General features: G+C 60.5%; 115 protein-coding genes and 1 pseudogene (2 of these 116 running past the window's edge). 74 read left to right on the top strand and 42 right to left on the bottom strand.

All coding sequences use genetic code 11. The annotated features are described in order from the left end of the window. The 3 genes in view from CWC48_RS29745 to CWC48_RS29735 are tightly spaced (at most 34 nt apart) and all read right to left on the bottom strand, a layout consistent with a single transcriptional unit that may run on beyond the window. Positions 1–172 carry the beginning of an acetyl-CoA C-acetyltransferase gene (locus CWC48_RS29745; protein ID WP_100491088.1) on the bottom strand. It extends 1,010 nt beyond the left edge of the window, so only the first 172 of its 1,182 coding nucleotides appear in the window; its start codon is at positions 170–172; its stop codon lies beyond the left edge, outside the window. Between the two features lie 11 nt (positions 173–183). Next, positions 184–843: a CoA transferase subunit B gene (locus CWC48_RS29740; protein WP_078047819.1), complete on the bottom strand. Its 660-nt coding sequence runs from the start codon at positions 841–843 to the stop codon at positions 184–186. Between the two features lie 34 nt (positions 844–877). Continuing rightward, positions 878–1,576: a CoA transferase subunit A gene (locus CWC48_RS29735; RefSeq protein WP_010211319.1), complete on the bottom strand. Its 699-nt coding sequence runs from the start codon at positions 1,574–1,576 to the stop codon at positions 878–880. A gap of 133 nt (positions 1,577–1,709) precedes the next feature. Here CWC48_RS29735 and CWC48_RS29730 point away from each other — a divergent pair, with 133 nt between their 5' ends. Further along, complete coding sequence (locus tag CWC48_RS29730) at positions 1,710–2,615, top strand: LysR family transcriptional regulator (RefSeq protein ID WP_078047820.1); 906 nt, start codon at positions 1,710–1,712, stop codon at positions 2,613–2,615. Between the two features lie 61 nt (positions 2,616–2,676). On the opposite strand, the gene CWC48_RS29725 is transcribed toward CWC48_RS29730, so the two are convergent. The 6 genes from CWC48_RS29725 to CWC48_RS29700 form a co-directional block, all read right to left on the bottom strand. Continuing rightward, positions 2,677–3,006 (bottom strand): hypothetical protein, encoded by a 330-nt coding sequence (locus CWC48_RS29725; protein ID WP_016977362.1) that lies wholly within the window; start codon positions 3,004–3,006, stop codon positions 2,677–2,679. Positions 3,007–3,553: 547 nt separating this feature from the next. After that, positions 3,554–4,399, bottom strand: a complete 846-nt coding sequence (locus CWC48_RS29720) for an NAD-dependent protein deacetylase (protein ID WP_099492757.1) — start codon at positions 4,397–4,399, stop codon at positions 3,554–3,556. Between the two features lie 8 nt (positions 4,400–4,407). Beyond that, positions 4,408–4,848, bottom strand: coding sequence for a CBS domain-containing protein (locus CWC48_RS29715; RefSeq protein ID WP_078047822.1), 441 nt, complete (start codon positions 4,846–4,848; stop codon positions 4,408–4,410). Between the two features lie 131 nt (positions 4,849–4,979). Further along, positions 4,980–6,929 carry a DNA topoisomerase III gene (locus tag CWC48_RS29710; protein WP_099492770.1) on the bottom strand — a complete coding sequence of 650 codons (1,950 nt, stop codon included), beginning with the start codon at positions 6,927–6,929 and terminating at the stop codon, positions 4,980–4,982. Between the two features lie 227 nt (positions 6,930–7,156). Further along, positions 7,157–8,782 (bottom strand): MFS transporter, encoded by a 1,626-nt coding sequence (locus CWC48_RS29705; protein ID WP_078047823.1) that lies wholly within the window; start codon positions 8,780–8,782, stop codon positions 7,157–7,159. A 65-nt stretch (positions 8,783–8,847) separates the two neighbouring features. Beyond that, positions 8,848–10,494 carry a GMC family oxidoreductase gene (locus CWC48_RS29700; RefSeq protein WP_100491087.1) on the bottom strand — a complete coding sequence of 549 codons (1,647 nt, stop codon included), beginning with the start codon at positions 10,492–10,494 and terminating at the stop codon, positions 8,848–8,850. Between the two features lie 308 nt (positions 10,495–10,802). Here CWC48_RS29700 and CWC48_RS29695 point away from each other — a divergent pair, with 308 nt between their 5' ends. After that, positions 10,803–11,720: a LysR family transcriptional regulator gene (locus CWC48_RS29695; protein WP_100491086.1), complete on the top strand. Its 918-nt coding sequence runs from the start codon at positions 10,803–10,805 to the stop codon at positions 11,718–11,720. Here CWC48_RS29695 and CWC48_RS29690 read toward each other — a convergent pair. The 4 genes from CWC48_RS29690 to CWC48_RS29675 form a co-directional block, all read right to left on the bottom strand. Beyond that, entirely contained in the window at positions 11,717–13,576 is a 1,860-nt protein-coding gene (locus CWC48_RS29690) for a DUF3857 domain-containing transglutaminase family protein (protein ID WP_100491085.1), read from the bottom strand. The genes CWC48_RS29695 and CWC48_RS29690 overlap by 4 nt on opposite strands. Positions 13,577–13,723: 147 nt before the next feature. Further along, positions 13,724–14,824: a DNA alkylation repair protein gene (locus CWC48_RS29685; protein WP_100491084.1), complete on the bottom strand. Its 1,101-nt coding sequence runs from the start codon at positions 14,822–14,824 to the stop codon at positions 13,724–13,726. Positions 14,825–14,841: 17 nt separating this feature from the next. Beyond that, a complete protein-coding gene (locus CWC48_RS29680) occupies positions 14,842–16,188 on the bottom strand; it encodes a glutamine synthetase family protein (protein WP_100491083.1) in 1,347 nt (448 codons plus the stop codon). A gap of 11 nt (positions 16,189–16,199) precedes the next feature. Continuing rightward, complete coding sequence (locus CWC48_RS29675) at positions 16,200–16,757, bottom strand: helix-turn-helix domain-containing protein (RefSeq protein ID WP_010211306.1); 558 nt, start codon at positions 16,755–16,757, stop codon at positions 16,200–16,202. Between CWC48_RS29675 and CWC48_RS29670 the strand changes: the two genes are divergently transcribed. The 3 genes from CWC48_RS29670 (at position 16,756) to CWC48_RS29660 (ending at position 18,891) form a co-directional block, all read left to right on the top strand. Then, positions 16,756–17,172 (top strand): DUF4440 domain-containing protein, encoded by a 417-nt coding sequence (locus tag CWC48_RS29670; RefSeq protein ID WP_256581771.1) that lies wholly within the window; start codon positions 16,756–16,758, stop codon positions 17,170–17,172. The genes CWC48_RS29675 and CWC48_RS29670 overlap by 2 nt on opposite strands. A 140-nt stretch (positions 17,173–17,312) precedes the next feature. Then, positions 17,313–17,621 carry an RcnB family protein gene (locus CWC48_RS29665; protein WP_100491082.1) on the top strand — a complete coding sequence of 103 codons (309 nt, stop codon included), beginning with the start codon at positions 17,313–17,315 and terminating at the stop codon, positions 17,619–17,621. Positions 17,622–17,697: 76 nt separating this feature from the next. Continuing rightward, on the top strand, positions 17,698–18,891 hold the full coding sequence (locus CWC48_RS29660) for an MFS transporter (protein WP_078047829.1): 1,194 nt from the start codon (positions 17,698–17,700) through the stop codon (positions 18,889–18,891). On the opposite strand, the gene CWC48_RS29655 is transcribed toward CWC48_RS29660, so the two are convergent. Then, positions 18,854–19,126 (bottom strand): DUF1652 domain-containing protein, encoded by a 273-nt coding sequence (locus CWC48_RS29655; RefSeq protein WP_078047830.1) that lies wholly within the window; start codon positions 19,124–19,126, stop codon positions 18,854–18,856. The genes CWC48_RS29660 and CWC48_RS29655 overlap by 38 nt on opposite strands. 109 nt (positions 19,127–19,235) lie before the next feature. Next, positions 19,236–20,726, bottom strand: coding sequence for a PAS domain S-box protein (locus tag CWC48_RS29650; protein ID WP_078047831.1), 1,491 nt, complete (start codon positions 20,724–20,726; stop codon positions 19,236–19,238). Positions 20,727–20,899: 173 nt separating this feature from the next. Here CWC48_RS29650 and CWC48_RS29645 point away from each other — a divergent pair, with 173 nt between their 5' ends. Continuing rightward, positions 20,900–21,868 (top strand): hypothetical protein, encoded by a 969-nt coding sequence (locus tag CWC48_RS29645; protein WP_068931780.1) that lies wholly within the window; start codon positions 20,900–20,902, stop codon positions 21,866–21,868. 1,226 nt (positions 21,869–23,094) lie between these two features. On the opposite strand, the gene CWC48_RS29640 is transcribed toward CWC48_RS29645, so the two are convergent. From CWC48_RS29640 to CWC48_RS29625, 4 genes are read right to left on the bottom strand one after another with little or no spacing between them, the layout of a single operon-like run. Beyond that, a complete protein-coding gene (locus tag CWC48_RS29640; RefSeq protein WP_100491081.1) occupies positions 23,095–24,342 on the bottom strand; it encodes an efflux RND transporter periplasmic adaptor subunit in 1,248 nt (415 codons plus the stop codon). After that, positions 24,332–25,810 (bottom strand): TolC family protein, encoded by a 1,479-nt coding sequence (locus CWC48_RS29635; protein WP_100491080.1) that lies wholly within the window; start codon positions 25,808–25,810, stop codon positions 24,332–24,334. Before CWC48_RS29635 ends, CWC48_RS29640 begins: the two co-directional genes overlap by 11 nt. Then, on the bottom strand, positions 25,803–27,020 hold the full coding sequence (locus CWC48_RS29630; RefSeq protein WP_100491079.1) for an ABC transporter permease: 1,218 nt from the start codon (positions 27,018–27,020) through the stop codon (positions 25,803–25,805). The genes CWC48_RS29635 and CWC48_RS29630 overlap by 8 nt, the downstream gene beginning before the upstream one ends. After that, a complete protein-coding gene (locus tag CWC48_RS29625) occupies positions 27,017–27,724 on the bottom strand; it encodes an ABC transporter ATP-binding protein (RefSeq protein WP_100491078.1) in 708 nt (235 codons plus the stop codon). The genes CWC48_RS29630 and CWC48_RS29625 overlap by 4 nt, the downstream gene beginning before the upstream one ends. Positions 27,725–28,080: 356 nt before the next feature. Here CWC48_RS29625 and CWC48_RS29620 point away from each other — a divergent pair, with 356 nt between their 5' ends. Beyond that, complete coding sequence (locus CWC48_RS29620; protein WP_078047836.1) at positions 28,081–28,836, top strand: TetR/AcrR family transcriptional regulator; 756 nt, start codon at positions 28,081–28,083, stop codon at positions 28,834–28,836. Between the two features lie 219 nt (positions 28,837–29,055). Here CWC48_RS29620 and CWC48_RS29615 read toward each other — a convergent pair whose 3' ends face one another. Both CWC48_RS29615 and CWC48_RS29610 read right to left on the bottom strand, forming a co-directional pair. Next, entirely contained in the window at positions 29,056–30,117 is a 1,062-nt protein-coding gene (locus tag CWC48_RS29615) for an FUSC family protein (RefSeq protein ID WP_078050896.1), read from the bottom strand. Between the two features lie 156 nt (positions 30,118–30,273). Further along, entirely contained in the window at positions 30,274–31,890 is a 1,617-nt protein-coding gene (locus CWC48_RS29610; protein ID WP_100491077.1) for an NADP-dependent glyceraldehyde-3-phosphate dehydrogenase, read from the bottom strand. A gap of 138 nt (positions 31,891–32,028) precedes the next feature. Between CWC48_RS29610 and CWC48_RS29605 the strand changes: the two are divergent. After that, a pseudogene (locus CWC48_RS29605) lies at positions 32,029–32,897 on the top strand (Dyp-type peroxidase). A 161-nt stretch (positions 32,898–33,058) separates the two neighbouring features. Here the strand turns inward: CWC48_RS29605 and CWC48_RS29600 are convergent. Next, complete coding sequence (locus CWC48_RS29600) at positions 33,059–33,520, bottom strand: winged helix-turn-helix domain-containing protein (RefSeq protein ID WP_100492483.1); 462 nt, start codon at positions 33,518–33,520, stop codon at positions 33,059–33,061. Between the two features lie 605 nt (positions 33,521–34,125). Between CWC48_RS29600 and CWC48_RS30445 the strand changes: the two genes are divergently transcribed. The 7 genes from CWC48_RS30445 (at position 34,126) to CWC48_RS29570 (ending at position 39,779) form a co-directional block, all read left to right on the top strand. Then, positions 34,126–34,287 carry a hypothetical protein gene (locus tag CWC48_RS30445; protein ID WP_016969018.1) on the top strand — a complete coding sequence of 54 codons (162 nt, stop codon included), beginning with the start codon at positions 34,126–34,128 and terminating at the stop codon, positions 34,285–34,287. 103 nt (positions 34,288–34,390) lie between these two features. After that, a complete protein-coding gene (locus tag CWC48_RS29595) occupies positions 34,391–35,275 on the top strand; it encodes an FHA domain-containing protein (RefSeq protein WP_100491075.1) in 885 nt (294 codons plus the stop codon). A gap of 8 nt (positions 35,276–35,283) precedes the next feature. After that, positions 35,284–35,640: a hypothetical protein gene (locus tag CWC48_RS29590; RefSeq protein WP_099493871.1), complete on the top strand. Its 357-nt coding sequence runs from the start codon at positions 35,284–35,286 to the stop codon at positions 35,638–35,640. Continuing rightward, positions 35,640–35,975 carry a lipopolysaccharide assembly protein LapB gene (locus CWC48_RS29585; protein ID WP_100491074.1) on the top strand — a complete coding sequence of 112 codons (336 nt, stop codon included), beginning with the start codon at positions 35,640–35,642 and terminating at the stop codon, positions 35,973–35,975. Before CWC48_RS29590 ends, CWC48_RS29585 begins: the two co-directional genes overlap by 1 nt. After that, complete coding sequence (gene sctV, locus CWC48_RS29580; RefSeq protein ID WP_100491073.1) at positions 35,972–38,107, top strand: type III secretion system export apparatus subunit SctV; 2,136 nt, start codon at positions 35,972–35,974, stop codon at positions 38,105–38,107. The genes CWC48_RS29585 and sctV overlap by 4 nt, the downstream gene beginning before the upstream one ends. Beyond that, positions 38,104–39,384 (top strand): type II and III secretion system protein family protein, encoded by a 1,281-nt coding sequence (locus tag CWC48_RS29575; RefSeq protein ID WP_078047843.1) that lies wholly within the window; start codon positions 38,104–38,106, stop codon positions 39,382–39,384. Before sctV ends, CWC48_RS29575 begins: the two co-directional genes overlap by 4 nt. A gap of 14 nt (positions 39,385–39,398) precedes the next feature. After that, positions 39,399–39,779 (top strand): hypothetical protein, encoded by a 381-nt coding sequence (locus tag CWC48_RS29570; protein WP_078047844.1) that lies wholly within the window; start codon positions 39,399–39,401, stop codon positions 39,777–39,779. A gap of 656 nt (positions 39,780–40,435) precedes the next feature. On the opposite strand, the gene CWC48_RS29560 is transcribed toward CWC48_RS29570, so the two are convergent. Beyond that, positions 40,436–41,200, bottom strand: a complete 765-nt coding sequence (locus CWC48_RS29560) for a tetratricopeptide repeat protein (protein WP_100491071.1) — start codon at positions 41,198–41,200, stop codon at positions 40,436–40,438. Between the two features lie 48 nt (positions 41,201–41,248). Here CWC48_RS29560 and CWC48_RS29555 point away from each other — a divergent pair, with 48 nt between their 5' ends. The 13 genes from CWC48_RS29555 to CWC48_RS29495 all read left to right on the top strand — a co-directional run bounded on the left by CWC48_RS29555 (position 41,249) and on the right by CWC48_RS29495 (position 50,211). Then, a complete protein-coding gene (locus tag CWC48_RS29555) occupies positions 41,249–41,812 on the top strand; it encodes a type III secretion protein (protein ID WP_100492482.1) in 564 nt (187 codons plus the stop codon). Positions 41,813–41,824: 12 nt separating this feature from the next. Next, positions 41,825–42,058: a hypothetical protein gene (locus CWC48_RS29550; protein ID WP_100491070.1), complete on the top strand. Its 234-nt coding sequence runs from the start codon at positions 41,825–41,827 to the stop codon at positions 42,056–42,058. 9 nt (positions 42,059–42,067) lie between these two features. After that, positions 42,068–42,502: a hypothetical protein gene (locus CWC48_RS29545; RefSeq protein ID WP_078047847.1), complete on the top strand. Its 435-nt coding sequence runs from the start codon at positions 42,068–42,070 to the stop codon at positions 42,500–42,502. A gap of 4 nt (positions 42,503–42,506) precedes the next feature. After that, the gene (sctJ, locus tag CWC48_RS29540) at positions 42,507–43,289 is read left to right on the top strand and encodes a type III secretion system inner membrane ring lipoprotein SctJ (RefSeq protein WP_100491069.1); all 783 of its coding nucleotides are present in this window, start codon (positions 42,507–42,509) and stop codon (positions 43,287–43,289) included. Further along, positions 43,286–43,900, top strand: coding sequence for a type III secretion protein (locus CWC48_RS29535; RefSeq protein ID WP_100491068.1), 615 nt, complete (start codon positions 43,286–43,288; stop codon positions 43,898–43,900). Before sctJ ends, CWC48_RS29535 begins: the two co-directional genes overlap by 4 nt. Further along, on the top strand, positions 43,897–44,481 hold the full coding sequence (locus CWC48_RS29530) for a FliH/SctL family protein (RefSeq protein ID WP_078047850.1): 585 nt from the start codon (positions 43,897–43,899) through the stop codon (positions 44,479–44,481). The genes CWC48_RS29535 and CWC48_RS29530 overlap by 4 nt, the downstream gene beginning before the upstream one ends. Then, on the top strand, positions 44,478–45,800 hold the full coding sequence (locus CWC48_RS29525; RefSeq protein ID WP_100491067.1) for a FliI/YscN family ATPase: 1,323 nt from the start codon (positions 44,478–44,480) through the stop codon (positions 45,798–45,800). The genes CWC48_RS29530 and CWC48_RS29525 overlap by 4 nt, the downstream gene beginning before the upstream one ends. A 167-nt stretch (positions 45,801–45,967) precedes the next feature. Further along, positions 45,968–46,414, top strand: coding sequence for a hypothetical protein (locus CWC48_RS29520; RefSeq protein WP_100491066.1), 447 nt, complete (start codon positions 45,968–45,970; stop codon positions 46,412–46,414). Continuing rightward, complete coding sequence (gene sctQ / locus CWC48_RS29515; RefSeq protein WP_100491065.1) at positions 46,411–47,412, top strand: type III secretion system cytoplasmic ring protein SctQ; 1,002 nt, start codon at positions 46,411–46,413, stop codon at positions 47,410–47,412. The genes CWC48_RS29520 and sctQ overlap by 4 nt, the downstream gene beginning before the upstream one ends. Beyond that, positions 47,409–48,062, top strand: a complete 654-nt coding sequence (gene sctR / locus CWC48_RS29510) for a type III secretion system export apparatus subunit SctR (protein ID WP_078047854.1) — start codon at positions 47,409–47,411, stop codon at positions 48,060–48,062. Before sctQ ends, sctR begins: the two co-directional genes overlap by 4 nt. 10 nt (positions 48,063–48,072) lie before the next feature. Further along, positions 48,073–48,342 (top strand): EscS/YscS/HrcS family type III secretion system export apparatus protein, encoded by a 270-nt coding sequence (locus CWC48_RS29505; protein WP_016969171.1) that lies wholly within the window; start codon positions 48,073–48,075, stop codon positions 48,340–48,342. A 6-nt stretch (positions 48,343–48,348) separates the two neighbouring features. Next, complete coding sequence (gene sctT / locus CWC48_RS29500; RefSeq protein WP_100491064.1) at positions 48,349–49,161, top strand: type III secretion system export apparatus subunit SctT; 813 nt, start codon at positions 48,349–48,351, stop codon at positions 49,159–49,161. A 3-nt stretch (positions 49,162–49,164) separates the two neighbouring features. Continuing rightward, a complete protein-coding gene (locus CWC48_RS29495; RefSeq protein ID WP_100491063.1) occupies positions 49,165–50,211 on the top strand; it encodes an EscU/YscU/HrcU family type III secretion system export apparatus switch protein in 1,047 nt (348 codons plus the stop codon). A 31-nt stretch (positions 50,212–50,242) separates the two neighbouring features. Here CWC48_RS29495 and CWC48_RS29490 read toward each other — a convergent pair whose 3' ends face one another. Beyond that, positions 50,243–50,665, bottom strand: a complete 423-nt coding sequence (locus tag CWC48_RS29490) for a hypothetical protein (RefSeq protein ID WP_100491062.1) — start codon at positions 50,663–50,665, stop codon at positions 50,243–50,245. A gap of 135 nt (positions 50,666–50,800) precedes the next feature. On the opposite strand from CWC48_RS29490, the gene CWC48_RS29485 reads away from it, so the two are divergent. Beyond that, the gene (locus tag CWC48_RS29485) at positions 50,801–51,259 is read left to right on the top strand and encodes a transposase (protein ID WP_100491061.1); all 459 of its coding nucleotides are present in this window, start codon (positions 50,801–50,803) and stop codon (positions 51,257–51,259) included. Between the two features lie 288 nt (positions 51,260–51,547). Here the strand turns inward: CWC48_RS29485 and CWC48_RS29480 are convergent, their stop codons facing one another. Continuing rightward, positions 51,548–54,331: a winged helix-turn-helix domain-containing protein gene (locus CWC48_RS29480; RefSeq protein WP_371857083.1), complete on the bottom strand. Its 2,784-nt coding sequence runs from the start codon at positions 54,329–54,331 to the stop codon at positions 51,548–51,550. A gap of 608 nt (positions 54,332–54,939) precedes the next feature. Between CWC48_RS29480 and CWC48_RS29470 the strand changes: the two genes are divergently transcribed. The 7 genes from CWC48_RS29470 to CWC48_RS29440 are packed head-to-tail and all read left to right on the top strand — an operon-like array spanning position 54,940 to position 58,784. Then, the gene (locus tag CWC48_RS29470; protein ID WP_078047860.1) at positions 54,940–55,212 is read left to right on the top strand and encodes a DUF2282 domain-containing protein; all 273 of its coding nucleotides are present in this window, start codon (positions 54,940–54,942) and stop codon (positions 55,210–55,212) included. Further along, a complete protein-coding gene (locus CWC48_RS29465; protein WP_078047861.1) occupies positions 55,209–55,637 on the top strand; it encodes a DoxX family protein in 429 nt (142 codons plus the stop codon). Before CWC48_RS29470 ends, CWC48_RS29465 begins: the two co-directional genes overlap by 4 nt. Before the next feature lie 18 nt (positions 55,638–55,655). After that, complete coding sequence (locus CWC48_RS29460; RefSeq protein WP_099493884.1) at positions 55,656–56,417, top strand: alpha/beta fold hydrolase; 762 nt, start codon at positions 55,656–55,658, stop codon at positions 56,415–56,417. A gap of 26 nt (positions 56,418–56,443) precedes the next feature. Beyond that, a complete protein-coding gene (locus CWC48_RS29455; RefSeq protein WP_100491059.1) occupies positions 56,444–56,716 on the top strand; it encodes a hypothetical protein in 273 nt (90 codons plus the stop codon). A gap of 55 nt (positions 56,717–56,771) precedes the next feature. After that, positions 56,772–57,596, top strand: a complete 825-nt coding sequence (locus CWC48_RS29450) for a DUF692 domain-containing protein (RefSeq protein ID WP_100491058.1) — start codon at positions 56,772–56,774, stop codon at positions 57,594–57,596. Continuing rightward, positions 57,593–58,342 (top strand): DNA-binding domain-containing protein, encoded by a 750-nt coding sequence (locus CWC48_RS29445; RefSeq protein WP_100491057.1) that lies wholly within the window; start codon positions 57,593–57,595, stop codon positions 58,340–58,342. The genes CWC48_RS29450 and CWC48_RS29445 overlap by 4 nt, the downstream gene beginning before the upstream one ends. Next, on the top strand, positions 58,335–58,784 hold the full coding sequence (locus tag CWC48_RS29440) for an alpha/beta fold hydrolase (RefSeq protein ID WP_078047865.1): 450 nt from the start codon (positions 58,335–58,337) through the stop codon (positions 58,782–58,784). The genes CWC48_RS29445 and CWC48_RS29440 overlap by 8 nt, the downstream gene beginning before the upstream one ends. Before the next feature lie 3 nt (positions 58,785–58,787). Here CWC48_RS29440 and CWC48_RS29435 read toward each other — a convergent pair whose 3' ends face one another. After that, a complete protein-coding gene (locus CWC48_RS29435; RefSeq protein WP_100491056.1) occupies positions 58,788–59,513 on the bottom strand; it encodes a carbonic anhydrase in 726 nt (241 codons plus the stop codon). Between the two features lie 201 nt (positions 59,514–59,714). Between CWC48_RS29435 and CWC48_RS29430 the strand changes: the two genes are divergently transcribed. The 3 genes from CWC48_RS29430 (at position 59,715) to CWC48_RS29420 (ending at position 62,764) form a co-directional block, all read left to right on the top strand. After that, positions 59,715–61,079 (top strand): MFS transporter, encoded by a 1,365-nt coding sequence (locus tag CWC48_RS29430; protein WP_099493888.1) that lies wholly within the window; start codon positions 59,715–59,717, stop codon positions 61,077–61,079. A 70-nt stretch (positions 61,080–61,149) separates the two neighbouring features. Beyond that, a complete protein-coding gene (locus CWC48_RS29425; protein ID WP_078047868.1) occupies positions 61,150–62,280 on the top strand; it encodes an MFS transporter in 1,131 nt (376 codons plus the stop codon). A gap of 16 nt (positions 62,281–62,296) precedes the next feature. Beyond that, on the top strand, positions 62,297–62,764 hold the full coding sequence (locus CWC48_RS29420) for an MEKHLA domain-containing protein (protein WP_223204506.1): 468 nt from the start codon (positions 62,297–62,299) through the stop codon (positions 62,762–62,764). Here CWC48_RS29420 and CWC48_RS29415 read toward each other — a convergent pair. Continuing rightward, positions 62,761–63,282: a DUF3087 domain-containing protein gene (locus CWC48_RS29415; RefSeq protein ID WP_100491055.1), complete on the bottom strand. Its 522-nt coding sequence runs from the start codon at positions 63,280–63,282 to the stop codon at positions 62,761–62,763. The genes CWC48_RS29420 and CWC48_RS29415 overlap by 4 nt on opposite strands. 113 nt (positions 63,283–63,395) lie before the next feature. On the opposite strand from CWC48_RS29415, the gene CWC48_RS29410 reads away from it, so the two are divergent. Further along, the gene (locus tag CWC48_RS29410; RefSeq protein ID WP_099493890.1) at positions 63,396–63,575 is read left to right on the top strand and encodes a hypothetical protein; all 180 of its coding nucleotides are present in this window, start codon (positions 63,396–63,398) and stop codon (positions 63,573–63,575) included. Between the two features lie 14 nt (positions 63,576–63,589). Next, on the top strand, positions 63,590–63,790 hold the full coding sequence (locus CWC48_RS29405; protein ID WP_100491054.1) for a DUF6021 family protein: 201 nt from the start codon (positions 63,590–63,592) through the stop codon (positions 63,788–63,790). 973 nt (positions 63,791–64,763) lie between these two features. Here CWC48_RS29405 and CWC48_RS29395 read toward each other — a convergent pair. Next, positions 64,764–65,528, bottom strand: a complete 765-nt coding sequence (locus CWC48_RS29395) for a sulfite exporter TauE/SafE family protein (protein WP_078047872.1) — start codon at positions 65,526–65,528, stop codon at positions 64,764–64,766. After that, positions 65,513–66,175, bottom strand: a complete 663-nt coding sequence (locus tag CWC48_RS29390) for an FMN-binding negative transcriptional regulator (RefSeq protein WP_078047873.1) — start codon at positions 66,173–66,175, stop codon at positions 65,513–65,515. Before CWC48_RS29390 ends, CWC48_RS29395 begins: the two co-directional genes overlap by 16 nt. An 83-nt stretch (positions 66,176–66,258) precedes the next feature. On the opposite strand from CWC48_RS29390, the gene CWC48_RS29385 reads away from it, so the two are divergent. Together CWC48_RS29385 and CWC48_RS29380 are read left to right on the top strand one after the other, a co-directional pair. Continuing rightward, entirely contained in the window at positions 66,259–67,776 is a 1,518-nt protein-coding gene (locus CWC48_RS29385; RefSeq protein ID WP_100491053.1) for a PLP-dependent aminotransferase family protein, read from the top strand. A gap of 339 nt (positions 67,777–68,115) precedes the next feature. Then, on the top strand, positions 68,116–68,367 hold the full coding sequence (locus tag CWC48_RS29380; RefSeq protein ID WP_012724084.1) for a hypothetical protein: 252 nt from the start codon (positions 68,116–68,118) through the stop codon (positions 68,365–68,367). A 153-nt stretch (positions 68,368–68,520) separates the two neighbouring features. On the opposite strand, the gene CWC48_RS29375 is transcribed toward CWC48_RS29380, so the two are convergent. Then, on the bottom strand, positions 68,521–68,967 hold the full coding sequence (locus CWC48_RS29375; RefSeq protein ID WP_078047876.1) for a hypothetical protein: 447 nt from the start codon (positions 68,965–68,967) through the stop codon (positions 68,521–68,523). Positions 68,968–69,184: 217 nt separating this feature from the next. Here CWC48_RS29375 and CWC48_RS29370 point away from each other — a divergent pair, with 217 nt between their 5' ends. From CWC48_RS29370 to CWC48_RS29360, 3 genes are all read left to right on the top strand, one after another. Continuing rightward, the gene (locus CWC48_RS29370) at positions 69,185–69,595 is read left to right on the top strand and encodes a hypothetical protein (RefSeq protein WP_100491052.1); all 411 of its coding nucleotides are present in this window, start codon (positions 69,185–69,187) and stop codon (positions 69,593–69,595) included. A gap of 500 nt (positions 69,596–70,095) precedes the next feature. Beyond that, on the top strand, positions 70,096–70,737 hold the full coding sequence (locus tag CWC48_RS29365; protein WP_157806790.1) for an ankyrin repeat domain-containing protein: 642 nt from the start codon (positions 70,096–70,098) through the stop codon (positions 70,735–70,737). A gap of 220 nt (positions 70,738–70,957) precedes the next feature. Next, positions 70,958–71,689, top strand: a complete 732-nt coding sequence (locus CWC48_RS29360) for a hypothetical protein (RefSeq protein ID WP_078047879.1) — start codon at positions 70,958–70,960, stop codon at positions 71,687–71,689. Positions 71,690–71,878: 189 nt separating this feature from the next. Here the strand turns inward: CWC48_RS29360 and CWC48_RS29355 are convergent, their stop codons facing one another. Both CWC48_RS29355 and CWC48_RS29350 read right to left on the bottom strand, forming a co-directional pair. Then, positions 71,879–72,310, bottom strand: a complete 432-nt coding sequence (locus CWC48_RS29355; RefSeq protein ID WP_078047880.1) for a M48 family metallopeptidase — start codon at positions 72,308–72,310, stop codon at positions 71,879–71,881. A gap of 434 nt (positions 72,311–72,744) precedes the next feature. Beyond that, on the bottom strand, positions 72,745–74,502 hold the full coding sequence (locus CWC48_RS29350; protein WP_177409461.1) for a sensor domain-containing diguanylate cyclase: 1,758 nt from the start codon (positions 74,500–74,502) through the stop codon (positions 72,745–72,747). Positions 74,503–74,976: 474 nt separating this feature from the next. Between CWC48_RS29350 and CWC48_RS29345 the strand changes: the two genes are divergently transcribed. Further along, positions 74,977–75,342, top strand: a complete 366-nt coding sequence (locus CWC48_RS29345) for a hypothetical protein (RefSeq protein WP_078047881.1) — start codon at positions 74,977–74,979, stop codon at positions 75,340–75,342. 267 nt (positions 75,343–75,609) lie between these two features. Here the strand turns inward: CWC48_RS29345 and CWC48_RS30675 are convergent, their stop codons facing one another. After that, positions 75,610–75,786 (bottom strand): DUF1330 domain-containing protein, encoded by a 177-nt coding sequence (locus CWC48_RS30675; RefSeq protein ID WP_256581769.1) that lies wholly within the window; start codon positions 75,784–75,786, stop codon positions 75,610–75,612. A gap of 109 nt (positions 75,787–75,895) precedes the next feature. Continuing rightward, complete coding sequence (locus CWC48_RS29330; protein ID WP_100491050.1) at positions 75,896–76,753, bottom strand: NAD(P)H-dependent oxidoreductase; 858 nt, start codon at positions 76,751–76,753, stop codon at positions 75,896–75,898. A 104-nt stretch (positions 76,754–76,857) separates the two neighbouring features. Between CWC48_RS29330 and CWC48_RS29325 the strand changes: the two genes are divergently transcribed. The 6 genes from CWC48_RS29325 (at position 76,858) to CWC48_RS29300 (ending at position 83,782) form a co-directional block, all read left to right on the top strand. Continuing rightward, a complete protein-coding gene (locus CWC48_RS29325) occupies positions 76,858–77,748 on the top strand; it encodes a LysR substrate-binding domain-containing protein (protein ID WP_100491049.1) in 891 nt (296 codons plus the stop codon). 457 nt (positions 77,749–78,205) lie between these two features. Then, on the top strand, positions 78,206–80,446 hold the full coding sequence (locus tag CWC48_RS29320; RefSeq protein WP_100491048.1) for a bifunctional diguanylate cyclase/phosphodiesterase: 2,241 nt from the start codon (positions 78,206–78,208) through the stop codon (positions 80,444–80,446). A 512-nt stretch (positions 80,447–80,958) separates the two neighbouring features. Further along, complete coding sequence (locus CWC48_RS29315) at positions 80,959–81,501, top strand: redoxin domain-containing protein (RefSeq protein WP_078047885.1); 543 nt, start codon at positions 80,959–80,961, stop codon at positions 81,499–81,501. Between the two features lie 11 nt (positions 81,502–81,512). Beyond that, positions 81,513–82,052: a DsbA family protein gene (locus CWC48_RS29310; RefSeq protein WP_078047886.1), complete on the top strand. Its 540-nt coding sequence runs from the start codon at positions 81,513–81,515 to the stop codon at positions 82,050–82,052. A gap of 98 nt (positions 82,053–82,150) precedes the next feature. Further along, positions 82,151–83,251, top strand: coding sequence for a low temperature requirement protein A (locus CWC48_RS29305; protein WP_100491047.1), 1,101 nt, complete (start codon positions 82,151–82,153; stop codon positions 83,249–83,251). 228 nt (positions 83,252–83,479) lie between these two features. Next, positions 83,480–83,782 (top strand): putative quinol monooxygenase, encoded by a 303-nt coding sequence (locus CWC48_RS29300; protein ID WP_078047888.1) that lies wholly within the window; start codon positions 83,480–83,482, stop codon positions 83,780–83,782. A 415-nt stretch (positions 83,783–84,197) separates the two neighbouring features. Here CWC48_RS29300 and CWC48_RS29295 read toward each other — a convergent pair whose 3' ends face one another. Further along, positions 84,198–85,181, bottom strand: a complete 984-nt coding sequence (locus CWC48_RS29295) for an LLM class oxidoreductase (RefSeq protein ID WP_078047889.1) — start codon at positions 85,179–85,181, stop codon at positions 84,198–84,200. A gap of 517 nt (positions 85,182–85,698) precedes the next feature. Beyond that, positions 85,699–85,935, bottom strand: a complete 237-nt coding sequence (locus CWC48_RS29290; RefSeq protein WP_078047890.1) for a DUF6555 family protein — start codon at positions 85,933–85,935, stop codon at positions 85,699–85,701. Positions 85,936–86,055: 120 nt separating this feature from the next. On the opposite strand from CWC48_RS29290, the gene CWC48_RS29285 reads away from it, so the two are divergent. The 15 genes from CWC48_RS29285 (at position 86,056) to CWC48_RS29215 (ending at position 101,221) form a co-directional block, all read left to right on the top strand. Further along, complete coding sequence (locus CWC48_RS29285; protein ID WP_100491046.1) at positions 86,056–86,883, top strand: arylamine N-acetyltransferase; 828 nt, start codon at positions 86,056–86,058, stop codon at positions 86,881–86,883. Positions 86,884–87,016: 133 nt separating this feature from the next. After that, positions 87,017–87,769 carry an outer membrane beta-barrel protein gene (locus CWC48_RS29280; RefSeq protein ID WP_100491045.1) on the top strand — a complete coding sequence of 251 codons (753 nt, stop codon included), beginning with the start codon at positions 87,017–87,019 and terminating at the stop codon, positions 87,767–87,769. 145 nt (positions 87,770–87,914) lie between these two features. Next, a complete protein-coding gene (locus CWC48_RS29275) occupies positions 87,915–88,271 on the top strand; it encodes a cytochrome c5 family protein (protein WP_100491044.1) in 357 nt (118 codons plus the stop codon). A 73-nt stretch (positions 88,272–88,344) separates the two neighbouring features. Next, a complete protein-coding gene (locus CWC48_RS29270; RefSeq protein WP_177409516.1) occupies positions 88,345–89,676 on the top strand; it encodes a D-arabinono-1,4-lactone oxidase in 1,332 nt (443 codons plus the stop codon). A gap of 56 nt (positions 89,677–89,732) precedes the next feature. After that, a complete protein-coding gene (locus tag CWC48_RS29265) occupies positions 89,733–90,941 on the top strand; it encodes a DSD1 family PLP-dependent enzyme (RefSeq protein ID WP_177409515.1) in 1,209 nt (402 codons plus the stop codon). A gap of 246 nt (positions 90,942–91,187) precedes the next feature. Then, entirely contained in the window at positions 91,188–91,781 is a 594-nt protein-coding gene (locus CWC48_RS29260) for a transposase (RefSeq protein WP_100491041.1), read from the top strand. Between the two features lie 59 nt (positions 91,782–91,840). Further along, complete coding sequence (locus CWC48_RS29255; RefSeq protein WP_100491040.1) at positions 91,841–93,424, top strand: ShlB/FhaC/HecB family hemolysin secretion/activation protein; 1,584 nt, start codon at positions 91,841–91,843, stop codon at positions 93,422–93,424. Positions 93,425–93,448: 24 nt separating this feature from the next. Continuing rightward, positions 93,449–95,248, top strand: a complete 1,800-nt coding sequence (locus CWC48_RS29250) for a DUF2341 domain-containing protein (protein ID WP_100491039.1) — start codon at positions 93,449–93,451, stop codon at positions 95,246–95,248. 11 nt (positions 95,249–95,259) lie between these two features. Beyond that, positions 95,260–95,685 (top strand): biopolymer transporter ExbD, encoded by a 426-nt coding sequence (locus CWC48_RS29245; protein WP_010211136.1) that lies wholly within the window; start codon positions 95,260–95,262, stop codon positions 95,683–95,685. Between the two features lie 3 nt (positions 95,686–95,688). Next, on the top strand, positions 95,689–96,393 hold the full coding sequence (locus tag CWC48_RS29240) for an energy transducer TonB (RefSeq protein WP_100491038.1): 705 nt from the start codon (positions 95,689–95,691) through the stop codon (positions 96,391–96,393). Between the two features lie 43 nt (positions 96,394–96,436). Beyond that, positions 96,437–98,137: a putative porin gene (locus CWC48_RS29235; RefSeq protein ID WP_100491037.1), complete on the top strand. Its 1,701-nt coding sequence runs from the start codon at positions 96,437–96,439 to the stop codon at positions 98,135–98,137. 18 nt (positions 98,138–98,155) lie between these two features. After that, complete coding sequence (locus tag CWC48_RS29230; protein ID WP_100491036.1) at positions 98,156–98,782, top strand: DNA repair protein; 627 nt, start codon at positions 98,156–98,158, stop codon at positions 98,780–98,782. Positions 98,783–98,802: 20 nt separating this feature from the next. After that, entirely contained in the window at positions 98,803–99,255 is a 453-nt protein-coding gene (locus tag CWC48_RS29225) for a YbjN domain-containing protein (protein ID WP_177409460.1), read from the top strand. After that, a complete protein-coding gene (locus CWC48_RS29220) occupies positions 99,252–100,193 on the top strand; it encodes a peptidylprolyl isomerase (protein WP_100491035.1) in 942 nt (313 codons plus the stop codon). Before CWC48_RS29225 ends, CWC48_RS29220 begins: the two co-directional genes overlap by 4 nt. Positions 100,194–100,243: 50 nt before the next feature. After that, positions 100,244–101,221 carry a LysR family transcriptional regulator gene (locus CWC48_RS29215; RefSeq protein ID WP_100491034.1) on the top strand — a complete coding sequence of 326 codons (978 nt, stop codon included), beginning with the start codon at positions 100,244–100,246 and terminating at the stop codon, positions 101,219–101,221. Positions 101,222–101,507: 286 nt separating this feature from the next. Here the strand turns inward: CWC48_RS29215 and CWC48_RS29210 are convergent, their stop codons facing one another. Continuing rightward, positions 101,508–102,380 carry a LysR family transcriptional regulator gene (locus CWC48_RS29210; RefSeq protein ID WP_078047904.1) on the bottom strand — a complete coding sequence of 291 codons (873 nt, stop codon included), beginning with the start codon at positions 102,378–102,380 and terminating at the stop codon, positions 101,508–101,510. A gap of 93 nt (positions 102,381–102,473) precedes the next feature. Here CWC48_RS29210 and CWC48_RS29205 point away from each other — a divergent pair, with 93 nt between their 5' ends. The 4 genes from CWC48_RS29205 to CWC48_RS29190 are packed head-to-tail and all read left to right on the top strand — an operon-like array spanning position 102,474 to position 105,156. Then, entirely contained in the window at positions 102,474–103,022 is a 549-nt protein-coding gene (locus tag CWC48_RS29205; RefSeq protein ID WP_100491033.1) for a DUF4865 family protein, read from the top strand. A 47-nt stretch (positions 103,023–103,069) separates the two neighbouring features. Then, on the top strand, positions 103,070–103,624 hold the full coding sequence (locus CWC48_RS29200; protein ID WP_078047906.1) for a histidine phosphatase family protein: 555 nt from the start codon (positions 103,070–103,072) through the stop codon (positions 103,622–103,624). 45 nt (positions 103,625–103,669) lie between these two features. After that, the gene (gene cobF / locus CWC48_RS29195) at positions 103,670–104,425 is read left to right on the top strand and encodes a precorrin-6A synthase (deacetylating) (RefSeq protein ID WP_099492491.1); all 756 of its coding nucleotides are present in this window, start codon (positions 103,670–103,672) and stop codon (positions 104,423–104,425) included. A gap of 11 nt (positions 104,426–104,436) precedes the next feature. Then, positions 104,437–105,156, top strand: a complete 720-nt coding sequence (locus tag CWC48_RS29190) for an alpha/beta hydrolase (protein WP_100491032.1) — start codon at positions 104,437–104,439, stop codon at positions 105,154–105,156. A gap of 132 nt (positions 105,157–105,288) precedes the next feature. Here the strand turns inward: CWC48_RS29190 and CWC48_RS29185 are convergent, their stop codons facing one another. Beyond that, positions 105,289–105,843, bottom strand: coding sequence for a hypothetical protein (locus CWC48_RS29185; RefSeq protein WP_078047909.1), 555 nt, complete (start codon positions 105,841–105,843; stop codon positions 105,289–105,291). Positions 105,844–105,915: 72 nt separating this feature from the next. After that, positions 105,916–107,724 carry a monovalent cation:proton antiporter-2 (CPA2) family protein gene (locus CWC48_RS29180; protein WP_078047910.1) on the bottom strand — a complete coding sequence of 603 codons (1,809 nt, stop codon included), beginning with the start codon at positions 107,722–107,724 and terminating at the stop codon, positions 105,916–105,918. A 186-nt stretch (positions 107,725–107,910) separates the two neighbouring features. Between CWC48_RS29180 and CWC48_RS29175 the strand changes: the two genes are divergently transcribed. Continuing rightward, a complete protein-coding gene (locus CWC48_RS29175) occupies positions 107,911–108,216 on the top strand; it encodes an XRE family transcriptional regulator (RefSeq protein ID WP_100491031.1) in 306 nt (101 codons plus the stop codon). A 32-nt stretch (positions 108,217–108,248) separates the two neighbouring features. Continuing rightward, positions 108,249–109,145 (top strand): LysR family transcriptional regulator, encoded by an 897-nt coding sequence (locus CWC48_RS29170; RefSeq protein WP_240037330.1) that lies wholly within the window; start codon positions 108,249–108,251, stop codon positions 109,143–109,145. Here the strand turns inward: CWC48_RS29170 and CWC48_RS29165 are convergent. From CWC48_RS29165 to asnB, 3 genes are all read right to left on the bottom strand, one after another. Continuing rightward, positions 109,135–109,536 carry a RidA family protein gene (locus CWC48_RS29165; protein WP_100491029.1) on the bottom strand — a complete coding sequence of 134 codons (402 nt, stop codon included), beginning with the start codon at positions 109,534–109,536 and terminating at the stop codon, positions 109,135–109,137. The genes CWC48_RS29170 and CWC48_RS29165 overlap by 11 nt on opposite strands. An 82-nt stretch (positions 109,537–109,618) precedes the next feature. Then, positions 109,619–110,521, bottom strand: coding sequence for an EamA family transporter (locus CWC48_RS29160; protein ID WP_078047914.1), 903 nt, complete (start codon positions 110,519–110,521; stop codon positions 109,619–109,621). A 53-nt stretch (positions 110,522–110,574) separates the two neighbouring features. Continuing rightward, positions 110,575–111,725, bottom strand: the 3' portion of a protein-coding gene (gene asnB, locus CWC48_RS29155) for an asparagine synthase (glutamine-hydrolyzing) (RefSeq protein WP_100491028.1). Its footprint extends 754 nt past the window's final position; 1,151 of the gene's 1,905 nt are visible here — the last part of the coding sequence; its start codon lies off the right edge, out of view; its stop codon occupies positions 110,575–110,577.

The raw sequence follows: 111,725 nt of genomic DNA, 5'->3' as shown, positions 1-111,725 counted from the left end.
TGAGCACTTGGCCGAGGATCACTTCATCCACTTCGGCGGGGTCCAGGCCGGTCTGTTCCAACAGGCGACGGATCACGGCGGCGCCCAGTTCCGGTGCCGGAATGTTCGCCAGCGAACCCTGGAAGCTGCCCACGGCGGTGCGGGTGGCAGCAACAATCACGACGTCTTGCATGGAATCTGTCCTCACTGGAAGTGCATTTCTGGAACGTGGTCCGGGACGATCAGTTTACCGGCGGTCTTGCTCACAATCTCTTCAACGCTGACGCCAGGTGCGCGTTCCTTGAGGACAAAAGCGCCATTTTCGATTTCCAGGTACGCCAGGTCCGTCAGCACGCGCTTGATGCAGTTGGCGCCGGTCAGCGGCAGGCTGCACTGGCTGAGCAGTTTGGACTCACCGTCCTTGGAGGCGTGGGTCATGATCACGATGATGTTTTCTGCACCGGCCACCAGGTCCATGGCGCCGCCCATGCCTTTGACCAGCTTGCCGGGGATCATCCAAGAGGCAATGTTGCCTTGCACGTCGACTTCGAATGCGCCGAGTACGGTGAGGTCGACGTGGCCACCACGGATCATCGCGAAGGACTCGGCGGAAGAGAAGATCGACGCACCGATACGTGCGGTCACGGTCTGCTTGCCGGCGTTGATCATGTCGGCATCAATTGTCTCTTCGGTCGGGAATGGTCCCATGCCAAGCAGGCCGTTTTCCGATTGCAGCATCACTTCCATGCCTTCGGGGATGTAGTTGGCCACCAGGGTCGGAATGCCGATGCCCAGGTTGACGTAGTAACCGTCCTGCATTTCGCGGGCGACGCGTTGAGCCATTTGTTCGCGGGTAAGAGCCATTTTATGAGTCCTTATTGTTCGGGCTGGGGGCGGATTATTTGCGCACGGTGCGCTGTTCGATGCGCTTCTCGAACGTGCCGCAGATGATCCGGTCGACGTAGATGCCTGGGGTGTGGATCTGCGCCGGGTCCAGCTCGCCCGGTTCGACGATTTCCTCGACTTCGACCACGGTGATCTTGCCGGCGGTGGCGGCCAGCGGGTTGAAGTTCTGGGCGGTGTGGCGGTAGATGACGTTGCCGAAGTGGTCGGCTTTCCAGCCTTTGACAATGGCGAAGTCGCCGGTAATGGATTCTTCCATCAGGTACGGGCGACCGTTGAATTCGCGGGTCTCCTTGCCTTCGGCGACTGGGGTGCCGACGCCGGTGGCGGTAAAGAAAGCCGGGATGCCGGCGCCGCCTGCGCGCATTTTTTCGGCCAGGGTGCCTTGGGGGGTCAGCACCACTTCGATTTCGCCGCTGAGCAACTGCTTCTCGAACAGCGCGTTTTCGCCGACGTAGGACGCGATCACCTTGCTGATCTGCTTCTCTTCGAGCAGCACGCCCAGGCCAAAGCCGTCGACGCCGCAGTTGTTGGACACCACGGTCAGGTCGCGGGTGCCTTTGCGCTTGATCTCGGCGATGAGGTTTTCCGGAATACCGCACAGGCCAAAGCCACCGGAAAGCACGGTCATGCCATCTTCCAGGCCTGCCAGCGCTTCTTCATAGGACGCCACGCGTTTATCGAAACCTGCCATATGCACCTCTTTTATTGTTTGTGGGCCAGCCAATGAACCGAGTGTTGCTCCGACGGATTGATTTGTTAAGTTCTTTTTTAAGGTTGATTGATTTAAAAAACAGCATAGTTGCCCAGCCGTTTGGAGACGCGCCATGACAGTTAAACAGATGCGGGCGTTTCTCGCCGTGGCCCAAAGCCTGAGTTTTGCCGCCGCCTGTGAGCGCCTGCACCTTTCCCAGTCGGCGCTGAGCCTGACCATCAAGGGCCTGGAAGAAGGCCTGGGCGGGCGCCTGTTCAGCCGCAATACGCGCAATGTCGCGCTGACCCCTGAAGGTGAATCCCTGCTGCCCCTGGCGCGCCGGTTGATTGCCGATTGGGACAACGCCGAGGACGAACTGCGCCAGCGCTTCACCCTGCAGCGTGGGCGGGTCACGGTGGCGGCGATGCCCTCGTTTGCGGGCAACCTGTTGCCACCGATCCTGAAGATATTCCGCGCCCGGTACCCGCAGGTGAATGTCACGGTGCATGACTTGATCAACGAGCAAGTGCTGGAGATGGTGCGCGACCGGCAGGTGGAACTGGGCGTAGCGTTTGAGCCTGCTGAAGGTTCATCACTGGCGTTTACGCCGTTGTACCTCGATCGCTTCATCGCCGTGGTGCCGGGTGATTCGCCCTTGGCTGCCTGCGCCGAAATCGATTGGATAACCTTGCTGGAGCAGCCATTTATCACGTTGCAACGACCGTCGACAGTACGGGTGATGCTGGAAGAACACTTGGGCGCTTTACAGATGAAGTTACCGGTCGCCCTGGAAAGCCATCAGCTGGCGACAGTGGGCAAGATGGTCGCGAGTGGTTTGGGCGTCAGCGCGGTGCCGGCGTTGTGCGCACGCCAAATGGAGGAGGCGGGCGCCCATTGCATTACCTTGAGCGATCCGGTGATCGAACGGCCGATTGGTGTGCTGACCAAGCCAGGGCATGAACTCTCGGCAGCGGCGCAAGTATTGTTTGATATTTTCCGGGATGAAGCGGCAAAAGGGCGGTTTCCGGCATTGTTATAACTCAGGCATTAAAAAGCCCGCTTGAATGAACAAGCGGGCTTAAATATTTAATGCTGTGTTATCAGCAGTATCTATCAATCACCTTAACGTGCGATTGGCCCTTGAGGTTCTGCCATTCGGTATTAAGTGTGTGGAAGACTTGCTCGATAAAGTTGCGATCGGCCGCCGCTTTCTTGCCGACATAACCCTGGCCGCGGCGGTACATCTTCAGGCGCGCCGCCAGTTCGCGGTTATTGCGGTCGAACTCGGCTTCTTCGGTGTGGGGCGCCAGGCAGTCAATTTGGACTTCGCCCGATTTGCCAATCCACAGGATATGGTCGTCGAGTGTGTCTTTCTGCGCTGCGAACATCTCAGCCAATTCATCGATAGTTGGTTGGTTGTTCAGATTCATGTGTAAGCCCCTTGACCAGTTGGCGATCTATCAGTTGGTTCGTTAAAACATCTTTAGTTGTCTCCGGTTGCGAAAACCGGGCGTCAGCGACTGTCTGCCGAGTACGGGCAGGGTCTTGAACCTGATGCATGTAGTCTTGCTGATGAACTGCTACGCAATGCTTTCATAACGAAGACAAGCCGCATTTGAGCGCCTTGTACCGAGCCCTTCGGGCCGGTCAGCTTCATCAATCCGCCTTGTGGGCAGTGCACATCCGGAAAAAACAGCTCGGCGGTCAGACGAGCTTGTTCAAAACACGTGTTGCCAACGCTCCCGATCCGGGAGACGTCTCGATAATGCAAGGACAAAAACGTTACGTCAACGGTTATGTAGTGATTATTTTTGCTCACTACATAAATTGCCGTGGGGACGGGAGAATGCGGGAAAACGTGACTTGGGCGTCATTTTCTGGAGGGGTGAGTCGTAGAACCGAGAGGATGAATTCAACACAAAACACTGTAGGAGTAGGCTTGCCGGCGATAACGGTTTTTGATCCGTGGTGAATGGGTTATTGCAAACGATCGGTCAACAGCGGCAACAGTCGCTCGCACGACGCCTCGATCTTCACTTGCAACAGCTCATCCCCGCGGGTCTTGCCCAGGTTGATGGCAATCACGGGCTTGCCCCGTTCGACCATGGCTTTGCACAGGCGAAACGCCGAATAAGCCATCAGCGATGAGCCCACCACCAGCAACCCCTCTGCATGCTCAACCGCGTTCATTGCCCTGGCGGCTGTCGCCGGCGCTACGTTCTCGCCAAAAAACACTACGTCGGGCTTCAAGCGCTCGCCATTGCAATGGGGGCAGCGGGGAACCTGAAAATGTTCTTCAAACGCAGGATCGAGCAAGGTATCGCCATCCGGTGCCTGCACCGCATGCACCTGCGCCAGGTAGGGGTTGTCGATTTCCATCTGCCGCTGGATCACACCGCGCTCGCTGCGCAGTTGGCAGTCCAGGCACAGCACCCGATGCAGGCTGCCGTGCAGTTCGATCACATCATGGCTGCCGGCCTGGTCATGCAGGGTGTCGACGTTTTGCGTGATCAGCCCGCTGATACGCCCACGTTGTTGCAACGTCGCCAGCGCCAGGTGCGCCGGGTTCGGTTGCGCGATGCGTACCCTCGGCCACCCCAGCATTGCCCGGGCCCAGTAACGGCGCCGTGCCTGCGGGGTGGCGAGGAATTCCTGGTACATCATTGGCGCCTTGCCACGACGCACGCCTTCACTGTCGCGGTAATCGGGAATGCCCGAGGATGTGCTGATCCCCGCACCGGTCAGCACCACGAAGCGCCGTCCGGCCATGGCCCGTTGCAGGGTGTCGAGGTGGTCTTCTTGATGTTCCAGCGTATCGAGCATGGGTTCCCCTATTCGCCGCGGATGTACTGCTCCAGTTGTTTGATCAGGTCTGCCTGGTCGGCAATGGCTTCTTTCACCAGGTCGCCGATGGACAGCAGGCCCAGCAGTTTGCCGTCTTCGACCACGGGCAGGTGGCGCAGGTGACTGTCGGTCATGATGTTCATGCACTCATCGACTTTTTTATGGGTGTCGACGGTGATGACTGGAGAGCTCATTACCTCATGGACCTTGGTGGTGACCGATGACAGCCCCTTGAGCATGATTTTGCGTGCGTAATCTCGTTCGCTGATGATGCCCACCACCACGCCATCCTGGACGACCGGCAAGGCCCCGACGTTTTTCTCCGACATCCGGACCAGTGCTTCAAACACGGTATGGTCGTGCTTGATGGTATGGACGTCCTGGTTTTTCTGGTCCTTGGCTTTGAGCACTTGTGCAACGGTTTTCATGGCGGCCACTCCGGTATTGTTGTTGGTGAGTCAGGGTCCCCTTACAGAATCCTAGACGGCCCACGCTGGGGCAAGGTCCAAAGCGGCGTTAAACCCGTCGAAAAACGTCATTCGCCGGATTTTTTCGCCGCTTACCCAGCATTTGTCGGCTTTTTAGCGCGCTTGGGGCTGGCTGCCGTTTTGCGTGGCGCGCTTTTACGTTTGTTTTTCCACGGCGTGGCACCTCGACCTGCCGGGCTGGCCGGGCCGGTGATGGTCATGCGCATGCCATTGCAGCGCGCCACTTGCTTGCTCATCCAGGCCGCCTGTTTGGCGACGAATTCTTCCAGGCTCATTTCGCCACTTTGCACCATGTCCAGGGCCTGCTCCCAGATTGCGGTGGTACCGGGGTCGGCGATGGCACGGGGCACCGCGTCGATCAGGCTGAATGCCGCGGGTGTGGCCGACAGTGCCTTGCCGTTCTTTACCAGGTAACCACGGTCCAGCAGGCCCTGGATAATGCCGGCGCGAGTGGCTTCGGTGCCGATGCCGGTGGTGTCCTTGAGCTTTTGCTTGAGCAGCGGGTCTTCCACCAGCTTGGCGACGTTCTTCATGGCCTTGATCAGGTCGCCTTCGGTAAAGGGCTTGGGCGGTTGGGTCCACAGGTCCTTGAGGTTGACCTTGGCCACCGCGTAGTCCTGGCCCTGCGCTAATGTCGGCAGCGCCTGGGGGGCGGGGGCTTCACGCCCCTTGGCCGGTGCCAGGGCTTCGGGCAAGGCGCGTTTCCAGCCTGGCTCGATCACTACCTTGCCCACCGCGCGTAACGCTTGGCCTGCACACTCAAAATCTGCCTGGGTGCGATCGTATTCATGGTTGGGCAGGAATTGCGCCAGGTAGCGCGCACGAATCAGGGTGTAGACCGCACGATGCTTACCGGTGAGTTGCCCGACATCCTTGCCGGCGCCGGTAGGGATGATGCCGTGGTGGGCGCTGACCTTGGCATCGTTCCACGCCCGTGAGCGGCGTTGCGGGTCGATATGTGGCATCAGCTCGTTTACGGCTGCATCAGCGCGCCCCAGCGCAGCAAGAATCGTCGGCGCGTCACTGTGCTGGCTCAGTGGCAGGTAGCCGCAATCGCTGCGCGGGTAGGTGATGGCTTTGTGGGTTTCATACAGCGATTGGGCGATATCCAGGGTTTCCTGCGCGCCGAGCCCCAGTTTCTTCGAGCAGATTTCCTGCAGGGTGCCCAGGTCAAAGGGCAGGGGAGCGACTTCGCGCATGCGCTCGGTACGCAGTTTCACCAGCCGTGCGGTGGCGGCATTGGCCATGGCATCGGCTGCGTCTCGTGCCAGTTGCGGGTTGAGGCACCGGCCCTGGTCATCACAGGCATCCTCGGCCGCACGCCACTGGGCGGTGAACGTCATGCGTTCGTGGCGCAGATCGACATCGATCGCCCAGTACGCCACCGGCACAAAATCGGCAATGCTGCGGTCGCGGTCCACCACCAGGCGCAAGGTCGGCGTTTGCACCCGTCCCACGGGCAAGACGCCTTGGTAACCGGATTGGCGCCCCAACAAGGTAAACAAACGACTCATGTTCATGCCGATAAGCCAGTCGGCGCGGGAGCGACCCAGGGCCGAGTGATACAGGCTGAAGGTCTCGGCGCCGGGCTTGAGGGCCGCCAGGGCCTTGCGAATGGAGGCATCGTCGAGGGCCGACAGCCACAGACGCTGGATCGGCCCGCGATAGCGGCAATGCTCCACCAGCTCGCGGGCGATCATCTCGCCTTCGCGGTCGGCGTCGGTGGCGATCACCAGTTCCTGGGCTTCCCCCAGCAGTCGCTTGACCGCCTTGAACTGGCTGGCGGTTTTGGGCTTGACGCGCATCTTCCATTTTTCCGGGACGATGGGCAGGTCGGCCAGCACCCAGCGTTTGTACTTGGCGTCGTAGGCGTCGGGTGGGGCGGTTTCGAGCAGGTGGCCGATGCACCAGGTGACCGTGACCCCGTTGCCCAGCCAGCACCCGTCGCCACGGCGGCTGGCGCCGAGCACGGCCGCGATATCTTTGGCCTGGGAGGGTTTTTCACAGAGGTACAGCCGCATGGTCATCACATCAGATCGGGTTGATGCCTTGCAGGATGCTCAGTTGGAGGGCTTTGATCAACCATTATCTGTATGGATGTACAGCAATTTGTGTGGCGCCACAAAATGACTGTGGGAGCGGGCTCGCTCGCGAAGGTGGTGGGTCAGTCAACTCATCTGTGACTGATCCACCGACTTCGCGGGCAAGCCCGCTCCCACAGGGGATCTCCAGTGTTCAGGAGACCGGGTCAGTTGTTATCGATATCCACGTGCCGTGTTTCTTTCAGGCAGAACATCCCCACGATCAGGCTTACCCCGGTCACTACCACCGGGTACCACAGGCCGTAGAAGATATCGCCGGTGTACACCACCAGGGCAAACGACACGGTCGGCAGGAACCCGCCAAACCAGCCGTTACCGATGTGGTAGGGCAGGGACATCGAGGTGTAGCGGATGCGCGTCGGGAACAGTTCGACCATCAGCGCCGCCAGCGGGCCGTAGCACATGGCGGCAATCAGGATCAGCGCCACGATCAGCACCACCACCATGGTCTTGTTGACCTGCGCCACATCCGCCGAAGACGGGTAGCCGGCCAGGGTCACAGCGCCACGCAGGGCTTTTTCGTCGAACCCGTCGATACGCACGTCGCCCACACTCACTTGCACCGGGCTGCCGGCAGGTGCGGCGGCGCTGCTGTAAGGCAGGCCTTGCTTGACCAGGAAGGTCTTGACCTTGTCGCACGGGCTGTCAAATTTCGCCTTGCCCACCGGGTCGAACTGGAAGGTGCAGGTCGCCGGGTCGGCCAATACGGTGATCGGGGCCTGGTGACTGGCTTGGTCCATCGCCGGGTTGGTGTAGTGCGCCAGGCTCTTGAAGATCGGGAAGTACAGCGCGGTCGCCAGCAGCAGGCCGAGCATCAGCACCGGCTTGCGGCCCACCTTGTCCGACAGCCAGCCAAAGAAGATAAAGAACGGCGCGCCGATCACCACGCTGATGATCAACAGCATGTTCGCCAGGGCCGGGTCCATTTTCAGGAACTGTGTGAGGAAGAACAGCACATAGAACTGCGCCGCATAGAAGGTCACCGCCTGGCCGCCGTTGATACTGAACAGGGCGATCAGCACGATCTTGAGGTTTTCCCATTTACCAAACGAATCGCGGATCGGCGACTTGCTGGACTTGCCTTCCTCTTTCATTTTCAGGAACGCCGGCGACTCATGCAGGCTCATGCGAATCCAGGTGGAAATACCCAGCAGCACGATGGAGAACAGGAACGGAATGCGCCAGCCCCACACTTCGAACTGGTCACCGGTGAAGTAACGGCAGGCCAGCACCACCAGCAGTGACAGCAGCAGGCCGAGGGTCGCGGTGGATTGAATCCAGCTGGTGTGGAAGCCGCGTTTGCCGGCGGGCGCATGTTCCGCCACGTAGGTCGCTGCGCCGCCGTATTCACCGCCCAGCGCCAGGCCTTGCAGCATGCGCAGCACGATCAGGATGATCGGCGCGGCAATGCCAATGCTGGCGTAGGTCGGCAACAGCCCAACACAGAAAGTCGCCACGCCCATCAAGATGATAGTGACGAGGAAGGTGTATTTGCGCCCGATCATGTCTCCCAGCCGGCCAAACACCAGCGCGCCGAACGGCCGCACTACAAAGCCGGCCGCAAAGGCCATCAAGGCAAAGATGAACGCCGTGGTGTCGTTGACCCCGGCAAAGAACTGCTTGCTGATCACCGCCGCCAGGGCGCCGTAGAGGAAAAAGTCATACCACTCGAACACCGTCCCCAGGGACGAGGCGAAGATGACCTTCTTTGAGTCGTTGCGGGTGATGACGGTATTGACCGCCGAACCCAGGGGTTGAGCATGTTCTGACATCGGGTAGCCCTCACAGTGATTATTTATTGTTGTTCCACTGTCGGCGCCAGGTCTGGCGCCGCTATTCAGATTGCATGAACCAGTTCTTTCTCCGGGGCGAGACTCCTTGTATTCGGCGAAAGGATCAGCTGCGCGGCCTTCTCCGCGATCATCAGCGTAGGTGAACAGGTGTTGCCGGACGTGATGCGCGGCATGACCGACGCATCGGCAATGCGCAAGCCAGGCACGCCATGCACCCGCAGTTGCGCATCCACCACCGCGTCTTTATCGCTGCCCATGCGGCATGTGCCAACCGGATGAAAGATAGTAGTACCGATACGCGCGGCGGCTTCATGCAATTCGTCTTCGGTTTGCAGCGCATCGCCTGGTAGGTATTCCACCGGCTTGAACTGGCTCAGCGCCGGGGCGGCGACGATACGGCGTGTCAGGCGGATCGCATCAGCGGCCACCCGCAAATCTTCCGGATGGCTGAGGTAATTGGGGCGGATCAGCGGTGCATCCGCCGGGTTGGCCGAGCGAATGTCGATGCGTCCGCGACTTTGCGGGCGCAAGTCGCAGACCGATGCGGTAAACGCCGGGAATGCGTGCAGCGGTTCGCCGAAACGCTCAAGTGACAGCGGCTGCACGTGGTATTCGAGGTTGGCCGAGGTCTGTTCCGGACCCGAGCGGGCAAATGCGCCGAGCTGGCTGGGCGCCATCGACAATGGGCCGCTGCGGTCATACAGGTAGCGCAGGCCCATGCCCATCTTGCCCCATAGCGTGCCGGCGATCTGGTTGAGGGTGCGGGCGTTTTCCAGTTTGTAGATCAGCCGCAGTTGCAGGTGGTCCTGCAAGTTGCCACCAACGCCCGGCAGTTCATGCAGTACGTCGATGCCCAAGGGTTTGAGCACACTGGACGGACCGATTCCCGAACGCTGCAAGATGCCTGGCGACCCCACGGAGCCGGCGCACAGGACGATCTCCTTGCGTGCCTTCCAACTCAGTTGCTGGCCCTGCTGGCGTCCGATTACCTGGGAGGCGCGGCCCTTTTCCAGCAGTACGCGGTCGACCTCCACTTCGGTCAATACTGTCAGGTTGGGGCGTTGACGGACCGGCTTGAGGAACGCCTTGGCCGCATTCCAGCGCACGCCGGCCTTCTGGTTGACCTGGAAGTAGCCGCAGCCTTCATTGTCGCCCTGGTTGAAGTCATTGATGTTGGCAATACCACTTTGCGCCGCGGCATCACGGAAAGCATCGAGGATCGGCCAGTGCAGGCGCTGCTGTTCGACACGCCATTCACCGCCATCGCTGTGGAATTCCGAGCCGCCGGCAAAATGGTTTTCGCTCTGCTTGAACAGCGGCAGCACGTCTTTCCAGGCCCAACCCGCGTTGCCTTCTGCGGCCCAGCCGTCGTAATCCTGGGCCTGGCCGCGCATGTAGATCATGCCGTTGATGGAGGAGCAGCCGCCCAGCACCTTGCCCCGTGGGTAACTCAGCGCACGGCCTTGCAGGCCTTCCTGGGCTTCGGTCTTGAAACACCAGTCGGTGCGCGGGTTGCCGATGCAGAACAGGTAGCCGACGGGAATGTGGATCCAGGGGTAGTTGTCACGGCCGCCGGCTTCAAGCAGCAGCACGCGGTGGGCTGGGTTGGCGGACAGTCGATTGGCCAGCAGGCAGCCCGCGGGGCCGGCGCCTACGACAATGTAATCGAATTCAGCAGTTGCAATGGGCATCTGAGGCCTCGCTTGTTTTTCTTATTGGCTCCATCCTAGTTGTTAGTTTTCGTCTTAAAAATGTTAGTTTTTACCCAGCTGCTGTGCGTTTTTAAACAGCATGATCCTTGGGGCTTTGCTCAATGTAGTGAGCGAGCTTGCTCGCGCTGGGGCGCGAAGCGGCCCCTCCTGCATGCAAACGCGGTTTTTCAGATGCAACGAGGCTTCCGGTTTTGGGGCTGCTGCGCAGCCCAGCGCGAGCAAGCTCGCTCACCACAGGTACCGGGTACAGCTTTAGACAGTATTTATGTCCAAGTTAGGGAGGCGTCATGTTCGACTGGAACGACCTGCGGTATTTTCTGGAGCTGCAGCGCAGCGGCCGCTTGCTCACCGCCGCGCAACGTCTGAAAACCACGCATGCCACCGTGGCCAGGCATATCGAGGCGATCGAGAAAAGCCTCGGCACCGCGCTGTTCGTGCAGCATGCCCAGGGCTACGAACTGACGCCGGCCGGCGAAGCGCTGCTCAAGCACGCCGAAGCCATGGAAAACGTCGCGCTGTTGGCCGAAGACGAACTGACCCACTCCGCCGCGCCCTTGGGCAAGATCCGCCTCGGCGTGGCCGAAGGCTTGGGCGTGATGTTCCTGGCCAGTCGCATGGGTGGGCTATTTGATCGCTACCCCGGGTTGGAAGTGGAATTGGTGGCGGTGCCACGCTTTGTCAGCATTCTCAACCGCGAAGCGGAGATCAGCATCCACCTCGAACGCCCCAGCGTCGATCAACTGGTCACCCGCAAACTCACCGACTACCGCCTGGCCCTCTACGCCAGCCGTGCCTATCTGGACCGCAACCCACCGATCGAAAAGCGCGAAGACCTCGCCGCGCACGCGTGGATCGATTACGTGGACGACTTGCTGTTCAGCCAGGAACTCAAATTCCTCAGCAGCTTCTGCCGCAACCCCAAGGTGGTGTTCCACAGCACTAGCGTGATTGCCCAGCACCAAGCCGCGCGCTCCGGGTTGGGGATCGCGGTGTTGCCGTGCTTCATGGCGGCCGGTGACCCGGAACTGGTGCCGTTGCTGCCGGGGGAGGGGATCCAGCGCAGTTACTGGATCAGCTCGCGCAGGGAGTTGCACAAATCGGTGCGGCTGCGAGTGTTGTGGGATTACGTGGTGGAGTTGTGTGCGCGGGAGCAGGGGTTGTTGTTGGGCAGGCCTGATGCCAGGCCTGCCCAACAGAGGGGTTAGAGTTTCACCACCTGATGCACCTGCTCCGCGCAAGCCCGTGCATCCTCAATCATTTTCCCGAACGCCTTACTGACAATCTCATCACGGCTCAACCAACGCACCTTCTGGCTCAGGCGATAGTGATAACGCAGCCCGCCATTCTCCTGCGAACCCTGCAGGTCCAAGTCATACCACGGCGAACGCACCTGGCAACCCGGGATGGTTTTTTCCATCCGCCCGCCGCTCAGGGTGATGCTGTAGTCATGGGTTTGCAGGTTGCCCAGATCAAGCTCGGCCTGCTGCCCTTGGCGGCGGTAGTTGATAAAACCATCCCAACGACCCTTGAGCGATTCATCGCTATATACGTAGTCATTCGCCAGCTTTTCCAGCGCACGCTGATTATTCATTTTGGCCGTGACGGTATAGCCGTCATGCACCACAAAGCCGGTGGCCGGGCGAGTGATCTGGCAGTCGCTGATCTCGTTGCCGAAGTTGGCGCAGATGTCCTGGTCGGTGGCGGTGCTGCCTTGCTGGCGGTCGGCGACGCTCAGTTGCATCAGCGGCAGGCGACTGAAGGTGATCGTGGCCTGGGTCGCGCCGTTGCCTTGTTCGTCGTAGTGCACCTGTTTGTCCAGGCGCAGGGTGGTTTCGGGGCGTTCCAGCGGGATATGTTCCTCGCGCACCTGACCCTGGGCGTCGTTGACCAGCACCCAGCGGTCCTGGATATCGGGCATGACCTGGCCGGGGGCGAACACCGGGTTGGTCGGGTCGAGCCACCACACCTGGCCGTCCACTTCGGCGCGCACGATGGCGTGGTTCGGCGCCTGGGTGCCGGGGATCAGTAGCGACTCGACCACATCGCCCCGGCTGACCCAGGCGGTCTCGGCCTTGATGCCACTGGCCTTGAGCAAGGCGGTCAGCAGGATTGCCAGGTCCTTGCAGTCGCCATAACCGTGTTGTTCGATTTCAGCGAGGTTGAAGGGCACGTAGCCGCGCTCTGTCGCCCGCCAATCACCCAGGTAGCGATAGTGATCGTTGATGTGCTGCATCAATGCTGCGACCTGTTCGGCCGGCGCCAAACCGCGCACGGCAACCACGGCAGCAGCACCTTGTGGGGGCAGGTTGGCACCGAGGATCTGGTTGTAGCGCTGCGCGAACGCCCCGAAGTACGCCTGGCGCTCCAGAGCACTGCCTACCTCGATACGCGGGATGCGCAGCAACGCGGCGTTGGAGGCTTCGTTGATGTAGTTGAGGTAGGTCGGGGCCTTTTGCACCACGTCCAGGGTCTTGCCATTCTGCGACGGCGTTACGCTAAAACCCTCGAACAGTTCGCTGCGCCACTGGATGGGGCGCTCGGCAGTAAAGCGCGCCTTGAACCGGTCGCGCCGCGCCGGGCTGGCGCCGAATTTAAGCACGTAGTGAAACTGGGTCATCAAGGGTTTGGCGGCGTGGTGCTCGCGTACGGTGTAGCGAATCTGCGTGCCGACGCGCAGGTTGGGGAAGGCCAGCGAGGTCTGTTTGTCGCGGCTGAAGCCCTGGTCCGGATTGGGCGCGGTGCGGGTGTCGATCTGCGCCGCATCCAGCGCCACTGGCTTGGCGCCGGGCTGGGTGGACTGCGCGCTGATCACTTCAAAGGTGTCGCCTTCGGAATAATCGAAGTCGATGCGCGAGAGCATTTCGCGGCCGCTCGGTTTGAGGATCGTATAGCGGTAGGTGGTGGTGCAGTCGGTACTGGCGTCGCGGTTGAAGTGGCAGTGCAGCTCGGTGTCGCTGGCCAGTGGTGCTTCGGCCAGGGGTTGCAGCGCGGCAAATACGCCAGGAGCAACAAGCCCCAGGCTGATGGCAATCAGGGGGCGGTGAAACGAAAAACGGTACATGGGCGCCTCGGGTGACACATCGAAACAGCTACCCGGTGGGTAGCGAGAAAGCGCTGGATGATAATGGATCGCAACTGATAAGACCAGGATTGTTCGACAATTTATGTGGCTGAAAGGCCCGTCCTAGAGCCTTTTCTTTGATTTGTGTCAGTCGTTTCGCAGTTCGAAGTCGGCGCTGGCAAGCCTCTCGCCGTTGATCAACACATGGACGACATGCTTGCCGGGGTAATGCTTACGCGTGGTCAACTCGCGGATATGTTGCTCACGTCGGATGCTGTGAAGTTCGCCAGCGCCGAGGGTAAACGCCTTGAGTTTGAACACCTTTGCGGCACTGTGGCCGGCGCTTTTCACGTAGTCGATGGCGTAGTCCACCACCAGTTTCTGTGGGGTAGTGGCGGTGGACTCCAGGCTGAACGACAGGTTGATGCGGTCGCCCAGGTTGATCACCGCCGGCGTGACCTGTAGGTGGTGGATCTTCACCTCGGCCTTGGCGCCCGCACCCATGATCGTCAGCGCGCGTGTATTGCCTTGCTTGATCAGGCTGCGCAGGGCGTGGCGGGCGATCCACGCCGTGTGCGGGTTCTCCAGGTTCCAGCCTTCGATCAGGCTGAGCACCCAGTCCGGGTGGTCCTTGGTGATGTCGTTGAGGTGGTTGGCCACGGACTTGCGCACGTACAGGCTGTTATCGGCCTTGAGGTTGTCGAGGATCGACGCACACAGCTCGGGGTTGGCCTGCACGTCGGCCAGGCGGAATGACCAAGGCAAGCGCGGCCGTGAACCTTCGCTGGCGAGGCGACGCACGTGTTCGTTGTCATCCAGCGACCAGGCTTGCATCACCGCCAGCGTGCGCGGGAAGTCGTGCAGCAGAAAGTGGCGGATGGCGAATTCGGCGGAACCAAAGGTGGTGAAGTATTTAAGAGCAGCCATGGAGCGTTTGAAGTCGTGCAACCCGTAACTTGCCACGAAATGCGGCAGGAACAGGCTGACGAACGCGCTGTTCAAGCGTGGGGCCAACGCGTAAAGCACCTTTAGGGTTTGCGGGTAATCCAGCGGGATCACCGCATGCAGGCTCTCGCTGACCCGCGCCATGCGCTGCATCACCGACAACTCGGCCAACCCGGCCTTGGCGTGCTTGAGGAAGCCCTTGGCGTCGAACGCCGGGTACACCGCCGTCATCTCGGTGGCGATATGGTGCAGGCGTTCGACATTGAAGATTTCCTTCAGCGCCGGGGCAGCTTGTTCGGTCATCGATGATTCCTGGGCAGTTAAAGAAACCAGCGGTATTCCCGCGCATTGATCTCTTGTTGAAAGGCCAGGTGATCCTGGCGCTTGTTCTCGCAATACACGTCGACAAATTCAGCCCCCAGCTTATCGCGCAATACCGCGTGATGCTGCATGGCACGTACGGCGTCGAGCATTTCCAGGGGGAAGTCGGTGCCGCTGCTGCGGTCCTCGTTCAGCGGGGCGATGGGTTCGCGCTTGGCTTCAAGGCCATGCTCCAGGCCGACCAGGATCGCGGCCAGCACCAGGTAGGGGTTGGCATCGGCACTGGCCAGGCGATGCTCGATGCGCAGGTTGCGCGGGTCGGACTCGGGAATGCGCACGCACGCGTCGCGGTCTTCGAAGCCCCAGCTGGCGCGGGTGGCGGCATTCACCGTACCGCCCAGGCGGCGGAAGGCGTTGTGGTTGGGCGAGAAGATCGGCATGCAATGGGGCAACAATTCCAGGCAGCCGGCCACAGCGTGCCGCAGTGGGTGCTGCTGGTGCGCCGCCAGCAGGTTATTGCCCGCGCCGTCATACAGGCTCACATGCACATGCATGCCGCTGCCAGGGAATTGCAGGTAAGGCTTGGCCATGAAGCTGGCGCGGTAACCGTGCTTGAGCGCCACGCCACGGGTGCTGCGGCAGAACAGGGCGGCCCAGTCGGCGGCGCGCATGCCGTCGTCGAGGTGGCCGAAGTTGATCTCGAACTGGCCTGGGCCGATTTCGGCGGTGATCACCGTGATATCGATGCCTTGATCCTTGGCGGTTTGCGCCATGTCGTCGAGCACTTCGCCGAAGCGCGACAGCCGTTCGATATGCAGGTTGGGCTGGTCATCGGCGTCATCGCTCAACGGGTCGCGGGCGAATTGCGGCAGGCCGTTGTCGAGTTTTTTGTCGAACAGGTAGAACTCCAGCTCAAACGCCACCACCGGGTGAATGCCCTTGTGCTGCAGGCGCTCCAGCACTTTGGCCAGGACTTCGCGGGGTTCGAACTCGATGGGTGCTTCGGTGCCGTCCGAAGTGATCAGCATCTGGCCCAAAGGCTGCGATTCCCAATTCACCGGCTTGAGCGTGCCCGGTACCAGGCGCCGGTTGGCGTCCGGGTCGCCGTCGTTGAAGCAGTAGTCGCCAATCTTGAATAACCCGCCCTGAGCCCCCAGCAGCACGGCATTCTGCGGCAGCTTCAAGGGGCTGCCGGCGGCGACTTTTTCCAGCATCTCGATGGGGTAGCGCTTGCCGTAGAAGTGCCCGGGAATGTCCAGGGCGATCAGGTCGACGTAACGCACGTCGGGATGGTTCTGGCGAAAGGTCCGTACTTCGGCCAGTAACGTGGAGGCATGGCTTTTCACGGGTGTTGCTCCTAGTTGTAAACCCACAGCACGCGGGCGGGCAGGTCGGTCAGGTTGGCGTAGCGGCAATGGGCGAAGCTGGCCAGATGAAAGCTGTCGCCGGGGCCGAGGGTGACCGAGTCGGCCTCACCCTCGACCCACAGGGTCAACTCGCCCTCCAGCACAAAACCGGCCTGCTCGGCGCGATCACTCATGGTTTGTTCGCCACTGTTGGCACCGGGGGCCAACAGGCTGTCGAGCATCGAAAAGGCGCCGTTCATGCTCGGTGAGACGAGAATGTCGGTGATGCCATTGGCGTAATACACCGTGCGCCGCTCGTTGGGGCGGGTGATCCAGTCCACGGCCTTGGGCTTGGGCTGGCTATAGAAATAGGTGGTGGGCACGTCGAGGGCGTGGCTGATGGCGGTCAAATCCGCCACGGTTGGGCGGGACAAACCGCGCTCGACCTGGGACAGGAAGCCCACCGAACGCTCGATTTTTTGTGCCAACTGCGCGAGGGTGAGCTTCTTGTGCTTGCGCAGGTCGTGGATGAGTGCGGCGAGGGTGGCGAGTTCTTCTTGTGGAGTCATGAAATTTATTTCGATTAATTTCATGAAAAATTACAGGATTTATTTCATGGGGGCAATGAGCATGGATTTACATGCGCACTTGTTCGGGCTGGAACAGGCACTGCAGCAAAGCGCGACCCGTTCGGATACGAGGCAGTTGGCACGTTTGCTGGCCGATGATTTTGTTGAGTTCGGCGCCAGCGGCCATGTGTGGGGCAGCAAGTCCGAGGTGATCGACGGGCTGCAGGACGAGGTGTTTTCTGCGCGGAGCATGACCGAATTCGTGGTGAAAATGCTGAGCGAGCATGTAGCGTTGGTCACCTATCGCTGTCACCGGAGCGGAGTCGGGACTTCGTTACGCAGCTCGGTATGGCGGGCAGAAGAAGGGCAGTGGCAGATGGTGTTCCATCAAGGCACAGCCTTGGCAGTTGATTAGCCATTGCGGTGGCGAGGGGGCTTGTTCCCGCCGGGCCGCGAAGCGGCCCCAACCCATTGGGGCAGTGAGAGGCTCGATGGAATGATCACGCATCGCAGCGGTCCGAACCTGGGTACGCATCATTCATTGAAGGAGCACCCATGAAAGCCAGATCCTTGATTGCCAGCCTGCTGGTCGCCACAAGCTTGTCCACCGCCAGCTTTATCGTGCAGGCCGGTGACACCCCCCAGGAAACCGTGCAACCTTCGAACATCAACACCCGTGACCTGAAAGAGGGTGACCGTGCGCCGGACATGCTGATGCGCAAGGAATCGGCCATCAGCGACTGGAAAAAGCGCGGCCTCAAGCAGCCTGAGGAAGACAGCCAATGGACGCGGGTAGGCGATAAATTCGTGCTGCTCAAGACCACCAACGGCACCATTCTCGAGATCACCCCCGTCAAGAAATGACCGTGTCGGTAGTGCCTGCCCTGGGTTAAGGTAACCGGCCATACAGGCCGCGTTACCTTCAACGATCGAGAGCAGGATGCTTGCCACAATAAGAAACTACCCCCGCACCGTAAACTTGCTGCTTTCGGCCACGCTTATGCTGACGCTGGCCAAGGCCATCACCTTTCCCTACCTGGTGATTTACCTTACCCACCGCTTTGCCCTCGACATCACTCAGGTTGGCCTAGTCATCGGCAGCTCGCTGATCGTCGGCTCGTTGCTCAGTGTGTATGGCGGTTTCCTTGTCGACCGCATCAACAGCTACCGGTTGTTGCTGGGGCTGAGTGCGCTGTTTGTACTGGGCTTTATCGGCACGGTGCTGGTGCAGCATTTCTGGGTGTTCTATGCCTGCCTGATCCTGATCAACCTCGCGTACGCGGTGATCGATATCGCCGTCAAAGCCGGCTTTGCCAGCCTGTTACCCGAAGGTGCGCGCAGCGAAGTCTTCTCCATCAAATACACCCTTACCAATATCGGCTATGCGGTTGGGCCGGCGTTCGGAGCGATGGTGGCCAAGTTGGATATCAGTTTACCGTTTGTGTTGTCGGCGCTGCTGGGGGTGGGGTTTTTCCTGCTGTACTGGCGTTGGGGCGACCGTCGGCTGACCACCGTCGAGGCCTTGCAAAAGCCTGCGCCATTCCTGGCCGTCGGCCGCGTATTGCTGCGCGATCGCCGCCTGGTCTGCTTCACCCTGGGAGGTGTACTCAGTGCCGTGGTGTTTGGCCAATTCACTGCGTGGCTGTCGCAGTACCTGGTGACGACTACCACCGCCGACTACACCTACACCGTTGTCAGCGCGGTGCTGACCACCAACGCGGTGTTGGTGATTGCCTTGCAATACGTGATCGGGCGGCGCATCTCGCATCGTTACCTGGGCCAGTGGCTGATCGCGGGCCTGGGCATGTTCATGCTGGGGGTGATCGGCTTTGCCTTGTCCACCAGCGTGCTGTGGTGGGTGCTGGCGATGGCGGTATTCACCGTAGGGGAGATCATCGTGTTCCCGGCCGAGTACATGTTCATTGATCGGATCGCCCCGGACCACTTGCGCGGCATGTACTACGGGGCGCAGAACCTGTCCAACCTGGGTGCCGCCTTGGGGCCGGTGTTGTGTGGGCTGGTGCTGGCGAGCCTGCCGGCCCCCTATATGTTCCTGATGCTGGGGGCGTTTATTGTGGCCGGCGGGGTGTTCTATTTCATTGGTGCGTCGTTGAAGGCAAGTCATCCAGCGTGAGCTTGCCCACGTTGTTGCTTTGCAATTCGTAGCGCAACTCTTCCACCATCTTTTCCACTTCTTGCGGGGTCTGCAGTCGGTTGGTGCTGATCCCGGTCACCACCAGGTCGACACGGCCGGTTTCGGCGTCGTAGACCTTGAGGGTCAGGGACGCGTCCCGGCACAACGTGAACTCACAAGTCAGTGGCGACAAGCCTTCTTCAATGCAGTTTCGCAGTTGGGAGAGGGTAAACATGCGGGTTCCTTCAGGGCGTAAAGTTCGACCCCTGAAGGGTATTGCTTGGCCTTCGCGGCAATAAGGCGAATTCGCACTAGCTGTACTAGTGCATTTGCACTGGCGAGGGCTACTTTTTAACCCGCAGCTCACCGGCAAACAGCCCGCGTTCACGGGCCCAGACGATTGCTGCGCTGCGGCTGTGCACACCCAGTTTGGAATACACCGTGGCCACATGGTTACGCACCGTGTTGGGCGCCAGTTTCAAGCGCGAAGCGATCTCCTTGTCAGCCAGGCCTTCGCAGATCAGACCCAGCACATCGCGCTCTCGGGCGGTGAGGTCGGTGAAGGCGATATTGGGTTGGCTGGGGCTGTTGACGCTCTTGGCGTTGGCCAGTTTTTCGATGAGGGTCTGGCTGAACCAGGAGGCGTCCTGCATCACTTCTTCGATGGCCGCCACCAGTTCCAGCTCCGAGCGTTTGCGTTCGGTGATGTTCATCATCACCAGCAGATAGCAGGGCACGTCTTGGATGATCACTGTGTCGGCGGAGACCACGCAGTCGATCACCTCGTTGCCTTTCTTGCGCACCTTGAGGTCCTGGCCGTCGAGGTTGCCGGCCTTTTCCAGGTTGGCGAACAACTGCGCGGACGCCTGCGGGCTGTCGATAAAGTCGATGTCTTCGATGGATTTACCGATCAGCTCCTCGCTGGTATAGCCGGTGATGCTCATGAAGGCTTCGTTGATGTCCACCACCTGGCGGTTGGCGGCGCTGCACACCAGGGTGGGCACCGGCGTCAGGCGGAACGATTTAGCGAAGCGCTCCTCACTCTGGCGCAGGGCGATTTCCGCCTTTCGGCGCGGCTCCAGGTCCATGAAGGAGAACAGCATGCAGTCCTCTTCGTTCATATCCAGCGGTTGCCCCGCGACGATCACCAGTTTGCTACCGCCCTCGGGCAGTTTCAGTTCGGCCTGCATTTGCGGGATGGTCGCGCCTTCGCCCAACCGCTGGATGGCCAGGTCCTTGCGCTCGGCCTGTTCCAGCACATCCAACTCGTACACCGACTTGCCGATGACCTGGTCGCGGTTGTAGCCGGTCATCTCCAGAAAGCCCTGGTTCACCTTGATATAACGCAAGTCGCTCAGGCGACAGATCACCGCCGGCGCCGGGTTGGCGTTGAAGGTTTTTTCGAAGCGCTGTTCGGCGCTGGCCCACTCGGTGGCGTCGCTGAGGATCAGCACCAGCAATTCCGGCTCACCGTGGGAGTCACTGATCACCAGGCTGCGCAGGCGATGCACCCAGGTTCTGTCGGCGTCGTCGGTGGGGGAAACTTCCACCACCACGTCACTGAACTCTTCGCCAGCGGCGACGCGGGCGAGGGGGTAGTTCTCCAACAGCACCGGGTGGTTGTTGCGATAGCGCAGGGCAAATCGTTTGGCGTAGGCCTGGGTATTGGCACCCAGTGCAGCGACGTCATCGATGCCGTGCATGTTCAGCGCAGCTTCGTTGGCCCAGAGGATGGTTTGGTCGACTTCCGCGAGGATGATGCCGTCGGATACCCCGGAGACAATCTGCTGCAGTTGGCGGCGGTTGGTTTCTTTGGCGAGGACATCCTGGGTCATGGTTTCTCCGGGTTTTGGACGCGTGGAATTACGACACCGGGGCTTCAGGATAGTGCAGACCAATTGCCTGGGATGGGGTGCAAATGCACTATGCAGCCCGGTGCATTTGCGCGGGGACGAGCGGTACTTGGCTCGCCAGACTGAGGCGGTCAATAACGCAAAAAGGATCAATCATGACCCCTGTCTATGAAACCAACCGTTCGCCGTTTCGCGTGTCCTGGAGTGCGGTACTGGCCGGGAGTGCAATTGCCCTGGTGAGTTACCTGGTGCTGAGTGTGTTGGGCACCGCCATCGGCGCCAGCGCCGTCGACCCCATGCAAGCCGGCAACCCTTTGAGTGGGTTTGGCACGGGAGCCGGGATCTGGCTGTTTGTCTCGACCCTGGTCGCTGTTGGCCTCGGCGCCTTTGTGGCCGGCCGCACGGCCCCTGATCGCGGCGGCCTGCACGGCGTCCTGACCTGGACCCTCACCACGCTGCTCACCACCTGGCTGCTGGCGGGCTTGGCCGCCAGTGTCGTCGGCACCGCCGGCAATGTGGTAGGTAAAGGTCTGTCGGCTGCCGGCAGCGGCATTGCTGCGGTAGCACCGGGCATTGGCGACAGCGTCAAGCAGCAGTTGAACGAGCAGGGCATCCAATTGGACTGGAACAGCCTGCAAGGCGAGTTGGACACCTTGCTCAAGCAAAGTGGCAAGCCTGAACTGGACCCGGCCAACGTCGAACAGAAAACCGACCAGGCCGCTGCCGATGGCAAGCAGTCGGCGACCGCCGCAGCCAGCAACCCTGCCCAGGCTGGCGATGCGTTGAAGCAATGGTTCGAACGCGTCAAGGCTTCCGGTGAGCCCGCGCTGAATGCAGCGGACAAAGACGCATTGGTCAATATCGTTGCGGCCCGCACCGGCAAGAGCAAGGAAGAAGCGACCCAGATCGTCGACAACTACGCCCAGGCCTATCAGCAGGCCATGCAAAAGGTTGACGAACTGAAGCAACAGGCCGAGCAGAAAGCCCGTGAAGCCGGCGAAGTCGCGGCCAAACAGCTCTCCCGTGCGGCCTGGAGCACCTTGGCCATGCTGTTGTTGGGCGCGGCCTTGAGCTTCCTGGTAGGGCGGATGGCCCTGACCACGCGCCGAGTGCCGTTGGCTTAACAATGCGTGCAGCAGGGACGCTGCTTTTCACTGGCAGCTAACATGCGAGTGTCAGCATTCCAATACCCACCGGCAATGCCTGGCGATGCGTGATCGTGATTTTGATCTGGCTTTTGATCTGGCCTTTGATCTGGCCTTTGATCTGGCCTTTGATCTGGCCTTTGATCTGGTTTTTGATCTGGCTTTTGATCTTAGGCGCCCCGTCAAACACGCTGGCCGGAATTCGACAGGGATTTGGGGGGTAAACCGGCAGGGATGCCGGTTTAGCCGCCCCGCGCCATGGATGGCGCGTGGCGGCGGCCCCCCAAATACCTGGCGGATTACGGGCACACCGAGCCTAAGCGAGGTGCCGAGTGTTGGGGCAAGAGCGTTTTGCTTACTTTTGCGCTTTTCAAAAGTGAGCCGCCGTAAGGGCGGAACCCATAGCAGCCGTTACCCAAATAACGGATATGTACCCGGTCAGATCCAACATCCAGGTCGGCTGTCAGGCCGCCTTCGCAGGCAAGCCAGCTCCCACATTTGGAGCGTGGGGTGGCAGTTAGAGAGTGGTGGCTGCCAGGCCGCTTTCGCAGGCAAGCCAGCTCCCACATTTGGATCGCGGGGCAACAGTTGGAGAGTGGTGGCTGTCAGGCCGCCTTCGCAGGCAAGCCAGCTCCCACATTTGGAGCGTGGGGTGGCAGTTAGAGAGTGGTGGCTGCCAGGCCGCTTTCGCAGGCAAGCCAGCTCCCACATTTGGATCGCGGGGCAACAGTTGGAGAGTGGTGGCTGTCAGGCCGCCTTCGCAGGCAAGCCAGCTCCCACATTTGGATCGCGGGGTGACAGTTAGAGAGTGGTCGGCTGTTAGGCCGCTTTCGCAGGCAAGCCAGCTCCCACATTTGGAGCGTGGGGTGGCAGTTAGAGAGTGGTGGCTGCCAGGCCGCTTTCGCAGGCAAGCCAGCTCCCACATTTGGATCGCGGGGCAACAGTTGGAGAGTGGTGGCTGTCAGGCCGCCTTCGCAGGCAAGCCAGCTCCCACATTTGGATCGGGGGGTGACAGTTAGAGAGTGGTCGGCTGTTAGGCCGCTTTCGCAGGCAAGCCAGCTCCCACATTTGGATCGCGGGGCAACAGTTGGAGAGTGGTGGCTGCCAGGCCGTCTTTGCAGGCAAGCCAGCTCCCACATTTGGATCGCGGGGCAACAGTTGGAGAGTGGTCGGCTGTCAGGCCGTCATTTCCAGCAAGCCGGCTCCTACAAGGGATTTGTCTTCACGAAACCCGGTTTAAGGCCGAACACCTCCACGCCTTGGGCCGTCGCTTGCCCCGTGGTCACCTTCACCCGCTCCACCGGCTTATCCATCGCCTCGCGGTATTCGACCGTCTTATCCGCCCGAATTGCCTGGCTCGGAATCACAATCGCCTGCGCATTGTTGTACGTCACAATGGTCAACCGCGCGCTCATCCCCAGCCGTACCCGCTGCAACTGCTGCGGCGTGAGCCTGGGGATCGACAAGGTCACTGGAAACTGCGCGCTGCCCTGGCTGTCACTGGCAATCGCCAAGCCACTCACCACGCTCACCGAACCGGTCAGCCGCTCGCCATCAAAACCATCCCCCAGCACTTCCACGGCCTGGCCCTGGTGCAGCTGGTTAATATCCAGCTCCGACACCTTGGCGACGATTTTCAGCCGTTCGATATTGGCCAGGCCGAACAGTACCTGACCCTGGCTGACCTTGCTGCCGGCCTGCACCGGGGCATTGTTGTTGCCGCCGCCCTGGGGTGACGTATTGCCGGGCGGCGGCACCACGATCCCGGAGAATGGCGCCTTCACGTCCTGGCCTTCGAGCAACCTGTGCAGGGCGTCGTATTTCACCGTGGCGTTGGTCAACTCCATATCGGCGATCTGGCGGTATTCGCCCTTGCCCTGGTCGATGGCCTGCTGCAGTTCGCTGCGGGCGGAGGCAAGGTCGAGCTGTTGCTGCTGGGTCTGTTGCTTGAGGTCGTCCAGTTCATTGCGCGGGATGATGCCGCGCTTGAACAGGTTTTCGCTTTCGGTGAGTTTGCGCTGGGTGTTGCCAGCGGTCATTTCAGCCGTGCGCAGGCTGCGGCGGGCGCGGCTGACAGCGGGGCTGCTGTCCCAGTCCTGCATCTCTTGCACGGTGCGCCGGGCCTTGAGCTGGGTGGAGAGGGCGTCACGCAGTTGCACCTCCAGGGTCGCCGGGTCCATGCGCAACAGTACCTGGCCGGCTTCGACGCGCTGGCCTTGCTCCACCAGGTTGGCTTGCACATTGCCGTCAAAGGGGGCAGTGAGGGTGATGGTGGTGTCGGGCTCGATCTTGCCCACCAGGCCGATCTGGTGCACCAGCGCGTCGGGCTTGACGGCCAGCCACTGATCGGTGGCGCTGGCCGGGTCTGAAGCCGGGCTGCGCAGGGCCAGGCCTGCACCGCCCAGTAGCACGATCAACACAGCACCCAGCAGGCGTTTCTGATTAGTAGTCATTGAGGGCGATTTCCCAACTTTCCAGCGTCATGCCCAGGGTCAAGTCGAGCTGGGTCTGGGCGTTCAAATAAGCAATCAGCGCATTGAGCTGCGCGTTTTCGGCGTTGCGCAGGTCGGTCTCGTAGCTCAGCACCTGGAAGTTGGTGGAGCGCCCGGCACTGAGTTTTTCCCGCTCGATCTCGATCTTGCGCCGCGACAGTTCCACCGCCCGCTGGGAGATTTCATATTGGCGCCAGCGGGTGCCGAGGTCGCGCACCACGTCGTTGACGCTGCGTTCCAGTTCCTGGCGCGCGTCGGTGATGCGGATCTCCTGGTCCTCCACATTCACCCGCGCGCGCACTTCGGCCTGGCGCGTGCTGATATCGCCGATGGGAATTTGCACCTGCACCCCAGCGTAGCTGTCCCAGGTGCGATTGTTGGAGCGGCCGGCATCGTTGTCGTAGGCGTCACGTACCTGGTTGGCGCCGGCCACCAGGTCCACCTGCCAGCGGCCGGAGTCCTTGGCGATCACCAGGTTAAGGTCAGCCTGCTGGCTGCCGAGCAAGGCGGCGAGATACTCCGGTTGCTGGGTCTGCGCGAGGTTGAAGGCCTGGCGCTTGTCGATCTGCATGGGCCTGGCCTCCAGGGCTTCGGTGGCGCGGATCGGCGTGGACAGGTCCAGGGCCAGCAGGCGCAGCAGGGCCAGGCGGCTGGTGTCCAGTTGGTTCTGCGCTTCTTCGACACCCAGTTGCTGGGTGGCGATATCGGCTTCGGTCTGGACGATTTCGAATTCGGCCATGCGCCCGGCACTGATCAGCGCCTTGTTCACTTCCAACAAGGTGCCGGAACGCTTGAGGGCATCCTGCACGATGCTCAGTTGCTCCTGGGCGCGCAGCAGTTCGCGGTAGGTGGCGATGATCTGGCTGATGGTCTGTGCCACGGTGGCCTTGAGGTTCAGGCGGTTGGCCTGCTCCGACAGCCGCGACAGGCGCAGCGGCGCGGTGGTGGCATCCCAGCCGGCACCGCGCAGCAGCGGTTGGATGATAGCCAGGTCCAGGCCGTCGCTGCGGTAGCGGCCGGCGCGGTCGGCGGTGTTCAGTTGCTGGGTCCAGGCCATGCTCAGGCGCGTGCCGTACTCGCTAAGCAGGCTGGTGGCCGGCGCCACGTTGGCATTGCGCGCGTTGTCGGCGGAGCCACGGGTGCTGCGGTAGTAACTGTTGAGGGTGAGCTTGGGGTTGAACACATCTTCGGCCACGCGCAGGTCGAATTTCTGCGCCACCCGTTGCAGGTACGCGCTGCGGATCGCCGGGTTGTTGCGCAGGCCCAGGTACACCGCATCGCCGAGCGTCAGGGTGGTGACCTGGGCATTCAGCGAGACACTGCGGTCGTAGCCGCTGCGCGTGGTGCTCGGCGCCGACGGTTTGATCACCACGTCGGCGGCCATGCCCGGTAGGCTGACCAGCGCAAGCCACAGCAGCCACCTATTCATCGCGCAGGGCCTCCACCGGCTGCAGCCGTGAGGCCGAGACCGCCGGGTAAATGCCGAAGAACAGCCCGACCAGCAACGTACTGCCCACCCCCAGCGGCAAGGCGGCGACGGCCAGGGCAAACTCCCAGCCCGACAGCCAGGCATACAGCCAGGCGGCGGTCATGCCCAGGACCGCGCCGCACAGTGCGCCAACGGCGGTGAGGGTCACGGCTTCGAGCAGGAACAGGTTGCGGATATCCCGCTGGCGCGCGCCCAGTGCCATGCGGATACCGATCTCGCGACGCCGCTCCGACACGTTCATCAGCATCACGTTCATCACCCCCACGCCGCCACCCACCAGGGAGATCGCGCCGAGGGCCAGCAGCAGATAGGCGAAGGTGCGACTTTGCCGGGTCATGCCGTCGATCATTTGCTGGGGCACCTGGATGTCTGCATCGTGTTCGGGAAGCTGAGGGCTCAAGGCGGCGGCTGCGTCCTTGGCAATTCGTTCCATGTCCTGGCCGGGTGTGGCGCGGATGATCACGTTGCCGATTTGCGGCGTGGCATAGATACGGCGCATGCCTTCGGCGGGGATGAACAGCGACTCGTTGGCCTGCACCGGCATCAGCATCGCTCGGGGCTGGTTGCGTAGGATGCCGACGATCAGGAACAGGTAGTCGTTGATGCGCACGCGGTCGCCCAGTTGCAGCGGGTCGCCTGGCGCTCCCAAGGCCTGGGCCAACTGATCGCCGATCACGCTGTAGGTCTCGTTGGCATCGAAGCTCGATAGGAAACGCCCCTGGTGCACCGCCAGGCGCATGGCGTCCTTGATGTCTGGCGTGCTGCCGACAAAGTTGGCGTTGACGGTCCGGCCATGAAACACGATAGGCCCGCTGAATAACGTGAGGGCGCCGATATGGGCAATGCCCGGCACGGTCTGGCGTACCGCGTCCAGATCGAGGCGAGCGGGCATCGGGGCACTGCTGCCGCCTTTGGGCGGGAACTGGGCGATCAGGGTGTCGGTGCCCATGTCCTTGAAGATCATCGCGGCATCCACCGCCGCGTTGTGGCCGATATTGATCAGCGCCACCACCGACGAACTGCCGATCACGATCCCCAGCAATGCCAGGATCGAGCGCTTGCCCAGGGTGCGCAGGCTGATGAATGCTTCATGCAGCAGTTGGCTGAGGCTCTGTTCGACCCGCAGGCGGTTGTTTACCTGCTGGGTCATAGGCAACCGGCCTCTTGCACCACACCGTTGCGCACCAGGATCTTGCGTTCCAGGCGCTCGGCAATGTGCGGGTCGTGGGTGACGATGATCAGCGTGACCTGTTGCTCGCGGTTCAGCCCCAGCAACAGGTCCATGATCTCCTGGGCCGTGGTGCTGTCGAGGTTACCGGTGGGCTCATCCGCAAGGATGACCGAGGGCTTGCCCACCAATGCCCGCGCGATGGCCACGCGTTGGCGTTGGCCACCAGAGAGATCGGCGGGGCGATGGTGGGCGCGGTCGCCCAGGCCGACTTGCTCAAGCATGCGCAAGGCCTGTTCCACGGATTCATGCCGCGATACGCCGCGATAGCTCAAGGGCAGGGCGACGTTATCCAAGGCGCTGAGGCGTGGCAGCAGGTTGAAACTCTGGAACACGAAGCCGATTTGCTGGTTGCGGATCGCCGCCAGTTGGTCGGGCGTGGCATTGAAAATATCGTGGCCGGCAAAGTGGTACTGGCCGCAGTTGGGCAGGTCGAGCAGGCCAAGGATATTGAGCAGGGTACTTTTGCCGGACCCGGACGCGCCGAGGATGCCGCAGCTGTCGCCGCTGGCGATGGACAGGCAGACATCATTAAGAATGGACAGGTGTTGCCCGGCCAGCTGATAGCTTTTGCCGATGCCTTGCAGTGAAATCAAGCCTGGGTGCGCGGGGGTATCTGTCATCATGACTACGCCTTCAGTCTCGACGGTGCCGTGCTGCCCCGGAAAAGCCTTTTTACAATTTCGGGAGCCACCTGGTAAGCGTCACGGACTGGTTTTATTTCTTGTTTTTAAAATATTGTTTGAATACTAACCGTGTTCCAGCGCCTTCGCCAGCCATGGATATAGAGCGGTTTCATCCTTTGAAACGATTTCTTCAACGCGCCAGCAGGCCACTCACAAACCTTTCGACTAGCCTCAGCGCGCCCGGCTGCAAAGGCTTTCGATCATATGGCGGTGTGTCACTACTTGCTTTCGGACGAAGGCCCCGGTATAAAAAATCAAATTATTTTTTAAAACAATATTTCCCACGTGGAACTTCTATGGTCGCGAAGAAAGTCAGCGCTCCAAACATTACCAAGACTCGACTGCTGGATGCGACAGAGGCTCTCTTCATAAAGTACGGATACGACGCGGTTTTGTTGCGGCAGATTACCGAGCGTGCCCAGGTCAACCTGGCGGCGGTGAACTACCACTTCGGGGACAAGGATTCCCTGATGCAAACCCTGCTCAAGCAGCGCCTGGAGCCGCTCAACGAGCAGCGCCTGGAACTGTTGGCCCGCTGCGAGGCGGAGTCCGATGGCCCGTTGGACTGCGACACCTTGCTTGGCGTGCTGTTCGCCCCGGCCATGGGCCTGGAGCGCAGCGACCCGGCCAGCGCCAGTGGGGAAGGGCGCTCGTTCATCCGTTTCCTGGGGCGGGTGTACAGCGACACCTCGCCGTTTATCCAGGAATACCTCAAGGTGCATTACCAGCCGGTGTTCCAGCGCTTCTTCGAAGCCTTCGCCCTGGCCCTGCCGGACCTGCCGCGCAATGAACTGGGGGTGCGCCTGCAATTTGCCCTCAAGGCGATTTCCGGGGTGATGGCGGGCACTGAACTGCGCCTGCTGATGAACTCCATGAGCCTGGGCCGCCCGGCCACGGATGCCGAGGTGATGGCCAAGTTGATCACTCTGGTGTCGGCGGCGATTCGCGTGCCGCAGCAAAGCCCGGAAGCCGAAAACGCGCTGGCGAGGGTGCTGGATACCCAGCGGGCCATTCGCGAGCAGGCGGCACCTGCCAGCAAAGCCGCACGCTGATACCTGTAGGCGCCGGCTTGCCGACGCCTACAGCGACGGTGGGAGTGGCTGAGCGAAAATCAGGCAAAAAAAAGCCCGCTGGGGCGGCGGGCTTGATGTGCAACATTTGTAACGGATGAGGCTTCACCCTACGTCTCGGGATGTGAATAAAACGTGAAAAATATGTAAGAGAAAGTGTGAAAGTATTTTTCTTGGTAAAAACCCCAACGGCCCACCTTTCTAGATCTTCCAATGCCCGGCGCTTTTCGCCAGGCGCTGGCGCATCGCATCCACGTTTGCTGCCAGTTGCACCGTCAACAACCGGTATCCGTCCAGCGCGCTGTACACCGGCGCATCCAGCGTAGGTTCGGTGCCGTTGATGTGACTGGGCCGCTCCAACCGCTCCGTCACACCCGACTTCAACGCCCGTGCCATTCCCACCAGTTGCACGCGAATCTGCCGATGCTCGGCCCTCAACATCACTTGCATTCGCGCCATCGCCTGCTCATCCCGTGGATCGGGGCGGGTATTGCCAAGAATCTCCAGGGTGCTGATACACATGCGCAGGTGGCGCTGGATCGCGTCCAGCTCCGTCATCGAAATGCGTACTTCCTTGGACACCGACGGCATCAATGAGCGCAGTTGCAACATCGCCGCATTCAAGCGGTTGAGCAGTTTCAGGTGTTCGTCATCGGTGACCGACTGGCCATTGATGATCCGGCTGTAGATCGCCGCGCAGTCGCGCAAAGCGCTGGCCAGGTTGTAGCGCCACGAGTACACCGCGTACAGCGGCAGGGCGAAGGAGAAGGCCAGGGCCAGGACGATGCCGATCAGGATGTCGACGGTGCGCCACAGGCCGTCCGAGATCGGGTTGTCGCCGTGCCCGGCAACGATAAACACCGTGATCGCTGACAGCAGCGCGATGTAGCCGCCTTTGCCGATGGCGTGGTAGGAAAAGAACCCGCACACCGCCGACATCAACAGGTAGGTCAGGAACGGCTGGCCGAAGTAAGCCTGTTGCACCACCAGCAGCAAACCGACGCTGGCGCCGATCAAGGTACCGTAGGCGCGCTCCACGGCTTTCTTGCCGATATTGCCGTGGTGCTGCAACCCGCCTATCACGATCAACATGGTCACCGACGCCCACTCACCGTGGGGCAGGTTGATGCCGGTGGTCAGCAGGATCGTCGCCAGCAAACCGATGGACACGCGCACGGCGTGAATCAACTTGGCATGGCGATAGCGGCGGTAGGGGTCGAGCAAGGGGCGTAGCAGGCGCCGGGCAAACAGAGGTAGGTGCAGATTCATCGGTATTAAAGTGGCCTCGATTGTATGAATGTGCGCGATCAAATGTGGGAGCGGGCTTGCTCGCGAATACGGTGGGTCAGCCAATACATCCGCTGCTGGTACACCGCATTCGCGAGCAAGCCCGCTCCCACAATGTGTTTGGCGCCGTTCTTAGAAAATGTAGTCGGTGGTCAGGAAGCTCGAGTCACGGTTGCGCAGGATGTCGCTGACCAGCGCCTTGTTGCTTTCCTGGAACTTGGTCGCCACCAGCGTGCGGATCGAGAACACGCGCAACGCGTCATGTACCGACAGCGTGCCCTCGGCCGAGTTCTTGCGCCCGTTGAACGGAAAGGTGTCCGGGCCGCGCTGGCACTGGGCATTGATGTTGATACGCCCGACCTGGTTGGCGAAGGCGTCCACCAGGCGCCCGACTTCCACGGCGTTGGTGCCGAAGAGGCTCAGTTGCTGGCCAAAATCCGAGTCCAGCACGTACTCGATGACCGTCTCCAGGTCACGGTAAGGCACGATTGGCACCACCGGGCCGAATTGTTCCTCGTGGTACACGCGCATTTGCGGGTTCACCGGGTACAGCACCGCCGGGTAGAAGAACGACCCGCGGCTTTCACCACCGTGCTCATTCACCACCTTGGCACCGTGTTGCGCGGCATCGGCAACCAGGCTGTTGAGGTAATCGACCTTGCCCACTTCAGGCAATGGCGTCAGCGCCACACCGTCTTCCCACGGCATGCCGGGTTTGAGCGTGGCCACCTTCTTATTGAATTTGTCGATAAAGCTGTCGACGACGTCTTCATGCACGAACAGGATTTTCAACGCGGTGCAACGCTGGCCGTTGAACGACAAGGCGCCGGTGACTGCTTCACTGACCGCATTGTCGAGGTCCACCTCCGGCAGCACGATGCCGGGGTTTTTCGCATCCAGGCCCAGCGCCGCACGCAGGCGGTGTAGTTTCGGGTGCAGCTTTTTCAAATCGCTGGCGGCCTTGTTGGTGCCGATAAACGCAAAGATATCGATCTTGCCGCTGGCCATCAGCGCGCTGACGGTTTCGCGGCCGCTGCCGTAGATCACGTTGATCACCCCGGCCGGAAAGCTGTCGCGGAAGGCTTCCAGCAACGGTCGGATCAGCAGCACGCCGAGCTTGGCCGGCTTGAACACCACGGTGTTGCCCATGATCAGCGCCGGGATCAGCGTGGTGAAGGTTTCGTTCAGCGGGTAGTTGTAGGGGCCCATGCACAATGCCACGCCCAGCGGTACGCGGCGGATCTGGCCGAGCGTGTCCTGCTCCAGCTCGAAGCGGCTGGAGCGGCGGTCCAGCTCTTTGAGGGCATTGATGGTGTCGGTGATGTAGTCGCAGGTGCGGTCGAACTCTTTCTGCGAATCCTTGAGGTTCTTGCCGATCTCCCACATCAGCAACTTGACCACCGCATCGCGTTGCTCACGCATGCGCCGCAGGAACGCTTCGACATGTTGGATGCGATCGGCCACGCGCAGGGTCGGCCATTCACCCTGGCCACGGTCATAGGCGCGCACGGCGGCGTCGAGGGCGGTAAGAGCGGTGTCGGCATCCAGCAGCGGTGTGCTGCCGATGTGCACGCGCTCGTCGCCCAGTTGCACCGGGCTTTGCACTTTGGCCAAAGGGCCATTCCATACCCGCAACTGGCCGTCGACCAGGTAATCACGCTGTTCAATGGGCGTGCCGAGCTGGAACTGTTCGGGAATCGCTGCGGCGGAGGCGGGAAACAGCTGGGCGAGCAGGTTGCTGGTGGTCATGTCGCTACCCCTGGAATAGTTGCAAAACATGACTAGAGAGTCACCCAACAACAGGCTCTATGGCAAGGCTTGCGCGCTTTCTTGTTCGCTGCGCTGCGCCTGAAGGTTAAACTGCCCGGCTTTCTTGAAGGAGTTCACATGAGTCACTACCAGCCGGGCATTCTTGCCGCACCGGTGCCGTTGCAGGCACGCCATCTGTTTTTTGCCGTGGAGGCCCTGGCAGCCGTGCCCGCTGCGCTGGATGCGCTGGTGCCGTTGGCCGATTCGGCGGCAGTGGTCGGTTTTGGCGAGCCGCTGGTCAGCGCACTGGGCGCCCGCATTGATGGCCTGCGCACATTCCCCACGCTCAGCGGGCCGGGCGCGCATAACCCATCGACCCAGCAGGCCTTGTGGGTGTGGCTGCATGGCGAGGATCGCGGTGAATTGCTGTTGCGCAGCCGCGCCGTGGAAAAGGCCCTGGCCCCGGGCTTTCGCCTGGTGCAATCGACCGAAGGCTTTCGCTACAAGACCGGTTTTGACTTGACCGATTACGAAGACGGCACCGAAAACCCTCACGACGACGCCGCGGTTGAAGCCGCGTTGACCGACAGCGGCGCCAGCTTTGCCGCGATCCAGCAGTGGCAGCATGACCTGGATGGGTTTGCGGCGTTGCCTGCGCAAGAGCGCGATCACATTATTGGCCGCCGGCATGGTGATAATGAAGAGTTGGAGGATGCTCCCGAGTCGGCTCACACCAAGCGCACCGCGCAGGAGAGTTTCACGCCCGAAGCCTTCGTGGTCCGTCGCTCGATGCCGTGGGCCGAGAACGGCCAGGCCGGGTTGATGTTTCTTGCGTTCGGGCATTCGTTCGATGCGTTTGAAGCCCAGTTGCGGCGGATGAGTGGGTTGGAGGATGGGATTGTCGACGGGTTGTATCGCGTAAGTACGCCGTTGACGGGGGGTATTACTGGTGTCCGCCGATCAAGGATGGGCATTTGGATCTGAGCGCGGTTTTTGCCTCGGTGTAAGTCCAAACTTTCGCCGCGCTGTCAATTCAAACCGTAGGAGCCGGCTTGCCAGCGGCTCCTACAGGCGGTGGTGTAGTGGTGGGCTAGATCACGCCGCAGGCTACGCGCTCGCCGCCACCGCCCATCGACAGGGTTTGAGATCGGGGCCGAAGATCAGGCCATCATCTGTTCTGTATACCCATCTGTGCAAACAGCGGCACCCTCCCGGCGCCTCGGCAATGGCGGCAGGCATACACGCCCAACACCACCGGTTCTTTCACCAGCGCCTTTGGCGTGCGTTCGAACCAGGTCGGCGCGACAAAGCGATAACCCAACCCCGGCGCCGTGGCGATATAGAACGACTCATCGTCGCCCAGGGTGCGGCGCAGTGTTTTTATCTGCGTGCGCAGGTTGCATTCCTCCACCACCAGCTTAGGCCAGGCGATGTCGAGCAGTTCGGTTTTCTGCAGCAGTTCGCCGGGCCGTGAGGCGAGGGCGATCAGCAGGGTCAGGGCGCGGTTGCCCAGGTTCACCGGCTGACCATGCTTGAGCAGTTGATGGCGCTTGGGCATCAGTCGATAAGGGCCGAAGTGAATCTCTGTGCAACCGTCGTCTTCGAGGAGAGTTCTGGATGAATAATTCATGTCGGTCATAGATCACCTGGAAGTTTTTTCAGAGTAAGCCCGCCTGCACACGAGTCCTTTGGTTATTAGTGCAGTTGCACTAACAGGCGCGGGGGAAAGTTATTCGCCAAGCAAGTAGGCTGCTTGGGACGAGTTATCAAACGCGATGATTAAGTCGCTTCTGTTACAAATCGAAATATCTATAAAGTTTGGCAAAAGGCTATTAGCGAAAAATGTGAAGTCGTCGCGAAAATAAACGCCACGCCTTGCTTTGTCGGTCGTATTTATTACCTCTTGTTGTTCACTTTTGTTCGGGTGATGGCGTGTAAGTGCCCGTAAACAGCGGCCTGTAGCGTGTTTTTATTTTTTAATGAAAGTTCCATGCCTTGCCGGCGATGAGTTTTTCTCAACGCCAGGTTGAGCCAAACCTTTCACAGCGCCTGCGTGAGACGTTTCACAAGCTTTCACAGCGAAGGCGTTTTGATCGTGAGTAGTATGGATCCCATGCAAACCAACGGCGGTTCGAAGGCTCACTGTCTGACGTTTTGGGCATTCACCGGTTTGCATACTTTCAGCGTGCTGTTGCGCAACTGAAATAACTTCCCTATCGATGCAAGGAGATGAACATGGCTGATGTCCCACCAGTAAAAGCAGGCGGCGCCGACGACGCTATCGCGAAGATGGAAGCGACCTTCAACATGGCTATCGAGAAGTCGGCCAAGATCACCGAAATCAGCACCGCGAAAAAAGCGGAGCTCGACGCCACCAAACAGCGTCCGCAGAACTGATTCGCCAAACGGGCGGCGCCGGCGCTGCCCGTTTACCTCCCAAGTCCCGTTTTTATCCTGATTCTTGACCCCGTTGCACAGGCTCAAGGGGGCAAACCCGACTATGACAGCCCTGATTTCCCTGGGTCCGGTCGCCGCTACTGGCGCACCGACCCTGACGGTGACCGGCGGTTTGCATCAGGGCAGTTCCCTGGTGCTCGACCAGCCTGTCTACACCATCGGCGCCGACCTGGCGGCTGATTTGGTGCTCAGCGATCCCGGCATTGCCGGCCTGCATTTGCGCCTGCGTTTTGAGGGCGGCCAAGTGGCCGTCGAAGCGTTGGGCGGCGACGTACTGATCGCCGGCAATGTGCGAATCCCCCACGGCAGCGGCCATCGCGCGCGGTTGCCACTGCAGCTGCGTATTGGCACGGCGGGTGTGAGCCTGGCCTTGCCTGGCGGTGCTGAAAAACCGTCGGACGCGCCACGTAAATTGACCCCCTGGATTGTCGCGTTCGTCCTGCTGTTTATCTGTGCCGGTGCGCTGGCAGTGCGTAGCGAAGCGCCACTGCTGCCCGCAACCGCCGCCGCCGAGGTTGCGCCGGTGAAAAAAGCCTCCCGCGAGCAAGCCAAGGCCTGGTTGGAACAGCAACTGCAAGCCGCCCACCTGGACACCGTGAAGGTCAGCAACAGCAACGGCCAACTCAGCGCCACCGGCACCTTCGAACAGTCGCAAAAACCGCAGTGGCTGGCCTTGCAGCAAGCCTTCGACCAGCGTTACGGCCAGCAGATCGTGCTCAACCCGCGCGTCGCCGTGCGCGCCGATGCAGCCGCCCCGCGGGTGCGCTTCCAAGCCGTATGGTTCGGCCCCCACCCCTACGTGATCAACGACAGCGGCAAGCGCCTGTACCCCGGCGCGGCGCTGGCAGACAACTGGGTGCTGGAGCGCATCGAAAACAACCAAGTCATCCTCGCCCGTGGCGCGGAGCGCTTCACCTTCACCCTATGAGCTCACGCATGAAAGTCGAACCCCGCCCGCTCATCCCCAGTGACGTACGCAGCGCGCCAGTCGAAGCCGTGCGCCCGGTCAACTCGCGTCAGGCCACCGCGTTCGAAGCGGTGCTCAAGACCCGCAAGACCCAAACCCGCCGCTCCCTGCGCAGCGATCTGGAAGCACTCACCAGCGCCGCCGGCGTCGACTCGCTGCTGTTCGGCAGTGCCCGTTCCCTGGAACTGCTGGAGCACGTGATGGAACACATCCTGCCAAGCCTGGACGCCGAGTCCCACATCAAGGCGTTGGCCGTCGAACTGATCAGCGAAGAAATCGAGATGCGCCGCACCCTCGCACAGCAACGCTCGGAGGTACACGCCTGATGGCCCGCGATAACGACGACGCCGTGCAACTGCTCAAGGGCATTGGCGAACTGTACCGGCGCAACGGCCAGTCCCAGCGCGCCCTGGTGATGTTGCTGATCGCCGTCAACGTCGCGCCCAACGACGGCGTGCTGCTGCGCTCGCTGGTGCTGGCCTTCACCGACAGCGGCGACCCGGCCCGCGCCCTTGGCGCCCTGGACCGCTTGGTGGCGCTCGAAGGCGAGTCCGCCAGCCTGATGCTGCTACGCGCCCGTGCCCTGTGGTACGGCGAACGCAAGGACGAAGCGCGCCAATGCTTCAAGCGCTACCTGGCCGCACGCAGGGCCGGCGCATGAGTGCACTCAACCGCCTGAACAACCTGGCGCGCCTGGCTGCACAGCGCACTGACGTGATCATCGTCGCCTTTATGCTGATGGCGATTGTGATGATGATCATCCCACTGCCTACCTACCTGGTGGATGCGCTGATCGGCCTCAACATTGCCCTGAGCATCCTGATCCTGATCGTCGCGTTCTACATCGGCCATTCCGTGGAGTTTTCCGCGTTGCCGCCGCTGATCCTGCTCAGCACGCTGTTTCGTCTGTCCCTGTCGATCACCACCACGCGCTTGATCCTGCTGCATGGCGACGCCGGCCATATCGTCAAGGCCTTCGGCGACTTCGTGATCGCCGGCCAAGTGGTGGTGGGCATGGTGGTGTTCCTGATCATCACCGTGGCGCAGTTCGTGGTCATCACCAAGGGCGCCGAGCGTGTGGCGGAAGTGGCCGCGCGCTTCACCCTGGACGCAATGCCCGGCAAGCAAATGAGCATCGACAACGACCTGCGCAACGGCGATATCGACCAGCCCGAAGCACGCCGCCGCCGCTCGCGCCTGGAGCGTGAAAGCCAGATGTTCGGCGCGATGGACGGCGCGATGAAGTTTGTCAAAGGCGACGCCATCGCCGGTTTGGTGATCCTGGCCGTCAACCTGCTCGGCGGCATGCTGATCGGCATGATCGAGCGCGACATGCCATTCGGCGTGGCGGTGCACACCTACTCGTTGCTGACCGTGGGTGACGGCCTGATCGCCCAGATTCCGGCGCTGCTGATTTCCGTGGCGGCGGGCACCGTGGTCACCCGCGTCAACAGCGACGGCGAAGCCGGGGACCTGGGCAGCGAAATCATCAAGCAACTGGGCGCCAGCTACCGCGCGCTGGGCTTGACCGCGTTGATCATGATTGGCGTGAGCCTGTTGCCGGGTTTTCCGACCTGGGTGTTCCTCGGCTTGTCCCTGGTGTTTGGCGGCGCGGCATTCATGATGTATCGCCGGCATAACCGTCGGACTGATGAAGGTGAGGTGCTGGTCGAGGCACCGGAGCCAGCGGTCGAGGTGCACGCCGAGCTGGACGACAACCTGCCGCCTGATACCCGCGTAGTGCTGACCCTCGGCAGCGGCGTGTCCCAGAGCGCGCCGCGCCAGTTGCTGCGCCAGCGCGTCGAAGCGTTGTGCCACGACCTGCGCACCGACCTCGGCGTGGACGTGCCGGTGCCGGGCATCTACATGGAAGCCAAGGCCAGCCCAGGCAGTTTTCGCGTGTCCCTGGAGGGCGTGCCGGTGAGCGAAGGCGAATTGCCGATCAACTGCCTGCTGTTGCAGGACGACCCCGTGCACGTGCAGTTGCTCGACATCACCACGGTACAGGCCGATTCACCGCTCAATGGCCGCAGCGCCCACTGGATCGAGCGTCAGCATGAAGACACGTTGCGCAACGCCGGCATCGGTTTCCTGCTGCCCGACGAAGTCCTGCGCGGTGTGTTGGAACGCAGCCTGCGCCGCTACGCCGCCGACTTCCTCGGCATCCAGGAAACCCGCCTGTTACTGGAGCGCACCGAGGCGACGTACAGCGAACTGGTCAAGGAGGCCCTGCGCCTGGTGCCGCTGCAGCGGGTGGCTGAAACCCTGCGCTTGCTGGTCAGCGAAGGGGTGTCGATCCGCAACCAGCGCGCCTTGCTCGAAGCCATGGTGGAGTGGGGCGCCCGCGAAACCGACGCCGGGCGCCTGGCCGAACACTTGCGCGCGGCGTTGGCGCGGCAGATCAGCCATCAGTACGCCGACCGCAATCGGGTGATCGGCGCGCTGGTGCTGGCGCCAGGTCTGGAAGACCAGTTGCGCGGTTCCCTGCGTCGCCAGGAACCGCAGCGCGACCTGATCCCCGAAGAAGTCAGCCGCGCCTTGCTCGCCCAGCTGCGCCAGGCCTGCGAATACACCCGCGAGGTCAACAGCGCGGTGTTGCTGGTGCACCCGGAACTGCGCCGCAGCCTGCGTCGCCTGGTCTTGCGCGGTGAGTTGGAGCTGGCGGTGCTGTCGTTCCGCGAGCTGGCCACTGAGTACAACCTGCAAGCGCTGGTGACCATCAGCCTCACCGAGATTTCCAACCGCCGCGCGCCTGCCGCGGCTTCCGTCACTGCCCTGGCGTCTGCCTCATGATGCGTTTTTGCGTGCTGTTGCTGAGTGTTTTTGCGTGTGTGAGCCAGGCTCAGGAAATCGCTGCCGGCGCCGGTGGCTCGATCGCCCTGTCCTCGGGGGAGGGGCGCATTCTGCACTTTGTCGCGCCCGTGGATTCGGTGCTGGTGGCCGAACCGAATGTGGCCGACCTGCAAGTGGTGTCACCCGGCACGATCTATATCTTCGGCAAGGCACCGGGCAATACCAGCCTGATCGCCCTCGGCAGCGACGGCAAGCAACTGGCGAGCCTGACCCTGGCCGTCAGCAGTGGCAGCCAGGCGGTGACCACCCCCATGCAGGCCTTGCACCCCGGCAGTGGCGCGCAGGTCAGCGGCGCCGGCAACCGCTTGATCGCCAAGGGCACGCTGGGTTCGGTGGCGGAAGCGACGGACCTTAACGCGTTGCTCAACCCACAGGGCCAAGGCTTCCAGAGCGCGATCAACACCGCCGAGTACGCGGGGGCTGCCCAGGTAAACCTGCGGGTGCGGTTTGCCGAAGTGTCCCGCTCGGAGTTGCTGCACTACGGCGTGAACTGGAACGCGATGTTCAATAACGGCACCTTCTCGTTCGGCCTGATCACCGGTGGCCCGTTGGCAGCGGCGTCGGCGGGGGGCTTGGCGGCGGCGGGCGCCGGCTCGGGCAATGTGAATATCGACGGCATGCTCGACGCCTTGCAGGCCAACGGCGTGCTGCAGATTCTCGCCGAGCCGAATATCACCGCCATGACCGGCCAGACCGCCAGCTTCCTCGCGGGTGGCGAAGTGGCGATCCCGGTGCCGGTCAACCGTGACCTGGTGGGCATCGAATACAAGTCGTTCGGCGTGTCGCTGCTGTTCAATCCGACCCTGCTGCCCAACGGCCGCATCGCCCTGCAAGTACGCCCGGAAGTCAGCAGTGTGGTCAGCGGTGGCACCGTGGATTTCGGCAACTTCCATGTGCCGTCCTTCAGCGTCCGCCGCGCCGACACGCGGGTGGAAGTCGGCAGTGGGCAGACCTTCGCCATCGCCGGCCTGTTCCAGCGCGAAAGCAGCCAGGACATCGAGAAACTGCCGCTGCTGGGGGACCTGCCGATCCTCGGCAACCTGTTCCGCTCCAAGCGCTTCCAGCGCAATGAAACCGAGTTGGTGATCCTTATCACGCCCTATCTGGTTGAGCCGGTGCGCGGTCGCACCCTCGCCACGCCCCTGGACGCACAACCGGCTACCGCAGCGGCCACCGGACCGCGCAGCGGCGGGGCGTTCGGTTTCTACATGAATTGATCAGGGGGCCTGCCATGACTGCTTTGCGAGTGTTGATACTGTTGCCCCTGGCACTGATGGGTTGCCAGACCCATTTGGCGCCGACTTATTACTCGTCCGAATACCGCGCGGATGGCCTGCCGACCCAGTGTCAGCAACCGCCGGCCACCGACACCATCGGCCTGGGCGAAGACTTCAAGCCGACCCTGGCGTTGGGCTGCGCGAATAACTTGAACCTGATGCAGATGGTCGAGCGCAAGCAGGACCTGACCCAAGGCCGCCCGACCGGCCCGGCCATGGCCGCCCCCGTAGGCCGCGCCGCCCAGGTCTACATCGAAGGCTTCGACCGCGAACAGCTACAGCGCCGCAAAGACCAACAAGAAGCCAAGGCTGGCGCAGCGGGGGGCCAACAATGACCGCTTGTACGCTGATCCCATGCAGGAACTGGCTTGCCCGCGATAGCGGCCTCCCAGCCAACCCAAATCTACCTGACACCCCACATCCCAACTGTGGGAGCTGGCTCGCCCGCGATAGCGGCCTCCCAGCCAACCCAAATCTACCTGACACCCCACATTCCAAATGTGGGAGCTGGCTTGCCTGCGATGACGGCCTCCCAGCCAACCCAAATCTACCTGACACCCCACATCCCAACTGTGGGAGCTGGCTTGCCTGCGATAGCGGCCTCCCAGCCAACCCAAATCTACCTGACACCCCACATACCAACTGTGGGAGCTGGCTCGCCTGCGATGGCGGCCTCCCAACCAACCCAAATCTACCAGACAACCCACATTCCAAATGTGGGAGCGGGCTTGCTCGCGAAAGCTTTGTGTCTGGCGCTAGAGATTTTGGGCTGGAGTACGTATCCATTACTGCGGTAACGGCCGCTTATGGTTCCGCTCTTACAGTGGGTCACTTTTGGAAGGACCGGAAGCCGGCCCAGCCAAAAGTAACCAAAAGGTCCTCGCCCCACCACTCTGCACCTCGCCTAGGCTCGGCATGCCCTCACTTCGGCCAGCGTGGTTTTATGGAGCGCTTGAAATCAAAAGCAGATCAAAAGCAGTCTTGTGTTGTGTCAGTTGGGGGCTACCAACCCCAGCTCTTTTGCTTGCGCCACCGGGTCGCTGATGGCTTTGATGCGTTTCGCTTCCGCCACCAACCGCTCACGCTCGGCAGCGGGAATGTCATCCAGCGGCAGTGTGGCAACCCGCTGCTCATGACCGGCCAGCACCATCACCAACAGCACATTGCGTTGATGCCGAGGCAAGGCGCGGGGCGATTGGGTGACCGGGGCGATGGTGTCCAACGCCTGTTGCGACTGCCCACCCAGCGCGTACGCCAGGGCCAGGTTGCAACGGTTGTCGAGGTCGTCGGGCTTGAGGCTCAGGCTCTTGGCGAACGCGCCTTGCGCTGCACCGGCCTGGCCATTGAGGATCTGCGCGACACCCAGGCGGGTGTAGGCAACCGGCAAGTGGCTGATCTCGGCGGCCTGGCCCAGGGCGGTGACCGCACGCTGAGTCTTGCCCAACTGCAATTGCGCGGTACCCAGGCCGAACAGGGCGTCGGCATTGCGCGCGTCGAAACCCAGGGCCTGCTGGTAGGCACGCTCGGCGCCCGCCGCGTCCTTGGCGTCGAGCCTGGCCTGGCCGAGCTTGAGCCACAGCTCGATACCGGCGCCAGGTTGCTGCGCCGCACGCTCGTACAGCGCCGCCGCACTGGCATAGTCGCCGCGTTTGCTCAGGTCATCGGCCAGTTGCAAGGACTTGTCGGAATCGGTCGCGGGCTTGCTGGAGCAGGCGGCCAGCAACAGGGTACTGGCGAGCAGGAAATTCTTGGACATCGGCACAACTCGTCTGGCGAAGGCGGACGCCATGTAAGCATATTTTTGCTGGCTGTCCTATGCCTGTTCAGCAGCAGTTTGGCCCGCGCCGCCGAAGAGCCCGCATGGTTCTCCCAGCCGTACGCCTACGTGCTGGTCGACCAGGATGTACGCAGCGCCCTGGAAGAATTCGGCCACAACCTCGAGGTGCCGCTGGTGCTCTCCGACAAGGTCCGCGGCAAGGCCCGCAGCACCCTTCGCGCGGCCACCGCCGGGGAGTTCCTGCAGGCCCTGTGCAGCACCAACGGCCTCACCTGGTACTTCGACGGCAACCTGCTGTACCTCAACGCCAGCGATGAAATCAGCACCAAGCTGTTCAAGGCCAGCGCCCTGGACCTGGACCAGTTGCAAGCCTACCTCAACACCCTCGATGTGTTCGGCCAGCAGCTGTCCATGCGCAACGGCCCCGAGGGCGACGAAGTGTTCGTGTCCGGACCACCGCCGTACCTGGCGCTGGTGCAACAGCATGTCGACCACCTGCACCCCAAGGCCGTGGCCGCCCCGGTGGCGCGCGAGCGGGGCGTGCGGGTGTTCCGTGGCGCCCAAGTCAGTACCGAAACCCCAACCCAGTAAAGGAGCAGCACCATGTCCGTAACGGCCGTAGACAGCAATCTCGCCCCTGGTGGCGCCAGCCCTGAAGCCAAGTTCAATACTGCGGTGGATAACGCCAAGGCCGCCGACAAACCTGCCGAGCCGACCGACGCCGAGCTCACCGATTCGTTCATCACCCAGGCGGTCACCTACGGCGGTCAGTTCATCATCATGCCCAAGATGCAGGAACTGCTGAACGACGCCATGTCCGATGACGACGAAGAATAGGAAGCCCCTATGACTATCAGTCTCGCCGCCGGCGCTTCGGCGTTGCCGCCGTCTGCCGGCGCGGGGCCCGCTGGGGCCTCGCAGAACCTGTTCGAGCACATGGCCAACACCGCCAAGGGCATGCCCGAAGGCGCCAGCCCGCACCAGATCGGCTCGGGCCTGATGGAGCGGATGAACAGTTTCATCGATCGCACACGGGCTTTTTCCGAGCGTGCCGACCTGCTCACCAACAACCCGTCGGCACCGCCGCCAGCCCAGGCAGAGATCCGCACAGCCAGTGCCTCGCCATCGGCAGAGCCGGGGAAAAAAGTCGGCGAGCAACAGGTCGACCAGATCGTCCACTCCCTGGGCAAGATGTTCGACTACTCCATCGAAACCCAGATGGTGGTGCGCGGCGCGACGCAGATTTCCGGGTCCGCCAACACCTTGCTCAAGGGTCAATAACCGTATGCCAAGCCCAAACCGCGCCCTGCGCCTGTTGCTGATCGGCCTGCTCGCCAGCCTGCTGCAAGCGTGCAACACCGACCTCTACACCAACCTCAGCGAGCGTGACGCCAACGCGATGGTCGCGGTGCTGCTGCGCGGTGGCATCCCGGCGGAACGCAAGGCCCAGGACAATGGCCAGCTCAAGGTGGTGGTCGACGAATCGCGCTTTGCCGAAGCCATGACCCTGCTTGATAACGCCGGCCTGCCGCAGCAGAGTTTTTCCAACATGGGCGAGGTGTTCAAGGGCAATGGCCTGGTGTCGTCCCCCGTGCAGGAGCGGGCGCAGATGATCTATGCGTTGAGCGAAGAACTGTCCCACTCGGTGTCGCAGATCGACGGCATCGTTGCCGCCCGTGTGCACGTGGTGCTGCCGGACAACGACTTGCTCAAGCGCGTGATCTCGCCGTCGTCGGCCTCGGTGCTGGTGCGTTACGACCCGGGCACCGACATCAACACGCTGATCCCACAGATCAAGACCCTGGTGGCCAACGGCATTTCCGGGCTCAGCTACGACGGTGTCTCGGTGACCGCGATCAAGGCCGCTGTCGCCATCAGCCAAAACCCGGCGCAACCACGGCTGGTGCGCTTCCTGGGCCTGTGGCTGCTGGAAGATAACCTGCCACAGGCACGCTTGATGTTCGGTGCGCTGCTCCTGATCGCACTCGGTGCGCTGGGCGTGCTGGCCCGCCAGCAATGGGTGCGCCGCCAGTCCCAGGCGCTGTATGTGCTCAAGGAGGGTGAATGAGTTTGTTCGAGCGTTGGCAGGGGCTGGTGGCCGAGCCCTTGCAGTTCGTGCGTGGGGCCAGCCTGGGCGGGTGTTTTGCCGATGAGTTGCCGGAGGCGGTGCTGCAGGCGATGCAGGGCCAGCCGCGCTTTCGCCAGCGCCTGGAACAGCTGCTGGTCAGCCATTACCAATTGGCGCCCATGGATCAATTGATCCCACCTGTGGCGGCGGACTTGCCGGTGTTGCTGCTGTCGCCGGCACAGTTCGCCCGCTTGCCGAGGCAGTGCGGGGCGATCTGGCATGCCTCGACCCTGAGCCGGGAGATCCGTCGCGAGGTGGTCAATGAGCTGCGCGAAGGCCTCGGCGCCGAAGTCTTCGTGGCCGCCCTGGCCTTGCGCCAACTGGGCGGCGCGGCGGATCTGCTGCGTGATCCCGCTGAATTGGTCGAGGCCATTGACCGCGACGGCCAGGGCTGTGTCGCCGCGTGGTTGCACGCCCAACATGCCGACTGGCAGGGCTGGTTGCGTTTGCGGTTTGCCTTTCCCCAGGGTGACGGCGCCAGGGTGCCCCGCGACCTGGAGATCGTCCAGGCCGCTGCCGCGTGCCTGCTGGCCGAGGAGATTACGCCATGAGTGAATTGCCGAGTCGTCCCACTGCCCGCATCCTGCGCGCCGAAGAAGCCGCGTTGTGGAGCGACGGTTTTGCCTTCCTGCAAGCGGCCAAGGCACAGGCCGAACAGATTAAGACCGACAGCGAGCAATGGCTGAGCAGCGCCCGCGCCGAGGGCTTTGAAAGTGCTCGGCAGGAAGGCGCCGAGCAGGTGGCGCAGTTGCTGCTGCAGACCCAGTCCCAGGTGCAGCACTACTTGAGCAGCCTGGAAGGGTCCCTGGCCGACCTGGCCCTGGGCATCGTGCGCGAAGTGCTGGGCGAACTGGATAACGCCGATCGCGTGGTGCGCAGTACCCGCCAGGCCTTGAGTGCGTTTCGCCAGGACCAGGCCCTGACCCTGTGGGTGCCGCCGGCGGAAGTCGATGCATTGCGCCAGCGCCTCACGCTGGAAGGGCTGGCGATTGCGGTGGACGCCGATGAACAGTTGCACGCCGGCCAAGCACGCCTGAACAGCCCGGCCGGTTCCGTGGAGTTGGGCCTTGAAGCCCAATTGCACAACCTGCGTCGCAGCTTGTTGCCTTTCGCCGAAGAGGGCGTGGCATGAACCTTGAGCAGTTGCTGCCTCGACTCAGCGCACGCCTGGCCCAGGCGCGTCTGCGGCCCATGCACGGCACGGTGCTGAGCATTCGTGGTGTGCTGCTGCGGGCCAGTGTGGCGGGCGCGAGCATTGGCGAATTGTGCCAACTGCGCGACCCCGGCAGCGCACGCAGCCTGAGTGCCGAGGTGATCGGTTTTGATGGTGACGAGGCGATCCTGTCGCCCATTGGCTCCATGGAGGGGCTGTCCACGCGCACCCAGATCACCGCCACTGGCGAGACCCTGGGCGTGGCGGTCGGTGATGCGCAGTTGGGGCGGGTGATCAGCCCCATGGGAGATTTCCTCGATGGCGACGGCCTTCCACCGACCGTGGCCTTGCAGCATTACCCGCTGCATGCCGAACCGCCGGCACCGTTTTCCCGGCAACTGATCGTGCGTTCGATGGCCCTGGGCATTCGCTCCATCGATGGCTTGTTGACCTTGGCCCAGGGCCAGCGCATGGGGATTTTTGGTGAGCCCGGCGTGGGCAAGTCGTCGTTGCTGGCCAGCATCATTCGCAACAGCGAAGCGGATGTGATCGTGATCGGGCTGATTGGCGAGCGGGGCAGGGAGGTGCGCGAGCTGCTCGATGTGCAACTGGATACCCAGGCCCGTGCGCGCACGGTGGCGGTGGTCGCGACGTCGGATCGTCCGGCGGCCGAGCGGGTACGTGCGGCGTTTGTCGCTACCACTCTGGCTGAATACCACCGTGACCAGGGTCGTACTGTGTTGCTGTTGATGGACAGCCTGACTCGCTTTGCCCGTGCGCAGCGTGAGATCGGCCTTGCTGTGGGTGAGCCGCCGACTCGGCGGGGTTATCCGCCGTCGTTTTTCTCGGCTTTGCCGCGTCTGCTGGAGCGTGCGGGGCCGGGGCCTACCGGGAGTATTACCGCGTTGTACACGGTGCTCACCGAGGGTGATGCGGCCAGTGATCCGGTGGCGGAGGAGGCTCGTTCGATTCTTGATGGGCATATCGCGTTGAGTGCCGAGCTGGCTCAGCGTAATTACTTTCCGGCGGTGGATGTGTTGCGCAGTCGTAGCCGGTTGATGGAGCAGGTGGCGGGTGAGGAGCATAAGCGTTTGGCCATGCGGATTCGTGAGTTGATGGCGCGGTATGGCGAGATCGAGATGCTGATTCGGGTGGGCGAATACTCCGCTGGCAGCGACCCGCTGGCGGACGAAGCGATCAACCGTCACGCGGCCATCGAAGCCTTCTTGCGTCAGAACGCTGATGAACCGAGCAGCCTTGAACAGACGTTGGTACGCATGCGGCAGGTACTGGCATGAAGCTGGATGCATTCGCCGGTAGTTGTAGGAGCTGGCTTGTCGGCGATGGCGGTGGGGCAGCCAGCGACGTCTGTGATGGGTAGACCGTCATCGCAGGCAAGCCAGCTCCCACATTGGAGCTTCATGGGTTACTTGATGTGGTTTGGCATGAAAATGGAGACAACCGAATGAAAACCGAACAACTGCGCACCCTGCAATCCTTGCGGGTCTTGCGTGAGCAAAGGGCCGCGAGCCAACTGGCTGCGCAGCAGCAGCGTTGTGAGCAGACGCACGGTGTGTTGACCGACGCCAAGGAGCAGTTGCGTTTGCACCGGGAAGCCATTGCCGAGGAGGCGCGCCAGGTGTATGCGTCGCTCACCGAGGGGTTGTCGGTGGCGAGTTGGCAGGCTGCTCAGGACCGTTTGCGCGGTTTGTCGGATGACCAGCAGCAATTGGAAAACGATGTGACCCATGTGTCCATTACCCTGGAAAGCCAGGAGCGTGAGCGTGACTTGTTCCGTCAGGAACGCTTGAGCCGCCAGCGTCAGTCGGATGCCTGGCAAAGCCTGCTGGAAGGCCGTGAGAGCGATGAGCGTCGGGTGGGTGAGTTGCGTGATGAAGGCACCGGCACATGATCACAGCCCTTGCCGACCCGCTGTCGCCGTGGTTGACCCACTACGACCCGGCGTTGCTGGCCCTGCATAACCAGGTGCACCGCCGCCGTCGTCCCTGGCAGGGCCGTTGTGCCGGGCAGGACTTGCGTGTGTCCTGGGCCGCCGAGCCCCAGGTACTTGTGGCACCGCATGAAGTGTTGCTGGCGCTCGGTCGCGCTCCGGCGCGGCTGCGTTTGCCCGCCGCTGCGCTGGAGCAATTGTTGCTGCCGCTGGCGTTGCCGTTCGATGTGCAGCAACTGCCGGCGTTGCCGCGTTCGTTGTTGCTGGAGTTGGCGGTGCTCGACCTGATCGAGGCCTTGGAACCGTTGCTCGGCCATCCGGTGCAGTTGCTCGACGCCGCTGACGGCCAGACGGTGTTTGCCATGCAAGTCGCGCTGGAGCTGAGCTTCGGCAGCCAGCCGGCGATGAGCGTCCAACTGGACCTGAGCGAAGGTGCCGCCGTGCTGGTGGCGCAGTTGCTGGCGCAATACGCACCGATCGCGCCCGACCCGTTGCCGGCCCTGCGCCAGACCTTGGCGGTGGTAGCGGGGCGGCAATGGTTGAGCCTCGGCGAGCTGCGCAGCCTGCGCCCCGGCGATGTGCTGATGCTGGAGCAAGGCCCTGGCCTGCTGCTGGACCTCGACGGCCGCTTGCAGGCCCGCTGCCAATACCAGGGTGAAGTCCTGCGCCTGCAGGAAGCCTTGAAAGCCCCCTTTCTGGAACCGGAGAACACCATGACCGATGTTGATGCCGCCACGGCGCTGGATGACTTGCCGTTGAAACTGGTGTGCCAGGTGGGCAGCCTGGAACTGACCCTGGCGCAGTTGCGTGAACTGGGCGCGGGCAGCCTGTTGCAGCTCAACACGCCGGGCGTGGATAGTGTCGATCTGATGGTCAACGGCCGCCGCGTCGGCCAGGGCCAACTGGTGAAAATCGGTGACGGCTTGGGCGTGCGCCTGCTGAGTTTCGCCACCCCATGACCGGTTATCAGCCGAACCTGATCGAGATCATCCTGGTCGTTGCGACGATCGGGTTGATCCCGTTGGCGGTGGTGACGCTCACCGGGTTCATGAAGATCTCGGTGGTGCTGTTCCTGATCCGCAACGCCCTCGGCGTGCAACAGACCCCGCCGAACCTGGTGCTGTACGGCATTGCGCTGATCCTGTCGGTGTACGTGACCACGCCGTTGATTGGCGACATGTACCGGCAGGTGGAGGGCCGCGACCTCAACATCGAGCATGTGGAGCAACTCAAGGACCTGGGGGACGCCCTGCGCCCGCCGTTGCAGGCGCATTTGGCGCGGTTCGCCAATGAGTCCGAGCGTGGTTTTTTCGTGCAGGCCACCGAGACCATCTGGTCGCCGCAAGCGCGTGCCGACCTGCGTGACGATGACCTGGTGGTGCTGATTCCGGCGTTTGTCAGCTCGGAGCTGACCCGTGCGTTCGAGATCGGCTTTTTGCTCTATATCCCGTTCCTGGTGGTGGACCTGCTGGTGTCCAACGTGCTGATGGCGATGGGCATGTCGATGGTCTCGCCGAACCTGATCTCCATTCCGCTGAAGATCTTTTTATTCGTGTCCCTGAGCGGCTGGTCGCGCTTGATGCACGGTTTGATTCTGAGTTACGGCTGAGGCACGACCCATGGGCCAGGACGTATTCCTGTCATTGATGAAACAGGCACTGATGACCGTGCTGATGCTCTCCGCGCCGGCGTTGGGGGTGGCGATTATCGTGGGCTTGAGCGTGGGCTTGTTCCAGGCGCTGACGCAGATCCAGGACCAGACCCTGCCCCAGGTGGTGAAGCTGGTGGCGGTGCTGCTGACCATCGTCTTCCTGGGCCCGGTACTCGCCGGGCAAGTGGCGGAGCTGGGCGGCCAGGTGCTGGACAATTTTCCGATGTGGACGCGCTGACCGCCCATGGATGCCAGCCTGACCGCGCAGTTCCTGGAAGTCGCCTACCCGGTGATCAGCGCCGCCTCGCTCGCTGCCTGCCGTGCCATGGGCGTGGTGGTGATCACCCCGGCGTTCAACCGCTTGGGCCTCACCGGGATGATCCGCGGCTGCGTGGCGGTGGCGATTTCCATCCCGATGTTCTTCCCGGTGTTCGAAGCGCTGACGTCAATGCCGGAGCACGGCAGCGTGTTTATCGCCGGGTTGCTGATCAAGGAATTCCTGATCGGCATTCTTATCGGCCTGCTGTTTGGCATTCCGTTCTGGGCGGCCGAGGTGGCGGGGGAGTTGATCGACCTGCAACGCGGCTCGACCATGGCGCAACTGGTGGACCCGTTGTCGTCCGGGGAATCGAGCGTGATGGCGACGCTGCTCACGGTGATGCTGATCACGCTGTTCTTCATGTCCGGCGGGTTCATCCTGATGGTCGACGGTTATTACCACAGCTACCAGCTCTGGCCGGTCACCTCGTTTACGCCGGTCTTCGCCAGCTCGGCGTTGCTGGCGGTGTTGTCGATCCTCGACCAGATCATGCGTGTTGGCGTGCTGATGGTCTCGCCGTTGCTGATTGCGCTGCTGGTTACCGACCTGATGCTCGCCTACCTGTCGCGCATGGCGCCGAACCTGCACATCTTCGACCTGTCGCTGCCGGTGAAGAACCTGTTTTTCACGATCCTGATGGTGATCTACATCGGCTTCCTGATCCCGATGATGCTCGACCAACTGGCGGAGTTTCGCGGCACCGTCGAACTGCTCAAGGCCCTGGCCGGCATGGAGTAGCCCATGGCCGATACCAGTGAAGAGAAATCCCAGCCGGCGACGGACAAGAAGCTCCAGGACGCGCGCAAGAAAGGCCAGGTCGCCAAGAGCCAGGACCTGGTGTCGGGCATGGTTATCCTGTTCTGCACCCTGTGCATCTCGATCCTCGCGCCGCGCGCCAAGGCCCAGGTCACCGCACTGATCGACCTGACCGCGCGGATCTACATCGAACCGTTCGCCACCGTTTGGCCCCGGGTGCTCGACCACGCCGAGCAACTGGTGATCGGCATCACCCTGCCGGTGATGGCGGTGACCACCGGCGTGGTGATCCTGACCAATATCATCACCATGCGCGGCTTTGTGTTCTCGGTGGACCCGGTCAAACCTGAGTTCAAGCGCATCAACCCGGCAGAGGGCCTGAAGAAGATCTTTGCCCTGCGCAACCTGGTGGAGTTCATCAAGGGCCTGATCAAGGTGCATGTGTTGGCGATTGCGTTCTACGTGGTCGGCAAGCACGCGTTGCAGGCGCTGATGGAATCGTCGCGCTGTGGGGCGGAGTGCATGGAGTCGACGTTTTTCCTGGTGCTCAAGCCGCTGGTGTTCACCGTGCTCTGCGCCTTCATTGTGGTGGGCGCGGTGGACGTGATGATGCAGCGCTGGCTGTTCGGCCGCGACATGAAGATGACCCGCAGCGAAACCAAGCGCGAACGCAAGGACATCGACGGCGACCCGCTGATCAAGAGCGAACGCCGGCGCCAGCGCAATGAAATGCAGGCGCTGGCCACCAAGCTGGGTCTGAACCGCGCCTCGATGATGATCGGCACCACCGACGGCTGGGTGATTGGCGTGCGTTACGTGCGCGGGGAAACCCCGGTGCCGGTGATCGTGTGCCGGGCATCGCCGGAGGAGGCGTTGTTGATGTTGCAGGAGGCGTACGACCTGGGCATTCCCCACGCGCCGGACAAGGCCCTGGCTGCTGACATTGCGCGCAAGACCGTGCCCGGCGACCCGGTGCCGGATGCCTCATTCCAGGCCGTGGCGGACTGGCTGGTGGCGGCCCGCCTTATCTGAGGCAAGGGTGTTGTCATAGCCATCAAGCAGGCTAAACGCGCATCGCGCCAGACGTCGGGACCGCGGTGAGAGCAAGTAAGGCAGGCGCAACCGGGTTTGCTGCGCCTATGACAGCTGACGCCTTTTGGGGGTGTTCATCGACTGACGGCAGAGGTAAATCGACAGGTGTTGCCTCTTTTACGGCAGGTTTTTCCAGGGGGCGCAGATGTTCGGGCACATCGTTTTGCAAGGCTTTCCAGGACGGCTCAAGGGATGTCGCCGGGTTTTTGATGGGCGCGGGGTCTGTTTGCCCATCGGATGTGGGCGTAGCCGCCTTGTCGCCAGCGATGGCCTCAATCGCTTTACTTGTGCCGTAGGCGGCGCCGGCAGTTGCCACACCGGTGACGGCACCGACAGCGACTGCTTTGGCAGCACCCACCAAGGCGGGGATGATTGCAGCAAGAAATGGAAACATAAGCAGGGTCCTTCTGTGATCGGATGGGAGTCGATCATGAGTGTCCAGAGCTCCTTCCTCAGTTCCATTTCCCACGGCTGGGCTCAATCAGCTCCTACGTGATGGTATTCACCGCCATAGCCATCGACAACGGATTTGCGCCTAGCCCCTCAATCCCACCGCCTGCGCCACGGACGATATTCGGAGCACGGGCGCAGTTACCTCATCACCATCGTCGTTCACAACCGCCAACGTCTATTCACTGACGTGTTCCTGGGGCGCTTGCTGGTTGCCGAATTGCGGCACGCCCATGAATTGGGCCTGATCGACTCCGTGGCCTGGGTGATCATGCCTGACCATATCCACTGGCTATTCGAACTGAAGCAAAAGACCTTGGCCGATGTAATGCGGCGTATCAAGTCACGTAGCACGCTGACCATCAACCGTCGTCGTCAAAGCAAAGAACGTGTCTGGCAGCCCGGTTATCACGATAGGGCGGTGCGCGTGGAGGACGATGTTCGGAAAATGGCCAGGTACATCATCGCCAATCCATTGCGAGCCGGGTTGGTTGAGCGGGTAGGAGATTATTCGCTGTGGGATACGGTTTGGCTTTGATTGAATTCAAATTGTGGCTTGTAATTGTGGTGAGCGGCCGGTGGCTTTGGCTTGTAATTGTGGTGAGCGGGCTTGCCCCGCGCTGGGCTGCGAAGCGGCCCTAAAACAGCCAATCGGGTTCTGGCTGAAAGAACGCGGTGCCTGTGTTGGGGCCGCTTCGCAGCCCAGCGCGGGGCAAGCCCGCTCACCACAGCAAGCCCGCTTACCACAGCAAGCTTGCCCACCACAGCAAGCCCCTTCGCCACAGCGAGCCCGCTCACCACAGCCAGGCATTCCCAATGGACGTCCCTACCGGTGCTGGAAGCGGGGCAGGGAGGCGATGCGCAGTTTGGGTTCCTGGAGGCGGGCCAGGTCGGTTGCGATCTGGGCCCGCCAGAAGTGCGCGCCCGACAATTGCGCGTCAACCCACGCTTGGCGCAGCAGTACTTTGGCCTTGTCCACCGAGCCGTAGTGAGCCTGGCGCAGGGTCAGTTGCGCCTTGATTCGCAGCATCTGTGGCGCGAACCAGCGTTCATGGCGGCCGAGGGCCAGTTGCAGGGTGTCTTCCAGCACTTCCAGGGCGAGTTTCTCCAGGCCCAGGCGCGCCAGGCCGAGGGCGTATTCGCAGCGCAGCAGGCTGTAGAGCTGGCTGTCGCCCTGGCCTTGCAGGTGATGCAGCGCTTCGCCCAGTTGCGGCACGCCGGCTTCCGGCGAACCCTCGCGGATCAGCAGGATGCTCTCGAAACACAGGCGAAATTGCCGCCAGATATGCAGGTCCTGGCCGGTGGTGCTGTCTTGCAACAGGCCCAGGTAGTAGCGCGCTTTCGGCAGGTTGGACGCCAGCAGCGCCAACGGGATTGCGCCCAGGCACAGGGTGTACCAGAGGGTCGCGGGGTGATCGAGGGAGATGGCTTCATCCACGCAGCTGCCGATCAGGCGCAGCGCCGGGTCGACATCCCCTTCGAGCAACTGCACCTTGGCCTTGAGGCAGCGGGCGGCAATGCGTTGGTCGAAGTGCACATCGATGATGTGCGAGCGCGGCGCCGACGGTGAGCCGAGCGCTTCGTCGATATTCAACCGTGCGCCCAGCAGGTCGCCCATGTGGAACAGCGCCACGGCGCGCATGCGCTTGCCGAGCAGTTGGTGGCTGCCGCTGCTGTTCAGGGCGATGTAGCGCTCGGCCAACTCCAGGGCTTCGGTGTATTGGTTGCAGCCACAGCGGTCGGTCCACAGGCCCCAGAGTGCGCGCAATTTGTGGTCCGCATCGCCCAGGTCGCGGGCGTCTTCACACACCTGGCGCCAGGCTTCGCGCATTGCTGTGCCGGTGCCGTAGGTGAGCATCAAGACACTGGCCAGCGCGGTCTGCAGCAACATGCATTGGCGCAAGGGCAGCGGGATAAGGGCACCACTGGCCAGGCCCTTGTCGACCCAGGTACGGCACTCGCTGACCAGCGACAACCGCAGCCACAACGGCACGCCGCCCAAGGTCAGGTCGATGCCCAGGGAGAGGTCGCCGGTGGCCGAATAAGCCCAGTCGAGCGCGGCACGAATGGTGTTGATCTCCGGCCCGTAGAGCGCCAGCCACGTGGCCGGGGACAATCCGTCCAGGGTCTTCCCGGCTTCTTGCAACACCCCCAGCGCATAGCGTGCATGACGTTGGCAGGTGGCGGTGGTTTCACCCTGTTCGTTGAGTTTTTCCAGGGCGTAGGCGCGGGTGGTTTCCAGCAGGCGATAGCGCTTGGGCACGCAGGCTTCGCTGGCGATCAGCAGCGACTTGTCCATCAGGCTTTCGAGCAGGGGCAGGGCGTTGCGCGGGTCGAGGCGGCTGCTGGCGGTCATCGCCTTGACCGCGTCCAGGGTGAAAGAACCGGTGAACACCGCCAGTTGGCGCAGCAGCGTCTGCTCGTCGCCACTGAGCATGGCGTAGGTCCAATCCAGGGTCGCGCTGAGGGAGCGATGGCGGGCGAGGGCGGTGCGCCGGCCAGTCATCTGCAGGCGGAAGCTGCCGTCGAGCAGGCCCACCAGGTCCTGGATACCAAAGGTGCGCACCCGTGCGGCGGCGATCTCGATGGCCAGCGCGTTGCTGTCGAGTTTGCGGCAAATTGCGCTGACGGCTGCAACGTCTTCATCGTTGAACACAAAGCCGGGGTCGAGGGCGCGTACGCGTTCCACAAACAGGCGCACGCCGGACCAGGCCAGGGCTTGGCTGGCGCTGAGGTGGGCGTGGGCGTCGGGGACCTCCAGCGGCGCCAGGTCGTGCACCCGTTCGCCCTCGGCGCGCAGCGGCTCGCGGCTGGTGGTCAGCACACAGCAGTGGGGCGCGCTGCGCAGCAGGGTTTCCACGGCGGTGGCGGTGGCGGGCAGTACGTGCTCGCAGTTGTCCAGCACCAGCAGCACGCGGCGGTTGGCCAGGTTGGCGGCCACGCAGTGCAGTGGGTCTGCGCTGACAGTCTGGATGCCCAGGGCGCTGGCGAGCATGCCGGCTACCCATTGCCCACTGGTGGCCGGGGCGAGGTCGACAAAACAACTGCCCAGGTTGAGTTCAGCGGCCAGGCGTTGTGCCACGGCCAGGGCCACGGTGGTCTTGCCGATGCCACCGGGGCCGGTGAGGGTCACGAAGCGCTGGCTCATGACCTGGTCGGCCAGGCTGGCGGTCAACGCGTCACGGCCGATCACCTCCACCGTGGGCGCCGCCAGGCAGGGCTCATCAGCCCGCACGGACGGCACCGGCAACTGCTCTTCACCCGCCGCCTGCACCGTGACCGGTGCGACAAAACGATAGCCGCGGCCCGGCACGGTGACGATATAGCTGAAGTTGCCATCGTCGCCCAAGGCACGGCGCAGCGCGACGATCTGCGCGCGCAGGTTGCATTCCTCCACCACCACCTTGGGCCAGGCGAAGGAGATCAGTTCGGACTTTTCCAGCAGTTCGCCGGCACGGGTCACCAGGGCAATCAACAGGTAGAGCGCGCGGCTGCCCAGGGTCACTGGCTCGCCATTGCGCAGCAACACATGCTGCCTGGCCAGTAATAGAAAGGGACCAAAGCCAATGGTGCTGTCGGGGGTGGCCGGCGCGGGGTGGTCTGCATCCATGAAGGACACTGCGTGGTGCTTGCTCGAGCTCATCAAATCATCCTTTTTATAGTCGGGCTTGTTATTGGCGATCAGGCCATTCGCCCTTTTTGGGGTACAGATGTGCAGCAGCAGTTTTGGAAAGTTGATGTCGATCAAAAGGTCGGAAGGTCGCCCTCCTTTGGGGCGTTGTCGTTTTTATGGGTGGGTCGCGCAGCATGTTTCAGAGGATGAGACTGTCCCAGGGCTGAAACATTTTATTACTAGAAATAGGGATAAAGCAGAATGTATGCCAGTTGGCATGTAACAAACATGACAACAACCGCATGAAATTTATGGTGATTTTTGCGGTCGTCGGCGACACGCAATGGCCTTCGTTCGGAAAGGCGAATATTTCTAATTGTGTCGTTCGGGATGCCGAATAAAACGCCAGCGTTTTGGCACTGTTTTATTGACTGTGTATCGAACTGTATCCCCGCACCCTCCTGATACACCGGCATGACGTTCTATCGCGTTCGCGACACAGAGCGGATACACGCCTGGCTTTAACTCTGTCCACCAGCTGGCGCAGGCGGTCACCGACCCCAAGGCGCCCTGGCCACACTCAGTCAAGCCAGGAGACTCACCCCATGAAGCGTCCTTACGCAGCCCTCGCGGCAACCCTCGCCCTGTCTATCAGCGCCTTTGCGGCCGTGGCCCACGCCGATGAGCCCAAGCCCCAGGAAAAATGCTTCGGCGTGTCCCTCGCCGGTGCCAACGATTGCGCCGCGGGCAAAGGCACTTCGTGCGCCGGCACCGCCACCACCGACTACCAGGGCAATGCCTGGGTGTTGGTGGACAAAGGCACCTGCACCCAAATCAAGACGCCCAAAGGCTTTGGCAGCCTGACGGAGCAGCCATGAGCCGAGCGGCCCCGGCGCTGATCCAGCGCCTGCTCCCCGAAGCCCTGCTGTTGCTGGTGGCCCGGGTAGCGGTCGCGGCGGTGTTCTTTCTGTCGGGGCGCACCAAGGTCACCGGGTTGCTTGAACTCAAGCCGTCGACCTACACGCTGTTCCGTTCGGAGTACGCCTTGCCGCTGATCCCGCCGGACTGGGCGGCACACCTGGCGACCTACGCCGAGCACCTGTTCCCGCTGTTGCTGGTGCTGGGCCTGCTGACCCGTCCGGCGGCCGCTGCGTTGCTGGGCATGACCCTGGTGATCGAGGTGTTTGTGTACCCCGATGCCTGGCCGGTGCACCTGACCTGGGCGGGCCTGTTGTTGCCGCTGCTGGCGTATGGCGGTGGGGCCTGGTCGCTGGACCGCCTGATCTCAGGCAAACGTTCATAACTTTGATGGAGATTTCCAATGCGTATGCTTTCTTCCCTGGCCATTGCCATGGCCCTGGCGGTTCCGATGCTGGCCCAGGCGGCGGATGCCCCGCAGCCCGGCACCGGTAAAAGCGTGGTGATCGTGCCCGGTTCGTTTGTCGACGGTTCCGGCTGGCGCGTGGTGCACGACATCCTGATTCACAAGGGCTACAAGGTCACGGTGGTGCACCAGGGCCACGAGAGCCTGGCCGCCGATGTGGCCGAGGCGCGCGAAGTGCTGGAGCAGCAAGTCGGCCCAGTGGTGCTGGTGGGCCACAGTTCCGGTGGCGGGGTGATCTCGATTGCCGGCGACCGCGACAAGGTCAAGTCGCTGGTCTACGTCTCGGCTCTGCAGCCGGAAGTGGGCGAGAACATGGCCCAACTCATCGGCTCCATGCCAGCCCCCAGCGATGACATCAAGGCCAGCCGCGACGGTCATCTGTTCTTCGACCGCACTAAATTCAACGCCGACTTTGCCGCCGACCTGACCACCAACCGCACCGACTTCATGGCCGCCTCCCAAGTGCCCGCGACCACCGCTTTGTTCGGCGGCACCGTGTGGGCCGCGGCCTGGCACAAAAAACCGACCTACGCGGTGGTCTCCACCGAAGACCGCGCCCTGAGCCCGGACCTGCAGCGCTGGATGTACAAGCGCGCCGGTTCCAAGGTCACCGAAATCAAGGCCAGCCACTCGGTGTACATCTCCCAGCCTGAGGCTGTGGCGAAGGTCATCGAAGACGCTGCTTCCGTTATCAAGTAATTCACCCCAACCCCGGAGAAACACCCATGAACACTGCACTCAAATCCCGCTTGAGCCTCGCTGCCGCTGCTGCCCTGATCGCCATGGCATCCGCCTCGTTTGCCGCCGCTGCCAGCGCCGCCGACCAGCAGGAAAAACCCGGCCGCTGCTACGGCGTCAACACCTGCAAAGGCACCAGCCTGTGCGCCACCGCCAAGAACGACTGCAAGGGCCTCAACAGCTGCAAGGGCGAAGGCGTGATCGTCAAGACCCCGTCCGAGTGCCTGAAGGCCGGTGGCACCCTGACTGAACCGAAGTAATCCACCCGGCGAGCCCCCATGCGGGCTCGCCACTTATTCTTAGCGGAGATCCGCCATGTCGACATCCAACCCACACTTCTCAGGCTACGGCCTGGGGCTGCGCAAGGAGCACTACTGCGACTTCCTGGAGACCTCGGTGCCCGTGGATTTTGTCGAAGTGATCTCCGAAAACTTTATGGTCGCGGGCGGCCAGCCCCGGCACATTTTACGTCAGGTGCGCGAACGGTATCCGGTGGCGCTGCACGGCGTGTCCATGTCCATCGGCACCGCCGAAGGGCTGGACGGGGATTACTTGAAGCGCCTCAAGGCGCTGGTAGACGAGATTGAACCGCTGTTTGTGTCCGACCACCTGAGTTGGTCGCGCAGTGGTGGCTTCAATGCCCATGATTTGTTGCCCGTGCCCTACACCGACGAAGCACTGGACCGAGTCTGCGCCAATATCCATCAGGCCCAGGAGGTGCTCGGCCGCACGATGCTGTTTGAAAACCCCTCCAGCTACCTGGCGTTTGAAGGCGCTTCCATGACCGAGTGGGAATTTATCGCGGCCATGGCCCAGCGCACCGGCTGCGAATTGCTGCTGGACGTCAACAATGTGTTCGTCAGCGCCAGCAATCATGGTTTCGACGCTCTGGCGTTTCTCCAGGGCATCCCTGCGGAGCGCGTGCGCCAGGTGCACCTGGCCGGTCACAGCCAGGGCCGCGACATCTTGATCGACAGCCATGACAGCCCGGTGTGCACCGGCGTCTGGGAACTGTATGCCCAGGCCATGACCCGGCTGGGCCCGGTGGCGACCATGATCGAGCGCGACGATGAAATCCCGCCGCTCGCCGAGTTGCTCCAGGAGTTGGCCATGGCCCGCACGTTGGGGGCGCAACGATGAACCTGGCGCAACTGCAGCAGACCTTTCGCGACTGGTTGGTGAGCGCGTCGGATGAATCCGCGCAGTCGCTGGGCAATCATCACGCCGGCCTGGCGGTGTACCAGAACAACTACCGCGCGCAGTTGGTGGGTTGCCTGGAACAAGCGTTTCCCAATCTGCGCCGCTGGCTGGGCGAGGACGCCTTCCTGGCCGCGAGCATCACCCATATCGACAACCATCCACCCCATGCCTGGACCCTGGACGCGTACCCCGAGGGGTTCTACGCCACCTTGAAAGCCGTGTTCCCGCGCAATCCGGATGTGCATGAGCTGGCCTGGATCGAGGCCGCCCTTAACGACGCCTTTGTGGCCGCCGATGCGCAGCCTCTGGCGCTGGAGACGTTGGCCGAGCTGGACTGGGACACGGCGGTGCTGCACCTGACACCGTCGCTGCGCTGCCATGGCCTGAGCACCAATGCCGAAGCCATCTGGTCGGCATTGTGGCAGGACGCGCCCGCGCCCGAGGCGGTAATGCTGGAGCAGGCGGGCGGCTTGCTGGTATGGCGGCGTCAATTCACCTCGCGCCTGCGCCAGGTGGATGTGCAAGAACTTCAAGCGTTGCAGCACGTGCAGGCCGACGGCCGTTTCGCCGGGCTGTGTGAGTGGTTGGTGCAACGTCTTGGCGAAGAGGCCGGCGTGATGCAGGCCGGTGAATACCTGGCCGGTTGGCTGGGCAGTGAGTTGATTGTGGGGGTGAGTCATGTTTGATCGTCGTGGTTTTTTGCTGCTGGCGGCGGTGGTCATGGCCGCGCCGGCGTTGGCGGTGCAACAGGTGAGCACCGATGACCAGGAGATCCGTTATGAACAGTTTGGGCCAGAGGAGGGCCGGGCGATCATGTTGCTGGGGGCGGATGTCAGTGCGTTCTCCGAGGTGACGGCGCCGCTGGCGGCCCAGGGGTTTCGGGTGATCGTCCCGTACCTGCGCACGGCAGACGACGCTGTACTTGGCCAGGATGTGCTCGACCTGATGAATGCGCTGCACATCCCCGAAGCGGTATTCGCCGGCGCGGAGCAGGGCGCACGGATCGCTGCGCGGGCCGCGACGTTGAAGCCGAGCCGCTGCGTCGGACTAGTCACGCTGAACACCGCACCCCAGGCGGGTTTTGCGCAAGCCGTGGGGTTAATGGCCAGCACCGGGCACTGGCGTTGAGGGTCAGCCGATCAACTCGACCCGGCCACTGTGCAACCTGTAGATACCGCCGACAATGTGCAGTTTGCCAGCGGCCAGGGCGTCCACCAGCAGCGTCGACTCGGCCTTGAGCCGCGCTACCGTGTCGCTGACATTTTGCGCAATGGCGTTCGCAAGCAGATCGCCAGGCGCTTTCAAGACCTTGCGCACCGACGGCTTGAACGCGTCGGCCAGGCCCTGGATCTTGCCGGGGAACGTGGCGTTGTCCGTGGTGGCTTTCACCCCGGCGGCAAGGGCGCCGCAGCTGTCGTGCCCGAGCACCATGATCAACGGCGTGCCGAGCACCGCCACCGCATATTCGAGGCTGGCGAGCCCGTCGTCGGTCACGAAGTTACCCGCCACCCGTACGGCAAACAGGTCGCCGAGGCCGGTATCGAACGCGTATTCCGGCGTAATGCGTGAGTCAGCGCAGCTCAGGACCGCCACGAACGGATTCTGCCCGCCCTCCAACGCCTCGCGCTCGCTCATGAATTCATGGCGCTTGGTGACGCCTTCGGCATAGCGACCGTTGCCTTCCATCAACCTGGCCAGGGCTTGTTGTGGGTTGAGGTTATTGGCCGCTTTCGGTGTCGGCGAGGCGTGTGCGAGCGCTGCGGGTAACGCGCTCGTGAGCATCAGGGCGCCAGCGCCGACCGTAGCCAGGCGTAGGAATTGTCGACGGTCGTGGGTCAGGGGTGGCTGCTTGTGCATGGGCGGCGTTCTCCGGTTCGTTAAGAGAAGAAACGCCAAGGGTGCAAAGAATGGTCGGGGGGGAAATGTAGGCACTGTCCGTTTTTTGGCGGGAATCGCGTGGCCATCAACATGAAAATTCTGACAGCCAGGCCATCGGTCACTGAAAAAAAAACGGTCTGGCCGTAATCTAGGGGCCTTTGTCACCTGCGCGGATTGTTCATGTCTTCTGTTGCCGATGGGTTGCCCCTCAATAAACGCCTGCCGGCCGTGCTCGCGATCTCCCTGGGGATTGGCATGGCGACTCTGGACACGGCCATCGTCAACACGGCCTTGCCGACCCTGGCGGAGGGGATCGGCACCGATTCCGCCTCGGTGATCTGGGTGGTCAATGCCTACCAGTTGGCGATTATCGCCACGGTGCTGCCGTTTGCGTCGCTCAGTGATGTGCTGGGGCATCGACGGGTGTATCTCGGCGGGTTGCTGCTGTTTATTGTGTCGTCACTGTTTTGCGGGCTGGCGGGTTCGCTGGTCACCCTGACGGCCGCGCGCGTGGCGCAGGGGCTCGGGGCGGCGGCGATCATGAGCGTGAACACGGCGTTGTTGCGGCATATCTACCCGTCGAAAATGCTCGGGCGGGGCCTGGGCTACAACTCACTGGTGGTGGGGCTGGCGTTTACCTTGGGGCCCACGGCGGCCTCGGCGATTCTGTCGGTGGCGACCTGGCATTGGCTGTACCTGATCAACGTGCCGCTGGGCTTGCTGGCCTTGGTGCTGGGACTGCGTTCATTGCCAACGTTGCCCATGACCGGGCATGCCTTTGACCGATTCGCAGCGTTGTTGTGTGCCGGGTTGTTTGCCTTGCTGGTGCTGGGCCTGGGCACGGCGGTGCACGGTGCCCAAGGTGCGCTGACGTTGGGCCTGATCGCCGTGGCGCTGGTGTGCGGCGCCTTGCTGTTGCGGCGCCAGGCCGGGCACCCGGCGCCGATGCTGGCGCTGGACCTGTTCAAGCGCCCGGTGTTTGCCTTGTCGTCCTTGACCGCTATTTGTGCGTTCAGCGCCCAGGGCCTGGCCTTTGTGTCGCTGCCGTTTTTACTGCAGGCGGTGCTGGGGCATAGCCAGGTGGAAACCGGTTTCCTGATGACGCCGTGGCCGGCCGTGGTGGCGGTGATGGCATTGGTGGCCGGGCGCTTGGCCGACCGGGTGTCGCTGGGGCTGCTGTGTGGCATCGGCTTGTTGATGCTCAGCGTGGGCATGGCCGCGTTGGCCACCCTGGGCAACGGCGCCTCGGCGTTTGATATCGGCTGGCGCATGGCGCTGTGTGGTGCCGGTTTCGGGTTCTTCCAGTCGCCCAACCTCAAGGCTTTGATGACCAGCGCGCCGTTGGCCCGCAGTGGCGGGGCGAGTGGCATCGTGGCGATTTCGCGGTTGCTGGGGCAAACGCTGGGGGCGTCGCTGGTGGCCTTGTGTTTCCACCTGTCCTTGGGCAATGGGCCGCACTATGCGCTGTGGCTGGGCTGCGGCTTTGCTCTGGTTGGCGCAGTGGCCAGTGGCTTGCGTTTGTTGCCCTACGGTAAAAAGCCGTGATTGGGCGTTGTAAAACATCGGTGTGGAAGGCTACCGTGGCGACCTGAGTATTTCGGGATGTTTCAGATTTATGTCCAGCCTGGCCCTCCGCACCGCTGATACACACTCCCGCCGCGCCGCGCTGACCCTGGCTTTATGCTTGCCCAGTGACGTGTTGCTCTACCTGCTGCTGCCAATGGAATCCCAGGCGTTCGGCATCACCCTGGCCCAGGCCGGTGTGTTACTGGCGGCCAACCGCCTGGTGCGGATTTTCGGCTACCGGCATGTCCTCAATTTCTACGCACGCAACGGCGACCGCCTGACCTGCATGATCGCCGCTGGCGCTGCGACCCTGTGCGCCTTGGGCAATTCGGTGTTGTCCGGCTTCGCCGCCTTGCTCTGCCTGCGCCTGGTGTGGGGCCTGTGCTTTGCCGCGTTGAACCTGTCCACCCAAGTGCTGGCCACTTCGGAGCCGGCCGGTGCCGCACGCCGGGCCGGGCGTTCCCGCGCGCTGATCGCCCTCGGGCCGATGCTGGCACTGCCGCTGGGCGGCTGGTTGACCCTGTGGGCCGGGCCGCGTCCGATCTTTCTGATTCTGGCCGGGTGCTGCCTGGTGGGCTTGTGGATGGCGCGCGGCTTGCCTACGGTGGGGCATGACTTGCACACCACGCCGGGACGGCGCTTCAAGTGGCCGGACAGCGTGGCGGTGTGGTCGTTTATCGAGGGGGTGGCGCTGGATGGGCTGTTTATCTTCGGCCTGTCGATCCAGGCGCAGAAACTGCTGGGCGGCGATGCAGTACTGATCGCTGGTGGCCTGATGGCGCTGCGTTATGCCTCGGAAATGCTCCTGAGCCCCTTGGGCGGGCGCGCGGCCCAGCGCTTTGGCGCCACGTCGATGCTGCTGCTGTTTTCGTTCCTGAGTGCCCTGGCCCTGACCGCGTTTGGCAGTTACTGGGTGATCGTCGGCGCGGCGGCGGTGCTGGTGCTGCGCGCGCTGCAACTGCCGCTGGTGACCACCCTGGTGGCCGAGCGCAACCCCGGCTCGATGCGCGTCTCGGCCCTGGCTTCGAATGCCGTCTGGCGGGATATCGGCGCCGGCCTCGGGCCATTGCTGGCCGGCCTGCTGCTGCCGATTGCCTCGGCCCCCTGGGTGTTTGGCCTGGCGGGCGCGGCGATCGCGGTAAGCGCGGTGTTCTGCTGGCGGGCAAAAACTTCCAACTGACACGGTGAGGTTGTGTGTGTCCCTTCAAGAAAACTTCGTAAGCCTGCTGGATGCGGCGTATCGACACTGGACCGGCCAGGGACTGCCGGCCCCCGAGCATCTGGACCCGCAACAGCGCCTGGCCTGGCTGCACAGCGACGCGCCCTACAGCCTGCTGGCCCATGATGGCGGCGCCGACCCGCGCTTTACCTACGTGAATGACTGCGCCCTGCAGTGCTTCAAATACCCGCGCGACACCTTCATCGGCATGCCCTCACGCTACAGCGCTTCGGCACTCGACCGCGCCGCGCGTCAGGTGCTGCTGGAGCAAGTCACCGCCAATGGCATCGCCCAAGGCTACAGCGGCTGGCGCGTGGATGCGCACGACCAGCCGTTCATGATCCACGCCGGCGTGGTGTGGACCCTGCTCGATGACGCCGGCCAAGCGTGCGGCCAGGCGGCCTTGTTCTGGCCCGACGCACAGCGCATCGGCGTGTTGGCTTAAGCGGTCTTAAAGGCATCCAGCCAGGCGGGGTCGAACCGGGTTTGCTCGGTATCGATCCCCAGCGCCTGCATCTTGGCCTTGTGCGCCTCGACCTCCGCAACCAACTGCACCTGGGCGCTGGAATTGGCATCCAGTTCATGCATCTGCGTCAGGCCCAAGTGATAGAAGCGCAGCACCTTGATTGCCGTCGGGTCATTGGCCTGGACCCGCTCGGTGACCTTGTGCATCACGTTGGTCACGCTCATCAGGCTGCGCTTGAGTTGCCAGCCATACACCGCCGGCGCCAGCCACGGCTGGGTCCAGAACGGGCCACGCACCAGGGCCAGCGTGATCAGCACCCCGGCGAACACGCCACCGACATTGAAGCGGAAATTGTCACCGCCAGGCTCGCCGAACAGCATCACCGCCAGGGTCGACAGCAACATGGCCAGGGCCAGGAACAGCACCGCGACCATCAGCGTGCTGCGCCGGGTCTGTTGGCGGAAGGTCACAGGGTCGCAGGGTTTGAGCTCGAACATCCGGTTCATGTCTCCAGAAGGGGCCCGCATCATCTCACGCCTGGGCAAACAAGTTGAACGATGGCGCAGGGCGGTTTCTCTAAACCTGTGTAGACCCTATGAGGTGAACCATCATGTCTGACTACAACCAACCACCCCCCGGCACCCCGAACCCTGACCGCACACCCGGCGAAGAGGAGCGCGACAACGATGCGTTGCGCCCCAACGACCCGAAAGAGCGCGACGACAATGAGGATGTAGAACGCGTCGAGGAAGACCTGGAAAACCTGCACGACAAAGCCCGCCCACTTTGAAAAAGGAGAACGCCGTGAGTAGTACGCCGAAAGGCCCGTCTTCAGGCGAGCATGCAAGTGGCAAGGACGAATTGGGTTTCGACCCGGATTCGCCCGACGTGGCGGACCCGCAGGTCGATCCCATCGGCCCGGCGATTGCGCCGCTGGATAAGGAAAAGAAAGACAAGGATGAAAAGAAGCCGGCCTATGATCCGTTGGGTGATTTGAAGCCGTAGGCGGGGTAGGGGACGCGTTAAGCGTTTCGGTTCTGCGAGCGTGAGCGCTCGACTTGAGCATGTTGTTATTAAACGCTGACATCGGTTGGCGTTTTTTTTGCGTGGTCGAAAAGCTTGGTTTCAAGTGCGTGTGGTAGCTGTGCGCTCAGGCCCACGCAGTCAACCTTGAGCCCCGAAGCATCAAGCGCGTAGAGTGCGTCCCCGAGGGTGCGATGGACGATGTACTGGACCGCATTCAAGTACTAACTGAATACTGAAAGTGGCAACGCACAACCACTTCATGATTGGGGGCTTCAGGTTTATACGGAGCATCGGGTTCGTGACTAGGTAATTGCTGATCATCGGGGGGACGGGCTTGTTGCCTGATGACAAGGCGATGTTTTGGATGTGGTCATTGGTGATGAGCTGTTCTGGGTCGGGAGCGGAATTAGGCGAATGGCTGCAATCGGCCGATTGTGTTGAAAAAGTCGGTGTTCCCAAAATACTCGAATATTGATGGATGAAAATACCTCTGTTGCCCGCTGCTACGTGAAATCCGAGTACTGAAACTTCTGCCAAAAATTCAGATTTCAATCTCAGGCGCGTACTTTTCTGGCGTGGAATTCGAAGCTGACTTTTTCAACACAGTCGGCCGATAGCTGCCGGCCATGATCGAAAAAAATCAGCCTTTTCGGTGATGGATTGGAATTACTAATCCTGTAGTCCACGGTTTCCTTGCTCTACAGAGCCAGCCTGAAAGCTGCGTACCACTTTCGTACCAACACTACTTCCAAGCAGTGACGCCATGCTCCTCACGACAGGCGTCAATCGGCCAGAAGCCGCCGGTCGGGTCAGGTGGCTTCAAACCCGCTTCCGTCCTTCAGAACTGGCTAATTGGCAAAAGTCAGACAATTGAACGCGCCTATGAAATCAGGGGCGATTCAATCAGTCGGGTAATGGCCGTAATGTTAGGCCTCATAGTGGTGAGGCATTTTCAGACGATATAGCCACTTATGCCATCCCACAGAAGTTTCACCGCGGTGACTACGAGCAGGCAGTAGCAGGCAAGGTACATCTGGCGTTGATCCAGCTTGGTGTGCAATCGCCAGCCCAGCCAGACACCACTTGGAACTGCTAACAGGCAGATGACCATCAGGCTTAGCACGTTACCGGTGGGCCTGGCTAACAGCAGCCAAGGCACGGCCTTGAGCAGATTGCCTACGGTAAAGAACATGCTGGTGGTGCCGGCATAGGTTTTCTTGCTTAGACCGAGTGGCAACAGGTACATCGCTAATGGTGGCCCACCAGAATGTGCGACCATAGTCGTGATCCCAGAGGTGACGCCTGCGGACACCGCCTTGAGCGATGAGCGCTGGCTGACCCTGATTTCCCCGCCGGTCTTGAACCAGAGGCCGACAAAAATTAGGGTAATCGCTGCCATCACTAAGGCGACTGCGCGGTGATCCATGATGCGAAAGAGTAGATAGCCGACACCGATGCCGACAATCAGACCTGGTAACAACAGCATCAAGTCGGGTTTAGACCAAGTGGATGGCTTCCAGTAACGCAGGCCGAACAGGTCCATCGCGATAAACAACGGCGCTAGCAGACCGCCGGCTGTGAGCGGATCCATCACCAGCGACAGCAGCGGAATGCCGACAATGGAGAAGCCTCCACCGAAGGCACCTTTCATAAAGCAGATCAAAAAAACTCCGGCGAAGGTCACCAGAATCGTGGTGGTGGTCAACTCAAGGTCCACGGTGCTGCCCCCTGATCCGGCTGCTCAAGGTTGGCCAGCATTATCGAAGAAAGCTCAACGTGCCCGCGCTCGCGCAAGTGCGCGATCACAGACAAGCGATCGGCGTGCGACTTGTTTTGATTGAGCTTGCGCTTGCATTCAACGCACTGCATTTCGATCTCGATACCGACGACTCTCGACACCATCTCGTCCAGGTATTCACGCGGCGCATCGCCCATCTTCCAGGGCTTGATCTCTTTGGACTCCTGGTGGCGAGTCAGCAGGGCCAGGGTGCGACGCAGGAGCTTTTCTTCCGACATCACGCGCATGACGCCATGCACATGCACCACCTCATAGTTCCATGTGGGAACCTGGCGATGCGTCTCGTGCTTGGACGCATACCAGTTGGGCGAAATGTAGCCTTCTGCCCCCCTGAAGATCACCATGACAGGCGTTCCGCCGGCGCAACGTTGCCACACAGGATTGGCGCGGGCCACATGAGCGGTCAGCAGCCCGTATGTTCCGTGGCCGGTATCGAGTTCGAAGGGAATGTGGTCCGCATCCATGCCGGATTCACCCTCAGTCACGAGGATGCCCAGCGGATTGTCGCGGATAATTCGGTGCAACTGTTCCGGGCGGTGCTCTGCGAAGTGTTCGGGAATGTACATGGGGATTTCACTACGGATTGTTGGGAGTCCATAATGTCGACCACGACCTGCATCATCGAAAGTGCCAGTTTCGAGGTTTTTCCATGGGCCAGTTTTCAGCCAATCCGGGTGCATCTTCCCGCGGCGCGCAACGTCGGATCTATGTCAGGCTGCGCGCGCAGATAGAAGACGGCACGCTTGCCGCCGGCACGAGGCTCATGTCGACGCGGGCAGTCGCGGCCGAACTCGGCGTGTCGCGAACCACGGTAACGGCGGCTTACGAGCAACTGGCGGCCGAAGGCTTTGTACTGACATCAGTGGGCAAAGCCGCCACGGTGGCGAGCATAATCAGCACCCAATCCGGTTATGCCCAAGGGGACTCGGCGCAGCAAAAGGAACTGCCGCCAGTGCTTTCCCTTTACGGGCAACGAGTGGCCATCATGACGCCGTACAACATGGCGTCACCACAAGCCCGCATCGATTTCAGGTACGGCTCGGTCGCTTCCAGGGATTTTCCGGCGCTGGGTTGGCAGCGCGCCTACCGTTCCGAACTAGTCAAGCGTCAACCGAGCCTCGCTTACGGCCACCCCGAAGGGGAAGAGCGCTTGCGCAATGCGCTGCAAGGTTATCTGCGACGCGCACGCGGTCTGGCGTGTGATGCGGATCAAATACTCGTAGTGCATGGCTCGCAGCAAGGACTTGACCTGTGCGCCCGGCTTTTGCTGAACCCGCAAGATGCATTTGTCTTCGAAGAGCCTGGCTACCGAATGGCCAGATATTGCTTTGAGGCCACGGGCGCGACGGCGTTGCCCATCCCCGTCGATGCCTCTGGACTGGATACAAATGCTCTGCCGGAAGGTGATCGCGTGCGTCTGGCCTTTGTCACTCCGTCGCACCAGTTTCCCATGGGGGCGGTGCTTCCTGTCGCACGTCGCCTCGAACTGCTGAGTTGGGCGAGGCGACATCGCGCGTGGATCATTGAGGACGATTACGGCGGCGAGTTTCGCTATGGCCAGCGGCCCATTGACGCACTGCAATCCATGGACGCAGATGCTCGCGTCATTTATGTCGGAACGTTCTCCAAGGCACTCTCACCTCAACTCAGGTTGGGTTATCTGGTTCTTCCACGCGAGTTGGTTCACGTTTTCCGTGAAGCAAAACGGCTGACCGATCGACACTCACCGCGCTGGGAGCAAAACGTGCTCGCCTCATTGATCGAAAGTGGAACTTATGAGCGTCACGTTCGCCGCCTGCGGCGGGAGAATGAACTGCGGCGAAGGGCATTACTGGAGGCTTTTGAACAACATCTGGCGGAATATGGGCAACTGGCCGGCATGGCGGCGGGCTTGCACGGCGTATTAACGCTACCCGCGCTTCGCGCTCAGGATGAGCCGACGTTGCAGGCGATAGCGCTCGAACGCGGGGTTGGCGTATATCCGCTTTCGCCGCTGTTTGCCGAACCCGCGTCGGTAGAATACGAGCGATCGGCAGGGCTCATTTTGGGCTATGCCGGCCTGACAACGCAGCAGATTCATGAAGGGATCGGCATTCTTGGTACGGTGGTTCGGGAGGTTAAAGAGCTTGGAACTCGGTCCGAATCAGTAGATGACTATGTCATCTAAGGTGCGGCTCGAACAGGAGCTAATTTAATAGGTAGAGATAAGGCGAATTAGAAAAAGTGGTCGGCTTGAATGGCTGCTAAGAGTGAAACTGGTTCTGGGCGGAAGGGCCGCTATTGGCCGATTGCTGCCCGTCACCATCGGTAGAAATCGGCCAAAAGCGGACGCTTATCGGCGCATGATCGAACTAAGTGCCTCCGGCGCAATAAAATTAATGTCTGACCAGTATTTTGCGCACCTAGAAGAAGCACGCGGAAGGGGTTCAACCTGAGGCAGGCTTTTAGTGATATTTTTAATACTCGGCCAATTTGAATCCCAAAACAATTAACCGCAGGAAAGAGTATGTCCGACATACCCATGATTAAATCGACGGAAGTGTTCTCTCGCCTTAGTGCATTTCATCCCAGTATCGAAGTTTGGCCAGATAGCGAGTTTTCGAATGATGGTTATGCTTACTACTGGTTGGTGGCGCACAGCGATGGTGCGACCCGTATGCTTTCCTATGTCCGCTGCAAAGACGGTGGCTGCGAGCAGCGCACCTATGATGTTGAGGGCGATGATCTTTGGATCCCAGCTGGAACGGCCGTGGCCTGACAATTCATTCAAGCCGACACCGCTTCGCGGCTTGTCTTAATTCTCAGGTGTTAGGGACTGCTTTTGGCCGATTTCTGCCGATGGTGACGGGCAGCACGGCGTTCGATCCACTACCTTCCGGCCGAAAAGCGGAAACGTCTCTATCTGTGAAAGCTAGTCTCTCAGGGTACGCATTATTTCCCCGACCACATACTTCGTGTATTTCTCACTGGGGTCAGTTTCCGGTGGGTCGTTACTGCGGAACCATTCACCTTGATCGAATGCTTGGTAAAGCGAGAAAGCGGGCTGAGGCATATTGTTAGTCATGCCTACTTCAACCACAGCATTTATGATCCCGTTCATAACGCCCTCGCAAAAATCATAGGGTAGAGATCCTTGGAGATAGCCTTCCGCAACCGCGACGGACAGTCCGTTCAGAACATCATGCGGTGCAACGCCGAACCTTTCGCAAATGGGGGCTAGATCACTCAGCGTTAAACCCTCTGCTTCCGCTTTCACGGAAAGTTCCTTGAGTTCGACTTTCGATAACACCATGATCATGAGCTTCTTCCGGTTAGGTGCGAAGGTCGCGCTTACAGAGTGGCCGATCAGCGGCGCCACACTTCAATTCCATGCTGCAATACGGACTTATGGTCGGTCAACTTCAGCTACAGGCACTATCCGCTTTGGGTCGAAAGACGTCTTTCGGTAAAGGCATCGTAACGTCGCTACGCCCCGCGCGTACCGGGTGGCAGCGTGAAGGTGGGAATCGCCTGAGTCGTTGCGCGTTTGATAGGTCATCGTCATTCTGGAAGCGACGATTTTTTAGGAGATTGAAGTGGACATTGACCGTCTGTTAAAAAAGCGGCAACTGAACGTGCAAGAGCAAAATGCTCTTGTGGCCCACCGACTCATGGTAACCGCCAAAGCTTGGTTGGCCAGAGGGATTCCCCTAGCCTTAAAAAACTATGGCGAGTCGAAAGGCATTAGATGGTCAGAAACCGTAGTACTGGATCTTGAAGTCGACTTTCCCGGTATGCCCAGCCTTTATGGTCTTTTGCTCACTCACGCAGAGCGGTTCATAGAGTTTGAAATTGATACCGATGACACTCATAGGTACGTGGAATCGGTGAGTCAATGGGAGGATGTTTCTGCTAATCAGGACTACGCGCCCCACAAGCGCGGTACTGGAAAGGGCTTCGCAGCAATTGCTATTCAGGTGAGGCGCGAACTCCTATGCGGCTTGTAGGTGTGAATCACAGAAGCTGAGATTCCATTGTTGATCGGAAGCCGCTTTTCGCCGATTTCTTCCGGAAACTGGTGTTCCCATTGGGTCGACTCGTGCCGGTCACGAGCGAAAAACATCAGCCTTTTCGGTGGTGGATTGGGCTGACTCCTCCCCTGGCCCAACGTTTACAAGGACTTCATCCTAAGCCAACGATCTTAGTACCAATTTCGTACCAACCAATTTCCCATTTGGCCTAACTGCCGAGATTCTCAGATGAATTCGCTGGTGCTGCTATCGGCCTGCGCTTTTTGGTAATGCGTCATTGCGTCGGCCGCGACGGCACAAATAAGGCGTTTCAGGAGTACAAGCAAAAGCTGAGGATTCTGGATTGAAACGTGCAGTGATAGCATCTGGCTATCTATTTTAGCGCCGAGTGCATGATGCCAAGTGTTTTCGTTATACGGATTCCTGGGTGGAGAACTTTCGTTTTCACTGTTCCAGAACACTGTAATTCTTACCATTTGAACCATTGGTTTCGCCGAACCATTCGCTCTCGACTTTTTCAAGAGATCGAACTTGGCAATGACCAAGCTGCATTGCAATTGGCGCGGCCGTGGAGGTTGCGTTATCTGCGTGGCGAATGGGGAGAAACCGCTCTCAGTTGTGCAATTGGCTACAAGCAATCCGCCTTGGCTGTGGAGCTAGTGCGACGTGGCGGTATGTATGCCGAGGATGGCACGTTGGCGAAAGCAGCGATGAATGGTGACCTGATGGTGGTCGAAGCACTGTTATCGGCTGGTAAGCATCCGGACGAGCCCATCAAGGACCCGATTTTTCGTGGACTGACGCCCTTGATGTGGGCGACCAACAGACGTCACCCCGAGATCATGGAGCGCCTGTTGCAGGCGGGAGCCGATATTCATGCTGTCGACTGTCAAGGGCATTCAGCGGCAAGATATGTGACCGATTTGGGCAGTACTTCTCTGGAAGCACTGAAGGTGTTGCTGCGCCACCAACCCGAAATCCTATGGACCGAGATGTGGAGCGGAATCGATGTCCTGAATGCCGTACGACGTTATCGGGACAACCGGGATCCGGATGCTCTGCAGTTCATGACGCGCAAGTTTCCCGAGCTGGATATGGATGAGTACTTGAAGAGCTAGGGTTCTGGACTTTATTTAGCGGGCTGCCTAACGTCGTATCGCCTAGACGCGATGACTTGATTGTAATGGGTAGGCTAACCTGGGCGCCTCGCAACTGCCCACGTTAGCGAAATGGTGCGCCTGCGCCGTAGCGCCTACCGTACGCTACCGGCCAATAGCACACACTCAAGTATCGACTATGCTTGGGGCGATTCAGCCCTATACCTGAAGGACCTAAACAATGGGGTACCTTGTCGTTGCTCATGCGATGAATGTGATGCCGGAGCTAGAACTACTTTCTACCTTGCCGATGAGCATTGGGTGGTCATTGCACCAGGATGAAAGCGCCACGTCGTTCTACTTAGACACGTTCAAGGCTGGCGAAGAACGGAAATGGCCCTTTACGTCTATGCCCCCGATCAAGGATGTACCGCTTGAGCTCCCTCAAGAATTGGCAGCTCTATCGCGGATATACAAATTGCTTAAGGATGCTCAGCTAGCAGACTACTTCAAGAGAGCTTTCCTTAATGTGAATTTAGCGCTAAGCAAGAGCCTTCAGTTATACGTTTGCAGCTTTTGCACGGATGACGACGGGCTGGATTTTGTGTGCGTATCGTCGAATGGTGAACTGCAAAGGCTGCGTTGCGTTTGCGGTGATCTGGATATCACCTATGAGCTTGGGACGGTCATGATCCAGCCGCTTCTGATAGATGGCGTTGAAGGCACCGACGTGAGTGGTCTGCATGACCCAGAGAGTGGCATTCACGTATTGAGTCGGAATATAGCGCCTTCGTCGTTACTGCATGCGGTGGCTTCATCAGAAACCACTCGCTTTCTAAAAGCAGAAAGTCCCCCTCTGGGTCTAGGTAGCTTCGATGGTATGGAGGTCGCTCCGATAAAGATTGCACGCTCTCAGATCGCCTTGCTAGCGCCTAAGCTGGTTGCTCAGAAGGCGTGGTGGAGGCGGTGGTAGTCGTATCAACAACTACGACCTAAACCAGAAGGATTTTTAGGCGAAAATTAGTCAATTATCAACATCGAAAATTGGGTCAGATAATGGGGTGCCAACGATCAAAGACTTGCCGGAAGCAGTCTGTCATGGGCGGCCACTGTCGGCCAACTACTGCCGCCGTCGAGCTGTTGCTATCGGCTATTCCGATTTTTAAATCACGGCCCGCGTTTTTAGGAACGCGAAATACTTGGGGTCATCGTTGTCAAAAATCTCATCTCCAGCTGCCATGTATGCTCGCATAAGCTCATCGGCGGCTCGATCAGTTTCCTCTTTCTCGTACAGTGCTTGGCCCAAACGCAAATGCAAAAATGGATTGCCGACTGCATCGGGACAAGTCATCGCATACTCAAGGGCCTCTTTTGCGGAGGTAAAGAATCCTCCCCGAAAACAGGCATCGCCGATTGCGGCAAGCACCCATGTCGCCGCTTCCCAGTTATTTTTGGGTTCTGGTATCAACTCCCACGCTAGGCTGTACTCACCGAGGGCAGCCTTGAAATCACCGCCTTCCAGATGTTCATCACCCAATTGGCAAAACGCCTTGATCTGCTCATGGGTCAAGTCATCCAATTCGAAAGTTTCCATCTGAACTCCCTGTCTATAAGGCTCAACCGCGTGAGCCGCCGATTTTGCAACCAGGCCGGGCGATAAACAATCGTAAAAATCACGACGATATACAGGCCAGCTAACGGCCGATGGCCGCCTGTCGTGAGGGGCAGCGCGTCGCTGCATGGACTCATGTCGGCACAAAATTGGTACGCAGCTATCGGGTCGGCTCTGTAGGGCAAGTAGTACATGGCCTACAGGATTAGCAGTCCCAATTCATCACCGAAAAGGCTGATGTTTTTCGTTCATGACCGGCAGCAGTCGGCCAAAAGCATACGATCGCTGGAACGCTACAGACTAGATGCTTTTCCAATCATGCTGAAATGATGAGTATCGTTTGTGCAGGCGGCGCGGTGGTGGCTCGATACGTCTTAGTGTGTCGCTGTTTTGAGGTCTGAATCCCTCCCGACATTTCAATAACACTCGATGCGGTTGCGCCCAGCACGCTTTGCGCGATAGAGCGCCTTATCGCTGCGTGACAGGCTGGCCTCAGCGCTGACATCGGTTGAATGGAGGGCGGCGATACCTATGCTGACCGCCAGTGTTAGACATTCGTCTCCGTGGCCTAATGGCGTAATGGCCAGCTCATCCTGGACTCGTTGGGCGAAGATTTTGGCTTCGTCGACGCAAGCATTGCTCAACACCACTGCGAACTCTTCGCCGCCCATGCGACCGGCGGCATCGGTTCTGCGCAGCTGTTTGCAGAGAATGGCCGAGAAGTGCTGAAGCGCGAGATCACCTACCGAATGGCCCCAGCGATCATTAATGGCTTTGAAGTGGTCAAGGTCGAACATCAGGATTACCGCGGGATAGCTGGCAGAGCGCTGCACCCGCGCCAACTCGCTTTCGAGGTGCTGCATGAAATGACGACGATTGGAGAGTTGCGTCAAGGAATCCGTGCTGGCGAGCACCTGCAGTTCTGCTTCGATTAGCTTGCGCTCGGTGACATCGGTGATGATGCCGTGCCAGAGCACACTGCCGTCCGCCAATGCCCTGGGACGCGCAGCACCCTGACGCCAAGCGGCGCCCCCACCGGGCAGCAGTACCCGGTATTCTAGGCTCCAAGGTTTGAGATCCCTCGCAGACGCCTCCAGGGAGCCGAGGTAAGCAGCCAGATCGTCCGGATGGATGATCATGTGCAGCATGTCGGCATCCTGCATCAGTTGCTCCGGCTTCACTCCGTAAATGTCGCAGACCCCTATGCTGACAAAGGAAAAGCTATACTGTCCATTCACATGCCGCAGACTCTGGAAAACCATGCCGGGGATTTCGTTGGTCAGGTCGGTCAGCAACGCGGCGTTCAGCTGTATCTGTTCCGACAGGGCGTACATGGCAGTGACGTCGGTGGTGGCTCCGACCATGCGCACGGCGTTGCCGGCGCCGTCATATTCCACCACCTTGCCGCGACTGCAGACCCACTTGTAACTGCCGTCCCGGCAGCGTAGTCGGTGCTCCACTTCGAAAATCTCGGTGCGCCCGTCGATGGCCTCCTGGTAGACAGCCAGCACGTAGGCGAAGTCGGCGGGGTGGATGCGGGTGTATGCCTCCGCGACGTCGTCGCCGATCTCGTTGTTGGTGTACCCCAGCAAGGCCTTCCAACTATCGGAATAGTTGACTTTGCCTGTGAGCATGTTTCGGTCCCAGACACCAGTCCCGCTAGTGGCGATGGCCAGCGTCTTACGTCGCTCGCTTTCGCTCGGAAGCTCAAACTCTGCTCGATCCGACTCCTTTAGCAGAAGCGCCCCTGCCGCCAATTGAGCGAACTCCTGCAAACCTTTCTGTTGCTCGGAATCCAGCTCGCGGGGTTGGTCGTGAAGCAGATAGAGCAGGCCGAGCTGCCCTCCATCTGGAGCCTGTAGGGGGCAGACGGCGAGAAAGCGCAGCGCGGGAAACGTTTTTGTCAGCTGGTGATTGCGCAGATGTTCGTCGCGGCTGATATCGGGCACAAGCAGCAATGTATGGGCATTGGCATTGGAGGGAAGCGGCATGTGGAGGTCTGGCAGTGTGTCGCGCGCAATTGGGCCGGCGCCAGCGCAAAAACGCAGGAGGTCCTGGGCGCCGGTTGTTAGCAGGACGGCCACAACACCGAACTGCCGCCTGACCATATGGAGCAGGCCGTCGAAGCGCTCGTCTCGGGAACCTTCTGACGACTTGGATCTGCTGGACAACATTCGGATTTCTCCACTCCGGGGTGCGAGTTGTGCCTCCTGGCGATTATCGGCTTGGGGTTGAAAAACTTAACAATAATAGCTTTCTGCCGTCATCATTTCGTTAAGCCGTGACGAATTGGTTGACAGCCAATACCGTTGTCTCAGTGGAATCGAAAGGGGACGGACTCGAGTCACCGGTATTGGCTGGCGATGACCAGCCCCATGTGGTGAATAAATAGCTTAGGTTCACGTACCCCCGTCAACCCGACTCATGCCATAACGAGCCAGCTGCTGATTACAGACTTATGTTTACGATTTGACTGGCTGCTGCTGGAGGCAAGGTGCCGAGTCGACTACGAGGGGCGTCTATTGGCCGAATTCGGTTTGCCACAAAGGGCAGCAACCGGCCAGAAGCAGACTGTGGACAGGTAGCCGTTGATGTCTCTACGCTGGACGATCTAGTGGCAGCACAGCTGCAAAAAAGGAGTAGTCACGTTGGAAGTTGCCATTGATCGAGATAGCGTTCATGCAGGAGATGATCTGGGAAGCCATGCGACGTCGATCAGACTCGATCCATCAGCAACGCTGCGCGCCTTAATCGAAGTGATACAAGATGCCGGCTACTTACCGGGTATCAATGGAGGCAAGGCTACTTGGATTATTTGGTCGTCTGACAAACCAATAGGTGTTTTAGCGCAGCAATGGCCAGCACCTAAATTGACCGTGCCGCCCGACAGCACCGTTGATCAATATTTCGGAAATACCGAACCTCGCCTTCTGTTCAGATATTGGTGTCAGGCAGATCCAGATGAGGTCTTTTCGAATATCAAGACCGGAAATGAGCCACCTTCACGATTTTAGGATTGGCGGTGGACATTTCTGTCGATCAATGCGGTTCAGATGACTGCTATGGTTGGCAGCCAAGCTTCGCGAAATATCCACCGGCCTGCGATCCATACCAGAAGTGCCGCGACTCCAGACCGTAATGAGACCTGCACCATGAGTGACACATCCTCAGCAATTGCCTTCATTGCGACCTGTTGCGCTCCCCAGACCAAACACAGCAAAACCATCATTCCCGTGGCCATGCCATCAACTGGCTTTCTCATGTAACAGCCCCGCAAAAATTTATGCCAAGTTACCTTCGATAATTATCATTTCTCGCTTATAAGCGAGAAACGCAACCGACTTGGCTTTAGCGTAATAAGGGTCAATATTGCAGGCCTTGGCCTGTTCATAACTCGAGAACTCAACAACCAATACACGTTTGTTGGTCATTGACTCTAGCAGCGCGCCTGGATCCAAAAGCCTGACGCTGGCGCCGTACTTCTTACAAATCGGCGTCCAAAGCTGGCTTTATTTTTTTATGCATCAGCATCGATTACATCCGTTCCAAGAATGATCCAAGAGCCTTTCACTGTGGATTCTCCAGTGAGGCGTTAATCTGGTTGAAGCGTGCAGTTTGTGAGTTCTTTTCATCTTGAATACGGCGCTGCGCAAAACTGCTTGCCGCCTCCTCGAAGGTCTGTTTTGCGCGCGGGTTCCACTGAACACCGGATCGAGCGACGACCCCTGGCTTGAGTTGTTGATGCTCGTCGTAATCTCGACGGGGATGGAAGAACAAGGGTTGGAGTTCGTCCAGATTAGACAGGTGCTTAACGTAGTCCTGAAGGTACTGTTCGCGCTGCAACTGACTCACTCGCGCCGGCATCCATGCGGCAAAAGGTGGCAGTACAGTAAAACCGGTGTAGGCAAGAATCCCGTTATGAATGGGCCACAGAATATGGTGCAGGTCCCCATCAACGCCGTTTGGCTCATACAGTGTGCTGGCCGTACCTGTGGTAAGGCTTAGCATCGCGCGTTTGCCTTTGAGGTGTCCGCTTTCATACTTTCGGCCAGACGAATACGCGAAACCACGGCTGAAGACCCGATCGACCCATCCTTTGAGTATTGCTGGCATGGAAAACCACCACATGGGGAACTGAAAAATTACCAGGTCTGCCTCGGCAACTTTGGATTGCTCACGCTTGACCTCGCGGCACGCTGTCGCATTGGCCTGCGCATGCTCTTGTTCACTGGACGGATCAAAATAGTTTGCATCAGCACGATCGCCGAACTCGTCCGGGTGAAGCGTGGCGTTCCAACCCATGGCATACAAGTCGCTGACCTGGACGTTATGCCCCAGCGCTTCAAAAGTGCGCACAGCGGTCTGTGTCATGGCGCCGTTGAATGACTTGGGCTCGGGATGTGCGTGGATGATCAGAATGTTCATGTTTGGCACCTGCATGGCCGTACGATTGACGATGTGATTGTCAGGGCGTCGCTTATGCCGTACAAACCATCTGTTTTATCTCTATAAGAGAGAATTACTAATCTATGCGATCTGACACTCCGCTCAAGGCCATTGCCTGCTTTGACGCTGTTATGCAAACGGGTAGCGCAGCGCTGGCTGCTCAGCAACTGTTTGTCACACCGGGTGCCGTGAGCCAGCAGATTCGTAAACTTGAGGATTGGCTGGGCGTTCCTTTGTTCGCACGCATCGTGCGCAAATTGCAACCAACCGAATATGCGACGCTCTATTGGGAACAGATAAAGCCTGCGCTGCAGCAAATTGACCAAGCCAATGCAACGCTACAGCGTCGTGTCGAATCGCAGGTGCGTTTGAGCATGCCGCCAGCGTTCGCCAACACTTGGTTCGCAAGACGCATGCCCTTGCTGATGGGTCGATATCCTGGCCTGAGCCTTCATCTCAGCGCTTCAGCAGACAACGTGGATTTCAGTTCCCACACATACGATCTGGCCGTCCGATACTTCGACGGCCAAGATAGTAATTTGAATGTTCTGTTGCTGCTGCCTGACGAAGTGAGCGTGTATTGCAGCCCCGCTTATCGGGATTGGCTCCAAGCGGTAAATGTGGAGGATATGACGCGGGCGACTCTGCTAATAACGACCTCGCACGCAAATTGGTCGCGATGGCTCGCACAGGTGGGCCTTTCCTTCGATGGCATGACAAGCCATCTACGTTTCGACCAGTCGGAAACGGCCATTGATGCGGCTAGACGAAGTCAGGGTTTGGTGCTGACCAGTCCATGGCTTGTCGAGGAAGATTTGAATAAAAACAACCTAGTCCAGTTATTTCCACACAAACTGCGTACTGGAAAGGGATATTACCTGGTCACAAGTAAAGATCGGCCTCTCACTGCGGCTGCACGGCAATTCCGGGATTGGTTGACCGCCGCTGCTCATTGCAGTGGTGACGAAGGGTAATCGAAGCCCGCTTTCGGCCGAAAAGGTTGCACACGAAAGTCCGCTTCTGGCCGATAGCTGCCGTCCACAAATGACTGCTTTCGGCCATAGGGAGTATGACGGGACTCCAGTAGAGCGGTCCGTAGGGCGCGGACGAAATCGCTAGGGTGCGGCGTCGTCTTGGCATCGCCCACGCCGTAGCCACGGGTGAACAATCAGGCTTGAAAATCGCAGCGTTCGATGTGGCCACCTGCGGTGTCGTGAACGTCCGTAAAAGGGCGGATTTCCAAAAGTCGAGACAGCGAAGTCAGCCAGACGGCAACAATGTGATCCTGCTTTTTTTGTTAGATCTGAGTCTGTTTTTAACGGGGCGACGCTCTATAGAGTGTATATCCGACGCACAAGTGGACAGTGATCGGCCCGCTACTGTTTCTGGCTCTCTGAAGACCGGACGAATCGAGAGTCTTCAGGAATCACCATGAATACTCGTCCAAGCTTTCAGAGCAAGACCTTCCCCCAATCGCAACGTGACATTCTCGGCATGATTGCGACCGATCAGCATCTGGGCGATGTACTCTGCGCCATCTGCCAGATGCTCGACACACAGACTCCCGAAACCTACTGCTCTATCTTGCTGGCGGATGCCGAGGGCAAACACTTGCTTAACGGCGCGGCACCCGGCCTGCCGACCGAGTACAGCGAGGCGATAGATGGCATGGCCATTGGTCCGCAGGAAGGGACCTGCGGCACCGCGGCGTTCCGGCGCGAGCTTGTGGTCACTGAAGACATCGCCCGGGACCCGAACTGGGACCGTTTCCGCAGCTTGGCGCTGGGGCATAACCTGCATTCCTGCTGGTCTGTCCCCTTGCTCTCCCATCAAGGAACGGTGTTGGGGACATTTGCCATGTACCAAAAGAGCATCCATGCGCCGGACGAGGCGCAGATTCAACAACTGGTTTTTGCCGCGCAACTGGCCGTCATTGCGATCCGTCATGAGCGTGACGGTCGGCGATTGGAGGAGAGCGAACAACGTTTTCGTTCATTGTTCACCTATAACCCCAACCCGGTGTTCGCCCTCGATCTGGCCGGCAACATCCAGAGCGTCAATCCTGCAGGCCTGAAGCTGAAACCGCACACGGCCGTCAATTTCATTGGTCATCACTTTTCCCATCTGGTTCTCGATGAGGATCTGCAACGGGTCAGTCAGCATTTTTGCGCAGCCCGTGCCGGAGCGCCTCAGCGCTTCGAGGCACAGCTTCGCGACGAAAGTGAGCAACTGTTGACCATGGATATCTCCAACCTGCCCATCATGGTCAACGGAGAAATCGTCGGAGTATTCGGCATTGCCCGGGATATCAGCGCGCAGAAACATTTCGAACGCGAATTGAGCTTCAACGCCAGCCATGACCGGCTTACCGGTTTGCTTAACCGTGTTTCGCTTGAAGAGCGACTGGTTCTGGATTGCCACATCAGTCGTCGGCGTAATCGGCGGCTCGCGGTGATGTGCATTGATCTGGATGGATTCAAATCCATCAACGATTCGATCGGGCATTTCTTTGGCGATCAGGTGCTGATCGAAGTGGCGCAACGTATGACCCAGCAAGTTCGTCCCGGTGACACCATCGTGCGCATGGGCGGTGACGAATTCATTGTGCTCCTGCCTGACCTGCTGCGTGACGAGGACGTTGTACCCGTAGCCGAGCGCCTGATGGCGAGCATTGCCAGACCCTACTGCATCCAGGGTATTGACCTGCATGTGAGTGCAAGCGTCGGCATCACCCTGAGCGATGGTTACATCGAGCAGCCGATGCAACTGATTCAGCAGGCGGACATGGCCATGTACAAAGCCAAGCAGGAAGGGCGCAACAACTTTCAGTGGTACACCAGCGACCTCAATCAACGTTTTTGCGAGCACGCGAGCCTGCGCAATGACTTGCAAAAGGCTATCGAAACTCAATCCTTCCAGCTGCATTATCAACCGCAGATAGACGCACGCACGGGGCAGGTGGTCGGGATCGAAGCCTTGCTGCGCTGGGAGCATCCGGAAAAGGGATTTATCTCACCAGCGGTGTTTGTAACAGTGGCTGAAGACAGTGGTCAGATCATCCCGCTGAGCCTTTGGGTACTCGATACGGCCTGCGCGCAGTTGCGTCAACTGGGCGAGCAGGGCATCACAGGCATCTCGATGGCCGTTAATATTTCGCCGATTCATTTCCAGCGTGGACAATTCGTCGAGTGTATCCAGGCAGTGCTGAACAGGTACGAACTTAGCGCCGGGCAGTTGGAACTGGAGATTACCGAGTCGCTCTTGTTGCATAACGTTGAACAAGCCATCGACACTTTGCACCAGCTCAAGGCTTTAGGTGTACGCATTGCGCTGGATGATTTCGGCACGGGCTACTCCAGCCTCAGCTACCTCAAGCGTTTACCCATCGACAAGATCAAGGTTGACCGTTCTTTCATCCGGGATATCGCTACCGACCATCACGATGCAGCGATCACCCAAGGCATTATTTCCATGGCCCATCATCTCAGCCTGTCGGTGGTCGCCGAAGGTGTGGAAACCAAGTCTCAAATCGATTTCCTGAAGGGCAGTCGCTGCGATATTTTTCAGGGGTACTACTTTGCCAAACCGATGCCCTGTGTAGACCTCGAAGCCTTCCTTAGCCTACGCGCATCCCGGTCCCTGAAGCCCGGTCTTGTTTGTCCGCAGGTTTGAACAGGGGAATTCGCAGATTCAAACGCGTCCGGTTGTCCTGAACTACACTTCAGTTGCCACTTCTGTCCTGGAGCGTTCCTGGTGAGCGCTTCGGATCTCTTGCTGGGTGCAGAAGCGTTTGGGAAACTGAGCGCTTTAGACCCAAGCTCTGCTCAACACGCCTGGCCGTGGACGCATTAAGCGCGTGACTGTTGTTGGCACTGGAGGGTACAGAAAATTCGTTCAGTTACTACGGTAAGCGTCATCAACGACTATAGTCATTGGTGAGCCAGAGCGAATCCGACCATTCCCCTGCCAACCTGGCCTAATCCAATTCCGCGATTACACGGCGGATCTTCTTGTGTTCCTTGATGCGGAACGTAAACGTTTCGCTGCCGAAATTACTCAGGCTCAGGCTGAGATCGAGGCAGCGTTGTCTTTTTTTTCCCCTTGATGGTGGATGGAGTTATCCCGCCGGGCACGTCGTATCCCACTGAGCACGTCCCAACCACCCATCTATCAAGGTTCAAGCAATGAATACTTCAGAGTTAGATGATGCACAAAAAACCAATGGCGACCTGGTTCAGGGTCCGCTGCCGGCCGGCACTGTCGCGCCCGACTTCACTCTTCACGCAACCCCTGATCAACAGTTGTCGCTGCGTGAGCTAAAGGGAAATCCCGTGATACTGGCGTTTTATCCCGCTGACTGGACTTCGGTGTGTGGTGACCAACTGACCTTGTACAACCAGTTGTTACCCACCTTCAGAGAATATGGTGCGGTGCTATTGGGTATCTCGGTTGACAGCGCCTGGTGTCATCAGGCCTTTGCCAAAGATCGAAATTTCCACTTCAGCCTGCTGGCCGATTTCGAGCCCAAAGGGGCGGTGGCACGACAGTATGGAGCGTACGAGTCCCAGCTCGGAGTTTGTAAGAGGGCACTGTTCGTGATTGACAAGGAGGGGGTGGTCGCCTGGAGCTACGTCTCACCAATGGCAATCAACCCTGGGGCGGACGGCATTCTGGATGCGCTGGATGCTCTGGTGAATTCGCCACAAAGCACGCCAACCAAAAATTAACAGGTGATTACATGGCCACTCTCAAAGTCCCGGTAAGTGCCAACGACCATCGCCAGGGAAGTGCGCATGCCAAGGTCACCTTGGTGGAATTTGGCGACTATGAATGTCCCTATTGCGGTGAAGCTTATTGGATGGTCAAGAATCTGCAACAGCATTTTCGCGATGACTTGCTGTTTGTGTTCCGTAACTTCCCTCTGACCACCGCTCACCCCCATGCATTGGGTGCAGCGGTCACCGCTGAGTATGCCGGGAGTCGAGGATTCTTCTGGGAGGCCCACGACGAATTGTACGAAAATCAGGATCGATTGGGCCTGCCGCTGTATCGCGCCATCGTTCTCAAACACGGCCTTCCCAAGGAGGAATTCGATCTTGCAATGCAAGAGGATACTTACATTCCCAAAATACAAGCCGATTTCAATGGCGGTGTACGCAGCGGCGTGAATGGCACCCCAGCGTTTTACATTGACGGGCTTCGCTATGACGGAGTTCCAGAGTTCATCGGGATGAGTCAGATGATTGAACTTTTGTTAGTGCGTGGACGAAATCGCTAGAGAGCCAAATCGGCTTAACATCACCCACATCGGAGCCGAGGAAAAACCAACGTTAGCTTCCTTTTACATTAAAGAGGTGGACACGGAGCCGGCAACTAATGAAATCTTTGAAGTATTATGAAGAAAATCGACACGCCACATGGTTGGAGTTGTTTTTTGACCTGACTTTCGTTGTTACGATAGGCCAGGTTACGCACACTCTCGGACATGTTCATGACGGCCACTTTGAACATAAGCAATTATGGACATTCTTACTGCTTTTTGTACCGTTGTGGTGGATCTGGTCCAGTCACACGATTTACTCCAACAGGTTCGATACAGACAGTAATCTTCACCGTTTGGCAACATTATTCATAATGCTCCTGCTCATTGTGCTATCGGCCCGGATTGGGGAAGACCTGGAAGTGAACTACCCGCTTATTATTGCCTGCTATTTTGGTGTACGAGCGATCATCAGTGTTATGTACATTTCATCCATTAGTAAACTCGATTCTCGCGGCGAACTTTCCTCAAGGCTTGGTTTCGCCCTATTAGTTAGCGCAGTTATTAGTCTTTCATCCGTTATTTTTGACCCGCCCTTGCGTTATCTTGTTGCTTATATTGGGATTGTTCTTGATATTCTGTTTCCTGTGTTTTTCTGGACTAAACTAAAGCCGTTGCCAGCACACACGGAACATTTGGTTGAGCGCATAGGTCTACTCACCCTAATCTTATTGGGGGAGTCAATTATTAGCCTTTCCGGAGGCTTGTCTAACATTCAATGGGGTTATTATAATGTGATGGCGGCCATCACCGGATTTATCATGATTTGCAGTATCTGGTGGATCTATTTTGATAGTTTTTACTTATTGAACAAACATCAAAGCAGTATGAGTGGGCACGCCTTAATCTACTCGCACCTTTTTCTTTTTATGGGGCTGGCACTTCTGGCGAATTTGATTAGGCATGCGATCCTGAACGACATTGCGATACGCGATTTCCAGATTATGTCGATCACCGGCATGGCCTTGTTTTTCCTAGGTAAGCAATATGGCTATTTCATAGCCGTGAGTAGAATAAGGAAATACATACTACAAAACACGTTGATAGTGTTTTCTTTGGGCGGGTTAGTCGTGTTTTTACCCCGCGTCGAGTACATATTGGTCGGCCTGACGACAACCATGATCTCTTATGTTTTTCTAAATTTCAGATATCGTTGAATCATTATTATCAGACCAGAGGGTGGGACCAGGTGAGCAAGCGGCTGACTTGCGGTTATATGCTGCCCACTACGTCGTTCTCACTGCCCGTGCGCTACTCGCCGCTACCCTTGGTCTATTTGGGTTTGTAATCCTGGTATCGTCGACCATAGTTAAGAGTCTCGGATACCCCTCTTAGCTATCGCGATCTGATAGCGCCAGCCGCATCGTAACAACAGGAGCCACATCATGGTCAAAGTAGCGTTGTTCGTTCGCCTGGAAGCAAAACCCGGGAAAGAAAAGGATGTAGAAAGCTTTCTTTTGGGCGGCCTTCCGTTAGTGGAGGAGGAGCCAGCCACTACAGCCTGGTTTGGAATCCGCTTGGGGCCGTCCACCTTTGGCATCTTTGACGCATTCCCGGATGATGCGGGCCGGCAGGCTCATCTTTCGGGCAAGGTCGCGGCGGCGCTTATGGCAAACGCTGCCGAGCTGTTTGCCGAACCGCCATCAATCGAGAAGGTTGACGTCCTTGCAGCCAAGCTGCCCGGTTAAGCAAATCCAACAGGAAGTTCCATTCAGTTCGGGGAGGCTCACGATGTCTTGTATGAAAATCAGGATCGCCTGGGCCTGCTGCTGTCCCGGGCGGTGATCAATTAAAACACTTGTATTGAAGATAAATGTCATGGCTAAAGTGCCGTGTCCAGGATTCATGCCATGCTTGCGCGCTCGGTAGAAGTGAAAGGATACGCGCGCAAATCGTGTCCATGGACGGCGTGGAGGCCGCACAGAATCTGCAAGGCAATGTGCTCATCACGGGTTTAGGCTGGGTAGGGTAGATTGTTTGCCGGGCACCGGTCGCTCATGGCGCGAAGATCTCCATCATTGATATAGAACCGTAGGTCATCCGCGCCGTGACACCTAATGGTTTCGTCAAGTGAGCATTCGTCGGCGTAGCAGTGACCGATGTTCAATGAGCTGCCTGACGCGGCTGCACTCCGAACTGCGCAACGATGTGCGTACCCAATTCCTCAATAACTTCCACCGCAGGGCGCTTGCCGTATTTGAGATTGAGAATGACGTGGTCCACGCCGATTTCCTCAAGCGACTCCAGCAAAAATCGTAGATGGTAACGTCCAAGTCTGAACCCCAAATGGATACGTGTGGGTGGCGTTGACGGATTCTCATCGAGATCGATGTACAGCGACTGAGTAAAGGGCTTATACACAGAGCCACATTGTTTCGTGACCTCCAGTCGCCAATCTTCCACGACCAGCCGCTGCATGTTCGGAATGCGTGGATAGTTGATCCATCCGTTGCTCTCACGCGCGATCCAATCCAGTGACTGGCGACTGTTGCCGGTCACGAGCATTGGAATGAATTGGGTGGTAGGTTTCGGAATCAGGTCTGCGCCTTGCATTTCACCAGTGCTCCAGTGGATGGGCTCAAAACTGGTGCTGTGGGCGCGGCGAATCACTTCGTAGTGTTCTCGAAAGATCTCTCCACGCCTTTCGGGATCGACGCCAAACGCCGAAAACTCCACTGGCCGATCTCCCGAAGCAACCCCCAGAATCAAGCGACCAGTGCTCAACTGATCGACGCTGGCTGACGCCTTGGCCGTGTGCAGGGGATGGTGCAGCGGGATGGCGATGGAGGCGGTGCCAAGTGCAATCTCCGAGGTATGGGCGGCCATATAACCCAGGTAAACCCAGGGGTCGAAGACTTGGCCGACATCGCCGAAGCCAGGGTCGCGAAGCGGCACGTCGCGAAACCAGAGCGCGCAGAAGCCCAGCGCCTCGGCTTTTTTAGCCAGTGTGACCTGGTTGAGCATGCTCGGAGTGTCCCCGTCGAACGCCTCCATGGGAAAGAATAATCCAAGGCTCAAATGCCCCTGAGTGAAGGTTCGGCTGAACCCTCGATGCTGCTGGTAAGGAATCGTGCTCGGCCGATACATACGGATTGACCTCATGACAGAACGTGAACAGCGCCCCCGTTTCCAGAGGTGCTGCGGCATCGGTCGCTTTTGAACGGCAGGTGGGGGTACTGGGTCTGGCTTTTACCCGTTGCGCCGTACTGCTGGTTGTGTGGACCGGACTCAGGGGGCAGTTGCTGGCGATAGGCGCGGGTTGGTCCGGGTAGGTGTTAAGCGGACGGTCAAAGGAAGTCAGATCTCTCGGCTCTATACCACCAGATGGGCAAGGCGTTCGAGGAATCATTCTATAAGCGTAGGCGGTTTTGCAGCTCTCCGCCATATTCTTACAATCGAGCCGCTGACGGGCGAAAGTCGCGTATCGAAGGCAGTTATCGGTCGTTTCCTGCCATTCCAGAACGGCCGCTATTGGCCGGAAGCAGTCCTTCGTGGATGGCGGCTTCCAGCCAATGCCCCAAACCCCCAGCCCTCGACCTACGTAAGCCCAAAAAAAGGCAAGTCACTCGCAAAAGCCCCGCCTGACACGGCGGGGCTTTTCCCTTCACTTCGGCGCAACCCAAGTCACGTCCGTAATCCCATACTTCTCCGCCCAAGGCCGCGTCGTTTTCTTCACCTGTTCATGGCCCACGCGCCCCACGCGACTCACGTGCGCGATGTCGGCATCGACCGCCGCCCAGTGCCAGGCTTCGGCGTTGTTCATCACTTCGGCACGCACCACAAAGGACTTCGGTTTGCCATGCAGCTGGTAGTGGATGGTGTAGATTTTTGCGGTACTCATGTTGCCTCCCTGTGTTGTTATAGATGGATACGGGAGTGTTCAAAAAGGTTCATTCAAAATGACAATCTGCGTGCTGGCGCGGCATAGTGTCGCCATCCCCTCGCGCCCAAGGATTGCGCCATGTCTTTGCTGACCCATAGCCGCCTCTATTTGCAACGCCTGGGCTATGACACGCCGCCCGCGCCGACCCTGCAAACCCTGCAGGCGCTGCAGTTGCGCCATGTGTGCACCTTTGCCTTCGAAAGCCTGTCGACCTTGATGCGCGTGCCGGTGCCTATCGACTTGCCCAGCGTCGAGCAAAAGGTGCTGTTGGACGGCCGGGGCGGTTATTGCTATGAGTTGAACCAGATGTTTTTGGCGCTGTTGCAGGCGCTCGGCTTCGATGCGCGCGGCATTACCGGGCGGGTGGTGATGGGTGGGCCGCCGGATGCGCACACGGCGCGTACCCATCGCTTGAGCCTGGTGACCCTGGACGGGGTGCGCTATATCAGTGATGTCGGTTTTGGCGGCATGGTACCCAGCAGCCCATTGCAGCTGGACACCGAAGCAGTGCAGGCCACGGCGCATGAGCCTTATCGCCTGACCTTCGACGGGCAGGGCAATTACACGCTGTGGGCACAGGTGGGGGAGGAGTGGCGTGGGTTGTATGTGTTCGACCTGCAAGCGCAGGCGGCCATCGACTATGAGATCGGCAACTGGTACGTCTCCACGCACCCGGATTCGCCCTTCGTGGGCCAGCTGAAGGTCGCACGCTTGGCGCCGGGCAAGCGCCATACCTTGAACAACGCCAACTACGCCGTGCATTTCCTGGATCGGCCGAGTGAAAAACACACCCTCGGCAGTGCCGATGAACTGTTGGAGTTGCTGACCGAGACCTTTGGCATTCGGGTACCTGTCGACACGACGCTGCGCCAAACGCTTGATGGCCTTGTAATGGCTAATTCATGAGAATATTGATCTAGAGCCTTCGCTGAACCGTTTTACCTTCAAATCGGTGCAAATTAATTCGAACCTTTCGCGCGAGCAGGGGTTCGAAGCGGTTCCTGAATAATTTGCTCACCAGACAAGGAGATGTAAAACGATGTCCAAGCTATTCGGAAAATTCCTCAAGGGTACCTCGCTGCTGGCGCTGGTCGCTGCGCCTGCCGCGGTGTTCGCCGCACCGTCCACTGACCCGATTTCTACCTTCGGGATCCTGGGCAGCTACAACGATTTCAAATTTGAAGGCGGCAGCGAGAGCGACAAGAGCCACATGCCCGAAGCCGGCCTGTTCTACAACTTCGGCAACAAGCTCACTGCCGAATCCGGCTTTATCTACCAAGCCGGTATCGAAGCCAAGTACGGCGAAAAGAGCGACAACAAACTCAAGGAAGGCCAGGCCGATCTGGACCTCGGCTGGCGTGCCGCGCTGGATGCGCGCAATTTTGTCGACGTGATCGTGGGCGGTGGCTACAGCTGGACGCGCTACGAGCCGGAGATCAATGACCTCGACGTGAAGCTCACCAACAAGTCGCCGTTCGCCAAGGCGGCCCTGGGCTACAACCACCAGTTCGATGATATGACCCTGCGTGTCGAAGCCGGCGCCCGTCGTACCATCGATGGCCGCACCAAGCTCAAGGTCGATGACTTTGGCAGCGACACCGTGGACCTCAAGGACCGCACCAACCCCTACGCTGAAGTCAGCCTGCTGATGAACCAGAAGGGTGACCTGCCGGTCGTCGCGGGCCTGTACTACACCCGCACCGAGTACAAGCTTGACGGTGACTCCGACGTGGCCGACAACACCAAGCTCAAGCGTGACGAGTACGGGTTCAAGGTCGGTATCGCCTTCTAAGCCCCTCTCCAGGACGTGGGCGGCCAACGCCCACGTTCAACTGTCCGCAACAGCCCCCCTTTGTGTCCGCCAAAACCCTCAACGCCGCCGTGCCGCTGCCTTAGTGTGGAAACCGCTTTCCACATCATAAGAAGAGAGGGTGGCCATGCCCCGCATCGCCTTGCTGTTGGTTGTATTCGGCCTGCTCACGGCCTGTGATGACAAACCCCGCCCCCCGCCCGAACGCGCCACTGCGGCGACTGCCATGCCCGCCGACCCGGCGCTGGCCCAGGTCTATGACAGCAGTTGCAAGCTGTGCCACGCCAACCCGGCGTCCGGCGCGCCGCTGACCGGTGACCGCGCGGCGTGGAGCCCGCGTATCGCCCAAGGCGTCGACACGCTGCTGGACCACAGCATCAACGGCTACAACGGCATGCCGCCGATGGGCCTGTGCATGCAGTGTTCCGAGGCACAGTTTGTGGCGCTGATCGGCTTTATGGCCGGTGTCCAAATCCAACAATAAGACGGGGTGGTGAATGGCGCTTTCACGGCGGCAACTCTTGCAGCGCGCCGGCATGGCCGGGGCTTTCATGGCGCTGGCCAGCAACCCGGTGCTGGCCCAATTGGCGCGGGCACCTCGCCTGATTCCGTGGCGCAACTGGTCGGGGGCGCAGACCTGTTTGCCATTGGCACGCCTGGCGCCGAAAGACCTGGACGAACTGGTGCAGGTGATTCGCCAGGCGCCGGGGCAGGTGCGGCCGGTCGGTTCGGCGCATTCCTTCAGCGCCCTGGTGCCGACTGACGGCACCTTGCTGTCACTGAGCTACTTCAATGGGCTGCTCGATCACGACCCGGCAACCTTGCAGGCCACCTTCGCCGCCGGCACGCCGATGTCGCGCATGGGCCCGGCGCTCAAGGCGGTGGGCCAAGCGCTGCCGAACATGGCGGATATCGATTACCAGACCCTGGCCGGGGCGATTTCCACCTCGACCCACGGCACCGGCGTGGGCTTCACCTCGTATTCCGGTTGCGTCACCGGGCTGCAACTGGTGACCGCCCAGGGTGACGTGCTGGACTGCGATGCCCAGCGCCATCCGGAGGTGTTCAGCGCCGCCCGCGTGTCCCTCGGCGCGCTGGGCGTAGCCACCCGCATTCGCTCGCAGAACCGCACGCCCTATCGCCTGCGCGAACGCCAGTGGATCGCCAAGACCGAAGAGCTGCTGGAAGACGTGGATAAAAACACGCGGGAGAACCAGCACTGGGAAATGCTGGTGGTCACCCACTCCGACTACGCGCTGTCGATTGCCCTCAATGAAACCAACGATCCAGCAACACCCCCCATCGACCCGGCGGAGGCGGGCGGCAATGCGTTCGTGACGATCATCGAGAAGCTCGACAAATATGCCAGCGACTTCCCCGGCACACGTCGCACCTTGCTCAACAGCTTGCGCTTTTTTGCCAGCTTCGAGGACCGCGTGGCCGAGTCCTTCGAGGTGTACGCCAACGTGCGCAATGTGCGTTTCAACGAGATGGAATATTCGGTGCCTGCCGAGCATGGGCCGGCGTGCCTGCGCGAGATCCTCAAGCTGATCAACGACAAGGACCTGCGCACCTGGTTTCCCATCGAGTACCGCTACGTCAAGGCCGATGACATTCCCCTGAGCATGTTCGAAGGCCGCGACAGTTGCTCGATCTCCGTGCACCAGCACTACGCCATGGACCATCACAACTTTTTCGCCGCCGTGGAGCCGATCTTCTGGAAATACGCCGGCCGCCCGCACTGGGGCAAATTGCACACCCTCAACGCGCGCGCCCTGCAGCCGCTGTACCCGCGCTGGGACGAGTTCACCCGCGTGCGCCGTGAGTTGGACCCGAGCGGCAAATTCCTCAACGCGCACCTGTCATCCATCCTGGGAGTGGCCCGATGAACCGTCGACATTTTGTACTCGGCACAGGCGCCTTGCTGGCCGCCGGCGCCTGGTGGCTGCGCCCGAGTGACCGGGGCAGCCCCTACAACGATTACTTCCGCACCCTCAACGCCGAACTCAAGACCCATGGGCCGATGCGCCCGGTGATGCTGATCGACCTGGATCGGCTGGATCACAACATCGATGTGGTCATGCAGTCGGTCAAGCGTGGCGGCAAACACCTGCGCCTGGTGGAGAAATCCCTGCCATCGCCAGGGCTGCTGGCCTACATCGCCAAGCGTGCGGGCACGCAGCGGCTGATGTCGTTTCACCAGCCGTTCCTGAACCATGATGCCCAGGTGTTCCCTGAGGCGGATATTTTGATGGGCAAGCCGCTGCCGGTGCGTTCGGCCGAGCTGTTTTATCAGACCCACAAGGGGCCGTTCGACCCGTCGCGGCAATTGCAGTGGTTGTTGGACACGCCCGAGCGCTTGCAGCACTACCTGGCGTTGGCCCAAGGCTTGGGCGTGCGGTTGCGCGTCAACATCGAGCTGGATGTGGGGCTGCATCGAGGCGGTGTCAGTGATAACGCGGTGCTTGGGCAGATGCTCACGCTGATCAGCGCCAACCCTCGGCATTTGGTGTTTGCGGGGTTCATGGGCTATGACCCGTTCGTGGGGATGGGCGTGCCGGGCATTCTGGGTTCGCCCCAAACGTTGTTCGAGCAGGTGATGCGGCGCTACACCGGCTATGTGGATTTTACTCGGCAGCACGTTGCTGGGGGGTGGGGGGAGGGGCTTACGTTGAATACGGCGGGGAGCCCGAGTTATCGGATTCATGAGCAGGAGCGGCTGAGCACGGAGGTGTCGGTGGGGACCGCGTTGCTCAAGCCCACCCATTATGATTTGCCTTCCTTGAGCGAGCATGTGCCAGCGGTGTTTATCGCCACGCCAGTGTTGAAAAGCACGGGGGCGGTGGATATTCCGGCGTTGGATGGCAAGTCGCGGGTGTTTTCGTGGTGGGATCCGAACCAGCGGGGGACTTACTTTATTTATGGAGGGAATTGGTTGGCGGAGTTCGAGTCGCCGGGTGGGTTAAAGAGCAATGAGTTGTATGGGCGTAGTTCTAATCAGGAGATGGTCAATGGGTCGCCGGCTGTGGGGTTGAACGTGGATGACCAGGTGTTTTTACGGCCGACGCAGAGTGAGTTTGTGTTGTTGCAGTTTGGGGATTTGCTGGGGGTACGGGGGGGTAAGGTTGTTGAAGTTTGGCCGGTTTATTCGTGACGATTGGCGGATATCCGTTGCTGCGGTAATGGCTGGTAAGGGCGGAAGCCATAGCAGCCATCACCCGAATAACGGCTATACACCCCACCAGAAATTGCCCCCCACCCAATCCAAAATGAAGCTTTCATGACAAAAGTTCGGTAGCCCTTGGCCATTCCCGTCTCTCCTGTGTAACGCGCTTGAGCCCACCAGAAAGGTGGGCTTTTCAGCCGCAAGCAGGATGCCAGGAGTGGGGCGATGGGAACTATGGAACGTTACTCGAAAGTCGGCATGCAGGAGCTCGACCAACGCCTGTCGAAGATCGTCGAAGCCGCGCGCAAGAAGCCGGTGTCGGTCTATCGCTACGGCGCACCCTGGGTCTGGATCGTCTCCCAGGACGACTGGCAGGGCACCCGCAAGGAAGTCTCCAGCTACATCCCTGCCAGCCATTCCCTGGTATTGCTGCGCCCGCAGATCGACGAAGTCCTCGACCAGCACCGTGACTGGCTCACCGCCGAACCCGCGATGTCGATCGCCCCACAGACCGTGCTGCAGATCCTGCTGCTGCAACTCCTGTATTCGGTACCCAGCGAGCAGCAACTGCATGAACAGCTCAACTACAACCTGCTGTTCCGCTGGTTCGTCGGCCTGGACCTCAACCAGAAGGTCTGGAGCATCCATGCATTGACCCGCGACATCGCCACGCTGCTCAACAACCCGCGTGCGGTGCAACTCATCCAGAAAATCATCGGTGACGTGTTTTGTGGCGCCTTGCTGCACATGCCGGAGTTCTCGCTGAACTTCGCCCTGTTGCACACCTGGCTGGCACGCCACGGCAGCACGTCGATCACCAGCAATTGAGCCAGCCGCACGCCGGGCAATCGGCGGCGGCGCAAAAAATCAGACAGTCAGGGGGCGGTGTGGAGCATCTGTTCAAATTAACGCTGGCGCTGTGTTGCGTGACGCTGGGGAGCCTGGCGCAACCGGTGTTGGCCGAGGAAGACGCGGCGGCGCGCAAGGTCGATGTCAACGAGTACTTCGTGCGCGGCAACACCGTGCTCGATGCGGCTACGATCGAGGAAGCGGTGTATCCGTTCCTGGGGCCGCAAAAGACCCTGGGCGATATCGAAGGCGCCCGCGATGCGCTGCAGAAGATCTACCAGTCGCGCGGCTACCAGTCGGTGTTTGTCGAGTTGCCGGAGCAGAAGGTCGATGACGGTATCGTCTACCTGCAGGTCAGCGAAACCAAGGTCGGCCGCGTGCGCGTGGTCGGTGCCAAGCACTATTCGCCAGTGGAAATCCGCGAGCAGGTGCCGGCCCTGGAGGAGGGCGCGGTGCCGGACTTTGCCACGGTGCAGACCCAATTGGCCGGCCTCAACCGGGGGGCAGGGCGCCAGGTCACGCCGCTGGTTCGCGAGGGTCAACGCCCGGGCACCATGGATGTGGACCTGCAGGTGGAAGACCAGAACCCCTGGCACGCCAGCCTTGGCCTGAACAACGACTACAGCGCCGACACCGAAAAGCTGCGCTCGGTGGCGACCCTGGGCTATGACAACCTCTGGCAACTGGGCCACAGCATTTCCCTGACCTTTTTCACCGCGCCCCAGGACACCGAGAATGCCAAGGTCTGGTCCGGTTCCTACACGGCGCCGCTGAACGAGCGTTGGACCTTGCAGTTCTCGGGTTACCAGTCCGACAGCAACATCGCCACCATCGGCGGCAGCAATGTGTTGGGCAAGGGCCATTCCTACGGGGTGTCGGCCATCTACAACCTGCCGGCGGCGGGCAACTGGGCCAACTCATTCTCGTTCGGCGTCGACTTCAAGGACTTCGACGAGCAGATGAAATTCGGCGCCAGCAGCGATCAGGTGCCGCTCAAATACGCGCCGTTCACCTTGGGCTACAACGGCTTTCGCTACACCGAACAGTCGCAATTGGGCCTGGGCCTGAACCTGGTGGTGGGCACCCGCGCGTTCTTCGGCTACGGCAGCGACGCCGAGGAATTCGAGTACAAGCGCTACAAGGCCAGCGCCAGTTTTGCCGTGCTCAAGGGCGACCTGAATTACACCTATACCTTCGCCAACGATTGGCAGTCGGCGACCAAGGGCGGTTTCCAGCTCGCCTCTGGCCCCCTGGTTTCCAACGAGCAGTATTCCGCCGGTGGCGCCACGTCGGTGCGCGGTTACCTGGCAGCCGAGCGCACCGGGGACGAGGGGTATTTGCTCTCCCAGGAATTGCGCACACCGTCCCTGGCCAAGTTCCTTGGCAGCTATGTGCAGGAGTGGCGTTTCTATGCGTTCGCCGAAGGCGCGCGCATGCGCCTGCACGATCCGCTGCCCGAGCAAGAAGACGAATACAGCCTGGCCAGTGTTGGCCTGGGCACCCGCGCCAGTTTGAGCAAATGGTTGTCCGGCAGCCTGGATTGGGGCTACCCGCTGCTCGATGGACCGAACACCCAGAAACAGGACTCGCGGCTGCACTTCAGTGTGCAGGCGACTTTCTGACTTTTTCTTCCGGAGACTTCACCCATGCAACGCCTATTCCTGAGCCTGTTGATCTGCCTGGGCTTCGCGCTCCCGGCCACTGCCCATGCCTGGTGGCAGGACGACTGGCACTACCGCAAACAGATTTCGGTGGACACCACCGCCCAAGGCGCCGCGATCAACCAGGCCCTGGGCCGCACCGCGCTGCTGGTGCGCCTGCACACCGGCAACTTCACCTTTGACGGGGTCAAGGAGGACGGCGCCGATCTGCGCTTTGTGAGTGCCGACGACAAGACCGTGTTCAACCACCAGATCGAAAGCTTCGACCCGCTGATGGGCATGGCGCTGATCTGGGTCGATGTGCCCAAGGTTGAAGGCGGCCAGCGCCAGGACCTGTGGATGTACTACGGCAATCAGAAGGCCCCGGCCACCGCCAACGGCCAGCTGACGTTCGACCCGAACTACACCGCGCTTTACCATTTTGACGGCGCCAATGGCACGCCGGCCCGGGACACCACGGCCTATGCCAACACGGCGTTGAACGCCACCGGCGCAGCCATCGATGGCGTGATCGGCCGTGCCTTGCAGTTCAGTGGCCAACCGCTGATGTTGCCGGCCAGCCCCTCGCTGCAACACGCGGCAGGCGGTACGTTCACCTTCAGCGCCTGGTTGCGCCTGGACCAGGCCAGTGGCGAGCAAGTCGTCCTGGCGCGCCGGGATGGCCCCCATAGCCTGCTGCTGGGCTTGAACCAGGGCATGCCGTTTGTAGAGATCGACGGTCAGCGCGCGGTGTCGACCCAACCGCTGAACCCCGGCCAATGGCAGCACCTGGCGTTCACTGCCGAGGGTGACAAGGTCACGCTGTATGTGAATGGCCGTGAAACCGCGACCCTGGCGGTCGCCTTGCCGGCGTTCAATTCCCAGCTGGCCCTCGGCGCCGACTTGCCGGAAGCCGGCAGCACGCGCCAGCCATTCGCAGGGGCCATTGATGAGCTGCGCCTGTCCAAGGTGGCGCGCCCGGCTGCTCTGTTACTGGCCGATGCCAGCGCCCAGGGCGCCGAGTCGAAACTGGTGGCCTACGGGGTGGACGAAGAACAGTCCGGCTTTGGTTTCGGCAGCCTGGGCTTCCTGCTCAACGCCGTGCCGGTGGACGCCTGGGTGATCATCCTGGTGCTGGTGGCGATGATGTTCCAGTCGTGGGTCATCATGCTGCGCAAGAACCGCCAGGTCAGCCGGGTGAGCGGTGCCAATGAGATCTTCCGCGAGCACTTCGCGCAGATCGGCACGCGCCTGGAGATGTACGCCGACGACGCCCAGCTCGGCGAACGCCTGGCCCATTCTTCGCTGTGGCGCCTGTACCTGGTGGCGGTCAAGGAGATCCGTACCCGGCGTGCCCAGGGTGCCGACACCTCGTCGGTCTCGGCCGCCACCATCGAAGCCATCCGCTGTTCCATGGACGGCGTGCGCACCCGCGAAAACCAGGCGCTCAGCGCCAAGCTCTCGACCTTGTCCAACGCCATTGCCGGCGGCCCGTACATCGGCCTGCTCGGTACGGTGCTGGGGATCATGGTGGTGTTCCTCGGCACGGCGATGGCCGGTGACGTAAACATCAACGCCATCGCCCCCGGTATGGCGGCGGCGTTGCTGGCGACCGCCATGGGCCTGTTTGTCGCGATCCCGGCGCTGTTTGGCTACAACCGGTTGATCACGCGCAACAAGGAAGTCAGCGCGGACATGCGCGTGTTTGTCGACGAGTTCATCACCCGCCTGGCGGAGATGCACGGCGAGAGCCAATCCAGTGAAGCGGCGCACCGTCGTGACCATCACGCGGCTGTTCCGGCCTGAGGAGAATCGCCATGGCTTCCGTAAATGCCTCCCACGACGATGACGATGACGCGGCCGTCGACAGCATCAACATCACGCCCCTGGTGGACGTGCTCATGGTGGTGCTGGTGATGTTTATCCTCACCGCCACCGCCCAGGTGTCGGGCATCCAGATTCACCTGCCCAAGGCCAGTGCTTCGGTGTCGTTGTCGGAGGCCAAAACCAAGGCCATCTCGGTGAATGACGGCGGCCAGGTGTTCCTCGATGCCTACCCGGTGACCCTCGGCGAGCTGGAAGAGCGCCTGCGCATCGAGAAAGCGCTGAACCCGGACTTCCCGGTGATCGTGCGCGGCGACGCGATGGTGCAGTACCAGAAGGTGATCGAAGTGCTTGACCTGCTGCGCCGGCTGGAGCTGTCCCAGGTCGGGCTGGTCACCGGCAAACCGAGCCAGGGCTGAGCCATGACCGCACAGATCCCGATCGCACCCTTGCCAGTGAAAAAGACACCGCCCTTGCGCCCGTTGAAGTGGGGCGCCGGCCTGTTGCTGGGCGCCGTGGCGGCCTGGCTCTTGTGGCAATGGGCCAATGACATGAGTGGCGTGCGCCGCGAAACGCCGAAGGTGCCGACGATTATCCCGCTGCCACCACCGCCACCGCCGCCGCCGGAAAAGCCCAAGGAGCCCGAGCCCCAGGTCGAAGAAAAAGTCCCGGAGCCGGTGCCCAGCCCGGAACCCGAAGAGGTCAAGCCGGCCGAGGAAGCGCCACCGTCGCCTAACGAGGACCTGGCCAACCCGATGCAGATCGACGGCGACGCCCAGTCTGGCACTGACGGCTTCAACATCGGCGCCGGTAAAGGCGGCGGCATGGCCGGCAGTGGCGGCGGCGGGCTGGGGACTGGCACTTACAAGCAGTACCTGGCCGGCACTTATCAACGGCTGATGCGCGAAGACCCTGAGCTGCGCAAGAAGGCGTTCTCGATACAGATAGACCTGTGGCTGGGCGCCGATGGCCAAGTCACCAAAGCGCTGGTGGCCAAGTCCAGCGGCGATGCCGAGACCGATGCGCAGATGCTCGCCTTGATACAGGCGCCGCGTGCCACCCAGAAGCCGCCGGCGTCGTTGACGCTGCCCATGCGCCTGTCCCTCAAGGGCCGGCGCCCGGATTGATCGAAACCTCTTATCTACGGTTTTTTACAGGAGTTGCGTACACATGATTTCCCCCGTGAATCGACTGACCCTGGCGGTTGGCATGGTCATCGCGACCCTGGTCGGCCAGGCGGCTGCAGCGCCGGTCGCGCCCTCGGAAAACGTCACGATCAACCTGATCCGCCTGTTGGTGCAGCAAGGCGTGCTGACCCAGGACACCGCCAATGGGCTGATCGCCCAGGCGGAAAAGGAAGCCCAGCAGGCACGCCAGGCGAATGCGGCGCCGGTGGTTGCCGCCGGCCCGACCGCCGCGCCCGGCGATGTGCGCGTGCAGTACGTGCCGCAGGCGGTAAAGGATCAGATTCGCGACCAGGTCAAGGCCGAGGTCATGGCCACCGCCAAGCAGGAAAACTGGGCCCAGCCCAATACTTTCCCAGACTGGGTCTCGCGCATCAGCTTTGATGGTGATATCCGCCTGCGGGATGAATCACGCTACTTTTCGGGCAACAACAGCAACGAGATCGTCGACTACGCCAAGCTCAATGAAAGCGGCCCGTACGACACCAACAAAGACACCAACACCAAGCTGCCGCCGCTGCTCAATACCACCAAGGACCGCGAAAACCTGTTCCGCCTGCGTGCGCGCCTGGGCATGAAAGCGGTGCTGTCGCCGGAATGGACCGCCGGTATTCGCGTCGGCACCGGCTCCGACAACAACCCGGTGTCCACCACCCAGACCCTGGGCGGCGGGTTTGGCAAGAAGGACATCTGGCTCGACCAGGGCTACCTGAGCTGGAAGGCCACCCCGGACGTGACCCTCACCGCCGGGCGCTTCGCCAACCCGTTCTATTCCACCGACATGATGTATTCGGGCGACCTGAACTTCGACGGTATCGCCGCCAATTTCAACCATGCCCTGAACAGCGAGTGGGGCCTGTTCGGCACCCTCGGCGCGTTCCCGGTGGAGTACACCTCCGACTCGGCCAGCAGCAACGGCTTTGACAAGGAAGACAGCGAAACCAAGTGGCTGTTTGGCGGGCAGATCGGCGCCAACTGGAAGATCAACCGCGAAAACAGCCTCAAGGGCGCGGTGGCGTACTACCACTTTGACGACATCGAAGGTAAGCGCTCCGGTGCCTGTGAACCCTGGGCCGGGCAGCCCGCCTGCGACAGCGACGGTTCGCGTCTGGCCTTCATGCAGAAGGGCAACAGCGTGTTCCTGCTGCGTGACATCACCCCCAACCCGGCCACGCCTGGCCTGACCCCACAGCCCCAGTTCGTGGGCCTGGCGTCCAAGTTCGATGTGCTCGACCTGAACCTGGCCTGGGATGCCGAGTTGCCCAGCGACTTCAAGCTGCGCACCCAAGGCAACTTCATCCACAACCTGGCCTACGACAAGGGCGAGATGCTCAAGCGCAGCGAGGGCGAGATCGTCAACAACATCAACAGCAAGGGCCAGTTTGAAAGTGGCGGCAATGCGCTGATGGTCTCGTTCACCCTCGGCACTGCGCTGGAGATGCGCAAGCGCGGCGACTGGAACGTGCTGGCTGGCTACAAGTACATCCAGCCCGACGCCTTGCCCGACGGCTTCAACGATTCGTCGTTCCACTTGGGCGGGACCAACGCCAAGGGTTACTTCATTGGCGCCAACTACGGCATCGAAAAGAACATCTACGCCAGTGCGCGCTGGTTGAGCGCCTCCGAAGTGTATGGAGCGCCGTTCGAAGTCGATGTGATGCAACTGGAACTCAACACGCGCTTTTGATGCGCAGGGAGATGCCACATGAACACGCGAATCTGCGGGCTGTTACTGCTGCTGATCACCACCGGCGCGTCGGCCGAGGGCATGGAAGAGCGCCTGCGTACGCAATTGCGCAGCACCACTCAGCAATTGCAGGCGCTGCAAAGCGAGCAGGCCCAGGCCAGCGCGGCGCGCATTGCCGCCGAAAACCAGGCCAAGCAGGCCCAGGCGCACATCAAGCAGTTGACGGCCGAACTCGCCCAGGCGCGTGGCGTGGCCGAACAAATGGCTGGCCAGCAACAGAGCCTGCACAGCCAGGCACAAGCCCAGGTGGCGGCCAGCAACGAGCAGATCGGCAAGTTCAAGAAGGCCTATGACGAATTGCTGGTACTGGCCAAGGGCAAAGAGGCCGAGCGCGCCCGCTTGCAGGCGTCCTTGAGCGAACGTGACACACAAGTGCAGCAATGTTCAGTCAAGAATCAACAGATGTACGGCGTGGCCCAGCAGTTGCTCGCGGCCTACGAAAAAATCGACGTGGCCGAGGTGATGAGCATTCGCCAGCCGTTCGCCAGCAGCGCACGGGTGAAGTTCGAGGAACTCGCCCAGGGTTTTGGCGACGATTTGTACAAGAGCCGTTTCGATGCGTCCCAGGCAACCGCCAATCATTGATAGACAGGGAAGAAATCACCATGAGCGAATTGATCACCAGCGTCACCACCCAGAGCCTTACCGAGCTGCTGCAGGAAGCCGGCTACCGGGTCAACCAGACTGAACAAAATGGCATCGTGCAATTGCTCAGCGCCAGCCAGGGCATCGGCTTTGCCGTGCGCTTCGGCAACCCGGCAGCGGAGCAGGGCAACTATGTGGATTTCACCTACAGTTGCGCGCTGCGGGTCCAGGGTGAATTGCCCGAAGGTCTGGCCCAGGTGTGGAACGCATCCCGACGTTTTGCGCGGTTGTCGGTCCAGGGCGAATTCCTGTTGATGGAAATGGACGTGGTGGTGGCGGGCGTGGGCGCTACGCACCTGCGTAGCCAGCTGGAGTTGTGGGACCGCCTGTTGCAGGAATTTATCGTCTACCTGCGTGAGTACAGCCAGCAGGCCGCGCAGTTGCAGGCTGAAACCGAGGCACCGGTATTGTGAAGAAACCAACCCTGATGGTCGGCGCGGGTGCGCTGGCTTTACTGGTGGTGGCGGTGGGCTTGAGCCTGCGACCGGGCAGCGACCCGGTGGCGGCGCAGCAACCGGCACCGGTGATCAGCCCTGTATCGGCTGGGCCGGCGGTGGCCCGCCTGGGCAATCAGCAGATCGACCTGACGGAGCTGAAAACCGTGCTGGCCAGCCTGCCTGCCGAATCCCGTGAGCAATTGCGCGGCAACCGTGGCGCGCTGGAAACCTGGATTCGCTCACGCCTGGCGCAAAAGGCTGTGCTGGAACAAGCCGATGCCCAGGGCTGGCGCCAGCGCCCCGACGTGGAGCAGCAGACCCGTGTGGCCACTGAGCAGATCGTGTTTCGCGACTACATGCTCTCGGTCAGCCAGGTGCCGGCCGATTACCCCAGCGCGGCGGAGTTGCAGCAGGCCTACGACAGTGGCAAGGCCCAGTGGGTAACGCCGCCGTTGTATCGCGTGAGCCAGATTTTCCTGGCGACCAATGACCCGCAAACCGTCGATAACGTGCGCCGCCAGGCCCAGGAGCTGAGCCGTCGTGCCCAGGCCGCACCGGGTGATTTCGCCGCCCTGGCCACCCAGTATTCCCAGGACGCCGACTCCGCCACGCGCGGCGGCGACTCGGGCATGCAGCCGTTGCAGCAACTGGTGCCGGAAGTGCGCGGCACGGTGTCACGTCTCAAGGTCGGTGCCGTGTCGGACGTGGTGCAGAGCGCGGCGGGGTTCCATGTGCTCAAGCTCACCGGCCAGCAACCGGCGCGTACTGCGACCCTCGACGAACTGCGTGAGCGCCTGACGCAGGCCCTGCGTGCCCAGCGTCAGGAGCAGATTGCCAAGGCCTACCTCGAAGGCATGCTCAACACTGCCACCCTGAGCATCGACGGCGCCGAGCTGAACAAGGTGCTGGAGTAACACAGGTCAACCGCATTGGATGCACAGACTGACAAGACAGGGAGTCTCCCATGGCATTTCTAGAACCGTCTGCCCCCCAGGGCCCCTCCGCTTATCGCGCACCCGCCGAGGGCCGTAGCAGTTGGCTGGCCCTGGCCCATGAGATCGACCCGGAGGTGGCGCGCTACTTTCTGGTGAGTGCGCGTTGCGGTTGTTTCATGCAGGCGGCGCGCAGTTTGAATATCAAGGCGACGCTGTTGCGCAAGCGTTTGGCGCAGCTTGAAGAACACGTGCGTCATTCGCTGTTCAGCTATCAGGGCAATGGGCTGGTGCTCAGTCGCGATGGCCAGCAGTTGCAGGCGCAGCTGATTGCCCTGGCTCAGGAGCGACGCTTGCCGGTGACGGAGCAACCGTTGATTCGGCTGGCGGTGGCTGAGCCGATCTTGCATGACATTCTTGGGCGCGATCTGATCGCCTTGCTGCGCCGCAATGCCAGTGTGCGTCTGGAGATCATTTCGATCGACAGCCAGCTGTCATTGCAGGCGGTGGATGTGGACGTGGTGCTGTGGCTGTCGGACGCGGAAGGGCCTGTGCCTGGTCCGAGCTTTGCCACTGAGCCGCCGAGGGCCTTGGCGCGTTTGCAGTATTTGCCACATATCGCCAAGCGGTATTCGCGGTTGACGACACGGCCGGACAGTATGGAGGACCTTGACGACTACATGTTGGTGCAGTGGCAGCCTGATGCGCAGGTGGCGGCTTTGCAGGCGTGGAACCAGGTGGTGCAGCAACGCTTGGCGGCGGTGGTGCAGGTGCATGCTTATTCGCTGATGCTGGAGATGATTCGTTGTGGGGCGTGCATTGGGTTGCTGCCGCATTACATGAGCAGCTTTGACCGGGGGTTGGTGGCGTTGCCGGGGTTGTTGGATGAGTGTATGCAGCGGCAGGTGTGGTTGGCGGTGAATGCGCGGGTGGGGGAGGGTGAGGCGGTGCGGGGGGTTGTGGAGTTGATTGTGGGGGCGTTTGAGGGGAGGCGGGAGTGGTTTGAGTGATGGTTGATTGGGTACATATCCGTTGTTCGGGGGATGGCCGCCAATGGTTCCACTCTTACAGCGGGTCACTTTTGAAAAGAGCCCAAAAGTAACCAAAAGGTTCTTGCCCCAACACTCGGCACCTCGCTTAGGCTCGGTGTGCCCGTAATCCGACAGGTATTTGGGGGGCCGCCTCAGATCAAGATTAAAAGCGACTCGCTTCGCATCGTAGATACGCTTTTTGTTCTCTGTGGAGCTGGCTTGCCGGCGAAAAACTGTCGGGCGCCCATCGCCGACAGGCCGGTGTCTACACGGGGTTGCGTAGCGCGCCGCGGAAGGTGGCGCTCAGTGCCCGTAGTGTTTCCTTGGAGCGGCCATCGGTGATGCGGCTGTGGAGGACGACTTCGCTCACGGGCAAGGCGGGCAACCCGTATTGCTCACTCACTTCCACCGCACCTGCCGGCGCAACGCGATGGGCGAGGGCGGCGACGCCCAATCCGGCGCTGACGGCGGCGCCCACGGCCATGACACCGCCGCCAACGAACACTTCGGTCCAGTCGATGCGTGCCTCATCCAGTGCGCGTGTGGCCAAGTGGCGAACGCCGCAGGGCGCGGCCATGGTGGCCATGCGCAGCGGCGCGCCGGGGCTGTGTTGCCAGGTGGGGGCGGCGAACCAGCCGAAGCGTTCCACCGCCAGGACTTCACCGTCTCGGCGGTCGCCTTCGTTGCGCACGATGATCGCGTCCAGCTCATTGCGATCAAAGGCGGCGACCAGGTCGCGGGAGGAAGCGATGCGCACTTCGAGGATCACTAAAGGGTCATAGGCGGCCAGGCGGCTGAGCCAGGTCGGCAGGTCGGGGCCGGCCACGTGGTCACTGATGCCGATCACCAAGCGTCGCAATGCGTGGCTGCCCATATCGGCCAAGGCGCGTTCATGGGCATTGAGCAGGGCGCGGGCGGCGACAATGAATTGTTCGCCCTGGGGCGACAGCCGCACATGCCGGGGCGTGCGTTCAAGCAGGCGATAGCCGACGCGTTCTTCCAGGCGTTTGAGCTTGAGGCTGATCGCCGCCTGCGAGGTGTCGAGGGCTTCGGCAGCGCGGGTGAAACTGGCGAAATCGGCCACCAGTACGAAAGCCTGGACAGTGTCGATGTCCAGCGGTTTGAGCACGTCAGCCATATTGAATCCTTATCGCACTTATATCCGCTGATATCTTGTTGAAATCATCGCCGCTGCGCAAGCTGAACCCTCATCTTGCACAGGAGTTCTCGTATGTTTGCCAAACAATATTCTCACCGCTTGCCTGCTGACTACGACATGGGCGTGATCCGCCGGCGCGCCGCGCAATTGGGGCCGCTCTGGGACGACGCCGAAGGGTTGCTGTTCAAGGCGTTTATCGCCCAGGAGAGCGGGGGCAATGTGTATGCGTCGGTGTACCTGTGGGCCGATCCGTTGCAGGCCGCTGACTTTTTACTTGGCGAACGTTTTCAGAAGGTGCTCGACAGCTTTGGACGGCCGCATATCGAGAGCTGGTTGCCGCTGGATGTGCAACGTGGCCCGGCGCAAGGCGCGTTGAGTTTGTATCGCGAGGAGTGGCCGCTGGCGCCGGAGGCAGACAGGGCGGCGGTGTTGGCCGAGGAGAAACAGCGCAATCAACAACTGGCCGACCGCGGCGACACCTTTGCAGTGTTGCTGGCGCTGGATGTGCAAGCGTGGCGGCTGGTGCGTATTACTGTGTCGGCCGAGGCACTGGATACAGAGCGCCAAGGTAACGGCTATCACGTGCTCTATCTGGCACAGGGCGTTGCGTCCCTGCGCTAACTGCGCCAGTCTTGAAGCTCTTTCTTTTTGGTCTCAAGCACTCTGCGATGCACACCACTCGTTTGACGCTCATCTGCCACGCCGTCACGCCCCTGCAAAAACAGGGGCGTTTTCCCGATGACGAGGCCGTGGTGATGGACTGGCAAGGCGAGGCGTTGTCGCTGGCTGATCGGTACAAGAAAACCCGGCGACTCGTGTGTGGGCCTGAGGCCAGGGCACGGCAGACGGCAGGCTTGTTCGGCGATGACGGGGTGATCGAGATCGCGTTGCGCGATGGTGATTTCGGGCAGTGGAAGGGCCAGGACATCGGCCAGTTGGAGAGTGACGAGTTGAACACTTGGCTCACTGACTTTACTTGCGCGCCCCATGGTGGCGAGTCGGTGGAGCAGATCTGCCTGCGGGTGGGTGAGTGGATGAAAACCCTCGAATCACAGCCCGGCCATGTCGTGGCTATTACCCATCCGTTTGTGATCCGCGCCGCGATGTGGCACGCCATGCAATTCCCGCTGTCGATGTTCTACCGGATCGATGTCGAACCGCTGTCCGCCACTGAGTTGCGTTTCAACAACCTCTGGCGCTTGCGCCTGGAAACTCACGCCTAGCCCCATGAACATGGCAAAATCCACGCCCCGCAATGAGAGCAATCCATGAAACGCATCCTGATCATCGGCATTGGCGCCGGCAACCCTGACTACATCACGATGCAGGCCGTGAAGGCGCTCAACCGCACCGACGTGTTTTTCCTGATGGACAAGGGCCAGAGCAAAGACAAGTTGATCGACCTGCGCCGCGAGATCTGCGAGACCTACATCACCGAGCCTGGCTACCGCTTCGTCGAGGCCGAGTGCCCCGAGCGGGTGCGTGGCGACATCGATTACACCACTGCCGTACAGGACCTGAACCGCGACAAGCAACTGACCTTCGAGCGCATGATCAACGAGGAAATGGCTGACGGTGAAGTGGGCGCTTTCCTGGCATGGGGCGACCCTGCGCTGTACGACAGTACCATTCGTATCCTGCAGGCGATCCTGGCCAGTGGCCGCTGCTCCTTTGAGTTTGAGGTGATCCCCGGAATCACCAGCGTGCAGGCCCTGGCTGCCCAGCACAAAGTGCCGCTGAACCGCATCGGCAAGTCGGTCGAGATCACCACCGGGCGCCGCCTGGCGGCAGGGCAGGCCAGCGATGCCGACACCCTGGTGGTGATGCTGGACGCCGAAGACTCCTACCGCACCGTGGCGGATCAGGGCCTGGATATCTACTGGGGCGCCTACTTGGGTACCCCGGACGAGATTCTTATCAGCGGCAAAGTGAGTGAGGTGGCTGAACAAATCGAGCAGGTGCGCAAGGCGGCGCGCCTGGAGAATGGCTGGATCATGGACACTTATCTGCTTCGCAAACCCTGAGGTAACGTCCCATGTTCAACATGTTTGCCCTGGCGCTGACCCTGGTGGCCGGCGTCGCCCATGCCGACGATACGCTGCACACCGATTTACCGCTGTCGTATCTGGAACAAACCCAGGGCGACGCGCGCAACCAGCCGCTGGTGATTTTCCTGCACGGGTTTGGCAGCAATGAAGAAGACCTGTTCGGCATCAAGGATGCGCTGCCGTCGACGTGGACGTACCTGTCGGCCCGTGCGCCGATGCCGGTGGACCCGCACGGCTATCGTTGGTTTACCAAGACCCCCGGTGACGGCGACTACGATGGCGAGACCGCCGACCTGCAACGCAGTGCCAAGCTGATCGAAGACTTCATCGGCAAAGCCACCGCCAAGTACCACACTCAACCTGACCGAGTGTTCCTGGTGGGGTTCAGCCAGGGCGCGATCATGTCCTATGAGGTGGGCTTGCGCCGGCCCGAGTTGCTGCGTGGGATTGCGGCGTTGAGTGGCAGCGTGTTGCCGGTGCTCAAGGCTGAACTGAAGCCGGATGCGTCATTGGGCAAATTGGCGATTTTTATTGGCCATGGCACCTTGGACCAGGCACTGCCCTATGTGTCGGGGACGCGGGCGAATGAGGTGTTGACGGGGTTGGGGTTGAAGCCGGAGTTTCACGGGTATCCGGGGATGAACCACACCATCAGCGAAACAGAAGTGCAGGACCTGAAAGCCTGGCTGGAAAAAAGCCTGAACTGAACGCGGTCAAAATAGGTGGGAGCTGGCTTGCCTGCGATAGCGATTGATCAGTCGACAACCCTATTGACTGATGCACCGCTATCGCAGGCAAGCCAGCTCCCACATTAGAGTTGAGTTGCTTGGGAGATCAGGTTATTTCCCGCCGGTAATCTGCTTCACCAACGCCGCATGCCCCTTCGCATCATCCGCCCGCGAGATCGCCTGGATCACCAGCAGGTGGTTGCCCGAACCGCCCAGGAACGTGGAGTTCAGCGTCTTGCCGCCGCCTTGGGTGGCGGTGCTGTCCACCTGGCGCAGGCCCAGGCCCTTGAAGGTCAGTTTCTTCTCGCCCTGTTTCTTGAAGTCAGGCAGCGCTGCGCTCTGGTCCTTGACGAAGCCGGCCACGGCGCCATCGAGGAATGTCGCGTCGTTATCGCCGATGGTTAACCCATCGTTGCGCACGGTTTCGGCGACGATCACCACACTTTTCGTGGTCTGGTTGGCGTACATCGTGCCTTGGGTATCGGCAGTGCCATCTTCGGCCTTGCCGGCTGGCAGGGTGTCGGCGGCATAGGCCTTGGGCAGGTTGAAGGTGAACTTGCCGCCCAAGGTGGAGATGGTTTGCGTGGACGGCTTGGATGCGGCGAATACACTGCCGGCGGTCAGCGCGAGGGCCAGCAGGACGGCGGTCTTGGTGAAAGTGGCCATGAAGCGCTCCAGGGATGAACGAAATTGCGGCGTATTCTGTCAGAAATTTCGCAAAATCGTTCACCTGCAGCCTCACACCTTGTCGGACTCTTCCTCAAGTCGATCCATCTCAAACAGCCTCGCCAGTTCTGCCCGCGCTTCCTGGGCGGTTTGCATCACCTTCGCCGCGTCGTCGTATACCGCGTGCTGCGCAGCCAGTACTTGCAGGTCGTGGTTCTTGAAACGAGTGATGCGTGCATCGGCCTGGGCCTGGCTCAAACCCAGGCCCACCAGGGTGCGGCGGCTCATTTCCAGGCTGGAATAGAACGTCTCGCGAATCGGCGAGGCGTCCAGGTCCACCAGGCGGTGCACGTGTTGGCGGTTACGTGCGCGGGCGATGATTTTCATGTGCGGGTAGAGGTTGCGTACCAGCTCGGCGGTCTTGATGTTGATCTCCGGGTCGTCCATGGCGATCACGAAGAACTCCGCCTGGTCGACTTTGGCCGCGTGCAGGATCTCGGGGCGTTGCGGGTCGCCGTAGAACACCGGCATGCCGCCGAAGCTGCGGGTCAGCTCGATGGTTTCCACTGAGGTGTCCAGGGCAATGAACGAGATGTTCTGCGCGCGCAGGATCCGCGCGACGATCTGGCCCATACGGCCCATGCCGGCGATGACCACGCGGGGCGCGTCGCTTTCGATGGTGCGGTATTCCTCCGGCACTTCCACCGGCTTGACCTTGGGCTTGAACAGCTTCGGGCACACCAGCAGCAATAACGGTGTTACCGCCATGGACAGGGTGATGGTCAGCACCAGGATGTCGTAAAGGTGTGGTTCGAACAGGCCCTGGTCGCGGCCGATCTTGAACACCACGAAGGCGAACTCACCGCCCGCCGCCAGCACCACGCCCAGGCGCAGGGCGCTTTCGCGATTGAGATCACCGACCATGCGGCCCACGGCATACAGCAGCGGCAGTTTCAGGCCGATCAGCAGCAGCGTCAGGCCGATCACCACCAGCGGCGAGCTGATCAGCAGGCTGAGGTTGGCGCCCATGCCCACGCTGATAAAGAACAGGCCCAGCAGCAGACCCTTGAACGGTTCGATCTGGGATTCCAGTTCGTGGCGGTACTCCGAGTCCGCCAGCAGCAGGCCCGCCAGGAAGGCGCCGAGGGCCATGGACACGCCGACCAGCTCCATCAACCACGCCGTACCGATCACCACCAGCAGCGCGGTGGCGGTAGAGACTTCGCGCAGGCCGGTCTTGGCGACAATGCGAAACACCGGGCGCAACAGGTAGCGTCCGCCGATGATCACCACCGCGATGCTGCCGAGAATCTGCAACACATGCTGCAAGCCTTGGGCTTCGGTGGTCGGGTGATCGCTGCCGGCCAGCAGTGGCACCATGGCGATCAGTGGGATCGCAGCGATGTCCTGAAACAGCAGGATGGCAAACGCCAGGCGGCCGTGGGGTTGGTTCAGCTCCTTGCGCTCGGCCAGGCTTTGCAGGCCAAACGCGGTGGACGACAGCGCCAGGCCCAGACCGAGCACGATCGCACTGTTCCACGACTGGCCAAACAGCCACAACGCCACCACGCCCATCACCAGGCCCGTCAGCAGCACCTGCGCCAGACCGACGCCGAAGACCGCCTTGCGCATCACCCACAACCGCTTGGGTGACAGTTCGAGGCCGATGATGAATAACAGCAACACCACGCCCAGCTCGGAGAACTGCGCGACGCTCTGCGGGTTGCCGATCAGGCCCAGCACCGACGGGCCGATGATCACACCGGCGAACAGATAGCCCAGCACTGCGCCCAATTGCAGGCGCTTGGCCAGGGGCACGGTCAGCACGGCGGCGAGCAGGAACACCACCGCTGCTTGTAACAGGTTGCCTTCATGGGGCATTGCGAACTCCAGGATCTCTAAAACCAATCAATAGGGGTGTATTAGAGCGCTTTTTACATTTCGAAAATTGTGTTTTTGAGCGGGATGGGAAGAGACTCAGGTAAAACGCTTTTTGACAGGTTGAATTTTTTATTCCTTTGGTGGAATGTTTTGTGAGGTCGAATTCTGGTTGGGAGGGCCGTCACCATGGCCAAGAAATTCGCTGAACTACAAGCGCGCATGACGCCGCAATCCCGTGCCGAAGCCAAGCTGTTGTTTCAGCAGCATCTGCAGGAAATGCCACTGCATGAGCTGCGCAAAGCCCAGCAGTTAAGCCAGGCGAGCCTGGCTGAAGCACTGAACATCAACCAGGCGGCCGTCTCCAAGATGGAGCGGCGCACCGACATGTACATCAGCACGTTGCGCGACTATCTCCGCGCGATGGGCGGCGAGTTGGAGATTATTGCCACGTTTCCCGATGGTCAGGTCAAGATCGACAATTTCGCCTGCTGAAAGCGGTAGCAGCTATCCAGAAGGTCATCCTTGTGAACCAACTTCTCGCCATGCGTGCCTTTGTTCGCGTCGTCGAAACCAGCTCATTCAGTCGTGCATCCGACCAGTTGGCGCTGCCGCGCTCCACCGTGAGCAAGCTGATCACCGACCTTGAGAAGCACCTCGGCATCAAGCTGATGCACCGCACCACACGGGCTCTGGCGCCAACGTCCGAGGGGTTGGAGTATTACCAACATGCCCGGCGCCTGGTCGCAGAATTGGACGAAGTGGATAGCGCCATCCGTGGGCAAGTCCTCAAGCCCGGCGGGCATCTGCGGGTGGATGCGCCGGCGTCGTTTGCCAATTGCCTGCTGATTCCGGCGCTGGTGGATTTTCATCGCGAGTATCCCGATATCACCATTGCCTTGGGTATCAGTGATCGTTCGGTGAATATTGTGGGGGAAGGGGTGGACTGCGTGATCCGTGCCGGCAAGCTGGATGACATGGCGATGATCGGGCGCAAGGTGACCGACCTGGAGTATTTGACCTGTGCGGCCCCTGATTACCTGGAGCGCCGAGGTGTGCCGCTTTCCCCGGAGGATCTGGCGCTCAACCACCTCAAGGCCGGCTATTTTTTTGCCGGCTCCGGTAAGGCGGAGCCACTGATTTTCGAGCAGGGTGACAGGCGCATCGAAGTGGGCGATTGCGCCTACTCCACCAACGAAGGCAACGGCCTCAAGGAAATGCTGCTCGCCGGCTTGGGCGTCGGGCAGCATTTCAAAGCCATCGTTCAGTACTACGTGGACAATGGCCAATTGGTCAGTGTGCTGCCACAGTGGTCGCGTCCAGCCACGCCGCTGCACATCCTCTATCCACCCAATCGTCACCAGAGCGCGCGGCTCAAGGTGTTTGTCGAATGGGTGATCCGCAGGTTCGGGGTCAGGGAATAATCGCGGTCACGCGGATTTCCACGCGCATGGTCGGCAAACCCAGGGATTCGACACCGACCTGCGTCCAGATCGGCGCATGGTGGGGCATGTACTGGCGGTAGTGCTTGACCATCGCTTCGTTGACTTCGGGGGGGAAGCCACCGACGTGGTAGGAGTTGACGTGAATCACGTGCTCCCAACGTGCGCCGGCGGTGGCCAGGGTGCGTTCCAGGTTATGGAACGCCTGGGCGATTTCCTCGGCCAGGTCGGTGGGAATCTGGAACTCGTCGTCCCAGCCGCCCTGGCCTGAGGTTTCCACGCGATTACCGACTTTTACTGCTTGCGAGTAATGCAGGTGCTCGCGCATGTAATCGCCGTAGCCTGGAGTGACAAAAAATTCGGGCGTGCTCATGGTGTTTCCTCACGTTCAGTACAAGACCGGACCTAAGTTAAAGCAGCCAATACGCGAACAAAATCCCGAATTTATGCCATGACTATCTATCCATATGGACAATCGGTTGCGGTTCGGCAGGCGCCAGGTTGACCGGCTTGCGGTACAGGCCCACAGCCAGACCCGCGATGATGATGCCGATGGAGATCAGGTTGGGCGTAGAAATGCGCTCATCGAGCATCAGCATCGAGCTGGTGATGCCGAACACCGGAATCAGCAGTGACAGCGGCGCCACGGTAGACACCGGGTACAGCTTGAGCAGCGAGTTCCAGCCCCAGTAGGCAAAGTGCGTCGCCAGGTACACCTGGAACAGGATCGACAGGACCGCCGTGAGGTCGAGGCTGGTTTGCAAGCCCTCGAAGGCGGCGCCGCCGTGCATCAACCAGGCTGTGAGGAACAGCGGGATCGGCGGGATCAGGCTGGCCCAGACCATGAACGAGAAGATCTCCTTGACCCCGGATTTCTTGATGATGACGTTGCCCACGCTCCAGGCCACCGCGCTGAGGACGATCAACATGACCCCCAGCACGGCGTGGTTGCCTTCCTGGGTGGAGATGATCCCTGCCAGGCCGACCAAGGCCAACACGGCGCCGACCATCTGCGCGCCACGGATTTTCTCTTTGAACAGCACAAAGCCCCAGCCCATGGTGAAGAACACGCTGAGTTGAATGATCAATGAAGCAATACCGGGGCTCACCCCCACCTGGATGCCGTAGTTGATCACGCCCCACATGCCCAACCCGAAGATGAAGCCGTAGGCGGCCACGTAGCTGAACTTGACGGCGGGGCGCTTGATAAAGAACACCAGCGGCAAGGCGGCGAGGGCGAAGCGGATACCCGTGAGCACAAACGGGTCGATGGCACGCAGGCCCAATTTGGTGATAGGGAAGTTGACCCCCCACACCAGGGTGACGAGCACGGCGAGTGATAAATGTTTTTTCAGCATGGACCCTCCTTGGGTCAGGCGGCACACCGCAAACGCGGTGCGCCGCCGGGAAGTCAGTTCAAGGCGAACCGTTTTTGCATCAAGCACAGCCCGGCGATTTCCATCAGCAGGTTGTCTGCCGAAGCGCGTTGGGCGGTGGACAAGCTTGGCAGGGTTGCCAGCAAGGCGCGTACTTTACGTGGATCGAAGAACGGCACGTTGCTCAATGCCGGGCCGCTCAATACGTCGTTGATCATTTCATACAGCTTCGATTGCGGGCTCTCGGACGCCGGTGGCGCGCGGAAGTATTGTTTCTTGCGGTCCAGCACGGCTTGCGGCACATACGGGCGCATGGCCTCGCGCAGGGCGTATTTTTCGGTGGCACCGCGCACTTTCATGTTCACCGGCAAGCGGCACGCGGCCTCGATCACCTGGTGATCCAGCAGCGGCGGACGGCCTTCCAGGCTGCCGGCCATTTCCATGCGGTCGCCCAGGGAAGTGAGCACCACGTTGGGCAGGCTGGACTTGGCCACCATATACAGCGAACGGTTGACCGGCTCCCAACCGTTGAGCGCCCGTGGGCTCAGGCGGTCGTAGAACTCGCGATAGGCATCGGTATTGCTGAAGCGCTCACGGAAGTCATCGTTGTACAGTTGCGCCAGGGGGCCGAACAACGCCGATTGGGTTTGCAGCCAGGACACGCCGTGGCCCAGTTCGTCCTGCACCCATTTCACATCGTTCTTTGCACCGGGCAGGTAGCGATCTTCGCTGGCGTGCAGGCGCCGGGTGAGTTCGGCGATGGCCGTCGGATCCTGGTTTTCGTGGTTGTACAGCACCATGTCGCGACGATAGTGCGGGTAGCCGCCGAAGACTTCGTCGGCACCTTCACCAGTGAGTACGGCGCGCATGCCCTGGTTCTGCACGTATTTGCACAGCAGGTACTTGGCCACGCTGTGAGCGTTGGCGAAGGGCATTTCGGCGTGCCACAGGGCATTTTCGAAGTTGTCCGCCATGTCGGAGGAGTTCACCGACAGCACGTTGAGGTGGGCACGGTTATGCCGTGCGGCCACTTCGGCGTACTGGCGTTCGTCGTAGGCCTGCTCGCCTTCGAACGACAAGTGGAACGCCTGCAATGGCTGGCCGGTCAGCTCGGTGGCGATGCCGAGCATGGCCGACGAGTCGAGACCGCCACTCAGGCACACACCGACCGGTACATCGGCATGCA

It is taken from the genome of Pseudomonas sp. S10E 269 (genome assembly GCF_002798465.1).
GTDB lineage: Bacteria > Pseudomonadota > Gammaproteobacteria > Pseudomonadales > Pseudomonadaceae > Aquipseudomonas > Aquipseudomonas pergaminensis.
The sequence above is the reverse complement of the archived record's forward strand: the minus strand, read 5'-3'. Positions and strand labels throughout refer to the sequence as shown.

Bases quoted from the DNA above. Each gene is read 5' to 3' on its own strand.
- CWC48_RS29740 (WP_078047819.1), bottom strand. From the start codon at position 843: ATGGCTCTTACCCGCGAACAAATGGCTCAACGCGTCGCCCGCGAAATG.
- CWC48_RS29735 (WP_010211319.1), bottom strand. From the start codon at position 1,576: ATGGCAGGTTTCGATAAACGCGTGGCGTCCTATGAAGAAGCGCTGGCA.
- CWC48_RS29730 (WP_078047820.1), top strand. From the start codon at position 1,710: ATGACAGTTAAACAGATGCGGGCGTTTCTCGCCGTGGCCCAAAGCCTG.
- CWC48_RS29725 (WP_016977362.1), bottom strand. From the start codon at position 3,006: ATGAATCTGAACAACCAACCAACTATCGATGAATTGGCTGAGATGTTC.
- CWC48_RS29720 (WP_099492757.1), bottom strand. From the start codon at position 4,399: ATGCTCGATACGCTGGAACATCAAGAAGACCACCTCGACACCCTGCAA.
- CWC48_RS29715 (WP_078047822.1), bottom strand. From the start codon at position 4,848: ATGAAAACCGTTGCACAAGTGCTCAAAGCCAAGGACCAGAAAAACCAG.
- CWC48_RS29710 (WP_099492770.1), bottom strand. From the start codon at position 6,929: ATGCGGCTGTACCTCTGTGAAAAACCCTCCCAGGCCAAAGATATCGCG.
- CWC48_RS29705 (WP_078047823.1), bottom strand. From the start codon at position 8,782: ATGTCAGAACATGCTCAACCCCTGGGTTCGGCGGTCAATACCGTCATC.
- CWC48_RS29700 (WP_100491087.1), bottom strand. From the start codon at position 10,494: ATGCCCATTGCAACTGCTGAATTCGATTACATTGTCGTAGGCGCCGGC.
- CWC48_RS29695 (WP_100491086.1), top strand. From the start codon at position 10,803: ATGTTCGACTGGAACGACCTGCGGTATTTTCTGGAGCTGCAGCGCAGC.
- CWC48_RS29690 (WP_100491085.1), bottom strand. From the start codon at position 13,576: ATGTACCGTTTTTCGTTTCACCGCCCCCTGATTGCCATCAGCCTGGGG.
- CWC48_RS29685 (WP_100491084.1), bottom strand. From the start codon at position 14,824: ATGACCGAACAAGCTGCCCCGGCGCTGAAGGAAATCTTCAATGTCGAA.
- CWC48_RS29670 (WP_256581771.1), top strand. From the start codon at position 16,756: ATGAAATTTATTTCGATTAATTTCATGAAAAATTACAGGATTTATTTC.
- CWC48_RS29675 (WP_010211306.1), bottom strand. From the start codon at position 16,757: ATGACTCCACAAGAAGAACTCGCCACCCTCGCCGCACTCATCCACGAC.
- CWC48_RS29665 (WP_100491082.1), top strand. From the start codon at position 17,313: ATGAAAGCCAGATCCTTGATTGCCAGCCTGCTGGTCGCCACAAGCTTG.
- CWC48_RS29660 (WP_078047829.1), top strand. From the start codon at position 17,698: ATGCTTGCCACAATAAGAAACTACCCCCGCACCGTAAACTTGCTGCTT.
- CWC48_RS29655 (WP_078047830.1), bottom strand. From the start codon at position 19,126: ATGTTTACCCTCTCCCAACTGCGAAACTGCATTGAAGAAGGCTTGTCG.
- CWC48_RS29650 (WP_078047831.1), bottom strand. From the start codon at position 20,726: ATGACCCAGGATGTCCTCGCCAAAGAAACCAACCGCCGCCAACTGCAG.
- CWC48_RS29645 (WP_068931780.1), top strand. From the start codon at position 20,900: ATGACCCCTGTCTATGAAACCAACCGTTCGCCGTTTCGCGTGTCCTGG.
- CWC48_RS29640 (WP_100491081.1), bottom strand. From the start codon at position 24,342: ATGACTACTAATCAGAAACGCCTGCTGGGTGCTGTGTTGATCGTGCTA.
- CWC48_RS29635 (WP_100491080.1), bottom strand. From the start codon at position 25,810: ATGAATAGGTGGCTGCTGTGGCTTGCGCTGGTCAGCCTACCGGGCATG.
- CWC48_RS29630 (WP_100491079.1), bottom strand. From the start codon at position 27,020: ATGACCCAGCAGGTAAACAACCGCCTGCGGGTCGAACAGAGCCTCAGC.
- CWC48_RS29625 (WP_100491078.1), bottom strand. From the start codon at position 27,724: ATGATGACAGATACCCCCGCGCACCCAGGCTTGATTTCACTGCAAGGC.
- CWC48_RS29620 (WP_078047836.1), top strand. From the start codon at position 28,081: ATGGTCGCGAAGAAAGTCAGCGCTCCAAACATTACCAAGACTCGACTG.
- CWC48_RS29610 (WP_100491077.1), bottom strand. From the start codon at position 31,890: ATGACCACCAGCAACCTGCTCGCCCAGCTGTTTCCCGCCTCCGCCGCA.
- CWC48_RS29600 (WP_100492483.1), bottom strand. From the start codon at position 33,520: ATGAATTATTCATCCAGAACTCTCCTCGAAGACGACGGTTGCACAGAG.
- CWC48_RS30445 (WP_016969018.1), top strand. From the start codon at position 34,126: ATGGCTGATGTCCCACCAGTAAAAGCAGGCGGCGCCGACGACGCTATC.
- CWC48_RS29595 (WP_100491075.1), top strand. From the start codon at position 34,391: ATGACAGCCCTGATTTCCCTGGGTCCGGTCGCCGCTACTGGCGCACCG.
- CWC48_RS29590 (WP_099493871.1), top strand. From the start codon at position 35,284: ATGAAAGTCGAACCCCGCCCGCTCATCCCCAGTGACGTACGCAGCGCG.
- CWC48_RS29585 (WP_100491074.1), top strand. From the start codon at position 35,640: ATGGCCCGCGATAACGACGACGCCGTGCAACTGCTCAAGGGCATTGGC.
- sctV (WP_100491073.1), top strand. From the start codon at position 35,972: ATGAGTGCACTCAACCGCCTGAACAACCTGGCGCGCCTGGCTGCACAG.
- CWC48_RS29575 (WP_078047843.1), top strand. From the start codon at position 38,104: ATGATGCGTTTTTGCGTGCTGTTGCTGAGTGTTTTTGCGTGTGTGAGC.
- CWC48_RS29570 (WP_078047844.1), top strand. From the start codon at position 39,399: ATGACTGCTTTGCGAGTGTTGATACTGTTGCCCCTGGCACTGATGGGT.
- CWC48_RS29560 (WP_100491071.1), bottom strand. From the start codon at position 41,200: ATGTCCAAGAATTTCCTGCTCGCCAGTACCCTGTTGCTGGCCGCCTGC.
- CWC48_RS29550 (WP_100491070.1), top strand. From the start codon at position 41,825: ATGTCCGTAACGGCCGTAGACAGCAATCTCGCCCCTGGTGGCGCCAGC.
- CWC48_RS29545 (WP_078047847.1), top strand. From the start codon at position 42,068: ATGACTATCAGTCTCGCCGCCGGCGCTTCGGCGTTGCCGCCGTCTGCC.
- sctJ (WP_100491069.1), top strand. From the start codon at position 42,507: ATGCCAAGCCCAAACCGCGCCCTGCGCCTGTTGCTGATCGGCCTGCTC.
- CWC48_RS29535 (WP_100491068.1), top strand. From the start codon at position 43,286: ATGAGTTTGTTCGAGCGTTGGCAGGGGCTGGTGGCCGAGCCCTTGCAG.
- CWC48_RS29530 (WP_078047850.1), top strand. From the start codon at position 43,897: ATGAGTGAATTGCCGAGTCGTCCCACTGCCCGCATCCTGCGCGCCGAA.
- CWC48_RS29525 (WP_100491067.1), top strand. From the start codon at position 44,478: ATGAACCTTGAGCAGTTGCTGCCTCGACTCAGCGCACGCCTGGCCCAG.
- CWC48_RS29520 (WP_100491066.1), top strand. From the start codon at position 45,968: ATGAAAACCGAACAACTGCGCACCCTGCAATCCTTGCGGGTCTTGCGT.
- sctQ (WP_100491065.1), top strand. From the start codon at position 46,411: ATGATCACAGCCCTTGCCGACCCGCTGTCGCCGTGGTTGACCCACTAC.
- sctR (WP_078047854.1), top strand. From the start codon at position 47,409: ATGACCGGTTATCAGCCGAACCTGATCGAGATCATCCTGGTCGTTGCG.
- CWC48_RS29505 (WP_016969171.1), top strand. From the start codon at position 48,073: ATGGGCCAGGACGTATTCCTGTCATTGATGAAACAGGCACTGATGACC.
- sctT (WP_100491064.1), top strand. From the start codon at position 48,349: ATGGATGCCAGCCTGACCGCGCAGTTCCTGGAAGTCGCCTACCCGGTG.
- CWC48_RS29495 (WP_100491063.1), top strand. From the start codon at position 49,165: ATGGCCGATACCAGTGAAGAGAAATCCCAGCCGGCGACGGACAAGAAG.
- CWC48_RS29490 (WP_100491062.1), bottom strand. From the start codon at position 50,665: ATGTTTCCATTTCTTGCTGCAATCATCCCCGCCTTGGTGGGTGCTGCC.
- CWC48_RS29480 (WP_371857083.1), bottom strand. From the start codon at position 54,331: ATGGATGCAGACCACCCCGCGCCGGCCACCCCCGACAGCACCATTGGC.
- CWC48_RS29470 (WP_078047860.1), top strand. From the start codon at position 54,940: ATGAAGCGTCCTTACGCAGCCCTCGCGGCAACCCTCGCCCTGTCTATC.
- CWC48_RS29465 (WP_078047861.1), top strand. From the start codon at position 55,209: ATGAGCCGAGCGGCCCCGGCGCTGATCCAGCGCCTGCTCCCCGAAGCC.
- CWC48_RS29460 (WP_099493884.1), top strand. From the start codon at position 55,656: ATGCGTATGCTTTCTTCCCTGGCCATTGCCATGGCCCTGGCGGTTCCG.
- CWC48_RS29455 (WP_100491059.1), top strand. From the start codon at position 56,444: ATGAACACTGCACTCAAATCCCGCTTGAGCCTCGCTGCCGCTGCTGCC.
- CWC48_RS29450 (WP_100491058.1), top strand. From the start codon at position 56,772: ATGTCGACATCCAACCCACACTTCTCAGGCTACGGCCTGGGGCTGCGC.
- CWC48_RS29445 (WP_100491057.1), top strand. From the start codon at position 57,593: ATGAACCTGGCGCAACTGCAGCAGACCTTTCGCGACTGGTTGGTGAGC.
- CWC48_RS29440 (WP_078047865.1), top strand. From the start codon at position 58,335: ATGTTTGATCGTCGTGGTTTTTTGCTGCTGGCGGCGGTGGTCATGGCC.
- CWC48_RS29435 (WP_100491056.1), bottom strand. From the start codon at position 59,513: ATGCACAAGCAGCCACCCCTGACCCACGACCGTCGACAATTCCTACGC.
- CWC48_RS29430 (WP_099493888.1), top strand. From the start codon at position 59,715: ATGTCTTCTGTTGCCGATGGGTTGCCCCTCAATAAACGCCTGCCGGCC.
- CWC48_RS29425 (WP_078047868.1), top strand. From the start codon at position 61,150: ATGTCCAGCCTGGCCCTCCGCACCGCTGATACACACTCCCGCCGCGCC.
- CWC48_RS29415 (WP_100491055.1), bottom strand. From the start codon at position 63,282: ATGTTCGAGCTCAAACCCTGCGACCCTGTGACCTTCCGCCAACAGACC.
- CWC48_RS29410 (WP_099493890.1), top strand. From the start codon at position 63,396: ATGTCTGACTACAACCAACCACCCCCCGGCACCCCGAACCCTGACCGC.
- CWC48_RS29390 (WP_078047873.1), bottom strand. From the start codon at position 66,175: ATGTACATTCCCGAACACTTCGCAGAGCACCGCCCGGAACAGTTGCAC.
- CWC48_RS29385 (WP_100491053.1), top strand. From the start codon at position 66,259: ATGGGCCAGTTTTCAGCCAATCCGGGTGCATCTTCCCGCGGCGCGCAA.
- CWC48_RS29380 (WP_012724084.1), top strand. From the start codon at position 68,116: ATGTCCGACATACCCATGATTAAATCGACGGAAGTGTTCTCTCGCCTT.
- CWC48_RS29360 (WP_078047879.1), top strand. From the start codon at position 70,958: ATGGGGTACCTTGTCGTTGCTCATGCGATGAATGTGATGCCGGAGCTA.
- CWC48_RS29355 (WP_078047880.1), bottom strand. From the start codon at position 72,310: ATGGAAACTTTCGAATTGGATGACTTGACCCATGAGCAGATCAAGGCG.
- CWC48_RS29350 (WP_177409461.1), bottom strand. From the start codon at position 74,502: ATGTTGTCCAGCAGATCCAAGTCGTCAGAAGGTTCCCGAGACGAGCGC.
- CWC48_RS29330 (WP_100491050.1), bottom strand. From the start codon at position 76,753: ATGAACATTCTGATCATCCACGCACATCCCGAGCCCAAGTCATTCAAC.
- CWC48_RS29325 (WP_100491049.1), top strand. From the start codon at position 76,858: ATGCGATCTGACACTCCGCTCAAGGCCATTGCCTGCTTTGACGCTGTT.
- CWC48_RS29320 (WP_100491048.1), top strand. From the start codon at position 78,206: ATGAATACTCGTCCAAGCTTTCAGAGCAAGACCTTCCCCCAATCGCAA.
- CWC48_RS29315 (WP_078047885.1), top strand. From the start codon at position 80,959: ATGAATACTTCAGAGTTAGATGATGCACAAAAAACCAATGGCGACCTG.
- CWC48_RS29310 (WP_078047886.1), top strand. From the start codon at position 81,513: ATGGCCACTCTCAAAGTCCCGGTAAGTGCCAACGACCATCGCCAGGGA.
- CWC48_RS29305 (WP_100491047.1), top strand. From the start codon at position 82,151: ATGAAATCTTTGAAGTATTATGAAGAAAATCGACACGCCACATGGTTG.
- CWC48_RS29300 (WP_078047888.1), top strand. From the start codon at position 83,480: ATGGTCAAAGTAGCGTTGTTCGTTCGCCTGGAAGCAAAACCCGGGAAA.
- CWC48_RS29295 (WP_078047889.1), bottom strand. From the start codon at position 85,181: ATGTATCGGCCGAGCACGATTCCTTACCAGCAGCATCGAGGGTTCAGC.
- CWC48_RS29290 (WP_078047890.1), bottom strand. From the start codon at position 85,935: ATGAGTACCGCAAAAATCTACACCATCCACTACCAGCTGCATGGCAAA.
- CWC48_RS29285 (WP_100491046.1), top strand. From the start codon at position 86,056: ATGTCTTTGCTGACCCATAGCCGCCTCTATTTGCAACGCCTGGGCTAT.
- CWC48_RS29280 (WP_100491045.1), top strand. From the start codon at position 87,017: ATGTCCAAGCTATTCGGAAAATTCCTCAAGGGTACCTCGCTGCTGGCG.
- CWC48_RS29275 (WP_100491044.1), top strand. From the start codon at position 87,915: ATGCCCCGCATCGCCTTGCTGTTGGTTGTATTCGGCCTGCTCACGGCC.
- CWC48_RS29260 (WP_100491041.1), top strand. From the start codon at position 91,188: ATGGAACGTTACTCGAAAGTCGGCATGCAGGAGCTCGACCAACGCCTG.
- CWC48_RS29250 (WP_100491039.1), top strand. From the start codon at position 93,449: ATGCAACGCCTATTCCTGAGCCTGTTGATCTGCCTGGGCTTCGCGCTC.
- CWC48_RS29245 (WP_010211136.1), top strand. From the start codon at position 95,260: ATGGCTTCCGTAAATGCCTCCCACGACGATGACGATGACGCGGCCGTC.
- CWC48_RS29240 (WP_100491038.1), top strand. From the start codon at position 95,689: ATGACCGCACAGATCCCGATCGCACCCTTGCCAGTGAAAAAGACACCG.
- CWC48_RS29235 (WP_100491037.1), top strand. From the start codon at position 96,437: ATGATTTCCCCCGTGAATCGACTGACCCTGGCGGTTGGCATGGTCATC.
- CWC48_RS29230 (WP_100491036.1), top strand. From the start codon at position 98,156: ATGAACACGCGAATCTGCGGGCTGTTACTGCTGCTGATCACCACCGGC.
- CWC48_RS29225 (WP_177409460.1), top strand. From the start codon at position 98,803: ATGAGCGAATTGATCACCAGCGTCACCACCCAGAGCCTTACCGAGCTG.
- CWC48_RS29215 (WP_100491034.1), top strand. From the start codon at position 100,244: ATGGCATTTCTAGAACCGTCTGCCCCCCAGGGCCCCTCCGCTTATCGC.
- CWC48_RS29210 (WP_078047904.1), bottom strand. From the start codon at position 102,380: ATGGCTGACGTGCTCAAACCGCTGGACATCGACACTGTCCAGGCTTTC.
- CWC48_RS29205 (WP_100491033.1), top strand. From the start codon at position 102,474: ATGTTTGCCAAACAATATTCTCACCGCTTGCCTGCTGACTACGACATG.
- CWC48_RS29200 (WP_078047906.1), top strand. From the start codon at position 103,070: ATGCACACCACTCGTTTGACGCTCATCTGCCACGCCGTCACGCCCCTG.
- cobF (WP_099492491.1), top strand. From the start codon at position 103,670: ATGAAACGCATCCTGATCATCGGCATTGGCGCCGGCAACCCTGACTAC.
- CWC48_RS29190 (WP_100491032.1), top strand. From the start codon at position 104,437: ATGTTCAACATGTTTGCCCTGGCGCTGACCCTGGTGGCCGGCGTCGCC.
- CWC48_RS29185 (WP_078047909.1), bottom strand. From the start codon at position 105,843: ATGGCCACTTTCACCAAGACCGCCGTCCTGCTGGCCCTCGCGCTGACC.
- CWC48_RS29180 (WP_078047910.1), bottom strand. From the start codon at position 107,724: ATGCCCCATGAAGGCAACCTGTTACAAGCAGCGGTGGTGTTCCTGCTC.
- CWC48_RS29175 (WP_100491031.1), top strand. From the start codon at position 107,911: ATGGCCAAGAAATTCGCTGAACTACAAGCGCGCATGACGCCGCAATCC.
- CWC48_RS29165 (WP_100491029.1), bottom strand. From the start codon at position 109,536: ATGAGCACGCCCGAATTTTTTGTCACTCCAGGCTACGGCGATTACATG.
- CWC48_RS29160 (WP_078047914.1), bottom strand. From the start codon at position 110,521: ATGCTGAAAAAACATTTATCACTCGCCGTGCTCGTCACCCTGGTGTGG.